Genomic DNA, 115,343 nt, shown 5'->3' with positions numbered 1-115,343 from the left:
GTTCGCAATCTTAAACAATGTAGTAGCCAATGTGTTAAGTGCGCCGTGAGCCATCATGAACGCATCTTTCAAGGATAGACCTTGGAATTTATTATTCTTAACGCGGAATGGAGCGCCTGTTACCTCTGGCAATACGGTTTCCATAACGTCTAGATATCCCTTAGGTGTGTTTACACCTGTACCAACGGCAGTACCGCCAAGGGCAACGTCGAGTAGATAATCAGCGTTTTGAAGGAGCATCATTTTGGCAGTTTTTAGACCATCCACAAAGGCGCTAATTTCTTGATCTACCATGATGAAAGTAGCATCTTGTAGGTGAGTACGACCAACCTTTTGCAAGCCTTTGCCTTTTTCTTGCAATTTTTCAAAGGATACAATAAGGCCGTCCAATGCAGGAATTACGCGTTTTGTAATTTCAAAGTACCCGCAGATATGCATTGCTGTTGGGAATGTATCATTTGTACTTTGGCCGCGGTTTACATCGTCGTTAGGATGAAGTGGATTAGCTTCATCTAACTGTTTAGCCCGGTGAGCGATAACTTCGTTCACATTCATGTTTGTTTGTGTGCCAGAACCTGTTTGGAATACGGTCAATGGAAATTCATCATCCCATTTGCCATCTACGATTTCATCTACTACTTGAGCAATGAGTTTCGCTTTTTCCTCAGTTACTGCGCCACATTTTGCATTGGTTAAAGCACATGCTTTTTTGACAAGCGCAAGCGCTTTAATTTGTTCAATAGGAATGCGATGGTCACCGATCTTAAAGTTATTGAACGAGCGTTGCGTTTGAGGTCCGTAAATTCGTCTAGCGTCGACTTCGACTGGTCCCATTGAATCATATTCAATTCTTGTTTCCATAATGTTTACAACCTCCTTAAAAGACATGCCGACCTTATCGTCGGTTCCTCTCTATTATATACAGAAAAACGAAAAAATATAATAGAAAATGATAATAAATACCAATTAGATATAATGCGTGCATGGCTATTACCTTTATACATATTTGATTTATATCTATAAATTTGTGTATACATAGCACATATATGGTTATATTTATTGTCAACATCGCTTTAACACGATAAAATGAATATAGCTTATAGTTAGTTTTATTTAATTTATAAGAGGAGGTAAGTACTTATGAAACATGATTTTATGAGCCATGACCTTCACTTGCCGGAACTTACGTTGCGTGGGATGTTATTAGGTGCATTGATCACTCTAATATTTACGGCATCTAACGTATACTTAGGTTTGAAGGTCGGTTTGACATTCTCGTCATCCATCCCGGCAGCCATTATCTCAATGGCAATTTTACGTTTCTTCAAGGATTCTAACGTTCTTGAAAACAACATGGTACAAACGCAAGCATCTGCAGCTGGTACCTTATCTGCAATTATTTTTATCTTGCCAGGTCTTTTAATGCTTGGTTATTGGCAAGGGTTCCCATTCTGGCAAACATTCTTGATTTGCGCATGCGGTGGTTCCCTCGGTGTGTTATTCACCATTCCATTGCGCCGTGCCATGGTAGTGAACAGTGACCTACCATATCCAGAAGGCCGTGCAGCAGCCGAAATCTTGAAGGTCGGATCTCATAATGGTGGTGAAGTTGCTAAATCTGGTTCCGGTATGGCAGACATCGTTTCCGGTGGTGCTGTAGCTGGTATCATCAGCCTTTGTGCTAACGGCTTCAAAGTTCTTGGCGATAGCATGAGCTTCTGGCTTCCAGTAGGTAGCAAAGGGATTACTCAAATTCCATTGGGATTCTCCACAGCGTTGTTAGGTGCTGGTTACCTTATCGGTATCGCATCTGGTATCGCTATCCTCGTTGGTGTTCTCATCGCGTGGGCTGGCTTTGTGCCTTACTTGACTAATGTATTTGCTCCAGATGGTGGTGCAACTGCAAAATTTGCTATGGGTATCTGGAAATCTAAAGTTCGCTTTATTGGTGCTGGTGCTATCGGTATCGCAGCGATTTGGACATTGATTACCTTGATTAAACCTATCATCGAAGGTATGAAAATTTCCGTTAAATCCATGAATAGCAGCGCTGCTGAACGCGAAACGCATCGCATGGATACAGATATGAGTACAAAATCTGTATTGATCGTATTTGCCATCATCCTTATTGGTTTGGTTATTACGTTCTGGGATTTCGTATCCGCTGTACCTATTAGTGCAGGCTTGATGTGGACTCTTGTTGTTGTAGGCGTTGTAGTAGCTTTATTAATCGGCTTCTTCGTAGCAGCAGCTTGTGGTTACATGGCAGGTCTTATTGGTACATCTGCATCTCCAATCTCCGGTATTGGTATCTTGGCGACTATTATTTCTTCTCTAGTGGTATACTTCATCGCTTCTGAAAATAATTTATTTGCTACCGAAGCAGGCGTTCAATTCGCTACAGCTATGGCTATCTTCATGACATCCGTAGTTATTGCTATTGCATCTATCTCTAACGATAACTTGCAAGACTTGAAAACTGGTCAACTCGTTGGTGCTACACCTTGGCGTCAACAAATTGCATTGTTACTTGGTTCCGTAGCCGGTGCTATTGCGATTGCTCCAGTTCTTAACTTGTTATACCAAGCATATGGTTTCACAGGTGCGTTGCCTCGTGCTGAAATGGATCCAAATGCTGCATTATCTGCTCCACAAGCAACATTGATGACTACAATTGCTCAAGGTATTTTCAATGCTAGTATGGATTGGAATTACATCTTGATCGGCGTTGGTGTTGGCGTAGTAGCAATCATTGTTAACTTGATTCTTAAGAGCACAACTGCTTCCTTAACATTGCCTCCATTGGCTGTTGGTATGGGTATCTACTTGCCTCCAACATTGGAAGTACCTCTTATTATCGGTTCTTTCTTGAGCTATTTCGTAGGTCGTTATCTCATCGCTCGCGCTAAAATGCGTGCTGGTGAATTGGCTGAATACGATGTAGAACAATCTAATCGTCGTGGCGTTCTCTTTGCGTCTGGTTTGATTGTTGGTGAAAGCTTGATTGGTGTAATTATAGCTGTTATTATTGTATTGTCAGTTACAACTGGTGGTGGTGAATCTCCACTTGAATTAGTTGGTCCTGAATTTGAAAGTACAGCTGGTTGGTTAGGTCTACTTGCTTTCATCTTCGCTGCACTCTATCTAGTTCGTCGTGTTGTAACTCACAAATTTGATAAAGCAGAAGCTCTCGCTATGAAAGCAGAGCAAGAACAAGCAAAGTAAGAGGTTAACCATGAAATTAAAACAGACTGTTCTCATCATGATGGCTGCCGCATTGCCACTCACATCTATGGCAGCCGCTAGTGAAACGATTCCTGTAACAAAGGATACTGGTGCTGTAGTAGCACAAAATAATCGTCACGATGTGACATATCGTCTCTCTAGCACGGCTACGCCAGAGCAAAACAAAAAATTACGTTCCGTAGCGAATAAAACTGATCGTGGTACTATCGAAGTGGTAGCGCCAAATGCAGATCGTTATATGGATCGTAAAGAGGTAGGCGTATCTCCTGTAGATGCGACTACAGATCATTTGAATCTCGTATTCCCAGAGGTTAAATCTGTTAGCCCTATCGTTGAAAAAGCCATTAATACAACGATTAAGAAATACGTGTCCAAGGTTCAAAATGACACTCAAAAATTGAACGAAAAAGAATCCAATAAAACGAATGTCATCATGTACTATGATGTAAAAACGGATAAAAATGGTATCTTTAGCGTTTTGATTCACACCTATACAATGCGTGATGGCGATGCAAATGGTGTAAATTATGTAAAAGGCTTTACATTCAATACTACAACAGGTCGTCAATTATCCTTGTATGATCTTGGTGGTTTGAATAAGAAGGAACTCGTTAATGCTATCAATAATAATCAACAAGTGAAGGATGCCGTTGGTGCGAATGCTACATTCGACAAAATGCCATCTGAATTCTACACAACTGAAGATTATTCGGTAGTGATGATTCTTCAACAAGATGTGGATACAATCCATAGTGCTGGTACCGTATATGTACCAGTTGGCAATTTGCGCGACCGTCAAAATGATGTGACCAAATAACAAAACTAACTATATGTGTCTGTATTGTTAAACAATGCAAGGTGCGTAGCACCAAAAAGGGTACACAGACTGTTTTATGTGGTATAGAACTTAATACTTACTAAAAAGCCCCTCCGCTATGTGCGGAGGGGCTTTTGTGCGTATTATCCTGTATGAAGAATAGGGGGATAGGACAAAAAAGACAGCCCCGAAGGGCTGCCTAATTGATTATTTTGTTGGTTTTAATGGTAATGGGAATTGGATTGTCGTAGTCGGAATTTCCTCAGGCGGTGTTTGAACAATTACCTTCTTACCAAATTTCTTTTTAAATGCCTTTACTGTTCCAGGTTGTACAGAATCAGCCGTAATAACTAATACAGATGCATCATCTGTTGGTAAAATACTAATGATTTTACCTTGAGGTTCTTTGTTTTGATAAAGTGCCAATGCATCGGATTGGAGGTCTTCTAATTGGGCTTGTGTCAATTTGCCTTGGCTTACAATTAATGCATTATCGAGTTGTGGATCGTGAGCGTCAGCTAGTGCTGTATGAACTGTATCGAAGTGTTTTTTGTCCACTACAGAAACGTGCAATTTACCTTCCTTCCAGAAGAGAGCACCATCGTTTCTAAATTGTGTGAAGTCTTGACCATAGTGAAGGGCGTGGCTGATGACATTGGATGTTTTTTGTTCCACTTGTTGACGGTAGAGCGCATTGTGGAATGCCAATGCTTGTGGTGTTTGTGTCATACGGTAGGAAATTTCAGCCGCCTCTGCACGGGTTACGTATTTTTCTGGGTTAAACATCGTGCCTGGTGCATAGTTGGTAAATCCTAAGTATGCTAATTCACGGACTGCATCTTGTGCCCAAGGGGCTACGAATTTTTGGTCCCCATACGCTACTTGATCGAGTACAGTAGGATCATCTGTTGTATAGCCTAGATAATGTAGGTAGTTATCTGCTACCACAGCAAATTCTTGGCGGGACATATATTTTTCAGGTTTATATGTAGTGTCGCCATAGCCAGAGATGATATTCTTGCGCGCTACTGATTCAATAGCGAGGGCAGACCAACGGTCGGATGTAATATCTTTAAAGTGACTAGAGATGAACGCTGCTTGGCCATCATCGGTAATGTTGTTGAATAGGGAGGCCACTTCTTCGCGTGTCATTGGTTGATTAGGACGGAATGTGCCATCCGCATAGCCTTTCATCAATTTAGCCTTTGCTACGGCACTAATTGATTTAGAAGCCCAAAAATCACTTGGTACATCGGAGAAGATGTATGGTCGCACATCTTGGATATCCTTTGGAGACGTAACAACACCGGAGCGAAGTTGTTGATTAACAACGGTATTAGCAGGTACAGCAGTTTTGTTTTGTTCAGTAGCTGTTGTATCTTGAACTGTTGCCGTTGTTGTTACAGTATGTTGCGCTGGAGTAGCGCTTGGTGTTTGTGCCGGTGTAGCGGCAAATGCCATACCGGAAGTAGTAAGTAAAGCGGACAGGATGAGAGCCCGTAATGTGTGTGTTGATACCTGTTGCATACATATCCTTCTTAATCATGTGGTAAATATATCAAAAACAGCGTTAGATAACGCTGTTTTTGAAGTCCCCTTAAGGACTAAAGTATATCGGAGTTTTGTCGCTATTAGCGTTTTACAGTCATTTTAACTTTGGAACCAAATACCTTGGAAATACCTTGTTGTGTTTCTTTGCTTGCAGTGCTAACTACAGCGTATAATTGATTGTTTTCAACGTCTGGGAATACGGCGATAATATTGCCACCTTTTTCGTTTTTGCTGTAGTAGTTACGGAAATTAGATTCGATAACATCGTATTCAGTTTGGCTGTATTGAGATGGTTCAACTACTACATAGTTGTTGATAGTAGCATTGCCTTGGCTTGCCAAATTAGCTTTAATTGTATCCAAATCGGAATTAGATTTCAAAGCTACATGCAATTGATTGTCTCTCCAGTACATAACACCATAGTCTTGGAATGCTTCTGGTGTTTTATATGTTTTGTTGAGTTGAGTGAATACATTGTTTTCCAATGTTTCTTGTTGTTTTTGATCGAGTGGTTTTAATGTGCTGCGACGTACAGGTCGAACGATGCGTGGAGATTGTTCTGCTTTAGACTCAGAAACCTTGTCAGATTTTTTAGCCTTAGCTTCTTTTTCTACCTTTTTCGCATCAGCATCAACTTTTTTAGCATCAGATTTCACAGCAGCATCAGCTTTTTTTGCATCTGCCTTTGCAGCAGTATCTACTTTCTTAGCATCCGCTTTTACGTCTTTAGCGACTTCTTTTTCAACGGTTTTAGTTTTGTTTTCAACCTTTTCAGCGTCTTGCTTTGCATCTTCTTTAATAGCGGTAGCCTTGCTAGTAGTAGGGGCTGTTTCACCGTTTAAGATGCGGTTTAAGATTGTTGCCGCTTGTGCGCGTGTTACAGGTTGTGTTGGGTTGAAAGCAGTTGTTGCACCGGATGCTACATAGCCGCGTTGTGCCATGTATTCGATATCCGCTACATATGCTTTGGAAATGCTAGCACTGTCTTTGAATGTAACCTTTTCAGATTTTACAGGTGCATCAGGTTTTATTTTCTTTACTAAATTAGCTGCGGAAGCAACGAATTCTTCACGGTCCATCGCTTTAGCAGGGGCAAATGTAGATTTTGTTGTACCTTCCATAACGCCAGCAGCACCAACTAATTTAATAGCTGTATTGGACCAACGGTCGCTTTCAACATCGGAATAGGAAACGCCGTTTTCTTTTGTTACTAAGTCAGCAAGTTCTTGCTCGTTCATATTGTGTTGCAACACTTTGCCGTAAATGGCTGCTGCTTGTTCACGAGTAATGCTTTTACCAGGGCGGAATGTGTTATCTGCATAGCCGGATAAGTAGCCAGCCTCTGTCATTGCTTGGATGGCATCGCGAGCCCAGTTATCTTTTGTATCTGGGTATACGCCAGCTGGCAATGTTTCTTTAGCCTTTGCAGGAGCCTCAGATTTTTGTGTTGCTTTTGCAGTTGTTGTAGTTTTATCTGTAGTTGTAGTAGATTTAGCTGTCGCTGCTGGTGTAGTTTTCGCAGCAGTTGTTTTTGCATGTGTTGTCTTAGCAGTTGTTTTTGCAGCAGTTGTAGTATGTGCAGATGCTTTTGCATTCGTTACAACTGGTGTTTTCGTAGTTGTTGTAGTTTCTGCATGAGCCATGCCGAATGTAGATCCTAGCGCCAATGTAATCGCTAGAGATAAGGACAATTTATTGAGTTTCATGAGAAAGCTCCTTTCAAATTACGTTTATATACATAAATTATAGCACTTTTATGAAATAACCACTACTATAAGAAAATGTAATATATAAGGATAAAAATTAGATGAATAATGGTGAAAGTTACATTTTCATTATAGCAAATGAGAATGGTGCAATTTTGGGACTAAAAAATATCTACTTGATAAACATTTGCAAATAAAGAAAACACGGGAGTTATAGAAAAAATTTATAAAGCAGTACGTGAGTGTGATAAAAATCAATTTTGATTATTACTTTTAGTCATAAGGATATGATTTATACAACCCTAAATACGAATATAGCAATTGCTTGGACATTTATGGTGCCCTTATTTATAATTATATCGAAATGTTCTTTAAATATAACACTTTAAAGATCGTCAATTTATTGTATAGGCTGATAATTTGTGAAATTTTATCGACCTAAATGGATACATATCAAAATTTTTTTTGAGTTAAGTACTAGAAAAGTTGAGGACGAAAATATGAAAATTCATCTTTTCCAACAGTGTTTGATTGATATGTTCTACCCTCATGTTGGCATGGCTGGCGTAGAAGTACTTGAGAGACTAGGTTGCGACCTTGTAGTGCCTAAGAAACAAGTATGCTGTGGACAAATGTTCACAAACTCCGGTTACAATGATGCGGCTATGGATGCTATTAAGAATACAATCGAATGCTTCGAAAACGCTGACTATGTAGTTAGCATGTCTGGCTCCTGTGCCTTTGCTATTCGCGATGAATACCAACACTTCTTGGAAGGTCAACCTGAATGGCAACAACGCGCAGAAAAATTGAGCGGAAAAATTTATGAATTCACTGAATTCATTACCGATGTATTGGGTGTAGAAGACGTTGGCGCACGCTTTGACGAAACTGTTACATACCATACATCTTGCCACGTAACTCGCTTGATGGGTGTAAAAGAACCACCTTTCAAACTCCTTCGCAATGTAAAAGACCTTAAGTTGATTGAATTACCTCGTGCAGACCGTTGCTGCGGTTTCGGCGGTACATTCTCCGTTAAAAACCCAGAAATCAGCGAAGTAATGACACGCGAAAAAGCTTTGGAAATCGCTAGCACTGGTGCTAATGTAATTTCCGGTTCCGACCAAGCTTGCTTGATGAATATTGCAGGTATGCTTGACCGTCTTCATAAAGATGGTGAAATCGATCGCCGTATCAAAGTAATGCATATTGCTGAAATCTTAAACTGCCGCTAAGGAGGAGACGACATGGCACTTATATATGACAATCGCCCCTATAAAACACGTATAAAAGAATGTTTGGCTGATGATTTCAAAGTTGCAGCTATCAAAAAAGCACAAGACGTGTTTTATGATAAACGTAATACAGTAGTTGCGGACGTTCCTGAATGGTTAGATTTCCGCGCAGAAGCAGCTAAACTTCGTGATCACGTTCTTAACAATTTGGATTACTATGTAAACCAATTCGCTGAAAACGCTGAAAAAGCTGGTTCTAAAGTTCACTTTGCATTCGACGATAAAGAAGCGACTCAAATCGCTTTGGATATCCTTCGTGAACGCGAAGCCAAAATGATCGTTAAATCCAAAACTATCTTAACTGAAGAAATTGGTTTGAACGAAGTCCTTGAAGAAGCTGGTATCGAAGTAAACGAAACTGACTTGGCGGAATTCATTTTGCAAACTGCAGTGAGTCCTCCATCTCACATCGTAGTACCAGGCCTTCACTTTGAACGTAATAAAATCCGCGAAATTTTCGCTGAAAAATTAGGTTATACAGGTACTGAAAACCCTACTGAAATGACTCACTTCGTACGTGGTTATGTACGTGAACGCTTCTTGAAAGCTGACGTAGGTGTTAATGGTTGTAACTTTGCAGTTGCTGCATCTGGTACTTGTACTATCGTTTCCAACGAAGGTAACGGTCGTATGTCTAGTTCCATTCCTAAGACTCAAGTAATCTTCTTGGGTACAGAACGTATCGTTCCTGACTTCAAAGCTCTTGACGTAATGATGGAAATGTTGAACCGCTCTGCAGTAGGTGCTAAAATTTCCAACTACTTCTCCATGATGACTGGTCCTGGTCGTGCTGGCGAAGCTGACGGCCCTGAAGAAACTCACATCATCATTATCGATAACGGTCGTTCCGGTATCTTGGGTGGTACATTCCAAGAAATGTTACGTTGTATCCGTTGTGGTGCATGTATGAACATCTGTCCTGTATACCGTCACATCTCTGGTCACGGTTATGGCTCCGTATATCCAGGTCCAATGGGTGCTGTATTGACTCCATTGTTCAAAGGTTACGACGTAGCAGGTGATCTTCCATACGCTTCCACATTGTGCGGTGCATGTACAGAAAACTGTCCAGTAGCTATTCCATTGCATGAATTATTGATGGAACACCGTCATATTATGGCTGACATCGAAAAAACTCGTCCGAAAGCAGAAGAAGCAATCTTCACTGCAGCGGCTAAGATGTTTGGTAACTCCACATTATTCGACCTTGGTACAAAAGCTGGCGCTATCGGCATGAACTTGATTAGTAATAAAGAAGGTAATATGCCTGCATGGACTCAAGCTGTGCCTGTAATGAATGGCTGGACTAAGTCTAAAGAATTGGGTTCCTTGAAATTCAAGAAATTCCGCGATTTATATGCTGAACATGAAAAGAACAAGAAGAAGGAGAAAAAATAATGGATGAAGCTAAACGTAAACAATTTATTGCACGTTTATCTCGTGCATTAGGCCGTGATCAAGAAATGTGCCCTGCCTATGTAGAGGATTTTGATTACAGCCATGGTCCTCAAGAAACTATGTTCAAAGATTTGAATCAAGATCAAATTTTGACAATGTTTAAGGAACAATGTCAACGTGTTGGTACAAAATTCGTTGAAACTACACCTGATAAATTAGGTGAAACAATTTTGGCAGCTATCGAAGACTGGGGCAATGGTAAGATTGTATTCCCAAGCACTCCTGAAGTAGACGAATATAAATTAAAAGAATTATTCGAACAAGATGCAGCTAATAATGGCGGCACTCGTACATACTTCCAATGGGACCCAGCTAAAGGCCGTGAAGAATGTATTTCTAATACTGCAAATGCAGATATTGGTATTACATTCCCATACTGCGGTATTGCTGAAACAGCTACTGTAGTACAAGCATCTGGCGAAGCATCTGGTCGTGCTATCAGCTTGTTGCCTACAACTCACATTGCTGTATTGTACACTGATACAATCAACCCACGCATGACACAAACAATGGAACATTTGGCTGAACGTTACCACAATGATCCAGCTAATTTCCCTACAAATATCTGCTTGATTTCCGGTCCGTCTCGTACGGCTGATATCGAGCTCGTTACTGTAGATGGTGCTCATGGTCCTATCCAAGTAACATATGTCCTTGTTAACAGATAGTCCTAATACTAGAGGCTTAATATAACTAAAGACTGTATAAGGCGATCTTCCGATGGAAGGTCGCCTTTTTGCACCTTTGTATAGAATGCAAAATAGGCATACATCTATTTGTAGAAATTTCGATATAGCACTTGTAAATTTTTCGATGTATGATATACTAAGTTCATAACCTATTATTTTAATATGAATTAAACGAGGTGTATTATGAATATTCCATTCTTTACGGATTACCTCATGCTAAGCAATTCATTGAGTATTGGTATTATCGCAGTGTTTGTACTTGCCTTAATCGGTATTTATGTATTGCAACGTAAGGGTACATCCTTTGGTAATCTTGTTATTATTGGCACTATTGTTGGTGCCGTATTAGGCGTAGCAATTCAAGTTATTGCTGGTTTTCCTGATGATCCGTCTAAGGTGGTCTACATCAAGGAAAGTACGAAGTGGTTCTCCCTTGTGGGTGGTGGGTTCATCGACTTAATCCGCATGCTTGTTATTCCTATCGTATTTATCTCCATCGTCCATGTTATTTTACACATGGAGGCAGGGGCTAATCTTAAGAAGTTGGTAGTTGCCATGGTGTCCACTAACCTCGGCATGGTGGCTGTAGCCGCTATCGTAGGCCTTATCCTCGGTAATGCTTTTGGATTAGGTCAAGGTTTTGATATTGTTGAGTCCGGTAAAAAAATCCGTGAAATCAAACCGATGGTGGATACATTCCGTGCTTTGATTCCTAGCAATCCTATTCAAGCTGCTGCAGAAACAAATGTTATTGGCATCGTAGTATTTGCCATCATCTTGGGCAGCGTAGCCCGTCTCTTAAAACAAACGGGCACCAATAACATGGAAATCTTTACAAAGTTATTTGATGAGCTTCATCAATTGATTTCCTGGGTTGCCGATTTCATTATTGGCCTTATGCCATACGGCGTAGTTGCTTTATTGGCATCTACATTAGCGACACGTGGCTTGCAAGCCATCCTCGATATGGGACTTTTCGTAGTATTGCTTTACGTAGGTCTTTTGATCATGTTCGTCGTTCAAGCTATCTTAATTGCTAGCTTTGGTTACAACCCGATTACATACTTTAAAAAAGCGAAGGCTCCATTACTGTTGGCCTTCACATCCCGTTCCTCTATGGGTGTATTGCCATTGACTGTTGAAACATTGACAAAACGTCTTGGTGTAAATGCTACAACTGCTAATACAGTAGCATCCTTTGGTACTACTGCAGGCATGCAAGGTTGTGCCGGCGTATTCCCAGCTCTTGTGGTAGTTTACATTTCTAATGTAGCGGGTATTCCATTTGACTTGACAATGTACATCATGAGCGTTATCGTTATCGCCATTGGTTCCGTTGGTATTGCAGGCGTTCCTGGTACGGCTACAATGGCTGCATCCGTATCCCTTAGTGGTACTGGTCTTGGTGCATACTTTACATCCATCAGCCCAATCCTTGCAATCGATCCATTAATCGACATGGGACGTACATGCTTGAACGTATCCGGCTCCTTAACAAATGCACTTGTGGTAGATAAAATTATGGGCACCATTGATAAAGATGCGTATAACAATCCTACACAAGGTGAGGAATAATAGTTAAATAATCATATTGATTGTGAAAGCAGCAGATATTAGGTCTGCTGCTTTTTGCGTAGTTGGACTATGTGTTGTAGTAGAATGCATAGATTGTAATGCAATTAAATTTATACCCTTCTTCGGTGCAATCGAAAATAATTATTATTACATTTTGTAATATCAAAATACAAATATTTATATATATAATTGTGACTATGGATACGTTTTCAAGTATTACATAAGCGTATAATGTACATATAAAAGTTTCTATATATGCTTAATAAATATAAGCCAAGAGGTAGTACTATGATTACAGAAGAAGTAAAAGAACGTTTGATTGCAGATTATCCAAAGTTTGAAGATATGACACGCAAGTTTTATAAGAAAGAGATGTCTATTGCGGACTATAAGGGCCAGTCAGGCGCATATGGTAGCTACGCCGAACGTGGTGCTGCTACGGGCATGAGCCGTTGGCGTTTTAATTGTGGTCGCATCAAACAAGAACAAATGCGGTTCTTAGCAGATACTATCCGCAAGTACAATCTTACACATATTCATTTTACAACCGGTCAATGCTTACAAATGCATGGACTCGATGGGGAAACTATTTTACAGCTCTTCAAGGAATGTTATGAACATGGCATTTATAATCGCGGTGCAGGCGGCGATAATCCAAATGTAGTAGCCAGTATCTTACGCGGCATTGATCCTCGCGAGACCTTTGACATTTCACCATATGCGGCAGCCATTAGCGAATTTCTTATGGAGCAAATGTTTTATATCAAGATTCCCCGTAAATTTAAGATGGGTATTGATAATGGATTTGATAGCACACCACATGCTACCTTTAAGGATCTGGGGTTCAATTTAACAAAACATCATACCTTTGATGTATATGCGTGTGGTGGTATTGGTCCTAATCCTCGCATCGGTATTCCCGTAGCTCGTGATGTGCAACCTGAGGATGTTTTGTATCATGTGAAAGCTATGCTCATGGTATTTGCAAACCATGGTAACTTTAAAAATCGCGGCAAAGCACGTACCCGTTATATGCCTGCAGAAATGGGGGGCGCGGAAGCTTTCATCAAAACCTATGAAGAAACATTGGCAATGGTGAAAGAGATTGAAAAATTGACCATTAATCCTGCAGATTATGCTTATGAAATTACGAAGACGGGCAAGCGCGATGATTCGGTAGAAAATCATCGTATTCATCGTCAAAAACAAGAAGGTCTGTACTTTGTAGAATACCACCCAGTTGGTGGCGATGCGAACGTTGAACATATATTGGCGGCCCTTGATTATGCTGTTACACTAGACCAAGTGGAGGCTCGCATTGCACCGGATGAAGCCTTGTTTTTTATCAATTTGACCGCTGACGAAGCTAGAAAAATTGCGGAATTAACAGATGATAGCGCACGCGATGATTTTCGTCGTTCCGTATCCTGTGTGGGCTCTACAGTTTGTCAAATCGGAATGCAAGATTCTAATGGCTTGCTAAAGGCTGTCTTTGATCATCTTGAAGAAAAAGGTATCGATACAAAAAAATTGCCGCGAGTACATATTTCTGGTTGCCCACATTCTTGTGGAACTCATCAAATTGGGGAGATTGGATTTCACGGTGCTGTAAAACTCGTAGATAAGAAACCACAACCTGCTTTCATTATCGTAGATGGTGGTTCAGAACATATGGGTTCTGAAAGTTTTGGTAAAATGGCTGGGAATATTGTAGCTGCAAAAATTCCAGCATTTATGGAGGCGTTAGCCAATATACTTAATGAGGCACCAGAAGCGGATTTTGGTTCTTGGCGATTGACTCATAAGACTCAATATATGGAACTTGTAAAAGCATTTGAGTAAATATACTTTCCGCTTGTGATAGGGCCCCATTAATTGAGCAGATATTATGTCGTTTGCTATGGGGCCCCGTTTCACTACGACAACTTAATTAAAAATAAAACTAGGTATCTCCTTGCTCCGTCCTTCGTAAAGTCGCTGCAGAAATACCTAGTTTTATTTTTATAACACCTGCTATGAATTAGTCCCATAGCAAGCAAGTATATTCGTACTTTTTTAACTAGGTTGTAGAAATGAAATGGGGCCTCATCAAAATAGGGAGAATAACCTTGAAAAGCATATGTTGCCTAGATAACCCTTGATTGATTGTGTTATAATAAGCTTTATAGTAGTGTTTGGAGGATTTATCAGATGTTATTTACCGTCAATACAGAAGTCTGTACACGATGCGGCCTTTGCGTAGCTGACTGTCCGACAGGCTTGCTAGTGATGTCCGAGAATGGGCCTGTGACTGGCAAGGGAGGTTGTATCTCCTGTGGGCATTGTATTTCCGTATGCCCAACGCTTGCTCTTGATAGTGATATGACACCACGTAAAGAGCAAATCGATATCACAAAAGAACAAAAATTAACGCCAGAGCAAGCTGAGTTATTCTTGCGCAGCCGTCGCTCTATTCGTAATTATCAAAATAAACCAGTTCCTGCTGAATTGATTCGCAAGGTATTGAATGTGGCTCGTATGGCGCCAACTGCGACAAATACGCAAGGAATTTCATATATCGTAATTCGGGATAAACAAAAATTACGCCGCATTGCAGATCTCGTTCTTGAGTGGATGCATTTAGCGGCAAAAACTGTGCCCATTATGCGTCTTTATGCTCGTGCAGCACAAGCTGAAGTGGATAAGGGTAAGGAATACATCTTGCGCGATGCGCCTGCGTTAGTAGTGGCTATCGGTTCTAAAAAGGATATTCATCGTACTCACGATAGTGGTCATTCTTGCTTGTCTTATGCAGAGTTGTATGCACCAACATTAGGATTAGGTACTTGTTGGGCAGGCTTCTTTGAACATGCCGGAGAAGCAGAATATGAACCATTATTGGACCTATTAGGTGTACCTGAGGATAAAATCATTGCTGGTGGTATCTTAATGGGCTATCCAAAGGTTCGTTACCGCAATATTGTGGAACGCCAACCATTGGATGTTACATTCGATACTGAAGAATAAACGTGATTGATACTAAAGAATAAAATAAAAGCGATACTCTAAAAAAAGTTAGAGTATCGCTTTTTGTTAGTTTGCAGAGGTAATGCTACCTTTGAAAGTATCGTTGATGAATTGTTTGATTGCATCAGATTTGTAGATGTCTGCAATTTTTTTGTATGTTTCGTTATCTTTGTCTTGGCTACGTACAGCAAGTATCATAACAGCTAAAGGTTCATCCTTTGGCTCTAAGAAGAATCCTTGTTTTTCTACATTAAGGCCTGCGCTTTGAACATAGTTCATAGGAATTGCTGCCACAACAACATCATCTAAGCTGCGTGGCAATTGAGCTGCTTCAAGTTCTTGAATTTGAAGGTTTTTAGGATTAGATGTAATATCTGCTACTGTTGCTTTAAAGCCGACGCCCTCTTTTAATGTAATGAGACCTACTTTAGCAAGTAATGCGAGACCGCGACCGCCGTTTGTTGGATCGTTAGGAATAGCTACGATAGCGCCATTTGGTACATCTTGTGCACTATGTACAGAGTTACTATACAATCCCATAGGCATTAAAATCGTTTTGCCAATAGCTACAAGGTCGGAACCATTTTGTTTGTTAAAGTTTTCCATAAATGGAACGTGTTGGTATGCGTTGAGTTGGATATCTCCATCAGCCAATGCTTTGTCTGGTGTTACATAATCGGAGAATTCCACAACCTTAAGGTCGATACCTTGCTTTTGAGCCTCTTTTGCAACTGCTTCAGCTACTTGAGCATGAGGGCCTGCAGTAGCACCGATTTTAATTTCCTTTGGTGTCTGACTAGATTGATTTGTATTTGTGCCACAGCCTGCGATGGCGAATGCTAAAACGCCAACGAGAAGAGGGGCAATAAATTTCTTTAATTTCATGTGAACATCCCTTTCTATATACATATAATGGATATATCCTATCATGTAAATGGGGTTTTGTATATAGATAAAAATATAGAGGTTGGATATAGATTAAAACTATGGCTCCTACGATGATTGTAAAGTAGAGTTATTAAGTAATTGAAAGTAGCGTTATCTAGACATATTTAAAAAAATCGAAATATGATATAATACAGATAAGTTTTATACAATTAAAGCGGTGGAATACAAACATAATACTTAGGAGGTCCCTATGTTTAACTTTGATTTTTATAACCCTACACATATCGTATTTGGTAAAGATCGTTTAGGTGAATTAGATACATTGGTTCCAAAGGATGCAAAGGTCCTTATTACCTATGGTGGTGGCTCTGCAGTGCGCAGTGGTCTGATTGACCGCATTGTAAAGGCACTTGGTAATCGTAAGGTAGAGCAATTCGGCGGTATTGAGCCAAACCCATCCCTTGAAACATGTGAACGTGCGGTAGCTTTCATTAAAGAACATGGCGTAGATTTCGTTCTCGCTGTAGGCGGCGGTTCTGTAGTAGACGCTACAAAACTTATCGTTATGGGCGCTACTTATGATGGTCCTGTCGTTGAAGTTATGAAAGCTGGTGTACCAGAGGTTCCAGTGGAAATGGTGCCAAATCCATTACCATTTGGTACAGTTATGACTCTACCTGCCACAGGTTCTGAAATGAACAATGGTGCCGTTATTACTTATGGTGACGGAAAATTCCCTGTATTCAGTAGCTTAGTATTCCCTAAGTTTTCCATGCTCGATCCTACGTTGACTTTCACATTGCCTGAAAAACAAGTTAAGAACGGCGTCATCGATACTTTTGTACATACTACAGAGCAATATTTAACATACCCTGTGGAAGGCCGTATTCAAGATCGTTTCAGCGAAGGCATTTTGAAAACTATGATTGAAATCGGTAAAGAAACGGTAGAAAATCCAGAAAACTACGATATTCGTGCTAATCACGTGTGGGCTTCTACCTTGGCATTAAACGGCTTGATTGGTGCCGGTGTGCCACAAGACTGGGCCACACATCTTATCGGTCATGAATTGACTGCTGCCTACCATCTTGACCATGGGATTACATTAGCTATCGTATTGCCTGCATTGTTAGAAGTGAAAAAAGCAGACAAGCTTGAAAAATTGGCACAATATGCTACACGTGTATGGCATATCACAGAAGGTACAACAGAAGAAAAAGCAGACAAAGCGATCGCTAAAACGCGTGAATTCTTCGAGTCCCTTGGTGTATCAACGCATTTAAAAGACTATGGTCTAGGCGAAGAAGCAATTGATAAAATTGTAAAACAATTAGAAGATCATGGTATGACTCGACTTGGTGAAAAAGGTGATGTCACACCAGAAGTGGCTCGCGAAATTTTAACGCGTGCCTTATAATTAGTAGAATAGTGTATATATTAGAAAAGACACCTGGTAGGTGTCTTTTCTTTGTACATTGTATGGAGAATATGATGGTATTATATACATTTTATGAATATCATAATCTAGTGTAAATGAAAGAAGGCGATATATTAATGGAACAATTACATAAAGGGCGTCAAGCTTTTAGTTATGCTTTTCCTATTATGATTCCTATGGGCATAAGCTTCTTTTTCATAGGCTTAGGATTTGGTTTATATGCTACGAGCCAAGGGTTCCCTTGGTGGACACCACCTGTTTTGGCAGCAACCATTTTTGCAGGATCCATGGAGTTTGTAACGATAGGTATGTTGATGGCTGGATTTGATCCTATTAATGCCTTTGTTTTAACCATGTTCGTTAATGGTCGTCATTTTTTCTACGGTTTATCTGCGCTACAACGATATGTTCATATGGGTTGGAAGTGGTTTCCTACCGTTGCTTGGATGTGTGATGAAAGCTTTGCTATCAACATGTCTACAAGATTACCGGATGATGTGGATAAAAAATGGTTTTACTTCCACGTGTCTTGGCTTAACTATATATTCTGGGTATTTAGTACCTTTGTAGGTGGTCTATTTGGTAATCTATTGACTACTGTAGATTTACGAGGCATTGATTTCGTGTTACAAGGGCTATTTATTGTGGTATTTCTTGAAATGCTACTTAATGCAAAGAATAATAAGATTCGAGCCTTTGGTGTAGCTGGTGCAGCTATGGCGGTAGCCATGCTCTTATTGGTGGGGAAATCTCTCTTTATGCTTCTATCTATGAGCTGTATGCTGGTAGTTTGCTATCTTGCGTACAAATGGGGAGGTGTGCGCCTTGACTAATATAGAAATGGTTATGACCGTTGCTATCGTAGTAGCAGGTACATTATTGACTCGCTTTGGGGCGTTCCTCATATTCCCACCTGGGAAAAAGGCACCAGATTTTGTACTCTTTTTAGGAAAAGCATTACCCGCTGCCGTTATGGGGATGCTCGTCGTATATACCTTTAAGGAAACCGTCGTTTTAGCATACCCATATGGTATCCCTGAATTGATAGCATTACTGGTTACAGTAGGATTACATCTATGGAAACGGAACATGCTCGTATCCATTGCCGTAGGTACTATAGTGTATATGCTTATCGTACAAAATATATAATATTACTCCCGAATCAAAGAACGTTTTTGGAAAAGAGGATAGACTGATTACTGGATTTGAGCGGATTTTAATTTATAAAATTAGTTAGAGTAAACATGAATCCTCGTATTCTTATTATGCTGAGAGTATTATGTTAATGAAATATCCCCTTCGTCAAACAACTTTGGCCCTGCGAAGCCCGCAGGGCAAAGTCAGACCCGGCCGGTGGAGGCTTGACGAAGGGGATATTTCATTTATGTATGTTGCTAGAGATAAGAATGCGAGGATTCATAAACTATAACTATTTTAGTTGTAAAATCCGCTCAAGACCTGCAGCAGTATGATGATTTTCCAAAAACGCTCTTTGATCAAGTAGCTCCATGAGATCCATATCTGTAATGGATAATTTGAAGTCAAAGACGTCAAAGTTAGACTTCATATGCTCTAAGCTTGTTGCTTTTGGCAATGGAATGATGCCTCGTTGGATGTGCCAACGCAAGATGATTTGATGCTTCGTTTTTCCATATTTTTCAGCCAAGCTCTTGATGATAGGGTGCTCGAATATAGGCTGGCGATTGCGTGTGAATGGGGACCACGCCATACCTACTACTTGATGCTTACGCATTAATTGTAATAAGGATTGACGTTGGTTAAACGGGTGGCACTCGATTTGGTTCACCACAGGTTTTACATTACAGTGGTATAGCAAGTCGATTAAACGGTCTTCGTAGAAGTTGGAAAGACCCAACCCGCGTAGCACGTTTTGGTCGTATAATTCCTCCATAGCGCGCCAAGAGCCGTAGTAATCACCTAGTGGTTGGTGAATAAGCATGATATCTATATAATTAGTATTTAACTTCTTTAGAGCACTTTCAACAGCGCGCATCGTAGCATCGTAACCGGCATTGGTATGCCAAATTTTAGTGGTTACAATGATGTCGGACCGATTAATACCAGATGCACTCATGCCCTTGCCGACGGCTTCTTCGTTATCATAATAAGCTGCCGTATCGAGTAAACGGTATCCAGCCTGTAAGGCATTCGTTACAGCTTGCTCCGTTTCCTCCGACGTTCCTGTTTTGTAGGTGCCAAATCCGATGGATGGCACAAAGCTACCATTATTTAAAATTCTAAAATCCATACGTTCTTCCATGAGAAACCTCCATATGTATACTTGTTTAGGAATATTATATCAGATATTATTTCTGACTAGTAATATCTAATCATATAGGGAATTAGCTTTCATACAATTCTTATTGATTTTGTGATATACTAAGGTATTGATAAAAATCAATACAATGGATAGAGATAAGGTGAAAGTATGAACAAATTTCGACTTGGTGCTGTAATGGCACTATTGGTCATTGTTGTATGTGCGATTACAGGTTGTGGTACATCTACGGTATCCGTTGCCGATGTTACTTATAAAGATATGCCGTTACAAATTCATAATGAAGCGAATGTAACAGCTCTTAATAAGTCCACTATTACGCCCGCTGTATCAGGTGCGGCTACATATGCTGTGAAGGTAGGCGATAAGGTCACACAAGGTCAAGTGGTGGCGACAATTGATACGTCGGCATTGCAACAACAATTAGCGTCCTTACAAGGTCAGCTTAGTGCGGCCCAATCCTATACGCCTGCTGTTGAAACAACAACGACAACGACGGCGCCTACGGTTAGCAGTGCACAACTTGAAAGTGCTCGCCAAATGCGTGAAGCTGGTAATATTACCGAAAAGGAATATAATCGTATTTTAGAACGGTCTCGACCTCAAACTGTGACAACCACAAGTGGTGGTGGCGGTGGTGGCAATGGCGCAAGCGTTGCTGCTATTGAAGCACAAATTGCTCAAGTATCCGCACAAATAGCAGCCTCTAATATTACGGCTCCGATAGCTGGTGTGGTGACTGCTATTTACAATGAAGATCGTCAAATGGCGATTGCAGATCGTCCATTTATGTTGATACAACAAGAGACGCCTATGGTAGCATCCTTGAGTATTCCTCGTGATGCGGCTATGAAATTAGCTAGCCCAGAGGCAAAATCAAGTATTAAAGTGTCTTTGCATGTCGGTGATTCAGATATTCCCGGTGAGTTGACCTATATAGATACAAACCAGCCTGAAAATGTACCAAGTGTACTAGTTAAGGCTACTTTCAACAACGAAAAAGGAGCTATTAAGGCTGGTGAATTTTATAGTTTGACCATCGAATCTAGTGCTCAAGCTAAGATGCTCGTTGTTCCTGCTGCGGCAGTACGTGAAAATCAAGATGGTAAATATGTATATGTATTAACCGCTGATAATACGGTAGACGTACGTGTCGTTGAAGTAGGGGATGAACAAGATGGGTATGTGTCCATCATGACAGGCCTCAATGAAGGCGAACAAGTTATTACAACCAAGGGAACCTTTGAACTAGGTGAAAAGGTGAAGGTTCAATAAATATCTTATGGGTAGCTAGAAACTAGCAACCATGAATGTTGAAAAGGAGGAGATTATTATTTTAGAATTTAAACGTTTTGAATTAAGAGATAAACCATTAATCGATAAATATTTTGAACAACATCATTACGAAGCGTCGGATAATTGCTTTACTACATTGTATATGTGGCAAGAAGCTTATGGCATTCGTTGGGCTGAAGAAAATGGCGTATTGTACATCCAAGGTGGTGGTAAGCGCGATCCATTCCTATTACCTCCATTTGCTGGTAAGGATGCGAAGTTCCTCGATGGTTTATTGCGTGCAAAAGAATGGTTTGTAGAAAATAAATTACCATTCATTTTCAAAGGTGTTAGCAAGGTTGTGAAAGAACGGATGGAGGAACTATGCCCAGGCCGTTACGTATTCACACCTGACCGTGATAACTACGAATATATTTATAAGTCTGAAGATCTTATCAATTTGTCCGGTAAGAAATTCCGTCAAAAGAAAAATCACTTGAATCAATTCCGTATGCAATATTCCAACTATGAATATGTGCCAATTACAGAAGACATCATTCCATTGTGCCGTGAGACAGCAGCGTCTTGGGTGGAAACTCATCACGAAGAAGGTATTGAAGATGAATTAGTGGCGATTAATTTACTCTTTGATCATTGGGATGTCTTAGGCTTAAAAGGCGGCGCTATTAAGTTGTTTGGTCGCGTAGAGGCTTTCAGTATCGGCGAATTAATGAATGATAGAATGGCTTTAATTCACATTGAAAAAGCCAATCCGGATATTCGCGGTTTGTATCAAGCAATTAATAATGAATTCATCCGCCATGAATTTAGCAATGTAGAGTTTATCAATCGTGAAGAAGATATGGGTTTGCCTGGTCTTCGTCAAGCGAAGGAATCTTATAATCCTGATCATTTTGCAGAAAAATATGATGCTGTATATGCTAATGAAGCAGATAATGCAACGGGCGGTAAATAATCAGGTCAATTTAATAACGAATGTGAGAGTGGTACTGTATGGTGCCACTCTTTTCCGTTATAATAAAGGGTAGAGTGTGTGAAATACATTCTACTACATGAAATATATAGCTCTAGAGCTATTTAGGATAGAAAGGAAATCGTATGGATTTTAGAATTGCTACATCACAAGATACCCCTCAAGTTGAAGCGCTATGGGCGTATTGCTTTGAACCAAAAGAAGATCCCTTCTTTCAATATTATTTTTCTAACTGTTATGAACCGGAGAATACTGTCGTAGGTATCCAAGAAGGTCAATTACTCTCCACTGTTCATTTGCGTCAATATAACATCAATGTGCGCGGCGCTATCTTGCCTACTAGTTATATGGTTGGTGTTGCTACTCATCCAGCTGCACGTCGTGGTGGCGTAGGTGGTGCATTATTGTTGCACTCCTTAGAAGAATTGCGCCGTCGTGGTCAAGGCATTACCATTTTAATGCCTTCTAAAGCGGGATTTTACCAACAATATGGCTGGGATTTGTACGCTCATCAATGGGTACAGACCATGCCATTAGAGAGTTTGCGTCCTTTGACGGATAAAACCTTATCCTTTGGATTGCTAAATGATGTAGAGCAATGGACATTGCTTGATCCTGTTTACAAAGCCTATACGAAGGATTTATATGGCTATGCGGAACGGGGTGAGAAGGAATGGAAACGTCTATTAGGCAGTTTCTTTGCTGAAGGTGTGAACATTGCGGTCGTGAAAAACGATGAAGGTCAAATCGAAGGTTACGCCGTCTATCGTTTAGGGGCTCCTGAAATTCCTGTTACAGAATTTGTATATACAACGCGTCGTGCTCAACGTGGTTTGCTTAATTATTTTTATAACCATCGTTCTCAAGGTGAAAGCATTCGCTGGAATGAAGGGTTGCATGATACGGGTTATAGATTTGTTCCTGATGGAAAAACAGGTCATACAACGATGCCGTATATGATGGCGCGTATCGTAGACGTAGAAACAGCGTTGACTACGGTACCTGTTAATCCAGAAGCCGTTATGATGCCAATTACCTTAAACATTAAGGTTACCGATACATTATGCGATTGGAATAATGGCGTATTTGCCCTTAGCCTAGGTGAAAGCACTTTACCTAACGTAAAACGCGTTTCTGCTGAATCTGTGGATGAAATCGATATCACCATAGACATTGGCGGTCTAACAGTCCTGTTGATGGGGGCTGTATCAGCTAAAGATCTTGTGTTTGAAGGTAAATTACAAGGCGAATCTCATTGGATTGATTATCTAGATATGGTATATCCTAAACAAAATACATATATCAACGAATGGTGGTAATATGAGCTGGAGAACATATACAGTAAAAGAAGAGGTAGATACAACAGTATCTGCTTATGTAAAAGAGCGATTTTCTTTATCCTCTCGAAATGTGCAGATGATATTCCGTAAGAAACGGGTGAAGGTCAATAGCCGCGTTGCTCATTCCAAGCGTATGCTAAGAAAAGGGGATGTTATTACTATTGAGTTACCACAAGATAAGGATTATGGTGTAGAGGTTGAAAAAGGACCTATAGAGGTTCTCTATGAGGATGAACACACACTTGTGGTGTATAAGTCTCCATTTATGCTAGTTCATCCAGCAGGTCAAACGAAATATCATACATTGAGTAATCTGGTGGCTGGCTATTATGCTAAACGCGGCGAAGTTCATAAAATTCGGCCTGTTCATCGCTTGGATCGAGATACAACAGGTGTTATTATGTTTGGCAAAACCCGTGAGGCAGAACAATATTACACTAAACAGCTACAAGAAGGTCGAATTCACCGTGTCTATCGCGGTCTCGTAGAAGGAAAGATTACATCTGATGGTGTGGTGAATGAACCTATCGGTGTGGATCCGGTATTTGATAATCGCCGCTGTGTTGATGAATTTGGTCAAGATGCTGTAACCGAATATCATGTGATTGAATATGATGATGTACAATCGTTGTTAGAGTTTACATTGCTAACCGGACGAACTCATCAAATTCGCGTTCATATGGCTCATATTGGTCACCCTATCATTGGCGATGCCATGTATGGTATGCGGAAAAAACCGTATACGAGACAGGCCTTACATGCCTATTCGTTGACATTTATACCATATGGACAATCTGAACTGGTGACTGTTATCGCACCTGTACCATCTGATTTAGGTCGTGAACTACAAAATAAAAAGCTGCCCTAGGGCAGCTTTTTGTATAAGTGTATAGGTTTGACAACGAAAAAAGGACTCCTGATGGAGTCCTTTTTCATGTAAGGGGAGTGTTAGTATTAACATCAAATGACCTATGTATTTAAACAAGTAGTAGGTTTGGGGTTAGTATTACTTGTCGGGAGATAAATACATTAAGTAATCAGGGAATATTTACTTATAATTATCATTTGATGTAGTAATTATAAGTAAATACTATGAAGGTAAAATGAACTTCTAAAAAATATTTTATGAAATTTAGATGAAATGTAAAATTCGTTTATTAAATGTTGATAAATGCCATACTTCTTGATATGATAATAGAGGAGGATAATATCTTCTCTTTATTTTTTTTAAAAATATTTAAAAAAATCGTTCTAGTTATAAGACTTTTGTTGTTGGGTTAGAAAGGGGGCCACTATGAAGTTGCTTATAGCTTTGATGGCCTTTTTTTGCCTCATAACATATTCGAATACAGCACAAGCGACTGATTGGTACTATGTAAGTCCTGATGACAAAGGTAATCAACTCTTTATAGATAATGATAGTGTTCAAAAAAGCGATTATGATGCTGTTCTTTGGCTAAAGGTTAATGAACCAGGTGGCGATGAACTTCGCTATAAGGTATATATTAGCCGTTATAATCGGACCATGGAAATTCTAGAAGTAGATGCGTATATGCCAAACGGCACTCAATATGATAATGTTGATTATGATAAAGATCCTGAACCGATTGAAGGCAATACAAATGGTCAAGCCATCTATAGATTGTTATGGCAATAAATAGCTTGAATTTAATATTTTAGATATAAATTTAAAAAATTAAATATAAAAATACCTAGCTAGACAGCAACTAGCTAGGTATTTTTTGTGTGTAAATGTATTGTAAACACGCAGAGGTGTTACAGTCTTTGTAGATAGGTAAAATTTAAGATATCCACTAGTGATTGGTAACAACCGTTAGTTTATAGCTGAGCGGCTGTACGGGTTAATTCCAAATCATTAATCATTTGTAAATCGTCTTGCGGGGATCTACCGCCAGTTGTTAAGTAACCGCCTACCATGATGCCATTAAGACCACCTTTTAGTGCGTACGATTGTAAATCACGTAGATTTACTTCTCGACCGCCTGCGGTGCGAATTAATGCATGAGGTAAAATGAAACGGAATACAGCGAAGGTACGTAAAATTTCCATCGGTTTTAACGCTTTGTTATGTTCGAATGGAGTACCCTTAATCGGATTTAATATGTTTAATGGAATGGAATCAATGTTAAGGCGTTTAAGTTCAAACGCCATTTCTACGCGTTGTTCTAGAGTTTCGTTTAGACCTAAGATACCGCCAGAGCAAACGCGAATGCCAGCTTTTTTGGCATTTTCTATGGTAGACATCTTGTCCTCATAGGAATGTGTGGAGCAGATGTCAGGGAAATGACTTGGTGCAGTTTCGATATTGGAATGATAACGAGTAACACCAACTTCTTTTAATTGAAGAGCTTGTTCATAGGTTAACAAACCAAGGGAACAACAAATTTCTAAACCAATTTTTTCGCGAATTTCTTTTAATACGCGTAAGATTTGGTTGAATTCATTAGGGTTGGAAGTGTTGCGACCGCTTGTAACAATAGAGAAGCGAATAGCACCAGCTTCTTTTGCTTTTCTAGCAGCCTCTAAAATCGATTCATCATCCATAAATGGATATTCTTGAACACCTGTATTGTGGTGTGCCGACTGTGCACAGAATTTACAGTTTTCAGGACATTTACCAGAACGAGCATTTACAATCGCGCAAATGTCAACGGAATTATCGTTGAAATGTTGTTTTATTTTATCTGCCATAGCCAATAGAATCATGGTATCTTCATCGGATGTATGGATTAAATCGATGGCTTCCTCTTTAGTGATTTCCCCACCATGTAATATACGATTGGCAATGGTTAATATTTTTTCATAAGAACCCACCTGGGTTTGTTGCTCTACTGGAAGTGCCATTATAGCCTCCTTGTTATTGTTAACTTATAAAAACGAATATATTTACAATGTAATTGTAGTATTCTTGTATACTAATTGTCAACTGTATAAATTAATTAGTTTACAATATGATATCTTACATATTATATAGAAATATATAGTATAATTAGATATTAGTATTCTATAAGTTAGGAAAGGAGACAATATGCAACCCTTTCGTTTTATACATTGTGGAGACCTTCATTTAGGGGCTCCTTTTCAATATGCTATGGGGATGAGTCGGCATGTAGATCGTGCTGTCGCAGAAGCAACTTATGAAGCTTTCAATAATATCATTGAAATCGCTGTGCGCGAACGCGTTAATGCAGTTGTGATTAGCGGTGATGTTTATAATAGTGAAGATCATAATTTAGAGGCTCAGGTCCGATTTGTGCGTGCTATGTATCGCTTGTGGGAGGCGCATATTCCCGTATATATGGTGCAAGGTAATCATGATCCTGCTGAAAGCTGGCGCGCTGGCTTATCAATGCCTGATAATGTACATGTGTTTTCGGATACACAGGTACAACGATTTCCGTTGATGGTTAATAATATTGAAGTTGGTGGTGTTTACGGCATCAGTTGTGGTCATGGCAATGAACAATCTAATTTTGCTGCACAATATAAAGCCTTTGAACGAGATGAGTTTTCCCTTGCTGTCATGCATGGAACAGTTGGATCTAGTGTGGGCAGTGAACATCATGATGTAACAGGGCCTTGTAATTTGACGGATATCATGCAAGGCGCTATGGACTATTGGGCACTAGGTCATATCCATAAATCACAGGTGATTTCAGAAGACCCTATGGTCGTATATGCGGGCAATCCTCAAGGATTACATCGGAAGGAATCTGGCGCTAAAGGATGCTATATGGTCAACGTATCACATAATGGACATTGTGAATTAGAATTTATTGAGACTAGTGCCATTCGTTTTGAAGATATAAAGATTGATATTGCAGGCATACAAACTGAACGTGATTTATTAGATTTGTTGAGCCATAAAAAGCAGTCCTTACGTAAAAAATATAATAAGAATACATTGGTATCGGTCCATTTAGTAGGAACTGGTCCAATGCATCGCTTATGCGTGGATGAGTCCGTTCGAAAATTATGGCTACGGGAGACGCAGGCAGAGGAAAAGAGTAAATCTATTTTTGTTATGCCATACCGCATGATTGCTAAAACGCGTCCTACTGTTAATTTGGCAGAACGCCGTTTATTGTCCGACATGGTAGGCGATTATCTACGTGCCTATGATGAAACCGTTACTGATATTGAGGCCGTACGTCAAATCTTGGTCGATCGTCCTGAGTCTAAACGACTTGGCAGTTATTTAGATTTATTATCAGACGATGTATTGAAACGAGTTATGGAACGCAGTGAAATGGAAGGGGTTACGGTGTTAATGGGGGTAAACGATGAACATTAAACAGATTCGACTCGACTCATTTGGGCCGTATGAAAACTGGACATTTAAATCCGGTCCTAACGGTGTACAGCTTGTATATGGCGCTAATGAAAGTGGGAAAACCTCCTTATTAGAAGGTATGCGTTCTCTTTTATTTGGCGGTAAACATAAAAAATATGGTTATGTAAGTGGATCTCTTGAGCTCGACAAAGAGGGGACGGCTTATCATTTAGGCCGACAAAACAAGAATTTAGATTTTTATTCTCCTGGTGAGCCTAGCATAAAGGACGAGCCGAATCAATTGTGGTGGCATGGGCTCGATAAAAAAACGTATAACCGCATATTCGGCCTTACGTTAGAGGACCTTCAAGGCGTAGATATACTCAATGAAGTAGATGTACGAGCTAGATTCTTTGGCGCCGAAGGGGGCGAGCAACTCGGTGGTGTAGTAAAAAGCATTGAAACCAATGCTAATGACTTACTGGTTGCGTCTGCATCAGGCAAACGCCGCATCAATGTTTTGATAGATCAATTACAAGAAAATAAGGTTCGTTTATCCGCACTGGGTGAACATGAAACGCAATATGTAGAATTACAACAAGCGTTAAAGGCTTCCGAGGATACAGAAGCAGAAATTCAGAATCAAATCAAAGAATGGCAAGATTATCGTGAAGGCGTAGAGATGGTGCTTCGTGCATGGGATACGTATCGACGTAGCGAAGAGGCGCGTCGTCGTATGCAACAGTTTACATCTCCTGATACACTAGATCGCGATGCGTTTTTGAGTATCGATGAGGGCCTTCGTGAAGCTCGTCAGAATATGCAGCTTTGGCTTGATAAAGAAGAAGCACTAAAACCGGAAAATTTTGATCCAAATAGTCCATTTACTACCTATGGCCAAGATATAGAGGATTTGATTCAACAAGGTGCGAAGTGGGAACAATTGCGCCGTGAGTGTGAAGAAGGCGAAGCCTACATTGCTAAGGTTAAAGAGCAACTTGATTTCTCGAGAGGGTTACAATCTTCATGGCGCAAGGATGAATCGGTGCCAACTGATGTGAATTGGTTTGAAGGGGAACGTTTATCCAAACGATTGCGTACCGCAAAGGACCAATTATTATATTGGCAAAGCCAAGCACCATCCTTGCAAAAAGAACCAAAAATAAGTGAAGATAGTTCATCTGTTGACACTGGTGAAAATAGCCCTGTTAACACCTGGGCTCAGCAAGAGTTGCAGGCCGTTATGACCGATATTGCAGATCTAGAGTCTCGACTTGGAGAACATGGTTCCATACGTATGGCCGCGATGCCGATTTGGTTGCAACGTATTGGAGGGATTGGAGCCGTTATTGGTGTATTGATGTCGCTAGCAGGCCTCATTGCGCTGGAATCTGTACTATATAGCATCGGTGGTATTATTCTATTAATACTTGGACTGGGATTGTTCTGGTATGGATGGCGCCTTCGCCATGTAGATGATTCCGATGTAGCTCGGTTGATGCGTGAACTAGAACGCTTACAGCAACGTAAGTCGTATTTAGAAACACAATTGGATGCACCTTTACCTGTGGCGTCAGATGTACCGAACTTGGAAACGGCAGCTATTGAGCAACGTTACAATGATGAAGGTAAACAATTACAGGCTAATTATGAAAAAGCCTTGGCTGAATGGCAAGCATGGATTCCTGAAGGGGCTGCCAAGAGTCTCGATGAAGATGATTTCTTTAGTATGAAGCATGAATATGACCAGTACTCTGAACAATTGCGGACTATTGAAGGATATGAGAAACGCTTAGATGAACATAAGGAATCTTTGCGCCTTATAGAGGACCAAGCTGTTACCTTATGGTATAACCTTGGTGTTGAAGCCCCTGTGTCTCCTACTGAGCTAAAACGTATTTATAACCAATATAAAAACTTTCAACAACAAATGATTCGTTGGGAACAAAAAGAATCACAGCGTAAGAGCTATCGTATGGAGTATGATAATTGGCATCGCAAGGAAAAAGAGCTTTTGCTAGAACAAAAAGCATTGCTTGAAAAAAGCGGATTATCCGGCGCCAATGAATATCGTCAAAAACTCATTGATGAAGATCAGTTTAAGCAATGGGAAACGATTTACAAACAAAGCCAAGTACAGCTTGATTTGTTAACTCCAGATGGTGAAAATAAAGATTTATTCTATCGCCGCTTGCGTGAGGGGAATAAAGAGAATTGGACTGATGAATTAGCCCATGCAGATCAAGAGCTGAATGCGCGCAAGGATGCGATGGCTAACCTCTATGAGAAACGAGGCCAAATCGTGGAAGCTATGCGTGCATTGGGTTCAGATCAGGAGCAACGGGAAGCCATTCAACAACGACAAGAGTTAGAATCTGAATTGGAATCTGCCTTGGAAGATTGGGCCACTCAAGTTGTCATCGCTCATTGTATGGAACGAGCGCAACAATCATACGAAGAAGAGTCACAACCAAAGATGTTAGAATTAGCATCTCAGTATATTAAACGATTAACGAATGGTGCTTATACATTTGATATGTGGGGATTGCAAGACGGTTTAGCCCTTTTGAATGAACGGGGTGAACGATTACCGATTTATCATTGGTCTAGTGGTTTAGCGGATCAGGTGTATCTCGCGTTGCGTTTGGCACTAGCAAAGGTCTTTTCGTACCAAGTGGATGCATTGCCAATCATATTAGATGATATCCTAGTCCGCTTTGATGAAGATCGCCAAAAGAGTGCACTTGAGTTGTTAGCTGAACTTGGTGAACATCAACAAATTTGGTTGTTTACATGTCAGCAACAAGTGTATTACATGGGTCAAGCTATTGCTGGTATAGATACGCATATATTACAACGTGCATAAATTTCTATCCCTAAAAATATAGATAATAAGTGGTTTTGCATATTCATCACTTTTGGGGTACACTTTTAATATAAGCGTGACATTCTAATATAAAATCTTATATACATGTATGGGTGTGTTTTGTAGAAAGGGGTGGAAGTTTGAATACTGCTTATTTAGATATGATTCAGGGCAAGAACCCTGGCATAACACCGGTATGGTATATGCGCCAAGCAGGGCGCAGTCAGGCTGCATATCGTAAGATAAAAGAGAAGTACACATTGTTCGAAATTACCAAACAACCAGAACTTTGCGCACAAGTGACAGAACTGCCTGTTAAAGAATATGGCGTTGATGCGGCTATTCTTTATAAGGATATTATGAGCCCTATGGTGGCTATTGGCGTGAATGTGGATATTAAACCTGGTGTAGGTCCTGTATTTGATACTCCAATACGCCGTATGGAAGATATTGAACGATTATATGCGTTTGATGCAACAAAGGTAGAGTATATTTCCAAAACTATTGAGTTGTTGACTACTGAGGTGCTTGATGTACCTCTTATTGGCTTTTGTGGTGCACCATTCACTATCGCGTCTTACCTTATTGAAGGAGGTCCTACGAAAAGTTATAACAAAACTCGTGGGATGTTAATCAGCGAACCCGAAATTTGGAATAGACTAATGGAAAAACTAGCGGATATGTCCATCGAGTATTTGTCAATGCAAGCGCGCGCTGGTGCTAATGCTTTACAAATCTTTGACTCTTGGGTGGGGGCCGTTAATAGTACAGAATATGAGCAAGCTATTTTCCCTCATATGAAACGTATTATTTCCACAGTAAAATCTAGATTCCCTAACTTGCCGCTCGCTATGAATGGTGTCGGTACAGACCACCTTGTTTCTACTTGGGCTAAATTACCTCTTGATGTTATCGCCTTAGATTGGCGAAGCTCTCTTGGAGCGGCTAAGGATAGAGGTGTTACACAAACAGTACAGGGAAACCTTGATCCGGCTTATTTATACGGGGATACAAAAACAATAGCCAAGGTGGTAGATGAAATCTTAATGGATGGCGTTCGCCATGGTAAACATGTATTTAACTTAGGGCATGGCGTATTCCCTGAGGCAGACCCAGCAAAATTACATTGGTTGACAGACTATGTTCATGAAAAGAGCCGTGAATTGTGGGCTCGTGAAAGCCGATAATATGAGGCAGGCTATACTGTTATTATCTTTTGGTACACCTCGTCAACCATCTGATTTATTACCCTATTTGACGAGCATTCGACGCGGAAAAATTCCGACAGAACGAGAATTGAAGGTTCTAACTGCTCGTTACGATGCCATCGGACAATGGGATAATAAGCTGTTGCAAACGATGGGGGAAGATCAAAAGAAAACTCTTAAATCCCTATTGGCAATAGACGCGATGTATTTGGCCTATCTTCATATGCCTAATAGTATGGAACAAGCTGTAGAATCCATAGCAGCTGCAGGATATACTTCTATTTTATGCATTGTCACATCGCCGTTTTATTCTATGGTTGGAACGGGCGCATATGAACGGAAATTACATTCTATATTACGAGCGTATCCGGATATATCTTGTGAAATTATCAAATCTTGGTGGAATAGACCACAGTTTTTTGAATACTGGCGTTCACAGTTGATGGCCGCGAATCCATTACAAGCTGATACAGCCTGTATTTTCTCTGCCCATAGTGTACCTACTTCAACGGTTGGTAGCTATGAAGATGAGGTCATGTCCGCATCAAATCAAATTGCAAAAATGGTAGGCCTTAATCACTGGTATCAGGCATGGCAAAGTGCGGCACCCTATGGTGAATGGTTAGGTCCTACCATTGAAAGTGTCATTGAACAGGCTCTTATAGATGGAGCAAAACGGATTGTATGTATTCCTTTTGGGTTTGTTAGCGATCATGTAGAAATTTTGTATGATAATGATATTATTTGTCGGAATATCGTTGAAAATGCTGGGGCTACATATGAACGTCTGCCTATGCCCAATGGAAATACCCTATTTATGGAGGCCATGGCAAAGGCTATACGAGAAAGGATTAATAAGTGAAGGTAACGATTGTTGGTGGTGGCCTTACGGGGCTTACTGCAGCCTATTATTTAGGCCATGCCAAACCAGATTGGCAGATACAATTATATGAACAGGCCCCTCGATTTGGCGGTAAAATTCAAACGCAACAAGTAGATGACTTTGTTGTTGAGTTAGGACCGGATTCCTACTTGGGCCGTAAAACGGAAATGACGGATCTCATTACAGATCTTGGTCTAGCAGATACGCTTGTATCCAATGAAACGGGGCAGGCCTATGTGTATGACCGCGGCAATATTCACCCAATTCCAGGTGGTTCCATCATGGGCGTTCCTACGGAAATGATGCCTTTTGTGAAAGCGACCTTAATTTCCTGGGCTGGTAAAGTGCGTGCTGGTCTTGATTATTTTAAGAAACCGTATCCCTTAGATGCTCACGGTGATGTATCGATTGGTCATTTCTTCCGCTATCATTTAGGCCAAGAAATGATGGATAAATTAATTGAGCCATTATTGGCGGGTATTTATGGTGGCGATATTTATAAAATCAGTCTATTATCTACGTTTCCGCATTTTATTCAAGTAGAACAAAAATATGGCAATATGGTTAAGGGCATGATTGCTGCTAAGATGAGCCATCAAAAGGCAGGTGTCTCTAAGGCTGCCAAAGGTGCTGTTAATGAAGGCGACGTTCCCCGTGCTGGTAAAGGAACGATGACGGATGCTCAATTTGATAAGAAACAATCTAGTATTCAGCGAACGAATGGAAATCTAAAAGCATCAAAAGGAACCGCATCACAATCCGGTATGTTTAGACAATTAACGGGTGGTCTTGAAAGCGTGGTAAGTGCGATTGTGGAACAAATGCCATCTAATGTTACATTGACTACTAAGGCCCTTGTTCGAGATATATCGTATGCTGATGCAGTGTATCGTTATAATGTGAATGGTCGAGAAGAAACCTCCCATATGTTGGTTATCTCTACACCACCAGCTACGTATAAAGATTGGTTTATTAGAGATACTGGATTTGATGGCGTACGCAATATGGAACAATCCAGTTGTGCTATTGCAATCATGGCCTTTGATAAAGCGACCTTTGATGGCGAACTAAAAGGCTCTGGCTTGTTGATTACTCGTAAAACGGATACACCATTAACGGCGTGTACCATATTAAATCAAAAATGGCCACAAACAACGCCAGATGATAAAATCGTTCTTCGCGTTTTTATCGGTAAACCTGGTAATGATGTGGTGGAGCGCTATAGTGATGAAGAACTTTCTGCATTAGCTCTTAAAGAAATTCAACGTATTATGAACTTTAAAGCTAATCCAGAGTGGATTAAGATCAATCGTTTAATACATTGTATGCCTCAATATAATGTGGGCCATCGTGCTGCTATTGCAGCCGTTCGGGAGCATGTGAAAGAACATTATCCTAATTTGTATCTCATTGGGACACCGTTTGATGGGATTGGGATACCGGATGGGGTAAAACAGGCTAAGGAACTTGTGCATCTGTTGACTAAAAGTTCTACTACGTGATCGGCAATGGATAAGCCTTCTTCAGCTCCAACTAGCTTAACAGTCATCGGCCTAGGGCCTCGACTTACTAAAGTCGCTTCAGGAGGCTTATCCATTGCCTGCTGTAGCGGATTTTAGGCTCCAGCTAGCACAAGGTTCTTTAGCCCAGACTAGAGGAGAACGGTTTTCGGCCTAGGGCCTTGACCTACTAAAGTCGCCTCCTGAAGACCATCTCGTACCTACTGTAGGATAAACCGCAATTCATCGCCTACTGTAGATTTTTTTTAACAACCGTAGCACAAGAGCCCTTTAGCCTAAACTAGAGGAGAACGGTCATCGGCTTGGGGCCTCGACCTACTAAGGGCGCCTTCTGGAGACTATCTAGAACCTACAGTAGAGTATTTTAGCCAAACGGTTGCACAAGGTTCCTTTAGGCTAGTGTAGAGGGAAACCGTCATCGGCCTAGGGCCTCGACTTGGATTAGTGATTTTTGTAATTGTAAATTGTGTTTTATATATTTTATGTGAAAAGGAGTGATATTATGGGTAAGGCAATTCCTACTGTTGAGGGTTGGCATAGTCAACATATGGTGTTTTCCATGGATTTTAGTGCTTGGAATTGTTTTGAGGAGGCTGAAAAGGAGGAGGCTCGTGCTGAGTTAAAATCTTTTTTGGCTGAGTTGGAGTCTATGCATCAGGCTAAAAAGGGCAGTTATGCGTTCTATGATGTGAATGGTTATAAGGGCGATCTTTTGTTGTGGATTTTGGCGCCGTCTCTTGATGATTTGGCTCGATGGGAACGTAAATTCCGTCGCCTTACGATTGCGTCTGTATTAGTTCAAACGTATTCTTATACGTCTGTAACAGAGGTCAGTGCGTATGTGAAAGCTAAGCTTGATACGCCTGAAGTGGACGCTAAATTGTATCCAACTGTACCAAAGGATAAATATATTTGTTTTTATAATATGACGAAGAAGCGTGAAGGCAATGATAATTGGTATATGTTGCCTCAAGAGGAACGCGGTCGTATGATGCGTGAACATGGCATCACTGGTAGACCATATTTAGAAGTACTATCTGAGTACACTACAGGTGGTGTTGGTCTTGATGATTGGGAATGGGGCGTTACTATTTTTAGTAATGATGACATTCAATTCAAGAAAATTGTTTACGATATGCGCTTTGAAGAAGCGAGTGCACGATATGGTATCTTCAGCGATTTCTATGTAGGAACGTTGATTGATGAAGCACGCTTTGATGAAGTGTTTGCTTAATCTATAACTACCAGTAGTAGTACTGTAAAGGGAAGGGGTTAAAGTTTTGACGCTAGCCATACGAAGCCTTGAGGGCTAAGTAAAATCGGCTGGTGGAAAAATTTTACCCCTTTTTGTTTTCCTATAATGAATCATGTATACAAAATACGCATATGGCTATGATTTTACCGCAAGTTAGATTGCGGTTTTTATATTATCAATTTACAGTGGACTTTGGTATACTGTGTATAGACACTAAATTCTATAGAATTTGAATTTTATATGAATATTGAAATGGAATTAACTTTCACAAGGCTTATATATAATGATTATAGAGGTTGTGAAACATCAAGTGATATGAGAAGGAGTACAAAAGCTATGGAGATGAATGGTAGCGTTATTGATCAACAACGTTTAGATCAGGCTAGACTTGAAGCAAATGGCATGTATAGCAGCCAATTTGAAAAAGATGCCTGTGGTATGGGTTTTGTCGTAAATATTAAGGGCAAAAAATCCCATGATATCATCGATGATGGCTTGCGTATTTTAGAGCGTCTTGAGCATCGTGGTGGTGCTGGTGCAGATAAGGATACAGGCGATGGTGCTGGTATCTTGGTACAAATCCCACATGAATTTTTTAAACGTGAATGCGAAGTGTTAGGCATCAATTTACCTGCAGCAGGTGAATATGGTGTGGGCATGATTTTTGCGCATAAATATGAAAGTCTTCGTAATGAGCAAAAACGTATTTTTGAAGAAGTAGTACGCGAAGAGGGGCAAGTCGTTCTCGGTTGGCGTGAAGTGCCTGTAGATGGTACTAAAGTTGGTAAGGAAGCGGCTGCTATTCGTCCTTGGATGATCCAAATTCTCATTGGTAAAGGCCCTGATGTAACGAATAATGCGGAATTTGAACGTAAATTATATGTTATCCGTAAATTGGCGGAAAAACGCATTATCCCATTGAGTAAGGAACTATCTAGCGACTTTTATATTGCATCCTTGTCCTCTAAAACAATTGTATATAAAGGTATGTTGACTCCTGGTCAATTGCGTGACTTCTACCTTGATTTGAGCGACCTTGATTTCACATCTGCATTGGCAATGGTTCACTCCCGTTTCAGTACGAATACATTCCCAAGCTGGGCTCGGGCGCATCCTAACCGTTTCTTAGTGCACAATGGTGAAATCAACACAATCCGTGGTAACGTAAACTGGATTAATGCTCGTGAAGGTAAAGCAGAATCTCCATTATTCCCAGATATTAAAAAGGTATTCCCTGTAGTAGATGACAGCGGTTCTGACTCTGCTATGTTCGATAACACATTGGAATTCTTGCACATGACAGGTCGTTCCTTGCCTCATGCGATCATGATGATGATTCCTGAACCTTGGGAACGCAATAATCTCATGAGCCAAGAAAAACATGACTTCTACGAGTTCAATAGCTTCATGATGGAACCATGGGATGGTCCTGCCGCTATGGGCTTCACTGATGGTACTGTTATCGGTGGCGTACTTGACCGTAATGGTTTGCGTCCTGCTCGTTACTATGTAACAACAGACGACCGCGTTATCATGGCATCCGAAGTGGGCGTTGTGAATGAAAATGCGGAAAATATTCGCGCTAAAGGTCGTTTGGAACCAGGCAAAATGCTTCTTATTGATACGGCAGAACAACGTATCATTTCCGATGATGAAATCAAACAACGCATTGCAACTGAATTGCCATATAATGAATGGGTAAAAGAACATGTTATTCATTTGTCTGAAATTACACAAGCTGATGAAAGTGATGTGCCAGCTGTAGAAGATTTATTCAAACAACAACAAGCATTTGGCTATACTCAAGAAGATTTAGTACGCATGATTGTACCTATGGCAAAGGATGGTAAAGATCCTGTAGGTGCCATGGGTGCCGATGCGCCTTTGGCAATCCTCTCTGAAAAACCACAATTACTATATAACTACTTTAAGCAAATGTTTGCGCAAGTAACAAATCCTCCAATCGATTCGATTCGTGAAGAAATGGTTACATCTACACGCGTAATGCTTGGCAACTCTGGCAACTTAACAGATCCTAATAAGACTGGTACATATGCATTGTCTATGCGTACACCAATCCTTACAAACCAAGAATTGGCATCTATCAAAGCTCTTGCGTGCCGTCGTATGAAATCTGTTACATTGCCAATCCTCTTTGACCCATCTAAGGGTGTAGACGGAATGCGCGAAGCGCTTAAAGAATTGTGTGAAAAAGCAGAAGAAGCAGCACGTACAGATCAAAACGTATTAATTTTATCTGACCGTGGTGTTGATGCGAACCATGCGCCAATTCCAGCACTTTTAGCTGTGGCAGCTGTTCATAATCATTTGATTCGCAAAGTATTGCGTACAGAAATTGGCTTGATTCTTGAATCTGGTGAACCACGTGAGGTACACCATTTCTGTACATTGATCGGTTATGGTGTAACTGCTATCAACCCTTATTTGGCATTTGAAACAGTCAAAGATTTACATGCGCGCAAACGCCTAGGTGATATTACATTAGAAAAGGCGGAACAAAACTACATTAAGGCTGCCGTCGGTGGTATTATGAAGGTTATGTCCAAAATGGGTATTTCCACAGTGCGTTCCTATCATGGTGCTCAAATCTTTGAAGCATTAGGTCTTAACTCTGATTTCATTAAAAAATATTTCGTAAATACACCAACACGTATCGGTGGTATTGGTTTGTATGGTGTTACTACCGAAGCGTTGGCTCGTTTTGATCGAGCTTTCAAAAAAGACGAATCTGTCCTCGAACCAGGCGGTTGGTATGGCCCAGTAAAAGATGGGGAAGAACATTTATTCAACCCTAAGACAATTGAGTTGTTGCAAGAATCTCTTATCAATGGGGATTATGCGAAATATAAGGAGTATTCTAAAGCCATTCGCAATGATTATCACGTTACATTGCGTTCCTTAATGGAATTGAACTATCCTGTAGGCGGCGGTATTCCTATTGAAGAGGTTGAATCTGAAGAATCCATCGTAAAACGTTTCAAAGCAGGCGCTATGAGTTATGGTGCTATCAGTAAAGAAGCGCATGAAACAATCGCTATCGCTATGAATCGTTTAGGTTCCACATCTAACTCCGGTGAAGGTGGCGAAGACGCTGCACGCTTCAAACCATTGCCTAACGGAGATAGCATGAACTCTGAAGTAAAACAAATTGCATCCGGTCGTTTCGGTGTAACTGCTAACTACTTGCTTCATGCAAAAGAATTGCAAATCAAATGTGCACAAGGTGCTAAACCAGGTGAAGGTGGTCAATTGCCAGGTAAAAAGGTATATCCTGAAATCGGTAAGGCTCGTCACTCCACACCAGGCGTAGAACTTGTTTCTCCTCCACCACATCATGATATTTATTCCATCGAAGATTTAGCGGAATTGATTTATGATTTGAAATGTGTCAATAAAGATGCTCGCATCTCCGTTAAATTGACTTCCGAAGCTGGTGTTGGTACAATCGCAGCCGGTGTTGCGAAAGCAAAAGCAGATAATATCTTGATTTCCGGTTATGACGGTGGTACAGGTGCGGCAGGCCGTACGTCTGTAAAACACGCTGGTGTGCCTTGGGAACTTGGTTTATCTGAAACTCATCAAACTTTGATGCTCAACCGTTTGCGTGACCGCGTTCAATTGGAGGTAGACTCTAAATTGATGACTGGTTTCGACGTAGCTGTTGCCGCTATGCTTGGCGCTGAGTTATTCGGTTTCGGCACATTGCCACTCGTTGCTGTAGGCTGTAAAATGGCTCGTGTATGTAACCTCAACACATGCCCTTACGGTGTGGCTACACAAGATGAAAAATTGCGTGCTCGTTTCAACGGTAAACCTGAATATGTAGAAAACTTGATGATTTTCATCGCACGTGAATTGCGTGAAATCATGGCTCGCTTAGGCATCCGTTCCGTAGCTGAACTCGTTGGCCGTATCGACCTTGTTCGTCAAAAATCTCAAGACGATAACTTCAAATTGTCTCGTGTCGATTTGAAACGTATCTTGTTCCATCCATACATCGATGCATCTGTTGGTCATATGCATACCATCGATCAAGACCATGAATTGGAACGCACATTGGATATGTCTAAACTCTTGCGTATGTGCCGTCCTGCTATCGAAGATCAAAAACCTATTCGCGCTAAATTGGCAATCAACAATATTAACCGTGTAGTAGGTACACTAGTTGGTTCTGAGGTAACACGTCGTTATGGTGAAAGCGGACTTCCAGATAACACAATCAAGTTGAACTTTGAAGGTTCTGCAGGTCAATCCTTTGGTGCTTTCATTCCAAAAGGCATGACATTAGAACTCGAAGGGGATGCAAATGACTACCTCGGTAAAGGTTTATCCGGCGGTACCATCGTTGTTTACCCACCTAAGAAATCTATCTTTGAAGCTGACGAAAATATCCTTATCGGCAACGTTGCCTTCTATGGTGCTACATCTGGTAAATCCTTTATCAATGGTGTAGCTGGTGAACGTTTCGCTGTTCGTAACAGTGGTATTACAGCTGTTGTGGAAGGTGTAGGCGACCATGGTTGTGAATACATGACAGGTGGCGAGGTTCTCGTACTCGGTAAAATTGGTCGTAACTTCGCAGCCGGTATGTCCGGTGGCTATGCGTACATCCTCGATTGCGATGAACGTTATGTAAATACTGGTCTTGTAGAATTACGTCCTGCTAATAATGATGACCTTAAACGCATCAAAGAATTAGTCGAACAACATGTATTGCATACTAATTCCACAAAAGGCCGTCATATCCTTGAAAACTGGAATAACTTTGCAAATAGATTTACTAAGGTTGTTCCTGTAGCATACGAAGAAATGCATGCTGCTATTGAACGATTCAAAGAACAAGGCTTGTCCTTAGAAGAAGCTCAATTGGCTGCATTTAAAGAAAAATATGCAAAATAAGTTCTAATCTAATATAACTTAGAGAAAATGTAATGTAGAATGCCTCTATAGTTTTGACTATAGAGGCATTTTCATGTATAATATTTGTATTGCAATATTGGATCATGGCAGTTCTCGGGCCCGTGCAATGGGGGCCTGTGAATCGTGTCAGGACTGAGAGGTAGCAGCACTAAGCGGTAACCTTCATGTGCCACGGGGAACCCGGGGGCTGTCGTGATCGAATATTGCAAGGCGGCCTTGGGGGCCGCTTTTTTTATTCTATTATTGAAGCTAAAACGGGTATTAGTTACATGCAAAGAGGACGTGAAAGGACGCCCTCTTTTTTGTGTAATATGGTATAATAAAGTATTGCTAATTACGGACTGTTTACAGGGAAAAGGGGGTGTTTCTATGGCATATATGGCGCTATATCGTAAGTATCGTCCGCAGACGTTTACCGATGTGGTTGGGCAACATCAGGTATCAGATACGTTGATGCGCGCTATTCGCGAGGATAAGGTGGCTCATGCGTATCTATTTGCCGGCCCGCGCGGGACTGGTAAGACGAGTATGGCTAAGATTTTTGCACGTGCCATTAATTGTGAACATGGCCCTACCGACCATCCTTGTAATGAATGTAGCGTATGTAAATCGATTTTGAGTGGTCAGTCTATGGACGTCCTCGAAATTGATGCGGCGTCGAATCGTGGTATCGATGAGATTCGTGCTTTACGTGAAAGCGTAAAGTTTATGCCTGTAGAGGGGCGCAAAAAGGTATTCATCATCGACGAAGCCCATATGCTTACCAATGAAGCGTGGAATGCCCTATTAAAGACGATAGAGGAACCACCAGATCACGTGATGTTCATCTTTGCGACCACTGAGATTGAAAAACTGCCTGTTACCATCGTATCTCGTTGTCAACGATATACATTTAGACGTATCACATCTGATGATATTGCACAGCGGTTACAATATGTTGCGGATAAAGAAGGCTTTGCCTTAGAAGATAATGCAGCACGTCTCATCGCGGTTCATGCGGATGGTGGCTTGCGCGATGCGTTAAGTATTCTCGATCAATGTGTGGGCATGGCCAGTGGCGAGATTACACCGGCCGTTGTAGAGGAACTCATTGGCCTCGTTAGTAAGGACTGGATTATTAAATTCCTATCTGCCTTGCATAATGGAGATGGCCCAGCTGTATTGAAATATATTCAAAATGCACTCAGTGAAGGGCGTGATGGGGCTCAAATCATGGAGGCCCTTACGCAACACTTACGAGCTTTATTGATCGCTAAGGTTGCTCCCGATGCTGAGGAATTAAAGGTATATGATTCGTTCCGCACTGAATTCTTAGAACAAGCACAGGCTATCGAGTTTGGTACCATTAATCAATATATTAAACAGTTACAATCCATCATGAGCGATGCAAAGCAGGTAGATAACCCACGGACCGTTATTGAAATGGGATTACTCGTATTATGTGCTGGTATTTCAAAAGCGAATGATGATGTAGAAGAACGCTTATCCGCCTTGGAACATTCAGAGCGAGAATCTCGCGAAGGGCTTCTTAACCGATTAGCCAAATTGGAACAACAAGGCCCACCGATGGCGGCGCCATCTATTAATTTTGTGGCTACACCTAATGCATCAAGATCAAATGTGGTAGATGATGATTTCATTCCACCGCCTATGGAGGAATACGAATCTGTTACGATTCATGAGGTGCCAACAAATTATAAGCCTTCACCTATTGTAGCGGAATCGAAACCTAGCGGTAGTAATCAAACGGCTACTATAGGTTTGACGCCGCCACCTATGCATGGTGTTGGTATGACACCACCACCGATGAAGACTTCTGGTGAAATACCACCTAAGACCGGCACATCTCGAACGACGAGACATACGGGCCGTCAGAAGAATACAGGTATTAGCCAAGTCGCTGTTATCGGTGAAACCATGGTGGACTCTGGGGAATATAGAACCATTCAGACTACTGTGATAAAATATCTAAAGGACAGCGATAAGGGATTAGCATATAATATTATTGGTCAAGGCCAAGTTATTTATGTAGATCGTGAAAAAGCAGTAGTAGCTTTTAAAAAGGGCATATCCCTTACCTTGGCTACTAATGAAGCAAATCGCAAGGAAATTGCATTAGCGTTCCAATATGCGTTGGGCTATTCCGTGTCTTTAGAGATTGTCGATATAGAGACAGATGTCTATAAAGAATATATGATGGCTAGCGGAGCGCGGTCTAATCGAGCTGTACAGCCTAAGAGGCCACAGCCTACACCGGTTGTTGAGGCCCCGCCACCACCGGTAGAAACAGACTTACTAAGCTCCGAAGCTCGCAATAATGCTAGAGAGGCTGCGTTAGCTGCTCTTAAAGCAAGAGGTATAAAACCACCGAGCAGTAAGGGAGATGAGGATTCATCTGCTAAGAAAAAGACGGCTCATGATGACGGTGGTATACCCGTTATGAGCTTAGACGGAACACAGGTAATGACCGATGATGGTGAAGTTATCAATCGGCCTATGGATAGTGGCGCCACCGTGGAGGTAGAAGCCGTCCCAAAGCGTGAATACCAGTGGGACCCTGAACATATGGGCGTTGAAGAACAACAAAACCCACTGTTGGCTAAAACATTAGAGAAACTTTCAGAAGACCATGACATTTATGTAGAGGTCATAGAAGAGTAAATTGCAATTTTCAGTATATAGTTAATTTATTTTGCAAGGACTTTCATAGTCCTATAAGGAGGAAATACAATGTTCGGTAAAGGTATGGGCAATATGGCAGGCATGATGAAAAAAGTTCAAAAGATGCAAGCTGACATGAAAAAAATGCAAGAAGAGTTAAAAACTCGTACAGTAGAAGCATCCGTAGGTGGCGGCGCTGTTACCGTTATTATGAATGGCGAAAAGATGATTGAATCTTTGAAGTTGAACCCTTCTGCAGTTGATCCTGAAGATGTGGAAATGCTTGAGGATTTGGTGATGGCTGCTGTTAATGAAGCAAGCAAAAAGGTAGATGACCTATTGTCTCAAGAAATGGGCAAGGTAACAGGTGGTCTTAACTTGCCAACAGGTTTATTCTAAATGACAAACGCATTAGAACGGCTCGTAGAACAGTTGCGTAGATTGCCAGGCATTGGATCAAAATCTGCCCGTCGCTTGGCATATCATCTTGTGGAAATGCCGCAAGAAGAGGTGGACCGATTGGTCAATACCATTGTTGAAGCTAAAGGGGCAACCCGCCATTGTTCTATCTGTTTTAATCTATCTGCGCAGGATCCTTGTGAATTTTGCTCTAATCCAAATCGAGATCAAACCACGATTATGGTCGTAGAAACCTCTCGCGATGTGATTGCCATAGAACGCAGCGGTGATTACAAGGGGCTCTACCATGTCTTAGAGGGGGCGTTGTCACCTTTAGAGGGCATTGGTGCTGAAGACATTCGTGTTAAAGAGCTGATTGCTCGTTTGCGTGATGGTGTTGTACAGGAGGTTATTCTCGCAACAGACCCTGATGTAGAAGGGGAGGCGACAGCCTTATATTTGGCACGTCTACTAGCGCCGACTGGCATCAAGGTAACGCGTATTGCCCGCGGTGTTCCTGTAGGTGGAGATATCGAATATGCCGATGAATTGACCTTGGGCGGTGCCGTTGTAAACCGCCAGGAGATGAAAGGATAATATGAACATATTACTCGCGCCATTATTGGCAGCGCCTATGACTGAGGCGATTATATCTGTATTGGTCATTGTTATCGCCTTGAAACTTGCTTTTTTTACCATTAAAAAGGTAGCTCTAAATGTAGTATTAGGCATTGTGACATACATGGTATGCATTCATGTATTGCATATACCAATGGATATTGGCTTTGGTGTGTGGGCTTTGACCGTACTATTTGGACCCATTCCTATGGTTTTGGCCGCTCTATACTACGGCTTATAATATAAGGAGAGGATATCATGGTTATCAATAGCGAACAACAACGCGTCATCGATGAACTAGATAGAAACATCCTCTTGTTGGCGTCCGCTGGGACGGGAAAAACGAATACACTGGCTTATCGAGTGGCTCACATTATTGAAAGTGGCCGCTGCGAGGCGCATCAGATTTTGTGCATGACCTTTACAAATAAGGCGGCACAAGAGATGAAGTCGCGCATCGAATCCCTCGTTGGCCAACCTGCAAAGGCTGTGGATATTAGTACGTTCCACAGCTTTTGTTTTTACGTTATTCAACAAGAGGGCAAGCGAGATGAGTCGCTCTATACAGATGTGACTATATTTGATGAAGAGGATTGTAAAGAACTATATTTGCCATATAAACCGAGAAATATGCGGGATATGAACTTTGCTAGCCTTATAAGCATGGTAAAGGAATATCGTTCTGTGTATGAATTCTATTCTGAATCGTTGATAGATGATTACAAACGAACGATACAACGTTTAGAGCAGGACCAATCTAAGCAAATAGAGAAATTATTTTACAATTACAATACTCTTGCTACCGAGGATCTGTCGGACTTTTGGGCGCATGGTCATGAATGGATTGCTCGTTATGATGAAAGTTTACAATCCGTTCACGGCGTTGATTTTACTGATTTAATCTGTGGTGTGCATCGACTATTTCAAAATCTAGATATTCGAGAACGGTGGCGCAGTCGTTATCAGTATATTTCCGTTGATGAAATGCAAGATACGGGCTCATTAGAATATAAGGTTATGGAAATGCTATGGGAAGGCAATCACGTTCTTTTATGTGGGGACTATTTCCAAACTATCTACGAATGGCGCGGCTCAGATCCGTTCTGTTTATTAGAGGCATTTACCCGTGATTTTAATCCTCTAAAAATCATATTCTATAAAAACTATCGCTCTAATCGCACTTTGTTTACAATGGCTTTTAAAACATTGCAGAACATGTTTCCTCAACTCGTTGGAACTGTGTACGATGAAATGCCAGAGGCTAACAGTGCTAGTGATGGGGCACCTGTCCTTGTGAAAGATTGTCGTAATGAATATACGGAATCAAAATTTATTTATGACCGTATTTGCGCGCTTCCAAAGAATGCATCTATCGGTGTGTTGGTTCGCGATAATCGCAAGGCACAGCGTTTAAGTGAACAGTTTGAACGATATAATCAAGACAAGCCAGAATCTGAACGTCGTCCGTTTATGATTATTGATGAATATAAATTCTTCCGCCGTCAGGAAATCAAGGATATCATGGCGTACTTTAAGCTCTTGATGAATCCTAATGATGCGGTTAGTGCGAAACGCATTATTAAACGCTATGTATCGGGCATTGGCGACGCGCGTATTCGCGATATTGAAAGTCCAAAAAATCGCAGTGTAGGGCTAAAATTGACGGATTTTATGGATATGCCTATCTTTGAAGCTGAGCCATATGCCAAATTGGTAGCTGGTCTTGAGGTGGGGGAAGTGGTGGTGTACGATGTAGAAAGCACCGGTACTGATACGACACAAGATAGAATTATACAAATTGCGGCAATGCGCATTGATAAAGATGGCAATGAAATAGAACGGTTTGAACGGTTTATCAATCCTGGTAAATCGGTAGGTACCTCTCAACTCGTTCATGGCTTTACGGATGCATATTTAGCAGAGCATGGTGAAAGTCCAAAGGTCGTACTGGAGGCTTTCAAAGAATTTTCTAACAATCGTATCATTGTAGGCCATAATGTAAATTATGATATTAGTATTTTGAGCCACGAATTAGCGCGCCATAATTTAGGCGAGCCTCAATTTAAGGCCGTATATGATACACTAGATATCTTTAGACGGTTCTATCCAACACTGGAAAATCATAAGTTAGGATTTTTGTCAAAATATTTTCCTATCAATCATACGCCTACCCATAATGCGATGGATGATATTATCGCTACGGGCCAATTATTAATCTACGCAGTCCGTGAAAATATTATGCCCACAACGACGGATCGCATGGTAGCCATTAATCAATATAAGGCGGCTTTCACAACGATTGCGTCTCAAATGGCAACCTTGCGCAGAAAGATGCATACCGATAATCCTACGGAATTATTGGCCTATATTATGAATCAAATGGGCGTACTAGACTATTATAAGAGTCATGGCGAAATGGCCAAGGTTGAACATATACGAGATTTGTATCGTATTATGGAATCATTAGATAAGGAATATGAAGGTACAACGGGATTAGCTCGTCTTAATCATATTTTGCAATTAGCTGCATTGACGGCTGGTGAGCCACAACAGATGAGTAAACAATCTAAGATACCGATTATTACGGTTCATCAAGCAAAGGGTAGTGAGTTTGACCATGTATTTTTGGCAGGTATGAATCAAGGGACCTTTCCTAGTTTTATGTCCTTACGCGAGGGCAATGAGGATGAAGAAAAACGCTTGTTCTATGTGGCCATTACGCGACCAAAACAGGAGCTGGTTATTACCTATACCAATGAATCACAACGGGGCCAAGGCACAGCGCCAAGTGCATTCCTTGATTATATGCCAAGGGATGTAAAACTCGTAGAAAGGAGTATGTAATGGCACGAAAAACACATAGACCAGATGATATTTTTTGGTCAGTTACTACCCAGGATATAGAATCCATACAACATGCAACTACAGATGCTATAACATTAGGGCAACTGTTAGATACTAAATATCCAAGAAAAGCGATGGTAAAGTTATTTGATGAGAAATTAATCCATGTAAATGGTCACAAAGCAACACCTCATACAGAGGTTGCCGTAGATGATGAAATTTGGATAGCTATGGCCAAAGAGAAGATTGATCATGAGCCAATTGCAATGGATTTACATATTCTCTATGAAGATGATGATTTGCTCATTGTGGATAAGCCTGCCGGTGTTACGGTAAACTCAAAAGATAAAGTATCCCTTGCTAATGGCATTGCCCATTATTTTATGGAACATGGTATTAAGCGAAAAGTACGTTTTTTGAACCGTCTTGACCGCGATACAACAGGCTGTATTGTAATTGCTAAAAGCGGTCTAGCCCAAAGCTTATATCAACAACAAATGGATGATAACACATTTGAAAAGTGGTACATGGCTATTGTTGAAGGCCTTGTCGAATCAGATTCGGATTCGTTGGTGCTTCCTATGGATAGAAGTATTGATGGCATTCATTACGAAGTAAATTCTAAGGGGAAAGAAACACGGACTGATTTTACCGTTTTACACCGATATCCGGATGGGGCTGTGGATAACTCTGTGCATAACCTACAAAATATTGTGGATATATCCCATGAAAATGTGGACAGCACAGTGAATACTGTGGATAAACAGGGTGGAATTGTGGATAATTCTGTGCATAACTTAGAAAATCAGCCTTGTACAGCAGTGGCAGTTCGCTTATATACAGGTAAAACACATCAAATTCGAGTGGCCTTCAGTCATATAGGTCATCCTTTGTTAGGGGATACATTGTATGGGGCGAAATCTACGGGAGAACCATTTGCACTACGTGCAATGAAGGTTGTTTTTACACATATGCGTTCTGGAGACCGTATAACCGTTCAAGCTTAATTAGAATGGGCATTCAGTAGTAGAATGAGTTCTTAAATACATAAAAGTTTCTAATTGAGAAATGAGAATGACTGATAAGTTCAGTAAAATCAATGGATTTCGTGAAAATATATTGAAAATTATAGTGACAAATGATAATCCATAAGCTATAATACAAATAAACGTACACATATAAATTATTTAATATTGTACATATAGTATGTAAGAGGTGTAATAGTATGATTTTACAAGATAATAGTGCTGAACGTAATCGGGGTATTACGCTCGCCAGTATCAAGGGCATTATAGGCAATGTGGTGCTTGTCATTTTTAAGATGATAATAGGATTGGCATCGAATTCCATCGCCATAATCCTTGATGCAGTAAATAACTTAACAGACGTTCTTTCGTCGGTGTTGACGATTGTCGGTACAAAACTGGCTGCAAAAGGGGCCGATAAGGAACATCCATTTGGACATGGCCGTATAGAATATATGACTACCATGGCTATTGCTTTCATCATTCTCGGTGCAGGCATTGGGTCCCTTAAGGAGTCGATAGATAAAATTCTTCATCCAGAGGTATCCACATTTGATATTCCAAGCCTTGCTATCATCGCTGTTGCTATCGTTGTAAAGGTTGTGATGGGGCGATACATTAAGTCTCAAGGTGAGAAATATAAATCTGATGCCCTCGTAGCGTCTGGTATTGATGCTCTTTTTGATGCGGTGATTACCTTTGCTACATTGGTGTCTGCAGGCCTCGTATATTTCTTCAATGTAGATATTCAAGGCTATGTAGGGGCTTTAATTTCGCTATTAATTTTGAAAGCAGCCTATGAGATCTTACGGGATATGTATAATCATTTGCTTGGTGTTCGCGCCGATGATGATCTTATTCGAAACATCAAAGAAACTATCGCGCAACATCCAAATGTAGGCGGTGTATATGACCTAGTGCTAAATAGCTATGGACCAGGTGAAGTGATTGGTTCTGTTCATATTTCGTTGCCAGATACGATGACGGTGGGTGAGGTCCATCCGTTAACTAAAGGAATCGCAGTTCATCTTTATAAAAAGTTTGGCATTAATATGACTGTCGGCGTATACGCAGAAAATCAACCAAGCGTAGAAGTTCTTGAAATCAAAAAAGCGCTTGATCAAGTTATCAGTTTGTATACTAATGTAGTCCAACTCCATGCTTTCTACGTACGAGAAGATAAAAAGATTATCTATTATGATATTATCTTTAACTTTGACGAAGAAGATCCACATGGTACATTAGAAAAGATTAAGGCGGAACTTCATAATCGTTATCCAGATTATACACAATTTGCTATTGTGGATACGGATTTTAGTAATTAGTTTTATATAAAGAATAACCGATATGTATCCTTGTATGAGGAACATATCGGTTATTTTTATGGGGCTGGATCGTCACTTGATAAATACATTATTTATGCCTATAATAAATTGTATAAAATATAGTTAGTCATATATTATATATAGTATGGAGAGAACTATGAATAAATTGGTATTATCCACATTAGCAGTTATGACTGCAGTTAGTATCTGTGGCATGCAACCTGTAGATGCTAAACAAGTTAAACCAGACCCAACCATGACTATGCTTCAAATGCCGACGAATGATGAAATCTCGGTAGGAAATGGTACTACACAAGAAATCAATAAACAAACACAAACATTAGTGAATAATGTAGCCGTATCTACTAAATCGATGATTAAAAAGAATTGGAAAACTATCTATATTAAGGCGATACCATCTGACAATACAGTTTATTTCTACTATACGGATACGATGGGCCAAGTATATAGTGGTCAAACTATTAAAAATACTGGTTTATCTAAGGGAAAATATAGAACAGAAGCATTACGTCAGGCTCAGGCGTTGCAGGATTTGTATATGTATCTACAACAAACGAATCAGGAAATTCCTTCTTCTATAGATATTATCGTTACCAGTCAAGGTCGTCGGATTCGAACCATCATGAATTACGATGAAAATATAGGAGATAGTTCAATCTATCAACAAAATTATGAACAAATTAATTTCCCAAATTTGAAATAGTTTGGATATAGTGAAAGCCCCTACCTCGGTGAGGTAGGGGCTTTGTGTTAAATTACATAATCATCGTGATCATCTGTTGTTTGTTTTTTAGCTTGCTTTTTAGCACCTGCTAGGTCTAATAGTTCTTCTTCAAGTGTATCTTCGTCGCCTGTATTGAGCATGGAGTAGAAGGCCCACAAGATAATGAACCAAACTGGTGTGAAGAATAAGGCAACTCTTGTGTCATCATTCAAGGCCAAGATAATGAGGATGAACGCGAAGAACGCAAGAATTAAATAGTTCATCACTGGATATAGAGGCATTTTAAATTTAGATTTTGCCGCCAATTCAGAATTTTTTTTGCGATATTTTAAATGGCAAATAACCATGATAGCCCAGATGAAAATGAAGCAGAATGTAGAGATAGATGTAATCATAACGAAGACTGCTTCTGGCATGACATAGTTAAGTACAACTGTAATAAGTAGTACGGCAGCAGAGAAAATAGTCGCTTGATATGGCACGCTACTATGTGTTAAGCGACGCATTGATTTAGGTGCGTGACCGCGTTTTGCAAGGGCATAGATCATACGACCTGTACTAAAAATACCAGAGTTTGTAGCTGATGCGGCAGAGGTAAGCACAACAAAGTTGACGATACCTGCTGCTGCGGTAATACCAACTGCTGTAAATACGGCCACAAATGGGCTGGCTGCAGGGTTAACGGCTGTCCATGGGTAAATACTCATGATGATGGCCAAGGAACCAATATAGAACAAAATAATACGCAAAGGAATATTATTGATGGCCATTGGAATAACCTTTTCAGGGTTTTCAGTTTCACCTGCTGTCAAACCTACAAGTTCAATGCCGGTGAATGCAAATACAACCATTTGGAAGGATAAGATAAAGCCCATCGTTCCATTTGGGAACCATCCGCCGTAATTCCATAAATTACTAAAGGCGGCAGCTACACCAGCATCGGTACTAAATCCAGAGAAAATCATGATTAAGCCGATGATGATAAGGGACACAATGGCAATAACCTTGATCATGGCAAACCAGAATTCCATTTCACCAAAGTGCTTTACGGCTGTTAAGTTCATGAGTAATAGAGCTATTAAGACGACGAGGGCTGGGACCCATTGCGGTAGCCATGGTATCCAGTATTGCATATACAGTCCGACGGCCGTTAAATCGGCCATGGCTAGTGATAGCCAACAGAACCAATATGTCCACCCTGTGATGAACGCAGCGCGATCACCTAGATAATCCTCTACAAAATCGATAAAGGAATGATGATTAAGATTAGATAATAATAATTCCCCTAACGCTCTCATTACAAAGAAACATATAAGACCAGTAATGAGATAAGCAAAAAGAATGGATGGACCTGCCAAATGGATGGCCCGACCGGAACCTAAGAATAAGCCTGTACCAATGGCACCGCCGATGGCGAGCAATTGTACGTGGCGATTCTTAAGGCCCCGCTCTAACTGATTCGTATCAGACATAGTAAAGACCTCTTTTCTACAAACTACCTATAAATACAAAAAGCCATGGATGACCATAACTTTCATAATCTATAGAATATATAAAACTATTTTCTTATAATACAGTATCTATTATAAAAAGTCAAATGTATTTTTACAGTAGACACATCCTGTGAATAGTATTATTAACATACGAATAAAAGAAAGCGTATTCATACTTTTAAAAGCATACTATGCGTTAAAAGGTTTTCATAATTTGCTATAATAATTGATAGATTATCTTTTACGTAAAGTCGTGGAGGTTATTATGAGACGACAAGACAGAAGAGTTACAGATATAGAAGAAATTAAGGGCATTTTAAATAGCACTCGCATCATTCACCTAGGCATGATGGATGGTGACTACCCTTACGTGGTGCCCTTACATTTTGGTTTTGAATTTATAGATGAGGTGCTTTATATCTATGTGCATGGCCATTATGAGGGAAAGAAGTTTGACTTGATTAAAGCAAATCCTCATGTATTTATCGAAATTGATGGCAGTGATGAAGCCCTTGTTTCAGGTGGTGATATTCCTTGTGCATATAGTTCAGTTTATTCCAGTGTGATGGGCCGTGGAGAGGCTACCTATTTAGAGGCTATTGATGAAAAGTCTCATGGCTTACAAGTATTGATGAAACATCAGACAGGTCGTGAGTTTACTTTTACGGAAGCCATGGTAAACTCTGTGGGCGTAGTTCAAATTAAAATTGTCGACTATACGGCCAAAAGACGAAGACAACTTGAACAAGATGCTATTATGCCGCCATTAACTAAATAATGACACAACAATCCTATTGAACTCTATTATGATATAGCGTTCAGTAGGATTTTTTTATATCGAACCTAAGCATTAGATACATTATTTGGTTGTGTCGATACTTTCACAAAAGGAAAGATAAAAGTTTTATGAAGTAGCTAGAGCTACAGAAACGGTAGCTTGATTTTGATATAAATAAGAAAATATATCATTATATGTGTGGAGTATATTATAAATTTTTGTAATAGGAGAGAATATGAAGAAAATAATGACATCTGCTGTTTTATGTGCCGCGATGGCTACTGCAGTAAGTACCTTTGGCGTACAGCCAGTTAGTGCTACATACCCGTTAATAGATAAAAATGGTAATACCGTTCCTGTTGAACGAGATGTAGATAATAAAAAGCTCATCGATGATAATAAAAAACTCGCTGATCGTTATCGTTGGTATGATCAAGTTGATGATTATGATTTAGTTAAAACTAATATTGAGAGTGCCGCGCAGGAATTTGGCTATCCTATACAAGTTCCGTCTTATATGCCTAAAGACTATGCAGTACGCGATGTAAAGGCCAAGGACCATGACGTATTAGAAATCGTTTATACAGAAACGGGCCGTGATGGAGAATTTGGTCCGAAATTAACCTTCTCTAATACAGATATTGTATATCGTATGGGATGGGCTATCGATACAGTGGTAACGCCTATTTTAGAAAAGACAAATTACAACGCTAAGGATGCAGTTAGCTTTACTACCCCTAATGGGATCGCTGTACATACGTTAGGTTATAGTAAAGGCGCTATTCAAATTGCTTACTGGAAAAAAGATAATAAAGTTTATATGCTCTACTTTGCTTCTTTAAGAAATCAAAACTTTGTAAGCAAAATTGTAGACTCTGTAGGTCCTGTGAGTAACGTAGCCGTTGATGATAATCGACTACGTGGTGACCGCAATGATAATCAAAATATTGAAGAAAACGATGCGAAAATGGTTAAACAAAATGATGAGCCGGATTGGCCTCCTTATGAAACGATTGGGTTGCCATTGCGTACACATACGAATTCTGTGTGGCCTATACTTACCAGCAAAACCATCGGTTTACCTAGCGGTGTAATCGATGCATCTCATAAGATGTCTTATGACGTATCTGTACCAAGTTATTTACCGCTTGGCTATACATACTATGCTACACATTTTTATGACAATGATGTATTAGAAACTGTATATTGGAAGCAAGGTAAAGAGTATCAAGAGCGCAGCGGTCGTTGGGTAACTCATACTATGGTCTTCCGCATGAGCTACTCTATGGATACCGTATGGCCTGAAGAATATATTCCAATGGAGTACCATGACGTACAGTGGACTGACTCTACACCAATAGGTGATGTTCACTATACAGGGGATGTAGATAAGGGCTTAGTACGCAGTGTTACGTGGTACAAGGATAATATGGCGTATTTCTTGTTCTTCCAAGTGCCTGTGAAAGCCTCTGAAGCAGAGTTTTATAGAAATCATGTAGTGCTGTTAAAAGATATCGATCCAAGTCGTACAGACTTAATTGGTGTAAAAACAATTCGTTAATAAAAACGAACCTATCTCCTAGATATATTACTAATATCTTTGGAGATAGGTTCTTTATGTATTAATTAGAAAAATACGTAACGGATGATAACGAGTACCGCTAATACGTACATAATCCAGTTAACTTCTTTTGCACGACCTGCAATGATTTTGAGTAGAGGGTATGCAATAAGACCTGCAGAGATACCGTTAGCGATGCTGTACGTGAACGGCATCAAAACGATAACGAGGAATGCAGGAAATCCTTCTGTCCAATCATCGAAGTCGATATTGCGGATAGCACCTAACATGAGGGCACCAACGATGATAAGAACAGGAGATGTGGCTGCATTTGGTACCAAGGATACCAATGGAGCCAAGAATAAGCAGATTAGGAATAATACGCCTGTTGTGACAGCTGTTAAGCCTGTACGGCCACCAGCACCTACACCTGCTGCACTTTCAACAAAAGCAGTAATCGTAGATGTACCGAGTAATGCGCCAGCACTAACGCCGATAGCGTCAACAGTCATCGCTTTACCAAGACCTGGGAATTTACCAGATTTTGGATCCGCAATTTTCGCCTCTGTAGCAGTACCGATTAACGTACCCATAGAGTCGAACAATTCTACGAATGTGAAGGAGAAGATAATCGTAATCAAGCCCATGTGGATCGCACTAGGAATATCTAATTGAAGAAATGCGGCTTTTGAGAAGTCAGGCACTGCCAATACTGTGAAGTTCTCAGGCATTGTAGATAGTCCCGTTACATAGGACACAATTGTTGTTACCAACACACCAATCAAGAGTGAACCTTGAATCTTACGAGCCATCAATAGAGCGGTAAAGATGAGGCTGAATAGGGCTAACAATGTTTCGCCACTGTGCAAGTTACCTAGTGTTAACAATGCTTCAGATGCTGGAGGTACTAGATTGCCATGTGTTTGTATAACTTGGCCTAAGGTGTTAGGAGATAAACTGATGGAAATCGCCATCAAACCGGATAGTTTTAAACCGATGATGGAGATAAATAGCCCAATACCAACGGTAATAGCGACTTTCATAGAAGCCGGTATACCAACAACAATCATTTGTCGTATCGATGTCAGCGTTAGGACGAGGAATACGAGACCGGAAATGAACACCGCACCTAGTGCCGTTTGCCATGATACACCCATACCGAGAACTACGGTAAAGGAATAAAAGGCTAAGAGGCCAACCCCTGGAGCCAGTGCGATTGGATAGTTAACAAATAAACCCATAGCAATCGTTACGAGGCCACCACCTAAAGCTGTAGCGATGAGGACGGCATCCTTGTCCATGCCAGCAAGACTCAAGATGTTTGGCGCCAAAAATAGGATGTACGCCATCGTGATAAACGTGGTAATACCCGCTAAAATCTCGGTTTTAACGGAGGTACCTCGTTCATTGAGTTTAAATAGTTTATCTAACATTAGATAAATCCTCCCTGTATGAAATTATAAATCATATCAAATAAAAATATTTCGATATACCTATAGTGTATCATATTTCCCACCATTTTTTGTATGAATTTATGTTATACTATACATATATTGTGAATGACTTAGAGGTTAACTTATGAAAATATCTACAAAAGGGCGGTATGCCTTGCGAATCCTAGCGGATATTGCAGAACACGGGACGGAAAAAAATGTGCCTATCCGTGAAATCGCAGAACGCCAAGGGTTTTCAGATAAATACTTAGAAGGAATTGTATCTCGCTTGTCCTCTGCGGGCCTCGTTAAAAGTGGCCGTGGTAAATACGGTGGATATCGCTTGGTTAAAGATCCTGCTGAATATAATGTATATGAAATCTTATATGCTGCAGAGGACTCTATTGCTCTTGTGTCCTGTTTAGAGGATGATGTAGAGCCATGTCCTATGTTTAATGATTGTTTGACTGCTCCTCTATGGCAGTATTTACAAGATGAGTTTCGCCATGTAATGGAGCGCGTTTCCTTGCAAGATGTAATGGATCACAAGTTTCCAGTGGAATAATTGAGAGAGTCGCGTTTTATATGCGACTCTTCTTTATATAATTTTGTAAAAGCATATTTTTATACACTTTTATATGTGGAAAGAAGGCGAAAGATGAGTACAATTGCAGATGATACTCGTGGTGGCATGCGAAATGTATGGATTATTACGGCTGCCATGACTGTATTAGCTATATGTTACACCATGATTATTCCTTTTTTGCCTATATATCTCTTGGAATTAGGTGTCCCAAAAGCCGATGTAGCCCTTTGGTCGGGCCTTGTCTTTGGGATTACATTCCTCATTGCGGGCATTATGGCTCCAATTTGGGGAAAAATCGCCGATAATAAAGGGAAAAAACGGATGGCCTTGCGCGCTGGCTTTGGCATTGCTGTCTGTTATGTATTAATTGGTTTAGTTACAGACCAATATCAACTACTCATGGGGCGGGCCCTCGTTGGATTTGCCAATGGGTTTTATCCTGCGGCAATGACTATGGTATCCCTCAGTGTCGATGAGAAACAGGTTGGTCGAGCTTTAGGTATCTTCCAGACAGGGCTTATCTTGGGGAATGTCATCGGTCCATTTTTAGGTGGTGCTGTTGAAAGTGTAGTAGGGATGCGTCCTGTATTTTATGTATCTGGTGTCGCTGTACTGATTGCGACATTGGCTGTATTGTTCTTTGTAAAAGAACCAAAATTACATGCTGTAGGCACTGATGGAACAGCGCAAGCTACTCAACCTACTAAATCTACATCTTTACGTGAAGACTTTAAGGCCGTTCAACAACAACCTGTACTAGTACGGTTGCTTGGGATTTTCTTCTTTATGCAATGTGTCATCATGATGCTACAGCCTATCTTGGCCCTTTATGTAGGGGATATGCAAGGCACCATGGAAGGGGCGGCTATAATCTCTGGTACAATCCTCAGTATCGGAGGCTTAGCAGGCTCCTTAACGACTAATCTATGGGTTCGCCTTGGTGAACGTCGTGGTTATTTTAAGACCATTTCCTACTGTATGATGGGTAGTGGTATCGTTCTATTGCTGCAAAGCTTACCAGTGGGTATATGGTGGTTTGGTGTTTTACAGGTTCTAATTGGTTCATGCATTGTAGGGATTAACCCATCCTTGAGTGCAGCAGTAACCCTTAATACAGATCCAAGTTTTAGAGGTCGTATGTTTGGTATGACGACGACAGCTCAACAATTTGGTTCTATGGTAGGTCCTGTATTTGCTAGTATTGTATCGACCTATGTGGGCATATCCTACGTATTTAGTATTACTGGATTGTTATTGTTATATATGGGCTTTCAGTCTAGAAAATTATCTAAAAAACATGAATAACACTATGATGAGTCATAGATAGTATTAAGGGAATCATTTGTTTCGTATGAGATGCAAAGGAGTTGTTATGATCCGTATCGGCCAAACTGTACTTGGAGAAAAGGGTACAAAGATATGCGTGCCTATTGTGGGCACAACGGTAAAAGAAATTCTAGATGCTACTGCGGTGGCATGCAATACACCTTGTGATGTGGTGGAGCTACGCATTGACTATTACGAACGAGCTCATTCCATTGATGCTATTATTGAACTATTGATGCTCATGAAACCTCAATTAAAAGGTCGTGCATTGCTCTTTACATGGCGCACGAAGGGTGAGGGGGGCGAGAAATCTATCTCCTCACAAGATTACTTTACAATGTTAGAGCGCCTTATCCCAACGGGCTTGGTAGATGCTATTGATATTGAGTTATTCTTTGATCAAGATAGAATGGTCAAAACCATAGAATTCGCCAAGGTTCATGGTGTAACAATCGTCATGAGCAATCATGATTTTAATGGTACACCAAGTAGAGATGTTATTGTAAATCGACTCATTCAAATGAAAGGATTTTTAGCGGATGTGCCAAAGATAGCCGTTATGCCTCATACAACAGGTGATGTATTAACACTTCTTGAAGCGACGGCTGAGGTAAAATCCTTATATCCATCAGACCCAATCATTACGATGGCCATGGGGCCATTGGGGGCTATTACACGTGCTTCAGGATCTTTATTTGGCAATGCTATGACCTTTGCTTCAGCGGGCAAAGCATCAGCACCAGGTCAAATTGATGTACATGAACTAAAACGTATCTTAGATACTCTTGATGTAGATGGTGTATTTGATGAACAACAACATAAACGCGTAAAAGTGCATTAAAAAAGTCGGTGAGAGCCGATTTTTTTATTTGTCTTGTAGTTCTTGTAATATATTCATACGAGATGGTCGAATATAGAAAATATAGATGTAATTACCTATAACTTTATATAGAATAAGATACTTTTTGTATGACAATTTTCTGTATTTTTCCTTGCTATCTACAATAGGATAGCGCTCAGGAAAAATGGATAATGAACATATTTTTTGGTAAATTTGTGATAATTCTTTTTGGATAAACGCAGTGTCTATAAAGCGTTGCTTTAATGAAAGTTTGAGATTTACTATGTCAGATTTAGCAGTAGGGGTCAAAATTATTGTATATCTCATTTTAACCTCCGAACTTATAAATCCTTAAGGAGCTCATTAAAGACTTTTTCAGCAGGTTCGCCAATTCCCTTTTTTGCTTGATTAAGTCCTATCTCTATTCTTGTGCTTAAATCTTCTTTAGTCCATAAATCATCATTTATAGCATCAATCCATTCTGGGCGATGGATAGTGGAAGGAATATCGTTAGTGAATTGTATTTGTTTTGATACAAGTGTAACAGTTTGTGATATAGTTAATCCCATCTCTTTTAAGATAGCTGTTGTTAGTGTCTTAACTTTAGGATTAATACGGATATTGAGTATGCCTGTTTTATCAATTTTATCAAAGGATATTTCAACCTCGTTTGTGGTTGATGTTCCGTACGAGCTAGTAGTATCTGATGCCTTTAATGTGATTCGGGGTTGTTCGTAGGTGCCGTCATTGTTGAGTGTACTTGGCGTTGGTGTTTCATCTGTAGATGTTGTTGGTAATGCAATGGCGAAAGGAATGCGACGTTCTTTGATAATTTGACGAAATAGTGCGTCAAGCATGGAGGTGTAGGATAGGCCTTGTGCTTTTAATATGCTAGATACCTCTTGTTTTAGATCTTCGTTGATGCGGACTTGTAGGTTTACGGTTTTCATAATATCTCTCCTATGATTCTTTAAGTTGTGACTGTAATACTTTGGTTATTTTATTGCTCTTATAGAAAAAGGTGTTTAAGCTTCTTGAATTCTAGTTGTAATTACATTGTAATTGCAAATATGGATTTTTACAAATACATATAAAACATAGAGAATATAAAAAAGCAGTATTTATCTTAGGGATAAATACTGCTTTTAGTACTATATCTATGAAGTTAAGATATGAGTTTTAGTTTTATCTAGAAATACAGATGTAAATCTTCTTACAATAAGTTTGCTTCAAAATCTTCTAGGATAGTAGACACTGTTTCTGGTGCATTACGGTTATGTTCCACGATGGATTGTGCAAAGCTTTCATACATTGGTGTACGAATTTCTTCGAGTTCGCGTAAGCGTTCGATACCACCACTAGAGAGAACCCGACCGGATGTAGATAAATTTTCTATAGGTTGGGTTAATTGGTAGATACGACCATTTTGGCGTAAGTGTGCGTAGTTTTTAGGCACTGTTACACAGCCGCCACCAGTGGAGATAACAAGACCTGTTTGAGTGCCCAGTTTCGCAATCATTTCCGCTTCTTTTTCACGGAATGCTGGTTCCCCTTGTTCTGTAATGTATGTGGAAATGTCTCCAATTTCTTTTTCTAACTCATGATCCACGTCAATGCAGGTACGGCCCATTTCTTCACCGAGCGCTTTACCGACTGTAGTTTTTCCTACACCAGGCATGCCGATGAGGATAATGTTTTCCTTTTCACGGCGCATATCGCGCAAGATTTGTTCAATTTCCTTTGTACCAAAGCTTTCACCGTGGAAATGATTAGCCGCCTCAACACCTTGAGCCACAAGGAATGGCAAGCCATCACAATGAGGAATTTCCATCATTTCTGCTTGTAACAGCAAAATTGTACGGCGTGGATTATAGATGAGGTCTACAACGCCTTCCAATTTGGAAAATTGTGTAATATCGATGAGATTAGCTGGATTATGAGGATACATCCCGATAGGTGTGCAGTTAATAATAATCTGTGCTGTTTCATAGTAATTAGGAGTATCACCATAGAATGGTGCCGTCTTACGAGAGAGATGAACTATGTTCTTAGCTCCTAAGTCTTCAAGAGCTACGTGAACGGTAGCGGAGGATGCGCCATCGCCAAGAATGATACATTCCTTGCCAGCTACATCGATGCCTGCATGTTGTAGGGTAAATACGAAACCATCATAGTCTGTATTATAACCGTGCCATTTGCCATCCTTGCGAACCATCGTATTTACACAGCCAATGCGTTCTGCCCGTGGATCTACAACATCACAAGCTTCAAGGGCATTTACCTTGTAAGGAATAGTGATATTGATACCTTGTAATTCTGGATCAGCGAAGAACTCTTGTAGTTGGCTCGGTTCGCGCTCAAATAATTCGTAATTTGTATTCCCTAGTGCACTGTGAATGCGAGGGGAGAAGCTATGGCCTAACGTACGGCCAAGTAAACCAAATTTCATAGGACCTCCTAGGTCAATATACATAGAATGGCTAATAGGCTGGTACCTATTAGCCATTGAAGTTTTATAACTATATGTATTGTACTATATATGTTCTTATAGGGACTAGTACATATAAGTATATTAGTTTTCAGGGTAATTGCCTAGTAAGCGGAATTTATCTTGTGATGTGTGTAGCTCTGCTAGAACAGACAATACCTTAGGATCTGCTAGGGATGCTTCTAAGTCGAGGTAGAATAAGAACTCAAAGTTATGACCTACAATCGGGCGAGACTCAAGTTTTGTAAGATTTACGCCGATGTTTGCAAACTTGGTAAGTAATGTACCAAGACCACCTGGAGCATGGCTTGCTGTAGTTACCACGGAGATTTTATTAGCCCCTGGGTATACATGGAAGTCCTTGCTGATACAGATAAAGCGCGTATAGTTGTTATCGCTATTTTGGATATTGCGCATCAATGGAGATAAATTATATAAGTCTGCACATTGCGGTGCTGCAATAGCAGCTACGCCTGGATCATCACTGGCTGCCACCATTTGTGCTGCACGAGCCGTGTTATCGAAGGAACGTAACTCTACACCTTCTAATTTTTCTAGGAAGTGACTGCATTGGCCCAACGCTTGAGGGTGGGAGATGATAGTGTGAATATCTTCTAGTTTTGTGCCTTTTTTCACGAGTAAATCGTGAGAAATCCAAAGGCGCGTACCGCGCACGATATAGCATTTACGCTCTTCTAATAGGTCGTATACTTCTTTTACAGAGCCATTGGAGCTATTTTCGATAGGTAATACGCCAAATTGACATTCACCGGATTCTACCGCATCAAATACAGCACGGAATCCTGTTACATAGTGAATTTGGCTGAGTGGTAATAATTTATCGCACGCCACTTGCGCATTACTACCGAAGACGCCAGCACAAGCTACGCTACCACGTTGTGGAGGTAATGTAGGGGACTGCTCAATAGCCTTTTTCATTTTAACAGTGAACTCATTATCTTGGAACAATTGTTCAGACTGATAGGTCCGGCTCAAGCTGAATAAGGCTTCAAAGAAACGGCGTGCGTATAGGTCGAGGTCTGGGCCTGCATCTCGAGTTACTTTATCGAGGATATCTCGTTCCCGTTTGGCATCGTAAATAGCCTTGTTCATTTCTTTTTTGGCTGCCGCGACATCCTTGGAGAGTTCCATGCGCTCTTTGAAGAGGGCGAGCATTTGGTCGTTTATATCGTTAATTTTAACGCGTACTTCATCTAAGTTCATGGTCAATATCTCCTAAGAAATCAAGAATAACAAGGGCCGTAACAGCTTCGATTACAGGTACTGCACGAAGCGCTACACATGGGTCGTGACGACCTTGGATTGTGAGCAATGTGTCCTCTTTTTGTGAAAGTGACACAGAATGTTGTTCTTTATAAATGGATGGTGTTGGTTTGATGCCCACTTGCATAACGAGGGGCAAGCCGTTAGTTATACCACCTTGAATACCACCGCTATTATTAGTTGTGGTTGTAATCTTGTCGCCGTCCATGGTGAAAGCATCATTCACTTCGGAACCAAGTTGTGCACACATATCGAAGCCACCGCCAAAGGATACGCCTTTAATGGCGGGTACCCCAAAGATTACGCGAGCTAAGCGGTTTTCGATACCGTCAAAGTTTGGGTTGCCAAGGCCAATTGGTAGACCTGTAGCAATGACTTCAACGATACCACCTGTAGAGTCCCCATCTTTTTTGAGGTCCATAACAAGGGTTTCTACTTCGTTACGTTTTTGTGGATTAACCATAGCAATTGCTTCTGTAGCGATGCTAGCTAATGCTTTCATATCTGGGTGGACCATGTTGATAGGAGCATCTTGAATCGTTCCCACTTGTTTTAAATGGCCGTGGATTTCAATGCCTTTTTCACGTAATAGTTGTAGAGCGATGCCACCAGCTACACAAAGCGGAGCTGTAAGGCGCGCTGAAAAATGGCCGCCACCGCGCATATCTACCTTATCACCGTAGCGTATACGAGCTGTAAAGTCCGCATGAGATGGGCGAGGGATATCGCGTAAGTTGTTATAATCGCTAGAGTGTTGAGATGTGTTACGAATCATAAATGCCAATGGAGAACCACTGAGCATGCCGTCCACCAAACCTGCTAAAAATTCAGGTGTATCGGCTTCCTTACGCTGTGTTGTTAATTGATTTTGCCCTGGTGCACGGCGCTTTAAAAAGGTTTTTAACTCATCGATATCGATGGTATGTCCACAAGGAAGACCTTCAACAATACCGCCGATAGCGTATCCATGAGAGGCGCCAAAGGTAGATACTTGTATAGTTTTACCGAAATTAGATGCCATGAGCATCACCTCCTAATAAGTTCCAGTCCTCAAAGAAGTCTGGATAGGATTTTGTGATAGCTTCGCTATCTTTTAACGTAACAGGGTTTTCACTGATGAGGGCCATCAATGTGCCGGCCATAACGAGGCGATGGTCATTTACGCAATCACCATGTCCACCTTTAAGTATACCACTACCGATGATGTATAGGTCATCGCCTTCTTCACGCACTGTACCGCCTAAGTCTCTTACGAGATTAGCAACAGCTATGAGACGATCGGATTCTTTTAAGCGTAGGCGAGCACCCTTAATAAAGGAGCTTTCTCCAGAAATAGAGCAAGCAAGAGCTGCCATAACAGGCAACATATCCGGCATTTGCTCAAGGTCTACATGGATTGGCTTGGAAGCACGACCTGTGACCGTTATATTCATACCATCCCATACAACATCACAACCAGCATCAATCATAACTTGTATGATGCGGCGGTCAGCTTGTACAGAGTTTTTGTTCATGCCTGTAATCGTAATTGGTTTGCCCGTCATACCAGCTGCTACCATCCAGATTGCTGCATTAGACCAGTCACCTTCGATTTGGTAATTATCACGGCCGATAAAGGACGCACCAAATGGGACTGTGAAAGCCTCGTTGATGTTTGTGCTTGGTAAGGTATGTTTAACTTCGACACCAAAATCACGCATGGTTTCCGTCGTTAATGTTACATAATCACTAGATTGTAGTGGCGTAGTAGCCGTGATAGTAGATAGGCCGATTTGAGGGGCTGCCAACAATAATCCAGAGAAGAATTGGCTGCTTACATCACCTACCATGGAGAAATTACCGCCTTGGAGACGACCTGTCATAGTAAATGGCGGTTTATCTTGGGAGAATGTTACGCCATGCGCTTTCATTTCACTGAGCATAGGTTCGAGAGGGCGATCTGGTAAACGACCTTTGGCATCTACGTCTACATCGTTACAGATGGATGCAGCTACAGGTAATAAGAGACGTAATGTAGTGCCTGATTCGTGAGGTACTACATTGCCCTTTGTTGGGACAGGACCTGGTGTAATAGTGACAACTTTATTTTCATATACTACGTGAGCACCTAAGCCTCGCAAGGATTCCATAGTAGCATCGATATCTTTAGAGGTACGGCTTAGTAGTATAGTAGATGGAGAGTTAGCAAGGGCTGCACAAATTAATGCGCGGTGTGCATGTGCCTTTGCTGGGATGGACGCAATCGTTCCTGTAGGAATGGCGTTCGTTACGGAATGCATAGAAATCTCCTTTTACGTCTTAGTCTAAATAGGTGGCAAGTTCTTCGTGGGTAACAACCTTAAGTTCGCTGTGGCCATAGCTTGTTGGTACTACAATTTTAATAGTAGCGCCTTCGCTTTTCTTATCGTGCTTAGCAGCTGCTAGGATTTCTTCCCTTGTTACAGTCGTTGTAGTTGGTAAATGATGGGCTTCGATGAGGGATTTTAACTTATCTAGAGCTTCAATATCTAGTTCTCCATGTTTTACCGCACCCTGTGCCATGAGTACCATGCCAATAGCAACCGCATAGCCATGATGAACCTCAAAGTGACTCGCTTTTTCAATGCCGTGACCAAAGGTATGGCCTAGGTTTAAGAGGGCGCGGACGCCAGATTCGCGTTCGTCTTGTTCTACGATATCCGCCTTTGCTTGTACGCATCGCGCAATGACAGCACTAACGCTATCGCGGTGTGTTATCAAGGGCTTATTTTCTAGCTGAGTTAATAAACCTGGTACATCGAGGAAACCATATTTGATGATTTCGCCACATCCATTTTTCCATTCCATGTCTGGCAATGTATTAAGCGTTTCCGAATCACAGAGGACAAGAATGGGTTGTTTGAAAGCACCCCACAGGTTTTTACCTGCTTCAAGATTGACAGCTGTTTTACCGCCTACAGAGGAGTCTACCGCCGCTAATAGGGAGGTAGGTACCTGTACATAGTCAATGCCACGCAAATAGGTAGCCGCTGCAAAGCCTGCCATATCACCTACAACACCACCGCCAAGCGCGATGAGAAGGTCCTTGCGTGTTAACGATTGAGCTGCCATATAGTCCACTAAATCGATGAGTTGGTGGGCATTTTTGGAGCTTTCACCAGCAGGGAATACATAATCACAAACAGTATAACCCGCATGCTCCATATTAGCTTTCACAGAACTCAAATAGTGCGGTGCTACATTGCTGTCGCTGACGATGATAACACGACAATTTGGTTTTAATGGTTTTATATAATCGCTGATGCGTTGTAAAGCACCGTTTTCGATGACAACGTCATACGGTGTGGACGCGTTAATATGAATGCGAGTCATAACAGTTCCTTTCTTAAAAGAATAAGCTAGTACCTATTATAACGGATACTAGCTTATTTGTGTGCTATTTAAGATTATTTAGTGCATTCTACCAGTGCTTGGCGCAATGCGATAATTTCTTTCATAAGGCTAGTGAATTGGTCTGGACGTAATGCTTGAGGGCCGTCGCACAATGCTTTGGATGGATCGTTGTGAACTTCGATCATAAGGCCGTCTGCACCGCCACCTACGGATGCAAGGGAAAGTGGACGAACCATGCGGCTCATACCTGCAGCGTGGCTAGGGTCCATGATGATTGGTAAGTGAGATAATTCGTGCATCATAGGAATTGCTGTCACGTCTAATGTATTACGAGTTTTAGTTTCGAATGTGCGAATACCACGTTCGCATAATACAACTTGTTCATTGCCTTCTGACATGATGTATTCAGCAGCCATCAACCATTCTTCGTATGTAGCAGACAAACCACGTTTTAAGAGAACTGGTTTGTTTAATTTACCTACTTCTTTTAAAAGTGTGAAGTTTTGCATGTTACGAGCGCCGATTTGAAGCATATCTACATTATCGAAGTATTGTAATTGGGAAATATCCATAACTTCGGAAACGATAGGAAGACCAGTTTCTTTTTTAGCTAGCTCTAACAGTTCCAAACCTTCTGGACCCATACCTTGGAAGGAGTATGGAGAAGTACGTGGTTTGAAAGCTCCGCCGCGAAGGATTGTGGCACCAGCTTCTTTACAAGCTTTTGCTGTTTCTAATACTTGTTCAGGTGTTTCAACGGAGCAAGGACCAGCCATTACTGCGAAGTGACCACCACCGATAAGTGCACCACCTACGTTGATTACAGAATCATCTGGATGGAATTTACGGTTTGCTTTTTTGTATGGTTCTTGAATACGAGTTACTTTATCTACGAAATCAAGAGATTCGATTTGACGGGAATCGAGGGATGCTGTATCGCCGATAAGACCTAAGATATTATAGTGGGCCCCTTCTACTGGATGGATAACAAGACCTTTCGCTTCTAATTCATTGCGTAATTTTGTTACCTCTGCTTCTGTAGCTGTTGTTTTTAATGTGATGATCATAATAAGTCCTCCTCAAATAACAATGCGAATAGTGGGGCCAACCATACGGGATAGCAAATAAAAAAGGGCTACCCGTATTCTAATACGAGTAACCCTTTTACTATTCTAAGCAACAATTGATGATTTCTAAATTAGCGTAGCTCAAATAGTTCCTTACCCGTACGTTGGATAAAGAACCAATAAAAGTATTGTTTTGCTACTGTGCTAATTTGGTTAGTCATCTTTGGTTGCTCCTTTCTAAATTTGATGTGTACAGTATAAACCCATTTGAGAATTTTATGCAAGTACTTTTTTCAAAAAATCGCAAAATTCTATAGAAAAAAGTTGTTTTAACATTCCTTTGCCTTTATACTCATGGTAGAATTAAAGGTAGAAAATGCTAGCAATATAACGTTATAGAACATAATTGGTAAGGAGAGTTATGATTATTCAAATTTTAAATACAATTAACGATGATATTAAACAAATTCGTACAGATGTGTTCATGAAAGAACAAGGTTTCGAGAATGAATTTGATGAAATTGATGAAAAGGCAAAATTCGTGCTTTTATATATAGATGGAAAAGCTGTTGGTACTTGTAGATTTTTCCCCAGCGATATAGAAGGGGATGCTCATATTGGTCGTATGGCAGTACGCAAATTATATCGTGGTCAGAATTTGGGCTCAAAAATCATGCTTGCTGCGGAAAATGGAATCCGTCGCGATGGATTTAAGACCTGCTCCTTGTCGGCGCAAGTACAGGCAAAACCATTTTACGAATCCCTTGGCTATAAAGCAGAAGGGGAAGAATACCTTGATGAAGGCTGCCCACATGTGATGATGCGGAAAGTATTATAAGAAACTAGATACTAAATATAATAGTTTGTATTAGCTCGGTCAGTATATTAATATCTATATATTTTAAAATATGAGGTGAGAGTTTATGAAACTAGCAGAAGCATTACAAGAACGTGCTGATTTGAATAAGAAAATTAGTGATTTGCAAGGTCGTTTAAATCAAAATAGTTTAGTACAAGAAGGGGAAATACCTAATGAAGACCCTAACGTATTGATGCAAGAACTAGAAGCGGCAATTGCAAGACTTCAACAACTCATTAAAGATATTAATCTTACTAACTGTGCAACTATTGTTGAAGGGCGCTCTTTAACGCAAATTATAGCGGAAAAAGAAGGTGCTATTATGCGGCTTTCTGCATATCGTGCCTTAGCAGATAGTGCGAGTACTATTAATTATCGGGCTCGTGGCTCGGAAATCAAAATGATAGCAACTGTAAATGTTAGTGAATTACAAAAAACAGCAGATACAATATCTAAGGAGATTCGCACATTAGATAATTTATTACAATCCACTAACTGGACTGTTGATTTAAAAGAGTACTAATCACAAGTTGGTAATCAAGATAGGGTGGATACAAAGCCACGATTGCTTAATTCGTAAAAAGATGATATTCCATTACATGTACGGGGCGTTGATGATATGTATCGTGTAGGCCCTTATTGCGTATAAATGTATGGTTATTTTTTATAATGTATTACCATGTGTCAACTATTTTGATGAGGGTGGCGTTGGGGATAATAAAAATGAAAGAGTTTTTTGTTCTACTATAACTTTTTACTGCAAAAAAGAAACTCCTATCCAAAAGTGACTTTGGCCTGTCCTGAAAGGACAGAAATAGCCGGTGGAACTTTTGGGTAGGAGTTTCTTTTATACTAAATCATCGAAATCAAAGGCTGCTGCTTTTGTATAGTTTGTAACTTTTGCTTCGAAGAAGTCAGTTTTTGTACTATTCAAGTTGGAGAAACTTTCGATCCATTCCATTGGATTGTCCTTGATTTCAGGATATAGATGAGGCAAGCCGATTGCTTCTAAGCGGATATTGGCAAGGTATTTGATGTAGCGTTCGATAAGAACGTTGTTAAGGCCGAGGATTTTATCATCAGTGATGTATTGACCCCAAGCGATTTCATTTTCTGCACCTTGGCGAATCATGTCAGTGATTTTCGCTTCCAGTTCAGGCGTGAACAAGTCAGGGCGTTCACGACGTAACTCGCGGATGATGTTTTGAAACAATACAAGATGAGTTACTTCATCGCGGTTGATGTATTTGAAAATAGTGGATGTAGCTGTCATTTTACCTTGGCGTGCCAATGTGTAGAAGAAGCTAAAACCAGAGTAGAAGTAAATACCTTCTAAGATATAGTTAGCGATGATTGTATGGATAAGGTTTGCTTCGCTAGGATCATCACTGAAACGTTGGTATGCATCGGCGATGAAGCGATTACGTTCAAGTAATGTTTTATCTGTACGCCATTCGTCATAAATTTTGTCACGTGTAATAGGATTTGTTACAGTGTCCAAAATGTAGGAATAACTTTGAGCGTGAATTTCTTCTTGGAATGCTTGGATATTCAATAAAGATGCCACTTCAGATGCTGTAATATAACGGCTCAAGTTAGGCAAGTTTTCAGATTGAATAGAATCAAGGAAGTTCAAGAATGCAATAATTTTGTCGAATGCACGGCGTTCGTAATCTGTTAAGTATGGGAATTGCTTAACGTCTTCGTTCAAGGAAATCTCTTCAGGAATCCAGAAGTTGTTGAGCATTGTACGGTACATTTGGTTCGCCCAGTCGTACTTGATACGGTTCCATTCGCGAAGGTTTGTGGTGTTGCCACCAATCATAGATTGCGTGCCACGTTCACCGTGTTCGTTGAAAATCAGTTTTTTATCCATAGTGGACTCCTTTATACAACGATGCGACCTATACTGCTATAGGTCGTCATCAGATTTATAATATTGGTGAAAGTATCTTTCACAGGGTTAGTGCTTTCTACTTATAGTGTATAGTTTTTGTAAAATATAGCAATGATATTTTTAACTTTTACCATACTCTATATTGAGTAGAAAATACCTATTAAGTATTAGGAGGAGCAGCTAGTGCACTCGTCCATTTCAAGGGATTGGTTACGAATGTAGTAGATTGTTTTAATCCCTTGTTTGTATGCCTCAACGTAAAGGTCTAGAATTTCTTTTGCTTTCATTTGAGGTGTGATATACAAGTTGAAAGATTGTGCTTGGTCAATATGACGTTGACGTACGCCACAAGCTTTGATGGACCATTGTTGGTCGATTGTATGCGCCTCTTTGTAGAGCCAGAAAGTTTTATCGTTCAAATCTGGTGCAGTTTTTGGTGTGAAAGAACCTTTCTTCTCTTCGATGAAGAATTTTTTGAAGATAGGGTCGATACCAGCCGTTGTGTTCGCAATATTGGAAGTAGAACCTGTAGGAGCTACGGCCATCAAGTAACCATTGCGGATGCCGAATTTTGCAACATCTGAAGCCAATTGTTTCCAACGATCGGATGTGTAGCCACGACGTGTGAAGTATTCACCAGTTTCCCATTCGGAACCTTTGAATGCAGGGTATGCACCTTTTTCTTTCGCCAATTCCATGGAAGCTTTGATGGAATAGTACGCGATGTTTTCGAACAACTTATCCGCTACTTCGATATGTTCATCAGACTCCCATTGGATATCGTGGTTTACAAGGTAGTGGTGGTAACCAGAAGTACCAAGACCAATAGCACGGTATTTATCAGAAGTCATGCGAGATTCTGGTACTGGTGTTTGATTGATAGAGATAACATTGTCTAGCATACGAATTTGAAGAGCAATGTTTTCTTCTAACTCTTCGTCAGTAATACGGCCAAGGCTAATGGAGTTCAAGTTACATGTAACCATATCTCCTGTATTTGTTTTCGTAGTGATGGTGCCGTCTTCGTTGATGATTTCTTCAGCAAGGTTTGTGAAGCCCACGTTTTGTGCGATTTCGTGGCACAAGTTGGATGCGTAAATCATACCTGCATGTTTGTTAGGGTTTGCAGCATTTACAGTGTCGCGGAAGAAGATGAATGGTGTACCAGTTTCAACAGCAGAGCGCATGATTTTTTTCATCATGTCTAGTGCTGGTACTTCGATGCCGTGTAAGTTCGGATCTTGTTCACATTCAAGGTAACGTTTTGTGAACTCTTTGTTATCGTCTGTGTCGTAGAAGTCCTCTAGAGCATAGCCTTTTACAGCCAAGATTTCATGAGGGTCGAAGAGGGTGAAGTTTTCACGGCCGATCATGCGTTCCATGAAGATGTTTGGAACAGAGATAGCAGGGAAGATATCGTGAGCTTTACGACGGTCGTCACCATTGTTTGTACGAAGTTCTACGAATTCGTAGAAGTCTTTGTGCCAAATATCGAGTGTTACTGTGGCGCCGCCTTTACGTTTACCCAATTGGTCTACTGCAACAGCTGTATCATTGTATAAACGGATCCAAGGAATAACGCCACCAGAGGAGTTTTTGAAACCGCGGATATCGGAGTTCAATGCGCGAACTTTACCAAGGTAGATACCAAGAGCGCCGCCGTGTTTAGATACGCGGGAGAACTTGCTGTTTACGTCGTAAATGGACCATAAGTTATCATCTACACCAGAGATAAAGCAAGAGGACAACTGATGGAATGGTGTACCTGCATTTGCCAATGTAGGTGTAGCTGTTGTCATTTTTAACTGGCTCATCAAATCGTAGAATTTCTTAGCGTATTCTACTTTGTTTTCGCCCTCTACCAATGCCAAGTGCATTGCTATAGCCATGAAGCGTTCTTGTGGCAATTCAAAGATTTCTTTGTTGAAGCCTTTTACCAAGTAACGGTCAGCCAATAATTTAAGACCTTCATAGTTGAAGAGGTAGTCGCGCTTAGGTTTGATGTAATCGCCTAACTCTTGCAATTCGTCAGCTGTATATTCTGTAACGAAGAAGTCAGCGTATTTTTTCTCTTCTACAAGCATATGTACAAGATTTGGGAAGTTGCCATAACCGAATGCTTTATAACGACGAGTGATAGCTGCTTCTTTATAGAAATCGAACAAGAAGAGGCGAGCTGCAACAAACTGCCAATCTTGGTTCATTTTATTAACTTGGTTGCCGAAACCGTCGTCTTTTTTAGCGATAACCTTTTCGATAGCTGTTTGTACTAACGTTTTTTGAATTTCTTTAGTTGTCATGCCATCAACGAATTGTAACTTCGCATCCATTTCCAATTCTAGTGGATCACAAGAATCTAACCCCAAACATGCGAAGGCAATCATGCGTTTCGTTTTTTCAACGGATAGCGGTTCAAAATGGCCATCCCGTTTCTTGATCATAATCTCCATTATGGTTCCCCTTACATTGTAAATCTATGTAAAATCATCTATAGAGCTAGCGTAAATCAGATGTACTCTTTTAAACTAGTTCTAATCAGAAAAATAAGAAAACTACAATATATGGTAGTTTTCTTATTTATTAAATACATTATGTAATGATTATAGCGAAAAAAATCTATATATTCAATATTGACTTTTTTGAATTTATCAATGTGGTTAGATTAAATTTATCGATGTAGTTTGTGATTAATTTTATTATAGATAGATACTATATGATTTATAATAAATATAGTTTTACAATAGGAGGTTAGCTATGAAATCTATCGTTATATATTCGTCCCTTACGGGAAATACAAAACAAGTGGCAGAGACCATTGCCAGAGTATTGCCAGCGGACACACCATGTGTATCTATGTCGGAACTACCCTCAGATATGTCATCCTATGATCTGGTGTTTGCCGGATTTTGGGTTGATAAGGGGACAGCTAATAAAGAGGCCCGTGATGTACTAGGCACATTACATAACCCTCATATTGCTCTGTTTGCTACAGCTGGCGTACCACCGCAAATGGCACATGCTAAGGAGAGCTTAATCAATGCAGCCAATTGTTTACCCGATGGCGTAGAGCCTGTAGGGACGTTCATCTGCCAAGGTAAGGTAGATCCTAAGGTTATCGAAATGATGTACAAGATGTTCCCGAAAGGGCATAGCCACGGTCAATCTGCTGATCGCGATGCACGTCACAAACAAGCTGCAGTACACCCAAATGAAGACGATTTTAAAGCGGCCCAAGACTTTGCCCAATATATTCTAGCCAAGTTAGATCGATGAATAAAAGCAGTACCCCTTCCGGGGTACTGCTTTTGTCATATTATATATGATGTTGTAATTATTACTATATTGTATTATATGCTTAATTATAAAGTACGTTAAATTTAAGTTTACGTGTATCGAATTGGTTTATGAAGTACGACGTAATCAATAGCTTATATCCATTGCCTTCTATAATGACTGGATCGATAGCTGTTTTATCGACTGTAAGGAACTTATCATAAATATGATGCACCTCTGTTACTCCATTTGGTAGAGACACCTCTAAATCAAGGCCGTTGTTGAGGAACTTGAAGGAGATGGAGTCGAAGTTGGCAGACTCTACTTGGTATTCTTTAAGATCTTGTTCGTATACAATTAACTCGATGTTTTCAATGTATTTATCGTATCCTGCAATAGACATAACCTTTGGTGCAGACAAAGCATCAAAATTGATATACTCGACGCGTCTGCCGTTTGTTGGGTTTGTATCTGGCAGTTTTAAATCATCTACAGGGACATATGGTGTGCCATAGTCCGTGAAGTTAGGATCAAAGGTAGCAGCTATTGGTAGGCTTGCATGCCATTCTCCATCAACTTTAGTATAGGTCACAAATTCACGATACGTTGTATAGCCTATGAATGGTGTCAAGAGAACAGCACCTAAGGCAAGAGCCATAACGGTTGTGTGTACAGAAGGTTTTAAAACTTTCACTAGAGAGTATACATTGTGTACTAAGAAGATTAAATTGAATGCACTCACGTAAATCGTATTGAGCCAGAGAATTGGTTCATTAATCACACGTTTACCGATAAGAGCTAAGCACAGTGTAGTTAGTGTAATGAACAAGAAGCATAGGATTTGCTGTGTTCTGCTACTTTCACTAGATCTAAAGCTAGCCAAGTAGAATAGGTAGAAAATGGCTACATACGGATAATAGGTGTAGAAGAAACGCGTATCCTCTCGAAGCCCTAACAGGATCAAGACCAAATAGATATTAGCTAGAATGCCTGTAATAATGGATGCCTTAGGCAAGATGATGCCGAATACAACAGTAAAAAATGAGTTTGGTGCCGGAGGACCTGCGGGATCTTCTTTGTAAGAACATACCATAGATAGACAAATGAATAGATTAATGGATGCGAGCACCTTAAAAATGGTTTCTTCAAAGTTGAATGGTTGGTCCACGATGATGAAGAAGAACCATAAACTCATGATGATAACAATGTTATATAGCGTAGACGTAACAAGGGTGATGCCAATCCTTTTGATGCGGTTAATGATTTCACCGATGTAGTGTTCACCAGGCGATGTGAAATACAAGGCAATCATGGAGTATAGCCATAGGTATGATATATTTTCCGTAGCCAGTTCAATACCTCGCACATAGCCGTAGCTTTCGTGAATCATATAAAGGCCAACGCTGATTCCGATACTTACTAAGGTATATAAAATGGAAAACTTTCGAGCTCTTGTTATATAGCTTTGTAATATAACGATAAAGAAATACAGTGAGTATAGCTTAATGTCGATTTCGGCAAACCAATCTTGTTCAATATACAACGGTGTACATGAAAATATGGCAATTAATGCCAGTAATATAGGCGACTGCGTTGCTAGGTCTCGCAGCGAAGACCATACATGTTTAATAGCAAATTTCATAGATGTTCTCTCCCTCTATAAATATAAATCCTCCCCTCTTATTATTAGTATACCTGTTTTCTGGTGAAAGCCCTATGAGGTTTTACATGCTTGTAAATATCCTTTACAATAACACTAAGAACTAGTTTTCAAAGAAAAGAGGTTATCACATGGAATTCTCTTATTTTTTACCTGTAAACATTCAATTCGGTTGGAATAAAGTAGATAATGTTGCTGGTTTTGCTGCACCGTATGGCAAGAAAGCACTTATTGTAACTGGTCGTACTAGTGCTAAAAAATCTGGTTTATATGACCGCGTAGTAGCTAAGCTTGATGCGGCCCATATTGAACATGTTCTCTTTGATCAAGTGGATGCCAATCCATTGACTACGACTGCCTTAGACGGCGCTGCGTTAGCTAAATCTGAAAGCTGTGATATGGTTATTGCCATCGGCGGTGGATCCATTATGGATTGTGCAAAGGGCATTGCTTTTATGGCGGTGAATGACGGCGACATTAATGATTATATCTTTAACCGTAAAACGAGTGATAATGCGTTACCGCTTATTGTGATTCCAACCACTTGTGGCACAGGTTCTGAAGGTAATGGCTTTGGTGTCCTCACGAACCCTGAAACAGGGGATAAGAAATCTTTACGCTGTAATGCCATCGTGCCTAAGGTATCTATCGTGGACCCTGCTGTAATGGGGACTATGCCTCCTCATGTGTTGGCATCTGTTGGTTTCGATGCATTGTGCCATAACATCGAGGCGTACACATCTAAAACGGCGCAACCTTTCACCGATGCACTAGCTCATTATGCAGTAACATTACTAGCACAATATCTTGTACCTCTATATAAACATGTGAAAGCGATTGCGAATGGTCAAGAAGCTGTACTTAACAAAAAACAATTAACAAAAGCATGGGAGTCCGTTACATTGGCTAGCACTATTGGCGGTATGGTTATCAATACAGCAGGCGTCACACTTGGTCATGGTATGGAACACCCTGCTAGTGGCCTTAAAGATATTACCCATGGTGTTGGTCTTGCAGTTATTGAACCTGTTGTAGTGGAATACACATGGAGTGCTAACCCTGAAAAATTCAACTCATTGGCACGTATATTCAACCATGGTGATGGTTCTAAGCTGGGTGAAGCATTACGCCTAATCGTACATGACCTAGACCTTACTACAAACCTTACAGAATTAGGATTTACGAAAAAAGACATTCCATGGCTCGTGGATAATGTATACGTTGTAGCTACAGGAAATATTGCGAATACAGTGGCTGAAGTGAGCCGTAACGATATAGAAGTGCTATATAAGAAAATGTTGTAGTCATAGAAATATAGGGAGAGAGTTTTGGTTCGCATATTTTATGGCCTATTAACTGCATATATAATTATGCTATTTATTGTGGCAATGCTATTTAATATAGCACCTATAACATATATTGTATTTGGCGTAGCAATAGTATTGCTTTTAGTACTACAATATGACTGGTATAAGAAACATGCTTTATCTGAAAAAACACATATTAAATTGATTTGCTGCGTATTTATTATATTTAATTTATGTTTAGCTGGACTTGTTGCGGATTGGCTTAAGTACGATACTCAAACGACTCTTGAACAAACCGATGGATTTGAGTTTAGTACTATGGACTGGCAACGAGGTTGGCCAAATGATGACGGATTGCCGGAAGGTCTAAAGCGTCCTAAGAACCTTCCTGAAGGTATTTCAAAGGCCTCTGCATCTGGCGATAGCTTAGCGTGGGCAAATGCATATCCTACAAGATATACTGTATTAGAAGGAAATCCTACAGTTATTGCACAGTATGAGGAGATTGCTAAGGAACACACTGTGTATCAAGCGCAAATTGATGCGGATGGTGTATTGCGTGATTTAGACACTGGGGAGAAAAAGCGTTTTATATCTCATCCCAATAGCTATAACATTATAGAGAGCATCGAGGAAGAACCTCTAAACTTACCACAACGGAGTTTTATAGAGTGGTTACGCTTTGCACCTCGAAAAGAAACGAAAAAAGTGGTGAAGTACACATATAATTCTACTGAAAATCATAGACTATATGTCTTTGTAGACGATGGGAATACTAAAAGACCTCATTTTGTGGAACTTTTGATCAGTAATGATGGAACACGGGCTGTGTTTTATCAATCTAAGTAATTTGAATAGGTATTGTTGTGGAGAACGTAAATGCGACAGTGTTTAATTTACTTGAAGGAATTGTTTTTTTCTGCTTCTTATAGAAAGAGTATATGGTTCTTTATAACTCTTTGGGTACTAACATTTTTACTCTCGGATGAGATATCATATTCTGGGTTATACTATCTGATTTTGTTAGTAGCTACGATTGTATTGTTGTTTGAAAAATGTGGAGTAATCGATAGTGAGAAAGGTATACGAAAAAGATTTTTGCCATATTTTTATGTTATTTTTTTCCTGTGCATGATTCCTACATTAGCTGTTAATTTAGCATTTTCAGCTATAGGAATATCCCATTATGATACACAACGATGGCACTCTACATGGCCTTCATCTAAGGCGGGGTATATTCCGACTCCATTACAAACACCTAAGTCTTTACCGGAGAGTTTGAAAGTGATTTCTTCTGCTGAAGTAATTGGAATAGGTGGAAATCAAAGCTGTTTAGTATTAGATGGTGATAAAGCTACGATTTCAAGGTATGAGGAAACGGTTAAATCTAATGCTTGGTATTCGTTTATAAATGGCAGGGACAAAGATACTACAGTTGAAGTACTTAATTCGTTTACATATCCAAAAGATAAAAATGTATTGGTTAGTGATGTAAGCAATTATTATGAGATTATTACCATTCGACGACAAAATTGGAAATTATTTCCCTGGTTAATTGACGGTACACAGAGTGTCGGTGATGATCCCAATGAAGATTATTATTATAGTACTCGGATATCGGCTGATAAATATGTAGTATATGTTGTTTATCATAATTTTGATCAAGACCAGCCTAGAGTCATTTACTTTATGTTTAATCCAGAGCGAACTCGAATGATTACTGTAGATATAGATATGTATCATTAGAGTTGGGCAGAGTTTGTATATATAATTTGGAACAATACTTGAACATATTACAATATATTCAAGTATTGTAATTGACAATTCTAAAACATATTTTTATAATGGGTTTTATGAAGAGACTCGGATGTGATTAATTATCCCAGCCCCTAGGGCTGGGGTTTCTTTATTGGTCTCTAGTAGTTTTATTAGTTGAGAGGTGTTTTTATGGCAGATCAAAATAATAAAAAGGTCGATGCCTTAGCGCAAGAGATTACCTTGAAAAGTCGTGGTCAAGGTAAATTACGTCAGTTCATTTTATGGATGGGTGCGCTCATCATCGGCGCTATCTTAGGATGGCAACATATTCCAGTTCTTAATGATTTATTTAATTTCATTGCTGCAGTATTTACGCATTTATTCCAATTCATTGCAATACCTACTGTATCACTAGCGGTTATTACCACATTGTCCATGTTGGGTGCTAAGAAGGATACAGGCCGTATCTTTGGTCATGCTGTCACCTATACATTGTTAACAACAATTTGTGCAGCCGCTGTTGGTCTTGGTTTATTCCTTTGGATTGCGCCAGGTAACTTACCACTTGATGTAATCGGTGCCGGTGCAGCGCAAGTACCTGAAAAATTAGGTCACGTAACATATTATGATCATTTCTTATCCGTTATTCCTAACAATATTTTGAAACCGTATTTAGAAGGTAACGTATTGTCCGTTATGTTTATTTCAGCTTCTGTTGGTTTAGCTTTTGCTTTCATGCCTCGTACAGAAGGTCGTGAAGCAGTATTGAAGGTGTTATTTGGTTTACAAGAATTACTATTCACATTGATTAGAGGTTTACTTTACGTTTTACCAATCGGTATCCTTGCTTTTGCAGGTCAATTATCTGCACAAATCGAAGCAGGGGTTATCGTTGGTGCATTAGGTAAATATACAGCTGTTGTAATCGGCGGCAACTTGATTCAATTCTTTATTGTAATTCCATTGTTCTTGTTATTCCGTGGTTTAAACCCTATCGATGTATTCCGCAAAATGTCTCCAGCCGTAGCTGTTGCATTGTTTACGAAATCTTCTGCTGCTACATTGCCTGTTACATTGGCCTCTGCAGAAGACAATTTGAAAGCCCATCCTTCTGTAGCGCGTTTCGTGTTGCCAATTTGTACAACTATTAATATGAATGGTTGCGCAGCTTTCATCCTTGTTACGTCCTTGTTTGTAATGCAAAATGCAGGCATTGAACTAACAGCTGGCACTATGGTGGCTTGGCTCTTCATCGCTGTTCTTGCTGCGATTGGTAATGCCGGTGTTCCTATGGGTTGTTACTTTTTAACATTGTCCTTGATGAGTTCCATTGGCGCGCCAATCGGTTTGCTTGGTATTATTTTACCAATCTATACAATTATCGACATGATTGAAACGGCCGAAAACGTTTGGTCCGATGCATCTGTATGTGCTATGGTTGATAATGATTTGAAAGGTACATTAGACGATCCTGACTCTCATGATGACATGCCTCAATTCCAAGGTGCGTAGATTGTACGTTATAAAAGCATATATAAATAGGTTGCCTCTTATATGTTAGGCAACCTATTTTGCTTTCAAATAGAAAATATAATAATGTGCCACGTTTACTATTTTCTGGAAAACAATTATTGGTATAATTAAGAAAAGGGGGATGGCTATGGATAGACAATTAAGCGTATATTTAAATGGGCGAGAACCGCAAGTGACTACAGATATTGATGTTATAACGGCAGCGGTAGCAGTGCCATTGCTTGAAATTGATGGTGAGGATCACGTCCTATTTACGGTGCGTAGTCAGACCTTACGTAGACAGCCTGGTGAAATTAGCTTTCCTGGTGGACATTGTGAAAGCACCGATAAAACTGGAGCTGCTGCGGCTATTCGTGAATGCTCGGAAGAATTAGGGATAGATACAGAGCAAATTGAATTGTTAGGCTCATTAGATTGTTTAGTATCTGCCATTGGTGTTAAATTACATGCAGTGGCGGTACGTTTACATACGGATGAATTTCGCCCTAATATTGATGAGGTCGGTGAAATTTTTACGGTACCACTTTCGTATTTATTGAATATGGAACCAACGGTAGGGCACTTAGATATCGGAACTAAACCATTACGAGATTTTCCGTTCCATTTATTAGAAGGGTATCAAATAGATTGGAAAATTCGGCAGAACTATTCTGTTTATTTTTATCCCTATAAGCAATATACGATATGGGGATTAACAGGTCGAGTCCTCAAAAATTTCTTAGATTTATATCGACAAGGTAATACTATATAAAATGAAAGATAACGAAATAACTTCATTTGATAAAGAATTGAATAAATTCCTCCAACCTAAGTGTCTAATACCTGGTGGCCTTGGTTTATGGGAAACCTATTTTCGTAAAATTTGTACGGCTTGGGGCCGTATCGATAGTGAAATTAGACCTCAGCACATCATATTTTCCGCCGATAATGGGTGTAATATGGAAGGTTATGTAGGCTATAACTATGAGGTAACGCAAAAGCAGTCGCGTAATATGCTCTTGGGTCGTTCGTCGGCTACACAGTTTTGTAACTTTAACAATATTCCTTATGAAGTTGTGGATGTAGGAATTGCCTCAGATGATGGCATCGGAGTGGATCGCAAGGTCGCAAAGGGGACAAAGAATATATTAAACCATCCTGCTATGAGTGAGGATGAATTTAATAGTGCCTTTCAAGCTGGCTATGGACGAGTTGAACATTATGTAAAGCAAGGGATAAATCTTTTTTCCTTTGGTGAAATGGGACTCGGTAATACGACGACCTCTGCCTGTGTGTTGTCTGCCTTAACTGGAGCGGATCCCACTGAAACAGTAGGCCCTGGTTCTTGGCCGAATAAACCAGATTTGATGAAACGAAAAATTGATTTTGTGCGCGCTGTATTAGATAAGCATAAGACTAGTATCGTTTCTGACAGTGAAGTTGAAAGAGTTCGTAAAATCGTAGCCCATGTAGGGGGCTTTGATATTGCTGCTATTCTTGGGGCTATGCTCGCTTGTGTTGAGTTTAAAAAGCCCTTCGTCATTGATGGCTTTATTACAGCTGTATCAGCAGCTTGTGCGGTACATATGAATGATCGTGTTAAGGATTATGCATTGCCATCTCATAACTCTCGAGAAAAAGGCACAGAGCTAGCTTTAGCAGAGGTAGATATTACACAAGACATGGTTCCTATTCAAGCCCACATGTCGATGGGGGAAGGGACAGGAGCTATCTTAATGGTTCAAATGCTCAAAACTACACAGCATATGTTTGTAAACGTAGGGACCTTTGCAGATTTGATGAAATTATAAGGAGGACGAATGAAAATAAATAAATACTTTGATATACATTTTGAGCGAGCTGATGATGCAACTATCGCCAAAAGACTGATAGGTGGTGCTAAGATTAAGGGACCTGCTTTGGTTATCCTGATCCTCTCCATGTTTATTGCCTCTATTGGGTTGAATATGAATAGTACGGCAGTTGTTATTGGTGCTATGCTTATATCGCCGTTGATGGGACCTATTTTAGCAACTGGTTTTGGCTTCGCTACGCTTAATTTTACAGTTGTGAAAAGCGGTATTTTAAGATTGTCCTTACAGATTACGATTGCTGTTTTGGCATCTGCTTTATATTTTTATATTTCTCCCGTTCAGACGGCTACATCTGAACTATTAGCGCGTACAGAACCGAATATTTTTGATGTATTCATTGCTATATTTGGTGGGTTAGCTGGGATTATTGGGCAAACGCGTAAGACCTTAGATAATGTTATACCAGGTGTTGCGATTGCGACTGCACTTATGCCACCACTATGTACGGCAGGATATGGACTTGCTAATGGAAATTGGAATTATTTCTTTGGGGCTAGCTATTTATTCTTTATAAATGCATTCTTCATCTTCTTTGCATCTTTTATTGTTTTAAAGGGTGTATATAGTTTGCCATTCCATAAACAAGCAGAAGAGGTTAATCGTCGTAACCAGCTAATATTTCTCGTGATTGGTCTTATTATGGCTATACCAAGTATTTATGCGGGCTATGATATGACCATCAAGTATTCTGAGTCAAATCATATGGAGCAGTTTATTAAGAATGATATTAATCAAGAGGGACGTCGACAAGTGATTGATTATTCATTGGATCAAACGAATAAGCTAGTAGACATAGTAGTTATAGGAGCTCCTGTGACTTCAGAGGAGCAAGCCCAGTTGGATGACAAGTTACATAAGGATGAGTACTTGCAGCCTTATACATTACGATTTGTTAATAGCGTAGATGAGAAAAAATCTACTATGGATAAGACGAACTTGAATAAATCTTCAGAGAATCTTGAAACATATAAAAACTTGAGTAATCTATACCAGCCAACTTATCAATTAGTAAGTGAAACTATAAATACTATGAAAACGACAGAAGCTGAAGCAAAGGCGTTATTCCCGTTTGTAAGCAAAGTGGAAGGCATGCCTTTAATAGATAACCTAGAACAGCCTAAAGCGAGTCGCTATATGGTGATTATCCATACTACATCCACTATATCTGATGCAGATTTGGAACGAATAAAAGCTTGGTTAGAGGCTAAATTATCAGCGCCTGTAACTATTTCTATCGAGCAAACAACGTCAACTCTATAAGGGAGCTATCATCCCAGCGTTCTAATTGATCGTTAATAATATATGTATCTGATACAATACCTTCTCATGACAAATTCTATAGATACGAAAAGGGGCTGTTTTGTTACAGCCCCTTTTTGACATATATGTATTGAATTAATGTTGTATGTTTTGTATATCATCTAAAATGTGTTTAAAATCTAGGTGATTTTGTTGTAATACATCTTCTGGATTGTATCGGTCGTAGAATTGTTTGGAAATGCCATAGTTTAAGACGTTCATGGACGTTTTTCCATAATAGCTAGCAATTTTTTGACCATAGCCACCTTCGAGTTCGCCGTCCTCTAAGGTGATGACGATATTGTGGTCTTTTGTTAATTCATTCAATGTATCAGTGTCTAAACTAGAAATACAAAGTGGTTTGACAAGCGTCGGAGAGATATGAATGGCATCATGTATTGCGTGGCTAAGTTCGACCGCCTTATGGTAGAAATTACCGACACCTATGATGGCAATCGTATTACCTGATTGGGTTATGTTACACGACGTTACAGGACATCCTGTTGTATTGGATTGACTAGTTTCGTAAATCGGTGATCCTACAGGAATACGGATGGCGATAGGATGATTGTGATGTTCTACTCCATAACGAATGGAAGATTCTAATTCCTCTACTGTTGTAGGTGCTAGGTACATGAGATTGGGCATGTTGCTGAGCATAGTAATATCATTGAATCCAAGGTGTGTCATATCCTTATTACCATAAATGGACGCGCGATATACAAGGATCAGTGCATTGCTATTATTAATACATAGGTCATTAATAATTTGATCATAGGCACGTTGTAAAAATGTACTGTAAATCGGTAAAATCGGCGTGCCACCGTTGTGGGCAATGCCAGCAAGTAATGTTGTAGCATGTTCCTCTGCAATGCCTACGTCGATGTATTGAGCACCTAATTTTTCACGTATATCTTTGGTTAAACAGAAACCGCCAGGCGTAGCAGCTGTAACGATACATGCAGCTTTGTTTTGCTCCAGTGCATCAATGAGTTGTTTTGCAACGATAGATTCATAGCTGTTGGTATAGCGTTTTTTTGTTTCCCCTGTGTCAATATCAAATCCGGATGGATTATGAAAGCTTTCAGGATTGGTAATAGCCTTGTTGTAACCATAGCCTTTTGTCGTATGGATGTGGAGCACTATCGGTGTTGTCTCTGTTTTACATTCTTTTAGAGCCTTTATTACGGTTGGCAACGAATTGCCATCGTCGACGTAACGATACGAAAAGCCTAGAGCTTTAAAGATATTATTAGGGCTTTCACCATTAGTTTCGCGTAATTGTTGAAGATGGCTATACAAACCGCCGTGATTTTCTGCAATAGATTGGTCATTATCGTTGATGATAATTAAACATTGAGATGACATTGTGGACAAATGATTCAATGCTTCATAAGCTTCTCCGCCGGATAGCGCACCATCACCAATCATAGCTATAATTGGGTGTGTTCTATGCTGTAAATCGCGGCCAATCATGAGGCCACAAGCTAAACTGAGGCTTGTGGAAGCATGGCCTAAGTGAAATGCGTCGTAGGTGCTTTCATCAGGATTGCTATAACCGGATACGGTGTGAAATTTGTCCTTATTTTTAAAGCCTTCGTAACGGCCTGTTAAAATTTTATGAGCATAACTTTGATGGGAAATATCAAATATAAATTGAGCATCATCAGGGCTGAACACATGATGCAAGGCAACAATAATATCAGTGGCTCCTAAAGATGAACCAATGTGACCGCCAATGTGTGATGTTCTATGGATAATTAAATTACGTATATGTTGTGCGATGACCTCGAGTTCTGTGAGAGAACAGTCGCGCAAATCGCTAGGAATTTGAATGTCTGTCAGTTCCATAGGTCTCCTACATGATCCATACTAATGGATAAATCAATTACAGTTAATGAAATATATGACTCATTAATAGTTATTATAACATTATAGACTAAAATTATTTATAAATAAAAAGGCAATTCGATATATTTAGATATATAAATAAGTAATAACTAACCATATTAATTTTAGAATGTATCTTTACGTACAATATTTTTCACTTTAAAGTGGTATAATAAAAAATACACGACATATAGAGTTATATATATTTTATTAGGAATAGTCATGTTCTATATACCACATTGGAATATGGCAAAACCTAGAATTAATCTCTGTTTGTTGTATAATATATTTAATATTTAATTTTTTAGATGTGTAGTTAAAAGCTTTATTATTTAACTTTTACTTAAATGTATGAAGAAAAATGGTGCGAGCGTACCAATTCTTCATTTTTTTCAAGAGAGGTATATATGCAAAAATCCTTACGTATGGGGATCGATGTTGGCTCTACAACGGTCAAGGTCGTTTTGTTGGACGAACAAGATAATTATTTGTATAAAAAATATATCCGACATTACGCCAATATTTTGGATACTGTTCATACATTGCTACAAGAGGCTCAAGTGGGCTATGAAGAAGCAAAAGTACATGTAGCAATTACAGGTTCTGGCGGTATGGCGATGGCTGATAAGGTGCGTATACCTTTTGTACAAGAAGTAATTGCCGAAACAAAGGCGATAAAAGCGTTGTACCCACAAACTGATGTTATTATCGAACTTGGTGGTGAAGATGCTAAGGTTACGTATCTAGGTCGTACTGCAGAACATCGCATGAATGGTTCTTGTGCCGGTGGTACAGGTGCTTTCATAGATCAAATGGCAACATTATTGCAAACGGATGCATCCGGCCTTAATCAATTGGCGATGAATGCGGATACTATTTACCCAATTGCCGCTCGTTGTGGCGTATTTGCGAAAACAGACGTACAAGCATTGCTAAATCAAGGCGCATCTCATGAAAATATTGCAAAGTCCGTATTTCAAGCCATCGTTAACCAAACGATTGCAGGCCTTGCATGTGGTCATAAAATTGAAGGGAATGTAGCCTTCCTCGGTGGTCCATTGACATTCTTATCCGAATTACGTCAATGCTTCTGTGACACCTTAGAACTCGATGAAGCACATCGTATCATCCCTGAAAATGGTGAGTTGTTTATTGCCCTAGGCGCAGCTCTCATGAATGATGAATGTCGTGATATTACAGTAGGTGAATTGACGAAGGAAATCGGTGCGCTTATTGGTGTACCAATGGAAGCAACCGATCGTGTGGATCCGCTATTTAGAAATGAAGCGGAACTAGAAGAATTCCGTGCACGTCATGCTAAGGCGGTAACACCGAAGGGTGATATTAAAGATGCTGAAGGTCCATGTTACCTCGGTATCGATGCGGGTTCTACGACGTTGAAAGTCGTCTTGATCAATAGCAAGAATGAAATCATCTTCTCTCACTATGGCCCAAATCATGGGAAACCATTAGAAAAATCCCAAGAACTAATAGAGAAAATCTATAGCTTATTGCCAAAAGGGGCTTACATCGCTCATTCTGGTGTAACTGGATATGGCGAAGCCTTCTTGAAACGCGCTCTTGGTATCGATATTGGGGAAGTAGAAACAATTGCCCATTATCGGGCTGCTCAATTCTTCTGCCCTGATGTATCCTTCATCTTGGATATTGGCGGTCAAGATATGAAATGTACAAAGGTACGCGATGGATACATTGAAGACATCGTATTGAATGAAGCCTGTTCCTCTGGTTGTGGTTCCTTTATTGATACCTTTGCTACATCCTTGCGTTTGCCGATTGAGCAATTTGCCAAGGAAGGTTTATTGGCACCTATGCCAATCGACTTGGGGTCTCGCTGTACTGTATTTATGAATTCCAAGGTAAAACAGGCGCAAAAAGAAGGGGCTACTGTACCGGATATCGCCGCTGGCCTTGCATATTCTGTTATCAAGAATGCATTGTATAAGGTGCTTAAGGTAAAAGATCCTAAGGAATTAGGTGACCATATCGTCGTACAAGGCGGTACATTCTATAATGAAGCGGTGCTTCGTGCCTTTGAAAAATTAATGGGCGTCGAAGTAATTCGCCCTGATGTATCCGGTTTGATGGGTGCTTATGGTATGGCATTGCTCGCTTCTGAAGCGGCAGAAGAGTTGCAAAATCAACATAGTACATTGCTTGATAGTGACGGTTTGAAATCCTTGCAAGTGTCTACATCCATGCGTAATTGCGGATTGTGCTCTAATAATTGTATGCTTACCATCAATGCATTCTCCGATGGCCGTACCTATGTAACGGGTAATCGTTGTGACCGTGGTGCCGGTGATATGATTCAAGAGAAACATAAGCCTGTTCCAAATATGGTAGACGTAAAATTACGCCGTTATTTTGATTACTTCCTCAAGAAAAATATTCCTGAATTTGAAGGTAAATTGCGCATCGGTATTCCTCGCGTCCTCAATATGTACGAAGATTTCCCATTCTGGTTTACATTCTTCAATCAATTAGGTTGCGAAGTGGTATTGTCAGATTATACGACGAAGGATCAATATAATAAAGCAATTGATACGATTCCTTCCGATACAGCATGTTATCCTGCTAAGGCCGTTCATGGTCATATTCGTGATCTTGCCCAAGCCCAAGTTGATTTAATCTGGTACCCATGTATTCAACATGGTCCAAAGGAATTTAGCCGTGACAATAATTACCATTGCCCTATGGTTATTTCTTACCCAGAATTGATTCGAAACAATATGCAAGATGTGATGGGAAAAACGCCATTTTATGCGCCATTCTTGCCACTAGCAGATAAGAAATCATTGGTGCCTGCTTTGGTGAAAGCCTTAAAAGATTTGCCATTCTCTAAATCTGAAATTTCTAATGCCGTTGAGACTGCTTGGGCCGAACAAGAAAAATGTAAGGCTGACTATCGCGAGATGACAAAGAAAACTGTATCTCGTCTCGTAGCAGAACAAGTGCCTACCATCGTATTGGCTGGTCGTCCATATCACTTAGACTCCGGTATTAATCATGGTATCCCTGAGCTTATCACCTCTCTTGGTATGGCGGTTCTTACCGAAGATGGTGTAGCACCATTAGGTAAGGATATTAAACATCTTCGCGTTGTAGACCAATGGTCATACCATAGTCGTCTATATCATGCAGCAGAATTTGTAAGTCGTACGGAAGGCTTCCAAATTGTTGAGTTGAACTCTTTCGGTTGTGGTCTTGATTCCATTGTGGCAGACCAAGTAAAGGATATCTTATCTGCAAAGCATAAGATTCATACATTGCTTAAAATTGATGAAGGTACAAACTTAGGCGCTGTCACTATTCGCTTACGTTCCTTGCAATCCGTTATGGAACGGAGTATGCGTAAACACCATAATCCAGAAGCTCCTATAGAGACCGTTATTGATGATACACCAGCATATGATTATGAACGTGTTGTCTTTACTGAAGAAATGCGTAAGACCTATAAGATTTTGGTGCCTCAAATGTCACCTCTTCATTTCCAACTATTGGAGCCAGTGCTTAAGTCTGAAGGTTATGACTTTGACATGTTACCAGCACCTACGCGTGAAGATGTAGAGATAGGTCTAAAATATATCAATAATGATGCATGTTATCCTGCTATCATCGTTGTAGGCCAATTGATGAGCGCCTTATTATCTGGTAAATACGATGTTAATAAGACAGCTGTTATTATCTCTCAAACCGGTGGCGGTTGTCGTGCTACCAACTATATTGGTTATTTGCGTAAAGCCCTCATCGATGCAGGTATGAAACAAGTTCCAATCTTGTCACTTAATGCGAGTGATATGGAACGTCAACCAGGCTTTAAATTGACTAAATCCTTCTTACATCGCATGATTCAAGCCGTAGTATACGGCGATGCGTTGATGCAATGTGTATTGGCTACGCGCCCTTATGAAATTAATCCAGGATCTGCAGATGCATTGTGCGATTATTGGGTTAAAAAATTACGGGAACGTATTACAAAAGCTAATATATTCCAATATAGTAAATATATTAAGAACATCATTGAAGACTTTGACAATTTACCAGTCGATAAATCTAAGCCGAAACCTCGTGTTGGCGTGGTAGGTGAAATCTACGTTAAATTCCATCCAAGTGCGAACAACCATATTAATGAACTTATAGAGAAGGAAGGTGGCGAGGTTGTAACCTCTGGTCTACTAGACTTTTTCTTGTATTGTGCTATGGATAGTACATATCGTGCTAAACACTTAGATGGTACATGGCTTTCCGGATTCTTTGGATCCTTGGCTCGCGAAGCGTTAGAATTATACCGCTTGCCATATGCAAAAGCTGTTGCAGCATCTAAGCATTTTGATCCATTGCAACGGATGACGAAGGTTGCAAAAGAAGCGGCTCATTATATTGACCTTGGTAATCAATGCGGTGAAGGTTGGTTCCTTACAGGTGATATGATTGATCTTATCGAAAAAGGTGCGAAACAAGTAGTTTGCTTGCAACCATTTGGCTGCTTACCTAACCACGTTAGTGGTAAAGGCATGGTAAAAACATTATCCGAAGCATATCCTGATGTGCGCATTGCAGCCATCGACTATGACCCAGGTTCAAGTGCGGTAAACCAAGCAAATCGATTGAAATTGTTGTTAGCAACAATGTTTGAATGATAATGTAATAGTCAATTATATAATTACTGAATATAAAAAAAGCGTCCCTAGTGATATGTACCCCCTTTACTGGACAACCAGTAAAGAGGATACATATGAGGGACGCTTTTTTATGAAATTGATGAATCTTCTTTAATCATTGTATAGAAGCATACTAATGCTAATACAGCACATACAACCATAACAATCCCCATAGGGATACCAGTATGACTTCCACCAATACCAACTAATGGCGATACAAACCCGGCTGAAAACATGCCTGCAAATCCTAAAATAGCAGAGGCGCTACCTGCCTGGTGTCCATATTTCGCCATTGCCATAGAGAACCCTGTTGATCCAAATACAGATACGGTACAAACTGTACAGAACAGAATGATACTAGTTACAATAAAGGACCAATTAAAGTACATCGCACAAAGGAATAGGATAGAGCCAATCGTTAATTGCAATAGACTAGTATGTAAAATGGTTCTTATTTTTACAACATTACTTACTTTGGCACTGATTACGCTAGCGAGGATAATACCGCAACTGTTAATCCCAAACATATAACTGAACTCTTGGGCAGATAAATTGAATATATTTTGATATACAAAGGATGAACCTGAAATATAGGCAAAGAAACCACCGAAGGCGAATAGCTGCACTAGAGTCTGACCTAAGAAAGAACTATCTTTAAGTAGAGCACCATAGTTTTTAAATGCTGTTGCTATACCACCGGAAATACGTTTTTCTGGTGGTAGGCTTTCAGTAAAAAAGAAAGAGCCTATAAGCAACACCGCAGAGAAAACGGCGAGGACAATAAAAATAAAGCGCCACGTAGAAAATAGTAGAAGCTGACCACCTATAAGTGGTGCAATAACCGGAGCTAATCCGTTGACGAGCATCAGTAGAGACATGAGTCGCATTAATTCCTTACCAGATGCAAAATCTCGGGAGATAGCCTTAGCAATAACAACTCCGATAGAACCGGTTAAACCTTGTAAAAATCGTGCAACTAGTAAAATCTCAATATTGGGCGAAATAGCACAGAGTATACTAGCGATTACACAGAGGATATTACCAATGATGAGTGGTTTTCTTCGCCCCAATGAGTCACTAAGAGGACCGCCAATCAATTGACCGATAGCGATACCAAAAGTCATAATGCCAATTGTCATCTGAATGAGGGATGCATTTGTATTAAGTTCATGAGGCATGATTGGTAATGCTGGTAGATATAAATCAGTACCAAGTGGTGTGATGGCCGTAAGAAGCCCTAGAAATACGACAATGAATAAAGATATTTTCTTTGTAGACTCCATAAAATCTCCTATATTAAAAAAAGGGAAAAATAAAAGTCTGCGAATCGCACTTCGCAGACTGCATTTGATTTTATCTATTTAACAAGGGTATTGTAACATGATTAATAAGAAAAAGCTATAGGTTTATGTATGAGTAACAAGGGTATTGCTTATTAGTATTTGAAATAAAAAGAACAGCTCACGAATGAGCTGTTCGTTTATATTACCAATTCTTAGAAGAAGATGTGGTGAATTTCATGGATGAAATGTTGACCGAAGAAGGAGATACAACCATGCATGATGATGAAGATGATGAAGTATTTGAACGCGCTGTTCATGATAACACTTGCTTCGATTTCATGTTCTAAGTTGTGAGCTTCTTCTGCATTGATTTCTTTGTGGTTTTCTAAGTATGCTTTCAAAGCAGGACCTACGGCACCAATAGAAATTGCAATGGATTGTGGGGACAACATTTTGCCGATACCAGCTGCACCGGAGTTAACAGCTGCTAACCAGAAGCCAAGATCTTCGAAGTTTGTAGGATTTAAACCTTGAGCTGCAGCGATTTGAAGTGGTCCAAACAATACGTTGGAGTTTGTACCGGAACCTGTTAAGAACGCACCCAATGCACCTACGATAGGAGCGAATAGAGGGTATAAGGAACCTGTACCAGCAACCATTGCTTTCGCAATATCTGCAGTCATACCGGAGTATGTCATCAATTTAGCAGTCATAACAACTGTGATGATTGTAAGGTATGTGAACTTCAAGTTTTTAACCGTGGAACCTAATGTACCGAAGATTTCACCAGCTTTTGCTTTTTGGATGAAACCACCAACGATACCAGCGATGAAAATCATGATACCAGGAGTTGCAATCCATACGAATGTGTAAGGTTTTGCACCAGCACCTTGGTAAATAGGTACAGATGTTTTAATGGATGCAAGAGGACCATTGATTGCTGGGAACAATTTAGAGGTTAATAATAATAATACGAAGATTAAGATGAATGGCATTGCAGCCACAAGGCCTTCGCCACCAGAAACTTTAGGAACTTCGCCAGTTTGTTTAACTGCGTATTGAGGATCATTAGGAGGCATAATTTTTGCACAACCGATGATCACTGCCATGATTACGATGGATGCAGAAATTACGGATAATTCAGGACCCATTACAGCATTGATTACAGTTTCAGGAATAGCTAATGCTAAACCAGAAAGTAATGTTACAAGGAATACGCCTTTTAATGCTTTGATACCGCCACCGATAATCATAACTACGAAGAAAGGAGCGATAAGGTTAAGCAAGAATAATTGTACGGAAATGAATGTACCTAAATGGCTTGGATCAAGGCTTGTTAAGGAAGCCAATGTAGTTGTTGGGATACCAATGGAGCCGAATGTTGTTGGTACGGAGTTTGCAACGAGACATGCGATGATAGATTTTAGTGGGTCAAAACCTACGGCAACCATCATAGCTGCAGGAATTGCAACGGCAGTACCGAAGCCAGCCATACCTTCCATGAAAGCACCGAAGCCCCATGCAAGTAATAATGCAAGTACACGAGTATCAGATGTTACAGAGGAAAGCATGGTTTTAATAGTTTCCATAGCTTTCGTATGTACTACCAAGTTGTAAACGAAGATAGCTGCTGTAATAACTAATAGGATAGGCCAAATTGCCAATGCGGCACCTTCAAGGGCACCAGTGACCATAATAAATGGGTCGGATTGGAATGCTGTAATAGCGATGATGAAAGAACCGATTGCAGCAACACTTGTTGCTTGCCATGCAGGTAATTTCAAGATGGATAACGCTACGATCAACCAAATGATTGGAGATAGCGCTAATAGAACGGTGAGAGCACTCATTTCTAAAATCATCCTTTCAAGAAAAATAAAAATATATGCTTAACAGGACGATGTAGCAATAATCAATTTAATTGATGAGTAATTCGCTATTGGATTAAGTTGTAAAAGTTCAGTAATAATAAAAGATTACAATAAAATAACAGATATACTTATCAGAAAAAGTGATATATCTCTTAAAATTTTTTAACCTCATAGCTTATGAGGTTAAAAAAATATAAGAGAGGGGACATAAACAGTGTTTATGTCCCCCTCTGTACTAACTACATGTCCGTGTTAGGGCCAACACTAATTAGATATTAGTAGTTACCTTTGAACATTGTAGCAGGAGCTTCTGGTACATAATCGCCGAAGTAGGATTTGAAGTCTAAACCTAATTCATTGCAAAGATCTTGAACTTCAAGCATTGTACCGTTAAGTACAGGGATGCCTTCAGCTTTAACTTTAGCAACAGATTCATGTTCTTTTTCGCCATGAGTGTAGATGCGGTCTTGACCTTGAGCTTTAGGAGCTTCACGTAATTCTTGTAAGAATTGAGAGAAGTGTTTTTTGATTTCAGCTGGGTCACCGAAGAATTCAGGGTTGATAGCCATGAAGCCGTGGCAGATATTGGATTTGCCGCCAACCATACATTTATTGGAAGTACCACCTTGGGAAAGGATGGAGGAGAACAATTCAGCAATCATGCCGTTACCATAACCTTTGTGGCCGCCAAGAACTTCTGTAGCACCACCTAAAGGAAGGATACCGCCGCCTTCATGACGGGAAATGTTGCCCAATACTTCAGCTGCGTCAGTGGAAGGAACGCCGTCTTTGTTAACAGCCCAACCATCTGGAGTAGCTTTGCCCATTTTGTTGTACATTTCAAGTTTACCACGAGTTACTACTGTAGTGGAGCAATCGAAGAAGAAGTCAACAGGATCAGCTGGTACAGTCCAAGCGATAGGATTGGAACCAAGCATAGCTTTACGAGCATATACAGGAACCATGATTGCTTCGGAGTTTGTACAAGAGAAACCGATTAAGCCTTGGTCGGATGCCATTTTAGCATAGTAACCAGCGATACCATAGTGGTTGGAGTTACGTACGGATACGATACCAACACCGGATTTTTTAGCTTTTTCGATAGCCATTTCCATAGCTTTGTGACCCAACAATTGGCCCATGCCATCATGACCGTCGATAACTGCGGAGATTGGAGTTTCTTTTACGATTTCTGGTTTTGCGTCGATTTTGATCAAGCCATTAGTGATACCTTTGTGGTAACGAACCATACGTTGCATACCATGGCTTTGAATACCGAACAAGTCGGAAGTCAAAAGTACGTCTTGAATGATGTCAGCTTCTTTTTCGGAGAAACCGAATTTTTGGAAAGCATCCATGCTCAATTTTTTCAATGTTTCATAAGGGAAAAGAACAGTGTTTTTTGCGTCTGCCATTGTTAAAACCTCTTTTCAGAAAATATGTACCTGATATAGTTGACTCCACTCCGTTATATCAATGAATGTGATATGATGTCCGGTGAGTTCTATATCCTCTCAAATGACAATGTCAGTATAGCACACAAAGTTGAGTTATTGAATAGTTTTACATAACTTAATGCATTACATAATTTGCATAACTTACGTGAAATTTATCACACAGGTTAACAAAAAGCACTGAAATAATCGATAATACCTTGAAATTATAAATTATGACTTTTGGTAATAGATACATTCCTGAACGTAAAAAATGGTACTTTTATGCGTTGCTTATCTGTTTGTATTGTAGGGGAGAAACTATAAATAAATACTGAAAAGTATCGATATTTATTGTGTATCTACATGGTACACATTAATAAAAGTTATAATGTCACACACTTATTTTGATAAGTGATTTTGTTATATGCATTGATATACAATGTATTCATTGATACGAAGTTTGAAAAATATCGATATTCGTTAATTTTGTTACAGATATAGTGATGTATGTATGATACTATAAATATACATATAAAATTACTGCTATAAATACGATGATAAGCGAGGTGCTTATATGAAAGAATATAAAAGTGTATGTCCCTATGATTGTCCTGATGCTTGTGGACTTATACTTACAGTAGATGACAATAAAGTGACAAAGGTTCGCGGTAATAAAGAGCACGCTTTCACACGGGGCACATTATGTCCTAAGATGGCTCATTATGAGCGTGTTATTCATTCGCCTAAACGTTTAATGACACCATTACGCCGAATTGGTAAAAAAGGTATTGGTCCAGATCAATTTACACCCATTTCATGGGATGAGGCCTTAGAGCGAATTGTAGAAAATTTTAACCATACTATTAATACCTATGGTAGTGAAAGTATTCTTCGTTATTCCTATGCGGGGACCATGGGGGCTGTAAATAGTCCTGCAGCGGACTATTTCTTCCGTTGTATTGGCGCTACTAGTCAAGACAGAGGGATTTGTTCTCCTGCGAAACAAGCAGCATTTAAGTCTGTTTATGGAGACACAGTAGCTATCAAACCACAAGAAGCACAACATAGTGATTTGATTATATTATGGAGCCTTAATGCGACGGCTACAGATGTACATATATTACACGATGTGAATGTGGCAAAACGAAACGGCGCTTTTGTATGGATTATAGATACCCATAAAACATATACTTATGATCAAGGCACACATCATGTGTATGTAAAACCCGGTTCTGATGGTGCATTAGCACTTGGTATGATTCATATCATACATCGGGATGGTCTTGAGGATACTACATTTATTCAAGCATATGTGCAAGGTTATGATGAGCTAGTACGAGATGTATTGCCTACATTTACTCCAGAATATGTTTCCTCTATATGTGGTGTACCGGTTGAAATCATAGAAGAACTAGCTCATGCCTATGCAAAAGCAAAGGCTCCATTTATCCGTCTCGGTAGTGGTGTATCCCGCTATGGTAATGGAGCAATGAGTTGCCGGTGTATCAATGCACTCCCTGCCGTGGTAGGTGCATGGCAACATTTAGGTGGCGGCTTATTATCTAGTTCTAGTAGTAGCCAATATTTTAATAAATCATTCATGCAACAACCTAATACACCAACGCCGTCTAAACGGATGATGCCGATGATATTATTAGGGGATTTGTTGACAAATCCAAAAGCGCTTCTAGAGCATGGATTAGAGGATACTAGTGGCGGGGTTCCCGTTCATAGTCTATATATCTTTTCATCAAATCCAGCTATAACGGCACCAAATCAAAATCTCGTTAGACAAGGTCTTATGAGAGATGATTTATTTACCGTTGTGCATGAACGCTTCTTTACAGATACATGTGCATATGCAGATATTATCTTACCAGCCACGAGCTCTGCTGAATCCGATGATATTTTTAACTCTTACGGACACTATACAATTGCGGCCAGTTACCAAGCTATTCCTCCGGTTGGTGAATCGAAATCTAATTGGCAAGTTATTTCTGAACTTGCTCAGCATATGGGTTTAGATGATCCTTTCTTTGCCATGACAGAACGAGAACTAATTGAGCATATGGTTCGCAATTCGTCTAAACTTTCACAAGACGAACAAGATGCCATTTTACGTGGCGACTTGGTTGAAGTAGCATTGCCAGACAATTATAAGATGGATTTTAAAACGCCGTCAGGCAAAATCGAAATCTTAAATCCTCGAGAATCCATTCCGTTGATTACCTATACAGAACCTTATGGTGATGATGAACCATTCTGGTTGATTATCGGTAATGATATACGTATATTAGATTCTAGTTTTTGTGAACTAGAATTTGATGATTCTGAATTGATGAAGCTACGAATGCATCCAGATGATGCTGCATTATATAACATTAATAATAGTGATGCTGTGGAAATTTATAATAATCGAGGGGCTGTTCGTATTAAAGTATATCTAGATGATACGGTACAACGAGGTACACTTGTGACCCTTGGTGTATGGTGGCAATCTCAGTCCAGTGACGCTAAGGTAGGAATCAATGCTGTAACTGCATCTAGACCGACTGATGAAGCATGGGGGAGTACATTCTATGACGTACAAGTTAATATTCGTAAGGTGTAATGAAAGTTCGATATAATTCGATTTTGCTGTTGAATCAGATTACCATATCATATATAATGTTATCTAATATGATAGTGTAGTACGAAGGGAGATAACCTTATGGATGGAAAAGAAAATCTATCACTGCGCGCCTATTTAGCTATAGGCATGATGTTATTCGCCCTATTCTTTGGTGCGGGAAATCTTATTTTCCCGGCCGCATTAGGTCAACACGCAGGGTCTAATGTAGGATGGGCATTAGCTGGTTTTGTATTAACTGGCGTAGGATTACCGTTACTTGGCGTTATGGCCATGGGCTATTCCGGATGTAAAGACGTTGAGGAACTAGCAGGTCGTGCGCATCCTATATATGGTCTTATTTATACAGTGGCCTTATATTTAAGTATTGGTCCTATGTTTGCGACACCAAGAACGGGTACCGTTGCGTATGAAATTGCGATCAAGCCATTTTTACAAGGCATGACTTTGGATATGCAACCACTGTTCCTTGCTATATTCTTTGGCGTTTCTTTGTGGCTATCGATTAGTCCTCAAAAGCTTGTTAATCGTATTGGCAATATTTTGACACCTGCATTATTGCTTGTTATTTTATTATTGATTATCAAATCTTTTGTTACACCGATTGGGGCATATGCGGTGCCTCAACCAGCTTACGCGACTAATGGTACAGCCGTATTGCAAGGCTTCCTCGATGGCTATAATACAATGGATGCATTGGCTTCTGTGGTGTTTGCTATTCTCGTCATCGATTTTGTACGTCTTACAGGTGCTACATCTCGCGATATTATTACGAAAACTGTGATGGAGGTTGGTGCTATTGCGGTAGCATTACTCGGCATTGTGTATATATTCATTGCGAATATCGGCGCTACAAGCGTAGAGCGATTTGGCTTGTTTGATACAGGCGCACCGGTGTTAACAGCTAGTGCGGACTTCCTCTTTGGGGGAACTGGTCAAATTATTTTGGCTATCATCGTTCTATTAGCTTGCTTGAGTACAAGTATTGGTCTTATTACTTCTTGTAGTACATATTTCCACAAACTATATAGCAAAATTAGCTATAAAATGTATGTTGTCATATTCTCTGTGGCTGCATTTGCACTTGGGCTGTTCGGATTGAAAACAATCATTAGTGCAGCTATTCCAGTGTTGATGTTATTGTATCCGTTGACGATTGTTATTATCTTGTTAGCCTTAAGTGATACTGTTTTTGGCGGTCGTCGTTGCGTATATGGTTGGACTATTGGATTGACCATGATTTCTGCCTTAATGAGCGGTCTTGAAACTGCTGGTTGGGCACCTGATGCCATCGAAGGTTTGTTTACCCAATATATTCCGTTCCAAGGTATTGGTATGGGCTGGGTAAGTTTTGCAATTCTTGGCTTTATCATAGGTCTTATTCATAAGGGCTTGGTTTCAGATACAACTAAATAAATGTAGAATGTTACTCGCATTCTCCTTTTATACTCTATTGGCTCAGTCCTTCTTAGAAGGATTACAGTAAAAGAAAAGGGGGATGCGAGTGTTTTGTTTATAGTGATAAAAATCTTTTTTCAAATAGTATTTCCTAGTATAATGTTTAATAAGAAATGAAAGATCGTTTTAGTAAGCCGAGGTAGTTATGAACGAAATTGTAAAAGGTGGTTTGTATCGTCATTTTAAAGGTATGTATTATTACGTGTTAGATGTGGCTACACATTCTGAAACGGGTGAAAAATTGGTGGTATATCAAAAATTATATGATGACCGCGATTTGTATGTACGTCCCTTAGACATGTTTTGTAGCGATGTAGATCGAGATAAATATCCTGATGTGAAACAACAAAAACGCTTTCAATTAATGAGTGGACGAGATGAATAGTGCTTACCGGGTAGAGTTTATAGTTTGTATATGAACTCGTATATAGCGATAGATAGGAGGACTTGTGGAACAAAAATTTTTCTTTTTTGATATTGATAACACATTGGCTGTATGGCCTGAAGGAAAAATTCCCAATAGTGCTCAGTATTGTATAGATGAATTGCAACGGCGTGGCCATTTAGTATCGATTGCAACAGGTAGAATACAAGTTGATGCTATGCGTTTTGCCGAGCAAGCTAGAATTACAAATGTAGTTGCTGATGGAGGTCATAGTATAACCATTGATGGGAAATTGGTATCTATGATTGGCATGAATCGAGATATGTGTATTCAATATTTAGAGTATCTTGAGTCAAAGCATATTCCATGGGCTGTAACAGACCGCAATAAATTGGGGCGCATTACACCGTATAAAGAAATATTAGAATGGCATCCTGATTGGGACGTGTTTAAAACCGTAGTGGATCCAGAGTTCGACTTTCACAGTGTAGAAGATTTCTATAAAATCTATGTATTTTTCAAAGATGGAGAAGAAGAGGAAAAAGATATCGAGCATATGACGCATAAGCTTATTCGCTATGGCGATGGGTGCGTTTTATATGAACCTATGGAAAAAGCATTGGGGATTCGCAATATGATTGGACATTTCAATATGAAGCCAAATCAAGTTGTCGTTTTTGGTGATGGCTATAATGATTTGTCTATGTTTAGACCGGAGTGGTTAAACATTGCCATGGGAAATGCTCGTCCGGAGCTTAAATTAGAGGCCGATTATGTTACAACTGACTGTGATAAGGATGGTATTTACAATGCATGTAAGCATTTTGGATGGATTGATTAATCGTTGGCATAAGACCATTTAGATTATAAATTTTTATAGAATTTTAAAGAAATTCATAGTGAAAACATGATATACTAATAAAGAGCCGCTCATGGGTTGAGCGGTTTTTCTATGTATATATAATTTGGGGAAATTCTATATTTTGTGAGGGATTATCATGAATGTTAAAAGAATATTAGGTTGTGCTCTATTGGGGGGCATGATGGTAGTAACCGCAGCGTGTGGCAATAATAGTGCAGATAAAACGATTACACCTGTTGCACAAGCTGAAACGGTTAATAAGATGCCTAATTTTACAAATGCTCCAATTGCAGATGAATATGCTGTTTTTGATACAAATTATGGACAAATTAAAATTCGTTTGTATGGCTCTAAAGCGCCTATTACCGTTAAAAACTTTGACTACCTTGTAAAAAAAGGCTTTTATAATGGCGTTACGTTCCATCGCGTTATCGATGGATTTATGATTCAAGGTGGCGACCCAACAGGGACAGGTGCAGGTGGCCCTGGTTATGAGATTCCAGATGAATTTTCTAATGATCTTCATTTTAATAAAATGGGGATTCTTGCCATGGCAAATCGTGGGCCGAATACAGGTGGTTCTCAGTTCTTTATTACCTTGGGACCTACGCCTCATCTCGATAATAAACACACCATTTTTGGTATAGTTGTACAAGGTATGGATGTGGTCGAAAAAATTGGTAAGGTAAAAACAGATAAAAATGATAAGCCTGTTGATCCTGTGATCATTAATTCGATTACCATTGAGCCGATTAAGGATGACGCTAGTAAATAAGATGAATCATGAACAATTTTTCACGTATATTGTGAGATGTGCTGATGAAAGCTTGTATTGCGGGTGGACAACGGATTTAAAAAAACGGTTGGATGCTCATAATGGCGTTATAAAAGGTGGGGCTAAGTATACGAAATGTCGTAGACCAGTGTATTTGGTTTATTATGAAAGCTTTCAAAGTAAACAAGAGGCACAGTCGCGAGAATATGCTATTAAAAGACTCAATAGGATACAAAAATTACAGCTTATTGCGTCAGGTGAGAATAGAGAAATTGAACGTATAAATCTATTGAAATAGAGTGTACAAAACATTCAAAACGACCCTTGTTTGTGCTATAATATATTGATATGTTATGACCATGGAGGAGAAAAACATGAAGCGGGTTCTAGTATCCGTAAAAAGTGTACAACGAGACATAGATGGGCAGGATACCGTGGTGGAATTAATTTCTCCAGGTACTTCACATGAAAAGAACGGAGTCCAATATATTCGCTATGAAGAATCGAGCGTAACAGGTCTTGAAGGGGTTAAGACGACCATCAAGATTTACGAAGATTCCATTGTTCTTTTGCGTACTGGTGCTGTGAATATGCGACATCAATACATTCGCGGTGAGGAACGCCAGTCCACATATGAAACGCCATTAGGCGATCTTCACATGGCCGTAAAAACACATGAATTAACAGTAGACTTTCACAATGGAACGGGTCGTGTTCATCTCGGATATGATATTTCCATAGAAGGTGAATGGCAATTTTATAATCAGTTAGATATAGACGTGCGGGAGGATACAGAGCATGGACATGAAGGAAATCCTGAAATCGGGGATTGAACAGGCATTACAAGAAACGATTAATAGTGGTGGTTTGCCAGCTGGGGAATATCCAGAAATCGTTCTAGAAGTGCCACCTCAAAAGGAATTCGGCGATTTTTCTACGAACATTGCTATGCAATCCGCTCGTGTGGCTCGTCAAAACCCTCGTGCTATTGCAGAGACATTAATTAGTCATATGGATTTTGATTGGCTTGAACGTGCTGAAGTAGCTGGTGCAGGTTTTATCAACTTCTTCTTAAAATCCGATATGGTGTATGATACCTTGAAAGCTATCTTGAATGCTGGTGATCAATACGGTGTGCAACCATTGCGTGCACGCGATACAATTCAAGTAGAGTACGTAAGTGCGAACCCAACAGGTCCGTTACATGTCGGTCATGGTCGTGGTGCTGCGTATGGTAGTGCACTTGTAAACTTGTTACGTGCAGCAGGTTATAATGTACAATCCGAGTACTACATCAATGATGCAGGTAACCAAATCGATAATATGGCTATCTCCATTGAGTACCGTTTCCAAGAGTTGCAAGGTGCTACATTAGTATTCCCACCTAAGCGCAACGAAGACGGTTCCATGCCTGAATTCGATATTCCAGAAGGGGCTCTCGTGTTCCCTGAAAATGGCTACCGTGGTCCTGATATTATCGAGACTGCAAAAGCTATTGCAGAACGCGAAGGCTTCGATACATTAAATGCTATGAACGAAGCTGATCGTGTAGCATTGTTTAAAGAAGAGGGCTTAAAAGAAAAATTAGCTCGCTTAAAGGAAACATTAAGCAATTTCCGTGTTACTTTCGATAATTGGTTCTCTGAACGTACGGTTCATGAAACTGATGAAATTCATCACTCCGTAGAGGCTTTGAAAGCTCTTGGCAAGGTGTATGAAAAAAATGGCGCTTTGTGGTTGAAATCCACTGATTATGGCGATGATAAAGACCGCGTAGTCATCCGTGACAATGGTGTGCCTACATATTTGGCAGCAGATATTGCATACCATCGCAATAAATATGATCGTGGCTTTAAAGAAATGATCGACATTTGGGGCGCTGACCATCATGGTTATGTGTGTCGTGTAAAAGCGGCTATGGCAGCCTTTGGTTATGACCCAGATAAACTAACAGTATTGTTGTTACAAATGGTAGCATTGTTCCGCGATGGACAACTCGTTAAATTATCTAAACGTAGTGGCGATAGCGTTACATTAGATGAATTGATTGAAGAGGTTGGCGTAGATGCATCTCGTTACTTCTTCTTGATGCGTTCGCTAGATAGTCAACTTGATTTCGATATTAACTTGGCAAAATCTCGTAGCAATGATAATCCTGTGTATTATATCCAATATGCTCATGCCCGTATTCACAGTATTTATAACCAAGTGCGTGAAGCAGGCATTGCATTTGGTGATTATAGTGAAACTGATTTCACAACGCTTACAAGTGAAATGGAATTAGAATTAATTAAAAAATTAGCTGAATATCCAGAAGAGGTTGTTCAATCTGCCGAACATCGTGCACCTCATCGTATTGCTCGTTACTTATACGATTTGGCAAGTATGTTCCACTCCTTCTATCGTCAAGGTCGTATCATTGGCGTAGATCCATCATTGCAACAAGCTCGTCTTGGGTTAATCACAGCGATTGCTCTTGTACTTCGTCAAGGCTTGGGTATTTTAGGTATTTCCGCTCCGGAAAAAATGTAGTAGGTGGGAGGCATCATGGCAACTAAGTATATTTTCGTAACAGGCGGCGTAGTTTCTTCCTTGGGAAAAGGGATTACAGCTGCATCTTTGGGCCGATTATTGAAAAACCGCGGTTTTAATGTAACTATTCAAAAATTTGACCCATATATCAATATCGATCCTGGTACAATGAGTCCTTACCAACATGGCGAAGTATTTGTAACCGATGATGGTGCTGAAACAGACTTGGACTTGGGTCACTATGAACGCTTTATCGATATTAATCTTAGCAAGCGTTCCAATATTACTGCTGGTAAAGTATATTGGTCCGTTATCAATAAAGAACGTAAGGGTGACTATTTAGGTAGCACTGTACAAGTTATTCCTCACGTTACAAATGAAATTAAACAAAATGTATACCGCGTAGGTAAAGAAGATAATGCCGATGTAGTTATCACTGAAATCGGTGGTACTGTCGGCGATATTGAAAGCTTGCCATTTATGGAAGCAATTCGCCAAGTCAAAAAAGATGTAGGTCGTAACGATGTATTGTATATTCACGTTACATTAGTACCATATATCAACGCAGCAGGTGAATTAAAAACAAAACCTACCCAACATAGCGTAAAAGAATTGCGCGGTATTGGTATTCAACCAGATATTTTGGTATGCCGCAGTGAAAAACATATTTCCGACGAAATGAAGGAAAAGTTGGCATTGTTCTGCGATGTAGAACCAGCAGCCGTAATTGAAAACCAAACGTGTGATTCTATCTATGAAGTACCATTGATGATGCAAGATCAAGGGCTTGATGATATTGTCATTAAGAAATTGGGTCTTGAAGAACGTCCTTGCGATATGACTGCATGGAAAGAAATGGTTCATAAAATTTTGAATCCTAGCAAAGATATTACAGTAGCTATCGTAGGTAAATATGTAGCTTTGCACGATGCGTATCTTTCTGTAGCAGAAGCATTGAGCCATGCTGGTATCGAGACTGATACTAAGGTGAACATTCGTTGGATTGATTCCGAAGAACTTGATGATATTTCTGTAGATCCTAAAGAAGTATTTGAGGGCATTGATGGTATCGTTGTTCCTGGTGGCTTTGGTTCCCGTGGCGTAGAAGGAAAAATCCGTACTATCAATTATGCTCGTGAAAACAAAGTTCCATTCCTCGGTTTATGCCTTGGCATGCAATCTGCTGTAATGGAATTTGCTCGTAATGTATGTGCCATGGAAGGTGCTACATCTAGCGAATTTGATGAAGATGCAAAATACAAAGTTATCGACTTGATGAGTGATCAAGTGGATGTAGATAAAAAAGGTGGCACAATGCGCCTTGGCATCTATCCATGTAAATTAGAAGCGGGTACAAAAGCGCGTGAAGTATATGGCGAAGACCTTGTATACGAACGTCATCGTCATCGTTATGAATTCAACAATGAATATCGTCAACAATTGAGTGATGCAGGCCTTGTTATTTCTGGTACATCTCCAGATGGTCGTCTTGTTGAAAGCATCGAAGTTAAGGGTCATCCATTCTTCGTAGGTACACAAGCACATCCAGAATTAAAATCTCGTCCAAACAATGCTCATCCATTATTCCGTGGATTTGTAGATGCGATTTTGGAACTTAAAAAGTAGAGAATAGAAATGGGATCCATTTTATCTATTATAGGTATCTTTATATTAGCTGCACTTAAATTAGAGCAGTTCGTATATGGTAAATCGGGGAAACAACAGTCTACAACTGGACATGTGACGCGGCGTGGTATTGCTAATATAGCAGGACTTATTGCTTTTGATCACGCTATAAGTAGTAAGTCCGTTGTGGTACGTAAAAAGAAGGAAGATACTCAGAAATGAGTATCTTCCTTCTTTTTTTGCTGTATCGAAAAAGTTTGGAAAAATATATCGATAAATATAAAAATAATGCTTGCTATTTTAAATGATTAGTGTTATTATATAGACAAAGATAGATATAGATTTGATGTAGGTACATCAATAGAACATATAGTAATCGTTATTTAGAAATATAAAGGAGGACACAATGTCTATTATTGGTAAGAAACTCCCTGAATTTACACTTGATGCTTTCAAGAAACCTGAATTGGTAAAAGTAAGCACTGCAGACGTATTAGGTAAATGGTCTGTATTCGTATTCTATCCAGCAGATTTCACATTTGTATGCCCTACAGAATTGGAAGACGTACAAGAATCTTATGCTGAATTGAAAGAATTAGGTTGCGAAGTTTACTCCGTTTCTACTGATTCTGAATATGTTCATAAAGCATGGTCTGATGCTTCTCCAAGCATCAACAAAATTGAATACTACATGTTGGCTGATAAGAAACACGAATTAGCTGATTTCTTCGATGTATTCGATCCTGAATCTGCTATGGCATACCGCGGTACATTCGTGGTTGACCCAGAAGGTATTATCCGCACAGCGGAAATTCACGATATGGGTATTGGCCGTTCCGCAGAAGAACTTGTTCGTAAAGTACAAGCAGCTCAATTCGTAGCTAAACATGGCGACCAAGTGTGTCCTGCACGTTGGAAACCAGGTAAAGATACATTAACACCAGGTCTTGACCTAGTAGGTAAAATCTAAGAGTATTAGATATACCAACAACCTCCTCAAATGACAACTCTTGGGCACGGATCGTATCTCCAACGATACCGGTAAGCCCCATTACATGGTGAAACACTCTCCAATTCACTAATGTAAACCTCATATAACAAACTACAAACTATACGCAAAAAGACCAGCCTTTGGGCTGGTCTTTTTGTCGCAGTGTATCCAATTAGTATAGGTAAATACTGTTATTCGTAAAACCTTTTGACAAAGTAGGAAATAAACTCTTGCATTTTTACAGTTAGTATTCTATAATGAAATTAATTCCTAGCGATGCACAAGGTTTTATACATTCGCATAGGAGGTATATAAAATGTTTGTTCAAGGGACGCTAGCTTTTAAAAAGGAAGGCAATATACATGAGAATTTCTACAAAAGGAAGATATGCTTTGATGGTTCTCATCGATCTAGCTGAGCAAGGTCAGGGAAAACCAGTGTCATTACGTTCTGTTGCAGAACGACAAGGCATATCTGAGAAATATTTAGAAGGTATTGTGGCTCGATTAGGAGCGGCCAGTTTAGTTGATAGCATTCGTGGTAAATACGGCGGCTATCGTTTATCTAAAAAACCTAGTGAATATACAATCATTGAAATTTTGATGGCTACAGAGGAATCAATGGCTATTATTTCATCTCTAGATGAAGGTGTATCTACGGATGATGTCATTAATGAACGCACTGTTGGATTCTGGGCGGGGTTACAAAATTACATTCACGATTATCTAGAAAGTGTGACCTTACAAGACGTTATCGATGGTACATACGCAAAACTAGATACAAAATATGATAATTGGGATGGCTCTATTTAAGAGGCACATAATTATATATTACATACCATTTATAGTATCCATAATATCCGAATATAAGGAGTGTTGATTATGTCTAAAATCGCAAAATCTTTTGTTGAATTAATTGGTAAAACACCATTGTTGGCAGCTACTCGTTTTGGTGAAAGCGTAGGTGCTGATGCTAATATTTTAGCTAAACTTGAATACTTTAACCCAGGTGGTTCCGTAAAGGATCGTATCGCTGCTGCTATCATTCAAGCTGCTGTTGCATCTGGTGAGTTACAACCAGGCGGTACTATCGTAGAAGCTACATCTGGTAATACAGGTATTGGTTTATCTGCTGTAGGCGCTGCGCTTGGTTATAAGGTTGTTATCGTAATGCCTGAAACAATGTCTATCGAACGCCGTAAATTAATGCTTGGCTATGGTGCACAACTCGTGTTAACTGATGGTGCACTTGGTATGAAAGGCGCGATTGCAAAGGCAAAAGAAATCGTAACAGCTACTGCTGGTGCTGTAGAAGCAGGCCAATTCGTAAACCAAGCTAATCCTACAATTCACTATAAAACTACAGGCCCTGAAATCTGGGGTGACACAGATGGTGCTGTAGATATCTTCGTAGCTGGTGTTGGTACAGGTGGTACATTAACTGGTACAGGTCGTTTCTTGAAAGAACAAAATCCTGATGTTAAGGTCGTAGCTGTAGAACCTAAAGACTCTGCTGTATTATCTAACGGTAAACCAGGTCCTCATAAAATCCAAGGTTTAGGTGCAGGTTTTATTCCTGAAACATTGGATACTAAAATTTATGATGAAGTTATTCAAGTTGCTAACGAAGATGCTTTTAAAACAGCACAAGACTTTGGTCATACACAAGGTATCTTGGTAGGTATTTCCTCCGGTGCTGCATTGTGGGCCGCTGCAGAATTGGCAAAACGCCCTGAAAACAAAGGTAAGAACATCGTAGTTATTCTTCCAGATACAGGTGAACGTTACTTGTCTACTGCTTTATTCCCTGAAGATTAATAACATTTCAATATAATACTAGTAATAAAGGCGCCCTACTTGTTTAGGACGCCTTTGTTGTCGATATAAGATAAAAATAACAAACAAGTCTGTAATAGCATCATGTATGAAGGCTATTACAGACTTGTTACGTTATGGGATAAGTTTATAATTGAGATAGATTATCTACCGTTTTTTACAATAGAATCCATCCAGTTGAATAAATCTTGTAAATCGTAATCGCCAGCGTGATCCACACCAAATGGTGTAGCCATGTCTACACTATATCCGAGATTCTGTGCACGAGTGCCTACGATTAATGGGATAGCAACAGATGTATTGCTATCTGCTGTACCGTAGCGAATTCGATAATATTTAGCATTTGTTGCACTAGGAGAACCAAGATAGTTCATAGGGTTCATCATAGTAACGATTTTAGCGTTTTCTACATATACATCATTATTAGGCGTTGTATCATGTAGTGCCGCTGTAATCGTGAAGTGATTAGTATCGCTAGTGCTTGTACCGAATAGGCTGTTTTCACCAGAATCATTAGATCTAGAGTCAAATGCACCTGGTGCCTTAGAACGACTAGTAAAGCTATTATAAGCGTCCCAATCAATATCTTTCACCAGACCTGTATTCTTATCTAATATTAAGAAAGAATAGCGAGACAAATCAGTGCCATTAGATTTAGCTTTATTAGCGGCATCGATGATGAAAGATTTTACATATTGCTTGAATGTGCCATTACCTTTCTTATCGAGTTTTAAAATAACACCAGTTCTATCACGTAATTGTAAGTTGTTTACATAGTCAGGGAAGTGGCTCTTAAGCAAATCTGAGTATACCACATCATCATTCGTTAAGTTCACACGTTGTACATTACGTTGTATTGGTGCTGGTGCACCACCTACATTCGCTTGAGGCAATTCACCTTGTCCCATAGTCACTTTATTAAATGATGTAATGCCGTTATAGCTCCATTCGTAAGCCATATCTGCAGCATCTAGGTTTGTAATCGGTGCGTAAGCAGAGGATGCATATACATCGGTAGATGCAGTAGCAGCGCCGAGAGCCTGTAGATATGGTTGGTAATCAGATGTATTACCTGTTGCACCTTGTAATAAGGAAACGGCACCGCCTGCACTAGTGCCATTCGTAATAATACGTTTTGCGTTACCAGGCATAGTCGCATCATTAGCGTGTAAATAAGCTGTAGCTGCTTGTAAGTCTACAATGACTGCAGGTGCTTTGCCGATGAAGTTACCATCAGAAGCTTTATTTGTACGGCCACGTGTAGCAGGGGATGCAACAACATAACCTCTAGACAATGCATAGAGAGCACTATTTGGCTTATTATTTTCTACCTTTGGTGCCATAGGTTGGCTTGGCATATAACCGCCAACATTATTTGGCATAAAGATTGGTGCTGTTTGTGTATTATAACCATTTACAGTGCCATTATTGAAATACTCTTCCGGTATGTAAATGTTTATGTACTGCTGATCAATATCGATAGGATTTGATACATATGGGATATATTCAAATGCGCGATATTTAATCTCTTTATTATCCACCGTTCCCGTCATTGACTCGTAATTATTGATATCAAAGGTGAGGGTGATCTTTGCAGATGTATCAGCTTGTAATGGTGGATCAATTGGCTGTGAAAGTATATTTTTTTCACCTGTTGTAGTAGAACCTTTGGTAGAAGCTTGATTACGTTCATTAACATATGATTCAGGCAATTTAGGCTCTTGAGCTTGTTTTGCTTCCGCTTCCGCTCGAGCTTTTGCTTCGGCCTGAGCCTTAGCCTCCGCCTCAGCTTTAGCCTTTGCTTCTTGTTCTGCTTTAATTTTAGCCTCTTGCTCTGCTTTGGCTTGCTCTGCTGCAATACGTTCTTGTTCAGCTTTAATAGCGGCTTGGCGCTGAGCTTCAGCTTGAGCTTTTGCAGCCGCTTCTGCTGCTGCTTTCGCCTCAGCTGCTTCTAAACGAGCTTTTTCTGCATCCGCCTCAGCCTGTTCCACCGCGATACGTTCTTGTTCAGCTTTAATAGCCGCCTGGCGTTGAGCTTCGGCTTGCTCTGCTGCAATACGCTCTTGTTCCGCTTTAATAGCGGCTTGACGTTGAGCCTCAGCTTGCTCTGCAGCGATGCGTTCTTGTTCTGCTCTAATAGCGGCTTGACGCTGAGCCTCAGCTTGCTCTGCAGCGATGCGATCTTGTTCCGCTTTAATAGCAGCTTGACGTTGGGCCTCAGCTTGCTCTGCAGCGATGCGATCTTGTTCCGCTTTAATAGCAGCTTGACGTTGGGCCTCAGCTTGCTCTACAGCGATGCGATCTTGTTCCGCTTTAATAGCAGCTTGACGTTGTGCCTCGGCTTGCTCTGCAGCGATGCGATCTTGTTCCGCTTTAATAGCAGCTTGGCGTTGAGCCTCAGCTTGTTGAGCTGCAATACGCTCTTGTTCCTCTTTGATAACAGCTTGGCGTTGAGCCTCAGCTTGTTGAGCTACAATACGCTCTTGTTCCGCTTTGATAGCAGTTTGACGTTGAGCTTCTTGTTGCTGAGCTAATAACTCCGCTTGGCGCTGTGCCTCTTGTTGTTGTGCTAATAATGCGGCTTGGCGTTGTGCTTCGGCAGCTCGTTCAGCTGCCATTTGGCGCACTGCTTGCGCTTGTTCACTGCTTTGTTGTTGCATTGCTTCTTGTTGTGCAGCTTGTTCTTCCGCTAATTTAGCTAAACGCTCACGTTCAGCACGTTGAATATCACGAATTGTTAATGTCCGTTTTGCAATAACTGATTTAGTCGTGGTTGTATTAGCAACTACTAATGGTGTAGTAGATTGTTCTTGCACAATGATCGGTGTACGTTGTACTTGCGTTGTTTGCATTTGCTGCTTGCCATCTACTTGCTTTTGTACGGTAACAGGCTCAGTTTTGCGTTGTACGTTGATTAAACTATGCATAGCCAATGTCGGCTCCATCATAGTATTCGTTTGTTTATTAACAACGTATTGTGGTTGTGAAACGGCTCTATATTGTTCCTCTAAAGCTTTAGCTGTATCTGGAACTGGCACTGGGCGCACACGAGGGACCATAGGTTGAGTATCCATTGGTCGTACGACTGGAGTCGCTACATTATTAATAGTTTCTGTCGTTGATTCAGAAGTAGTTTTAGATCCTACTAAATCATTCATGTTAAGGACCGGAGCTGCGTGAGCAACGCCACCCAATGCTGCTGCTGCAAAAAACGCAGCAGTCACTTGACGTTTCTTAGATGATTTCATGAATTATTCTCCGAACTAGATTTCAAATAATAATTTATAATTTTAAAAATTATTTATATTTATATAGTTTATCATAAATATGGCTAATTGTACAATTTCCAAAAATATAGGCTATATCAAGTGAAAATGGTATTACAGGAAATTAGAAATTTAGAATTAAATTTAAAATTATATGTTATAGAGGCATAATAGCTGATTATATAAAACAGAAGAGAAACTAAATCATCTAAATGTTGAGAAGATAAAGTATATCAAGTATATCAAGTAATTTGGAATAAGGTTAAGACTGGTTATGTAGTTATTTCTAAATTTGTAAAAATAGCGGTAAGAAAAAAACTGTAGCAGAAGGTAATACTACTATAATAATTGATGGTAATACAGGTATTAATGCTGACAATTTGAAGTCGAGAGAATATTAGACTTATGTATACATTTCTCAATAAAATATGGTATGCTTTGGGTAATTTAATCGAGTTTTGTTTTTAAAGGAGAGAACATGTTTAGAAAATTCTTATTAGCATGTATGGTGATGGCTGCTTTTACCATGCAAATTCAAGCTATTTCAATTAATGAATTAAATAGTTCATCGCAGTTTAAAAATGTGTATCAAAAATCGTATCCTTATGAAGGCGGTTCTATACAAAATAAGCTGATAAGTTATTTAAATACATATTCTGTAGAGTCTCTAGAATACGCAGCACCGCACTATAAATTAAAAGGTACTTTTTATGCTGTTTATGAAACTCCTCGAAGTACATCTATTACAGAATATGAATTAACTGCTACGTACGATACGAATTACTCATTAGGGTCCTTAATACAAGCTATGAATCTTGTAAAACCATCACCATCTATGTACGCCGTGATTAAGGCTGCACAGGATGAATCAGGGATACAAGTCGAGTTACAAGAGGTAAAACGATATAATGTAGACGGTACAGAGGTTATTAGTAAAGTTCCTTTAGAACATCAATTACGTCCATTAGATCGTGGACGGTTTGATGAAGACTTATTTGCTGTAGCAGACGCTATGTTTGCTGTAGCGTATCAGCAGCATTTTGATGACATTGTAGTGAAATGAGGTGCCTTATGAAACATTTTGTATTTCTTGTGGCGCTGGTATGTGTTTTGTGTGCTTCTTTAAATCCTGTGAAGGCTGTGTCCAATACTGAGTTGCAAGATACTAGTCGTTTTACACGAATTATATCTAAAGGTGATACAGGTGGTGGAGATGGTAAATATATTGAATTAAGTACTATCCGAGATAATTCTACAGATGCGCATACAAAAAATATAGAGGCTAAGATATATGTTGTATTGCCTTCATCTGATTTAATTAGGGAATATAAGGTTCGTTATGACTATGACTTAAACCTTTCCTTTGCTAATATGGTAGCTAAGGCACCAAAGCTAAAAACAAGGCTACCAGATTTTTCTTTACATGAACTATGGAATATAAAAATGATGGAATCTGGTATTGTAGGGATGGTATTAAATCAACAGGATTACACTCTTAATGGTGAAAGTAAACCAACACAACCACCTCTTAAAGGCTATGAGAATGTTACATTCTTAACACCTACGGACTTTGATTTTGAAAGTTATCATGTTGCTAATCGCGTATTTAAAATGGTATATGGTACATTTTATGATGATGTAGTTAGATAATCTATAAATACAAACACCCTATGTCAGTATTGTGACATAGGGTGTTTTGCATACATTAGTTATTAGTCAGTCATTTATAATGATTAAACTAAATAGACCAATTGTGATATTATTTTTTGAGTTTTGGTTTTACGATAGCCAAGATAATGCAAGCCACAACGGAACCGATTGCAATGGAGGCAAGGTAAAGAAGTGGGTTGCCGATTGTTGGTACTACGAAGATACCACCGTGAGGTGCACGTAATGTACATTCAAAGAACATGGATAATGCACCAGCTGTACCAGCACCGATGATGCAAGAAGGCAATACACGGATAGGATCAGCTGCGGCAAATGGGATAGCACCTTCTGTGATGAAGGAAAGCCCCATGATGTAATTTGTAATACCAGATTTACGTTCTGCTTCTGTGAAGCGGCTAGGGAAGAATGTTGTACAAAGGGCAATCGCCAATGGAGGAACCATACCACCAGCCATAACAGCGGCCATAATACCATATTCACCAGTTGCTAGAGCGCCTGTACCGATAACATAGGCTGCTTTGTTGACAGGACCACCCATATCAACAGACATCATAGCACCGAAGACAAGACCTAATAATACGCGGCTAGTAGTGCCCATTGTTTGCAAGGAATTCATAAGCCATTCGTTCAAAGCAGATACTGGTGGATTGATGATAAATGTAATTGCGATACCAATGAACAATACGCCCAGTACAGGGTAGAAGAGTACTGGTTTTGTACCTTCTAATGCTGGAGGTAATCCGGATACGAGTTTCTTAACTAACAGTACTAAGTAACCTGCTGCAAAGCCTGCAATCAAGGCCCCGAGGAAACCAGAACCACCTTGGTTTGCTAGCAAGCCCCCAACAAAACCAGCTACAAGACCTGGACGGTCTGCAATACTCATAGCGATGTAACCCGCTAGAACAGGTAACATAAATCCGAAGGAAGCGCCGCCGATTTTCATTAGGAATGCGGATAATGGTGTACCAGAACCAAAGTTTTTGGCATTAGCTGGATCGAATGTGTCAAATAGGAATGCGAGAGCGATTAGAATGCCACCGCCGATAACGAATGGCAACATGTGAGATACGCCATTCATCAAATGCTTGTAGATTTGTCGGCCAAAGCTATCTTTTGCATCGATAGCAGATTCAGCACTATCTTTGTCAGATTGAGAGGCATGGTATACCGGTGCTGTACCAGACATAGCTTCACGCAATAATTCTTCTGCTTTATTAATACCGTTTGCCACCTTAGTTTGAATCATTGGCTTGCCATCAAATCGAGCCATTTCAACTTGGCGGTCAGAAGCGACGATGATGCATTTAGCATGCTCGATTTCTTCTGCTGTAAGTGCATCCTTAATGCCAGAAGCACCATTCTTTTCTACCTTTAAAGAAATGCCCATTTCCTTAGCTTTACGTTCCAAGGATTCGGCAGCCATGTATGTATGAGCAATGCCAGTAGGACAGCCTGTAACAGCTAATACTTCGTAATGTGGATTATCTACAGATACCTTAGGAACTACCTTTTCGATAGCCTCTGTAGCTTTTGCTTCGATAGCATCGGTAATGCTTGGTGCTTTTTCATCTTCCGTCTTGATATAGCCTTCTACAGATGGATCAAAGTTGCCTTCTTCTTTGGCAGTGATAAGTTCTAAGAAACGGTCAACTGTAGCAGCTTGGATGAGAGCGTTTTTGAAGTCCGGATCAATTACCATAGTTGCTAATTTGCTCAATACCTCTACATGAGTGTCTGCAGCGCCTTCTGGTGCTGCAATCATAAAGAATAGGCGAGATGGTTGTCCATCGAGGGCCTCGAAATCAACACCGTTAGGAACGACCATAGCAGCAAGGCCAGCTTCCTTTACACCTGCTGATTTAGCATGTGGTGTGGCGATACCGTCGCCAAGGCCAGTAGAACCGGATTCTTCACGAGCGAATACAGCTTCTAAGTATTCTGCCTTGTCAGATAGGTTGCCGCCTTTATCCATTAAATCACCTAGAGTGTAAATGGCATCCGCTTTGTTAGTTGGTGATGCATTCAGCAGGATTGATTGGGGCTTTAATAAATCAGTAATCTTCATGTGTGTACTCCTTACTGTACATATATAATGAATAATAAAATTAACGAATGGTGTTAAGCAAGGCGAGGACCTCGTCCTTGGTGGCTAGATTCTCCGAAAAGGCTGAAGCAGAGCCTGTAGCAATACCCCAATAGAGGGCTTGTTGTAAATCTTGGGTGTTGAGGTATCCAGTCATGAAACCAGCTACCATAGAATCGCCGGCACCAACGGAGTTAATAAGCGTTCCTTTAGGTGCAGGACTTGTATAGACTGTACCATCAGCGGATACCAAGATAGCACCGTCTCCAGCCATGGAGATGAGCACATGTTGTGCACCTTGGGACTGTAATTTTTTAGCTGCAGTGACTAAATCATCTTTTGTAGATAGTGTACGTCCGAAGATTTCGCTTAATTCGTGATTGTTTGGTTTGATTAAAAATGGTTTGTATGGCAATACACGAGTTAATAGATTCTTAGTTGCGTCTACGACGATACGAATATGTTTATTAGCTAAGCGCTTCATAATAATTTCGTACATATCACTTGGGAGGCTAGACGGAATGCTGCCTGCTAAGATTAATGTATCTTGCTCTGTTAATGCATCAAGTTGGGCGTATAAGGCCTGTAGTTCATCATCGGCTATGATAGGACCACGACCATTGATTTCAGTTTCTTCATCGGATGCTTTTACCTTAACATTGATGCGGGTTAAACCCTCTTTGAGACGGATGAAACTTTCACGGACACCAAATTCATTGAGCTGACGTACAATTTCGTCACCTGTAAAGCCAGCGATAAACCCAAGTGCCGTTGTATCCATGCCTAGGTTATTGAGGACGATGGATACATTGATACCCTTGCCACCGCCCAGCACATATTCTTGTTCAGTGCGATTGATTGTACCCGTGGTTAAGTGGTCTAAGCGAACGATATAATCCAATGCAGGATTGAAAGTAATCGTATAAATCATAAGTTTTCCTCTATATTTCGTATAAATAGAATGTATTAATGGATTTGTTGTTCCTTGCGTCGCAAGCGATACCAGTAGATAAGTGGTACTAAGTATAAGAAGAACGCAAATGGTACGTAACCGGCGGGCGAGACATCCATCATAATGACAGGTACGAGTGCCGCAATATTCCATGGTTGTAAGGCTGCAATAAGAATGCCGCTGTTTTCAAAGTCTAGCATGACATCTTCATCATGAATGCGTTCCTTTGCATAGGTGGTACGCATAATTGAATGCGTCATGATTACCGCAATTGCTTGACTACAACCTAGAGCACCTGTAATAAATGCAATTAGTACATTCGACGCAAAAAGTTTGGCGCGACCTGATACGTTTTGTAAAAGGCTGCGAATATCATTCCAAAAACCAACGCCTTCAAGCATGCCGGAAATGGAACAAGCCATGAATATAGATAGGGTTGGTATCCACATCGTTTGTAGGCCTCCGCCGTGGATAATATCCGATAGCGGATTATAATCTGGCAGATGGAACCCCAATACGGTAAATTGTAACATATCCATTACTGTATAATTTTGATGGATAATTGCGAGGATGGTTGCCGCCAGTGCACTAATACCAATAGGCCAACGTATAGATAGCTTTGTTGGTAACAAACCAATAATGATAAGAACTGGTATCCATAATGTCCAATGGATATTGAATACGAAATGAATCGTATCCGGTAGATAACTGTTAGTGTAGTCTAGTGGATACCATAGGGATAAGAGTAGATACAATATACAGCTGATGATGAGAGCAGGTAAGCTATCTTTCAACATGATTGGTATATTGCTATTTACTTTGGTGTGCGTTAGAGCAGCTACGAGAGAGGCGCTAGAGGATAGAGGTGAGTTTCTGTCTCCTAAATAGGCGCCTGCCATAATGGCACCTGCTACAATATCAATAGGCAGATTACCAGCTTTGGCAATTGTAATTAGTACAATACCGATGGTGCCCACTGTTCCTAGCGATGTACCAAGTAACATACTCACGCAGGATGTAATTAAAAATGCGCAGATTATGAAAAGATTTGGATTAATCAATTCAATACCAGACGCAATAATCATGGGAATAATCCCTGATGCTTGCCACATGGCTATGAGCCAGCCGATGAGCAAAAAGATTTGCATAACCACGATTGAGGTTTTGGCACTGGTCCAGGACATGCGGAGTAAGTCTTTTGGATTATATCCTTGTCGATATAGAGCGTAAGCGAAGCACAACCATACGAGGATTAATGCGTAGCCGATGGGGACACTA

At 40.0% G+C, this 115,343-nt stretch carries 89 protein-coding genes and 1 other RNA gene (2 of these 90 running past the window's edge); 63 read left to right on the top strand and 27 right to left on the bottom strand.

Annotation, left to right across the window (positions count from 1 at the left end):
• Positions 1-861, bottom strand: the 5' portion of a protein-coding gene (locus O3598_RS08000; protein ID WP_371452322.1) for a class II fumarate hydratase. 495 nt of this gene lie to the left of the window's left edge; only the first 861 of its 1,356 coding nucleotides appear in the window; it begins with the start codon at positions 859-861; its stop codon lies beyond the left edge, outside the window.
• 279 nt (positions 862-1,140) lie between these two features.
• On the opposite strand from O3598_RS08000, the gene O3598_RS07995 reads away from it, so the two are divergent.
• Both O3598_RS07995 and O3598_RS07990 read left to right on the top strand, forming a co-directional pair.
• On the top strand, positions 1,141-3,225 hold the full coding sequence (locus O3598_RS07995) for an OPT family oligopeptide transporter (RefSeq protein ID WP_156718358.1): 2,085 nt from the start codon (positions 1,141-1,143) through the stop codon (positions 3,223-3,225).
• Positions 3,226-3,235: 10 nt separating this feature from the next.
• On the top strand, positions 3,236-4,063 hold the full coding sequence (locus O3598_RS07990; RefSeq protein WP_005375770.1) for a polysaccharide deacetylase family protein: 828 nt from the start codon (positions 3,236-3,238) through the stop codon (positions 4,061-4,063).
• A 207-nt stretch (positions 4,064-4,270) separates the two neighbouring features.
• Here the strand turns inward: O3598_RS07990 and O3598_RS07985 are convergent, their stop codons facing one another.
• Both O3598_RS07985 and O3598_RS07980 read right to left on the bottom strand, forming a co-directional pair.
• Positions 4,271-5,590, bottom strand: coding sequence for an S-layer homology domain-containing protein (locus O3598_RS07985; RefSeq protein ID WP_038124678.1), 1,320 nt, complete (start codon positions 5,588-5,590; stop codon positions 4,271-4,273).
• A 104-nt stretch (positions 5,591-5,694) separates the two neighbouring features.
• Positions 5,695-7,320, bottom strand: a complete 1,626-nt coding sequence (locus O3598_RS07980) for an S-layer homology domain-containing protein (protein WP_227040985.1) — start codon at positions 7,318-7,320, stop codon at positions 5,695-5,697.
• Positions 7,321-7,820: 500 nt separating this feature from the next.
• On the opposite strand from O3598_RS07980, the gene O3598_RS07975 reads away from it, so the two are divergent.
• From O3598_RS07975 to O3598_RS07950, 6 genes are all read left to right on the top strand, one after another.
• Complete coding sequence (locus tag O3598_RS07975; protein WP_005375746.1) at positions 7,821-8,558, top strand: (Fe-S)-binding protein; 738 nt, start codon at positions 7,821-7,823, stop codon at positions 8,556-8,558.
• A gap of 12 nt (positions 8,559-8,570) precedes the next feature.
• On the top strand, positions 8,571-10,016 hold the full coding sequence (locus O3598_RS07970) for a LutB/LldF family L-lactate oxidation iron-sulfur protein (protein ID WP_005384145.1): 1,446 nt from the start codon (positions 8,571-8,573) through the stop codon (positions 10,014-10,016).
• On the top strand, positions 10,016-10,744 hold the full coding sequence (locus tag O3598_RS07965) for a LutC/YkgG family protein (protein ID WP_005379684.1): 729 nt from the start codon (positions 10,016-10,018) through the stop codon (positions 10,742-10,744). Before O3598_RS07970 ends, O3598_RS07965 begins: the two co-directional genes overlap by 1 nt.
• Positions 10,745-10,948: 204 nt before the next feature.
• Positions 10,949-12,340, top strand: coding sequence for a cation:dicarboxylate symporter family transporter (locus tag O3598_RS07960; protein WP_005379686.1), 1,392 nt, complete (start codon positions 10,949-10,951; stop codon positions 12,338-12,340).
• A gap of 288 nt (positions 12,341-12,628) precedes the next feature.
• Positions 12,629-14,182, top strand: coding sequence for a nitrite/sulfite reductase (locus tag O3598_RS07955; protein WP_371452320.1), 1,554 nt, complete (start codon positions 12,629-12,631; stop codon positions 14,180-14,182).
• A gap of 348 nt (positions 14,183-14,530) precedes the next feature.
• Positions 14,531-15,346 (top strand): nitroreductase family protein, encoded by an 816-nt coding sequence (locus O3598_RS07950; RefSeq protein ID WP_005375737.1) that lies wholly within the window; start codon positions 14,531-14,533, stop codon positions 15,344-15,346.
• 66 nt (positions 15,347-15,412) lie between these two features.
• Here O3598_RS07950 and O3598_RS07945 read toward each other — a convergent pair whose 3' ends face one another.
• Positions 15,413-16,231: a MetQ/NlpA family ABC transporter substrate-binding protein gene (locus tag O3598_RS07945; protein ID WP_227068365.1), complete on the bottom strand. Its 819-nt coding sequence runs from the start codon at positions 16,229-16,231 to the stop codon at positions 15,413-15,415.
• Positions 16,232-16,484: 253 nt separating this feature from the next.
• On the opposite strand from O3598_RS07945, the gene O3598_RS07940 reads away from it, so the two are divergent.
• The 3 genes from O3598_RS07940 (at position 16,485) to O3598_RS07930 (ending at position 18,821) form a co-directional block, all read left to right on the top strand.
• Positions 16,485-17,651 (top strand): iron-containing alcohol dehydrogenase, encoded by a 1,167-nt coding sequence (locus O3598_RS07940; RefSeq protein WP_005375752.1) that lies wholly within the window; start codon positions 16,485-16,487, stop codon positions 17,649-17,651.
• A 137-nt stretch (positions 17,652-17,788) separates the two neighbouring features.
• Entirely contained in the window at positions 17,789-18,505 is a 717-nt protein-coding gene (locus O3598_RS07935; RefSeq protein ID WP_316064955.1) for an AzlC family ABC transporter permease, read from the top strand.
• The gene (locus O3598_RS07930; RefSeq protein ID WP_105084758.1) at positions 18,498-18,821 is read left to right on the top strand and encodes a branched-chain amino acid transporter permease; all 324 of its coding nucleotides are present in this window, start codon (positions 18,498-18,500) and stop codon (positions 18,819-18,821) included. Before O3598_RS07935 ends, O3598_RS07930 begins: the two co-directional genes overlap by 8 nt.
• A gap of 280 nt (positions 18,822-19,101) precedes the next feature.
• On the opposite strand, the gene O3598_RS07925 is transcribed toward O3598_RS07930, so the two are convergent.
• Positions 19,102-19,953 (bottom strand): aldo/keto reductase, encoded by an 852-nt coding sequence (locus O3598_RS07925; RefSeq protein ID WP_009660639.1) that lies wholly within the window; start codon positions 19,951-19,953, stop codon positions 19,102-19,104.
• A 168-nt stretch (positions 19,954-20,121) separates the two neighbouring features.
• Between O3598_RS07925 and O3598_RS07920 the strand changes: the two genes are divergently transcribed.
• The 5 genes from O3598_RS07920 to O3598_RS07900 all read left to right on the top strand — a co-directional run bounded on the left by O3598_RS07920 (position 20,122) and on the right by O3598_RS07900 (position 25,237).
• Positions 20,122-21,246, top strand: coding sequence for an efflux RND transporter periplasmic adaptor subunit (locus O3598_RS07920; protein WP_156717606.1), 1,125 nt, complete (start codon positions 20,122-20,124; stop codon positions 21,244-21,246).
• 31 nt (positions 21,247-21,277) lie between these two features.
• Complete coding sequence (locus tag O3598_RS07915) at positions 21,278-22,222, top strand: DUF2156 domain-containing protein (RefSeq protein WP_016476404.1); 945 nt, start codon at positions 21,278-21,280, stop codon at positions 22,220-22,222.
• Positions 22,223-22,365: 143 nt separating this feature from the next.
• Entirely contained in the window at positions 22,366-23,559 is a 1,194-nt protein-coding gene (locus O3598_RS07910; protein WP_009660635.1) for a GNAT family N-acetyltransferase, read from the top strand.
• 1 nt (position 23,560) lies between these two features.
• On the top strand, positions 23,561-24,448 hold the full coding sequence (locus O3598_RS07905; RefSeq protein ID WP_005375266.1) for an RluA family pseudouridine synthase: 888 nt from the start codon (positions 23,561-23,563) through the stop codon (positions 24,446-24,448).
• A gap of 426 nt (positions 24,449-24,874) precedes the next feature.
• A complete protein-coding gene (locus tag O3598_RS07900; protein ID WP_005375251.1) occupies positions 24,875-25,237 on the top strand; it encodes a hypothetical protein in 363 nt (120 codons plus the stop codon).
• Between the two features lie 182 nt (positions 25,238-25,419).
• Here the strand turns inward: O3598_RS07900 and bioB are convergent, their stop codons facing one another.
• Positions 25,420-26,445, bottom strand: coding sequence for a biotin synthase BioB (gene bioB, locus O3598_RS07895; protein WP_005375253.1), 1,026 nt, complete (start codon positions 26,443-26,445; stop codon positions 25,420-25,422).
• A 184-nt stretch (positions 26,446-26,629) separates the two neighbouring features.
• Between bioB and O3598_RS07890 the strand changes: the two genes are divergently transcribed.
• The 16 genes from O3598_RS07890 (at position 26,630) to O3598_RS07815 (ending at position 50,143) form a co-directional block, all read left to right on the top strand.
• Positions 26,630-27,895, top strand: coding sequence for a metallophosphoesterase family protein (locus tag O3598_RS07890; RefSeq protein WP_038123923.1), 1,266 nt, complete (start codon positions 26,630-26,632; stop codon positions 27,893-27,895).
• On the top strand, positions 27,885-30,740 hold the full coding sequence (locus tag O3598_RS07885) for an ATP-binding protein (RefSeq protein ID WP_038123926.1): 2,856 nt from the start codon (positions 27,885-27,887) through the stop codon (positions 30,738-30,740). Before O3598_RS07890 ends, O3598_RS07885 begins: the two co-directional genes overlap by 11 nt.
• Positions 30,741-30,880: 140 nt before the next feature.
• Positions 30,881-31,927, top strand: coding sequence for a uroporphyrinogen decarboxylase (hemE, locus tag O3598_RS07880; RefSeq protein ID WP_038148968.1), 1,047 nt, complete (start codon positions 30,881-30,883; stop codon positions 31,925-31,927).
• 1 nt (position 31,928) lies between these two features.
• Positions 31,929-32,810 carry a ferrochelatase gene (hemH, locus tag O3598_RS07875; RefSeq protein ID WP_038123931.1) on the top strand — a complete coding sequence of 294 codons (882 nt, stop codon included), beginning with the start codon at positions 31,929-31,931 and terminating at the stop codon, positions 32,808-32,810.
• Complete coding sequence (gene hemG / locus O3598_RS07870) at positions 32,807-34,333, top strand: protoporphyrinogen oxidase (RefSeq protein WP_316710033.1); 1,527 nt, start codon at positions 32,807-32,809, stop codon at positions 34,331-34,333. Before hemH ends, hemG begins: the two co-directional genes overlap by 4 nt.
• Before the next feature lie 520 nt (positions 34,334-34,853).
• The gene (gene hemQ / locus O3598_RS07865) at positions 34,854-35,585 is read left to right on the top strand and encodes a hydrogen peroxide-dependent heme synthase (protein ID WP_371441993.1); all 732 of its coding nucleotides are present in this window, start codon (positions 34,854-34,856) and stop codon (positions 35,583-35,585) included.
• Positions 35,586-35,942: 357 nt separating this feature from the next.
• Positions 35,943-40,526, top strand: a complete 4,584-nt coding sequence (gene gltB, locus O3598_RS07860) for a glutamate synthase large subunit (RefSeq protein ID WP_371452316.1) — start codon at positions 35,943-35,945, stop codon at positions 40,524-40,526.
• A 111-nt stretch (positions 40,527-40,637) separates the two neighbouring features.
• Positions 40,638-40,737, top strand: an RNA gene (ffs, locus tag O3598_RS07855) — signal recognition particle sRNA small type.
• Between the two features lie 179 nt (positions 40,738-40,916).
• Complete coding sequence (gene dnaX, locus O3598_RS07850; RefSeq protein WP_371452315.1) at positions 40,917-43,208, top strand: DNA polymerase III subunit gamma/tau; 2,292 nt, start codon at positions 40,917-40,919, stop codon at positions 43,206-43,208.
• A 69-nt stretch (positions 43,209-43,277) separates the two neighbouring features.
• A complete protein-coding gene (locus O3598_RS07845; protein ID WP_371452313.1) occupies positions 43,278-43,607 on the top strand; it encodes a YbaB/EbfC family nucleoid-associated protein in 330 nt (109 codons plus the stop codon).
• Positions 43,608-44,204, top strand: a complete 597-nt coding sequence (gene recR / locus O3598_RS07840) for a recombination mediator RecR (protein ID WP_005384103.1) — start codon at positions 43,608-43,610, stop codon at positions 44,202-44,204. It begins immediately after the preceding gene.
• A gap of 1 nt (position 44,205) precedes the next feature.
• The gene (locus tag O3598_RS07835) at positions 44,206-44,466 is read left to right on the top strand and encodes a hypothetical protein (RefSeq protein WP_118354078.1); all 261 of its coding nucleotides are present in this window, start codon (positions 44,206-44,208) and stop codon (positions 44,464-44,466) included.
• 17 nt (positions 44,467-44,483) lie between these two features.
• Positions 44,484-47,069 (top strand): 3'-5' exonuclease, encoded by a 2,586-nt coding sequence (locus O3598_RS07830; RefSeq protein WP_371452311.1) that lies wholly within the window; start codon positions 44,484-44,486, stop codon positions 47,067-47,069.
• Positions 47,069-48,076 carry an RluA family pseudouridine synthase gene (locus tag O3598_RS07825; protein ID WP_371452309.1) on the top strand — a complete coding sequence of 336 codons (1,008 nt, stop codon included), beginning with the start codon at positions 47,069-47,071 and terminating at the stop codon, positions 48,074-48,076. Before O3598_RS07830 ends, O3598_RS07825 begins: the two co-directional genes overlap by 1 nt.
• Before the next feature lie 218 nt (positions 48,077-48,294).
• Positions 48,295-49,419, top strand: a complete 1,125-nt coding sequence (locus tag O3598_RS07820; protein ID WP_005379649.1) for a cation diffusion facilitator family transporter — start codon at positions 48,295-48,297, stop codon at positions 49,417-49,419.
• Between the two features lie 157 nt (positions 49,420-49,576).
• Entirely contained in the window at positions 49,577-50,143 is a 567-nt protein-coding gene (locus O3598_RS07815) for an immunity protein YezG family protein (protein WP_005379655.1), read from the top strand.
• 47 nt (positions 50,144-50,190) lie between these two features.
• Here O3598_RS07815 and O3598_RS07810 read toward each other — a convergent pair whose 3' ends face one another.
• The gene (locus O3598_RS07810) at positions 50,191-51,636 is read right to left on the bottom strand and encodes an amino acid permease (protein ID WP_005377297.1); all 1,446 of its coding nucleotides are present in this window, start codon (positions 51,634-51,636) and stop codon (positions 50,191-50,193) included.
• A 286-nt stretch (positions 51,637-51,922) separates the two neighbouring features.
• Here O3598_RS07810 and O3598_RS07805 point away from each other — a divergent pair, with 286 nt between their 5' ends.
• Complete coding sequence (locus tag O3598_RS07805; protein WP_016476415.1) at positions 51,923-52,435, top strand: pyridoxamine 5'-phosphate oxidase family protein; 513 nt, start codon at positions 51,923-51,925, stop codon at positions 52,433-52,435.
• Between the two features lie 235 nt (positions 52,436-52,670).
• Entirely contained in the window at positions 52,671-53,996 is a 1,326-nt protein-coding gene (locus O3598_RS07800) for a hypothetical protein (RefSeq protein ID WP_016476416.1), read from the top strand.
• 65 nt (positions 53,997-54,061) lie between these two features.
• On the opposite strand, the gene O3598_RS07795 is transcribed toward O3598_RS07800, so the two are convergent.
• Positions 54,062-55,429, bottom strand: a complete 1,368-nt coding sequence (locus O3598_RS07795) for an NCS2 family permease (RefSeq protein ID WP_005379645.1) — start codon at positions 55,427-55,429, stop codon at positions 54,062-54,064.
• Positions 55,430-55,574: 145 nt separating this feature from the next.
• Here O3598_RS07795 and O3598_RS07790 point away from each other — a divergent pair, with 145 nt between their 5' ends.
• The 3 genes from O3598_RS07790 to aroD all read left to right on the top strand — a co-directional run bounded on the left by O3598_RS07790 (position 55,575) and on the right by aroD (position 58,182).
• A complete protein-coding gene (locus tag O3598_RS07790) occupies positions 55,575-55,994 on the top strand; it encodes an RrF2 family transcriptional regulator (protein WP_005377450.1) in 420 nt (139 codons plus the stop codon).
• 93 nt (positions 55,995-56,087) lie between these two features.
• On the top strand, positions 56,088-57,320 hold the full coding sequence (locus O3598_RS07785; protein WP_005379614.1) for an MFS transporter: 1,233 nt from the start codon (positions 56,088-56,090) through the stop codon (positions 57,318-57,320).
• A 67-nt stretch (positions 57,321-57,387) separates the two neighbouring features.
• A complete protein-coding gene (aroD, locus tag O3598_RS07780) occupies positions 57,388-58,182 on the top strand; it encodes a type I 3-dehydroquinate dehydratase (protein ID WP_156931713.1) in 795 nt (264 codons plus the stop codon).
• A gap of 24 nt (positions 58,183-58,206) precedes the next feature.
• Here the strand turns inward: aroD and O3598_RS07775 are convergent, their stop codons facing one another.
• The 8 genes from O3598_RS07775 to aroF all read right to left on the bottom strand — a co-directional run bounded on the left by O3598_RS07775 (position 58,207) and on the right by aroF (position 66,393).
• The gene (locus tag O3598_RS07775; protein WP_005377462.1) at positions 58,207-58,509 is read right to left on the bottom strand and encodes a type II toxin-antitoxin system RelE/ParE family toxin; all 303 of its coding nucleotides are present in this window, start codon (positions 58,507-58,509) and stop codon (positions 58,207-58,209) included.
• 14 nt (positions 58,510-58,523) lie between these two features.
• Positions 58,524-59,132, bottom strand: a complete 609-nt coding sequence (locus O3598_RS07770) for a type II toxin-antitoxin system RelB/DinJ family antitoxin (RefSeq protein ID WP_016476418.1) — start codon at positions 59,130-59,132, stop codon at positions 58,524-58,526.
• A gap of 263 nt (positions 59,133-59,395) precedes the next feature.
• Positions 59,396-60,631 carry a shikimate kinase gene (locus tag O3598_RS07765; protein WP_016476419.1) on the bottom strand — a complete coding sequence of 412 codons (1,236 nt, stop codon included), beginning with the start codon at positions 60,629-60,631 and terminating at the stop codon, positions 59,396-59,398.
• Between the two features lie 123 nt (positions 60,632-60,754).
• The gene (locus O3598_RS07760) at positions 60,755-61,894 is read right to left on the bottom strand and encodes a bifunctional chorismate mutase/prephenate dehydratase (protein WP_371452305.1); all 1,140 of its coding nucleotides are present in this window, start codon (positions 61,892-61,894) and stop codon (positions 60,755-60,757) included.
• Positions 61,881-62,975: a chorismate synthase gene (aroC, locus tag O3598_RS07755; RefSeq protein WP_016476421.1), complete on the bottom strand. Its 1,095-nt coding sequence runs from the start codon at positions 62,973-62,975 to the stop codon at positions 61,881-61,883. Before aroC ends, O3598_RS07760 begins: the two co-directional genes overlap by 14 nt.
• The gene (aroA, locus tag O3598_RS07750; RefSeq protein ID WP_287500610.1) at positions 62,965-64,233 is read right to left on the bottom strand and encodes a 3-phosphoshikimate 1-carboxyvinyltransferase; all 1,269 of its coding nucleotides are present in this window, start codon (positions 64,231-64,233) and stop codon (positions 62,965-62,967) included. Before aroA ends, aroC begins: the two co-directional genes overlap by 11 nt.
• A gap of 19 nt (positions 64,234-64,252) precedes the next feature.
• Complete coding sequence (aroB, locus tag O3598_RS07745) at positions 64,253-65,305, bottom strand: 3-dehydroquinate synthase (RefSeq protein WP_156931710.1); 1,053 nt, start codon at positions 65,303-65,305, stop codon at positions 64,253-64,255.
• Between the two features lie 74 nt (positions 65,306-65,379).
• Complete coding sequence (aroF, locus tag O3598_RS07740) at positions 65,380-66,393, bottom strand: 3-deoxy-7-phosphoheptulonate synthase (RefSeq protein ID WP_016476424.1); 1,014 nt, start codon at positions 66,391-66,393, stop codon at positions 65,380-65,382.
• A 421-nt stretch (positions 66,394-66,814) separates the two neighbouring features.
• On the opposite strand from aroF, the gene O3598_RS07735 reads away from it, so the two are divergent.
• Both O3598_RS07735 and O3598_RS07730 read left to right on the top strand, forming a co-directional pair.
• The gene (locus tag O3598_RS07735) at positions 66,815-67,231 is read left to right on the top strand and encodes a GNAT family N-acetyltransferase (protein WP_172733393.1); all 417 of its coding nucleotides are present in this window, start codon (positions 66,815-66,817) and stop codon (positions 67,229-67,231) included.
• An 85-nt stretch (positions 67,232-67,316) separates the two neighbouring features.
• Complete coding sequence (locus O3598_RS07730; RefSeq protein ID WP_316586644.1) at positions 67,317-67,775, top strand: DIP1984 family protein; 459 nt, start codon at positions 67,317-67,319, stop codon at positions 67,773-67,775.
• 324 nt (positions 67,776-68,099) lie between these two features.
• Here O3598_RS07730 and O3598_RS07725 read toward each other — a convergent pair whose 3' ends face one another.
• Together O3598_RS07725 and O3598_RS07720 are read right to left on the bottom strand one after the other, a co-directional pair.
• Complete coding sequence (locus tag O3598_RS07725; RefSeq protein ID WP_295227018.1) at positions 68,100-69,128, bottom strand: ribonucleotide-diphosphate reductase subunit beta; 1,029 nt, start codon at positions 69,126-69,128, stop codon at positions 68,100-68,102.
• Positions 69,129-69,316: 188 nt separating this feature from the next.
• Positions 69,317-71,599 carry a ribonucleoside-diphosphate reductase subunit alpha gene (locus tag O3598_RS07720; protein ID WP_371452302.1) on the bottom strand — a complete coding sequence of 761 codons (2,283 nt, stop codon included), beginning with the start codon at positions 71,597-71,599 and terminating at the stop codon, positions 69,317-69,319.
• Between the two features lie 304 nt (positions 71,600-71,903).
• On the opposite strand from O3598_RS07720, the gene O3598_RS07715 reads away from it, so the two are divergent.
• Positions 71,904-72,422 (top strand): flavodoxin family protein, encoded by a 519-nt coding sequence (locus tag O3598_RS07715; protein ID WP_371452300.1) that lies wholly within the window; start codon positions 71,904-71,906, stop codon positions 72,420-72,422.
• Positions 72,423-72,504: 82 nt separating this feature from the next.
• Here O3598_RS07715 and O3598_RS07710 read toward each other — a convergent pair whose 3' ends face one another.
• A complete protein-coding gene (locus O3598_RS07710) occupies positions 72,505-74,064 on the bottom strand; it encodes a hypothetical protein (RefSeq protein ID WP_371452298.1) in 1,560 nt (519 codons plus the stop codon).
• Between the two features lie 149 nt (positions 74,065-74,213).
• On the opposite strand from O3598_RS07710, the gene O3598_RS07705 reads away from it, so the two are divergent.
• The 7 genes from O3598_RS07705 to O3598_RS07675 all read left to right on the top strand — a co-directional run bounded on the left by O3598_RS07705 (position 74,214) and on the right by O3598_RS07675 (position 81,793).
• Positions 74,214-75,386: an iron-containing alcohol dehydrogenase gene (locus O3598_RS07705; RefSeq protein WP_156931705.1), complete on the top strand. Its 1,173-nt coding sequence runs from the start codon at positions 74,214-74,216 to the stop codon at positions 75,384-75,386.
• Between the two features lie 24 nt (positions 75,387-75,410).
• Positions 75,411-76,238: a hypothetical protein gene (locus O3598_RS07700; RefSeq protein ID WP_038148955.1), complete on the top strand. Its 828-nt coding sequence runs from the start codon at positions 75,411-75,413 to the stop codon at positions 76,236-76,238.
• Positions 76,239-76,268: 30 nt separating this feature from the next.
• Entirely contained in the window at positions 76,269-77,135 is an 867-nt protein-coding gene (locus O3598_RS07695; RefSeq protein ID WP_371452296.1) for a hypothetical protein, read from the top strand.
• A 201-nt stretch (positions 77,136-77,336) separates the two neighbouring features.
• Positions 77,337-78,659, top strand: coding sequence for a dicarboxylate/amino acid:cation symporter (locus tag O3598_RS07690; protein WP_371452294.1), 1,323 nt, complete (start codon positions 77,337-77,339; stop codon positions 78,657-78,659).
• Positions 78,660-78,807: 148 nt separating this feature from the next.
• Positions 78,808-79,431, top strand: coding sequence for an NUDIX hydrolase (locus O3598_RS07685; protein WP_005379634.1), 624 nt, complete (start codon positions 78,808-78,810; stop codon positions 79,429-79,431).
• A 1-nt stretch (position 79,432) separates the two neighbouring features.
• Positions 79,433-80,470: a nicotinate-nucleotide--dimethylbenzimidazole phosphoribosyltransferase gene (locus O3598_RS07680; protein WP_005379647.1), complete on the top strand. Its 1,038-nt coding sequence runs from the start codon at positions 79,433-79,435 to the stop codon at positions 80,468-80,470.
• 9 nt (positions 80,471-80,479) lie between these two features.
• On the top strand, positions 80,480-81,793 hold the full coding sequence (locus O3598_RS07675; RefSeq protein ID WP_005384054.1) for a DUF389 domain-containing protein: 1,314 nt from the start codon (positions 80,480-80,482) through the stop codon (positions 81,791-81,793).
• 135 nt (positions 81,794-81,928) lie between these two features.
• Here O3598_RS07675 and O3598_RS07670 read toward each other — a convergent pair whose 3' ends face one another.
• Positions 81,929-83,683 carry a 1-deoxy-D-xylulose-5-phosphate synthase gene (locus O3598_RS07670; protein ID WP_156931703.1) on the bottom strand — a complete coding sequence of 585 codons (1,755 nt, stop codon included), beginning with the start codon at positions 83,681-83,683 and terminating at the stop codon, positions 81,929-81,931.
• A gap of 446 nt (positions 83,684-84,129) precedes the next feature.
• Between O3598_RS07670 and O3598_RS07665 the strand changes: the two genes are divergently transcribed.
• A complete protein-coding gene (locus O3598_RS07665; RefSeq protein ID WP_316585056.1) occupies positions 84,130-88,386 on the top strand; it encodes an acyl-CoA dehydratase activase-related protein in 4,257 nt (1,418 codons plus the stop codon).
• Between the two features lie 110 nt (positions 88,387-88,496).
• On the opposite strand, the gene O3598_RS07660 is transcribed toward O3598_RS07665, so the two are convergent.
• From O3598_RS07660 to O3598_RS07650, 3 genes are all read right to left on the bottom strand, one after another.
• Positions 88,497-89,690, bottom strand: a complete 1,194-nt coding sequence (locus tag O3598_RS07660; RefSeq protein WP_119982334.1) for a multidrug effflux MFS transporter — start codon at positions 89,688-89,690, stop codon at positions 88,497-88,499.
• 212 nt (positions 89,691-89,902) lie between these two features.
• Positions 89,903-91,540 carry an L-lactate permease gene (locus O3598_RS07655; RefSeq protein WP_005375607.1) on the bottom strand — a complete coding sequence of 546 codons (1,638 nt, stop codon included), beginning with the start codon at positions 91,538-91,540 and terminating at the stop codon, positions 89,903-89,905.
• 296 nt (positions 91,541-91,836) lie between these two features.
• Entirely contained in the window at positions 91,837-92,976 is a 1,140-nt protein-coding gene (locus O3598_RS07650) for an Ldh family oxidoreductase (RefSeq protein WP_005379755.1), read from the bottom strand.
• Positions 92,977-93,571: 595 nt separating this feature from the next.
• On the opposite strand from O3598_RS07650, the gene O3598_RS07645 reads away from it, so the two are divergent.
• From O3598_RS07645 to cysK, 13 genes are all read left to right on the top strand, one after another.
• Positions 93,572-95,608, top strand: a complete 2,037-nt coding sequence (locus O3598_RS07645; protein ID WP_009661541.1) for a molybdopterin-dependent oxidoreductase — start codon at positions 93,572-93,574, stop codon at positions 95,606-95,608.
• A gap of 99 nt (positions 95,609-95,707) precedes the next feature.
• Positions 95,708-97,042, top strand: a complete 1,335-nt coding sequence (gene brnQ / locus O3598_RS07640) for a branched-chain amino acid transport system II carrier protein (RefSeq protein WP_005375597.1) — start codon at positions 95,708-95,710, stop codon at positions 97,040-97,042.
• 187 nt (positions 97,043-97,229) lie between these two features.
• The gene (locus tag O3598_RS07635) at positions 97,230-97,469 is read left to right on the top strand and encodes a DUF1653 domain-containing protein (protein WP_005375614.1); all 240 of its coding nucleotides are present in this window, start codon (positions 97,230-97,232) and stop codon (positions 97,467-97,469) included.
• 64 nt (positions 97,470-97,533) lie between these two features.
• A complete protein-coding gene (locus tag O3598_RS07630) occupies positions 97,534-98,310 on the top strand; it encodes an HAD-IIB family hydrolase (protein ID WP_005375586.1) in 777 nt (258 codons plus the stop codon).
• Between the two features lie 157 nt (positions 98,311-98,467).
• A complete protein-coding gene (locus O3598_RS07625; RefSeq protein WP_005379758.1) occupies positions 98,468-99,106 on the top strand; it encodes a peptidylprolyl isomerase in 639 nt (212 codons plus the stop codon).
• A gap of 1 nt (position 99,107) precedes the next feature.
• Positions 99,108-99,404, top strand: a complete 297-nt coding sequence (locus O3598_RS07620) for a GIY-YIG nuclease family protein (protein ID WP_009661520.1) — start codon at positions 99,108-99,110, stop codon at positions 99,402-99,404.
• A 76-nt stretch (positions 99,405-99,480) separates the two neighbouring features.
• On the top strand, positions 99,481-99,939 hold the full coding sequence (locus tag O3598_RS07615; RefSeq protein ID WP_005375605.1) for a YwiB family protein: 459 nt from the start codon (positions 99,481-99,483) through the stop codon (positions 99,937-99,939).
• A complete protein-coding gene (argS, locus tag O3598_RS07610; protein ID WP_105083622.1) occupies positions 99,905-101,638 on the top strand; it encodes an arginine--tRNA ligase in 1,734 nt (577 codons plus the stop codon). Before O3598_RS07615 ends, argS begins: the two co-directional genes overlap by 35 nt.
• A gap of 15 nt (positions 101,639-101,653) precedes the next feature.
• Positions 101,654-103,264, top strand: coding sequence for a CTP synthase (gene pyrG, locus O3598_RS07605; protein WP_009661514.1), 1,611 nt, complete (start codon positions 101,654-101,656; stop codon positions 103,262-103,264).
• A 9-nt stretch (positions 103,265-103,273) separates the two neighbouring features.
• Complete coding sequence (locus O3598_RS07600; protein ID WP_005384033.1) at positions 103,274-103,486, top strand: hypothetical protein; 213 nt, start codon at positions 103,274-103,276, stop codon at positions 103,484-103,486.
• A 184-nt stretch (positions 103,487-103,670) separates the two neighbouring features.
• Positions 103,671-104,234, top strand: coding sequence for an alkyl hydroperoxide reductase subunit C (gene ahpC / locus O3598_RS07595; RefSeq protein ID WP_005384032.1), 564 nt, complete (start codon positions 103,671-103,673; stop codon positions 104,232-104,234).
• A gap of 383 nt (positions 104,235-104,617) precedes the next feature.
• Entirely contained in the window at positions 104,618-105,067 is a 450-nt protein-coding gene (locus O3598_RS07590; protein WP_005375570.1) for an RrF2 family transcriptional regulator, read from the top strand.
• Positions 105,068-105,136: 69 nt separating this feature from the next.
• On the top strand, positions 105,137-106,072 hold the full coding sequence (cysK, locus tag O3598_RS07585) for a cysteine synthase A (RefSeq protein WP_060807244.1): 936 nt from the start codon (positions 105,137-105,139) through the stop codon (positions 106,070-106,072).
• Between the two features lie 161 nt (positions 106,073-106,233).
• Here cysK and O3598_RS07580 read toward each other — a convergent pair whose 3' ends face one another.
• The gene (locus tag O3598_RS07580; RefSeq protein WP_287530458.1) at positions 106,234-109,338 is read right to left on the bottom strand and encodes a subtype B tannase; all 3,105 of its coding nucleotides are present in this window, start codon (positions 109,336-109,338) and stop codon (positions 106,234-106,236) included.
• A gap of 496 nt (positions 109,339-109,834) precedes the next feature.
• On the opposite strand from O3598_RS07580, the gene O3598_RS07575 reads away from it, so the two are divergent.
• Together O3598_RS07575 and O3598_RS07570 are read left to right on the top strand one after the other, a co-directional pair.
• Positions 109,835-110,419, top strand: coding sequence for a hypothetical protein (locus O3598_RS07575; RefSeq protein ID WP_270523468.1), 585 nt, complete (start codon positions 109,835-109,837; stop codon positions 110,417-110,419).
• An 8-nt stretch (positions 110,420-110,427) separates the two neighbouring features.
• On the top strand, positions 110,428-111,006 hold the full coding sequence (locus O3598_RS07570; RefSeq protein WP_371452290.1) for a hypothetical protein: 579 nt from the start codon (positions 110,428-110,430) through the stop codon (positions 111,004-111,006).
• A 109-nt stretch (positions 111,007-111,115) separates the two neighbouring features.
• Here O3598_RS07570 and O3598_RS07565 read toward each other — a convergent pair whose 3' ends face one another.
• The 3 genes in view from O3598_RS07565 to O3598_RS07555 are tightly spaced (at most 40 nt apart) and all read right to left on the bottom strand, a layout consistent with a single transcriptional unit that may run on beyond the window.
• Positions 111,116-113,095: a PTS fructose transporter subunit IIABC gene (locus O3598_RS07565; protein WP_156717566.1), complete on the bottom strand. Its 1,980-nt coding sequence runs from the start codon at positions 113,093-113,095 to the stop codon at positions 111,116-111,118.
• A gap of 40 nt (positions 113,096-113,135) precedes the next feature.
• On the bottom strand, positions 113,136-114,044 hold the full coding sequence (gene pfkB / locus O3598_RS07560; protein WP_302943303.1) for a 1-phosphofructokinase: 909 nt from the start codon (positions 114,042-114,044) through the stop codon (positions 113,136-113,138).
• A gap of 35 nt (positions 114,045-114,079) precedes the next feature.
• Positions 114,080-115,343, bottom strand: partial view of a Na+/H+ antiporter NhaC family protein gene (locus O3598_RS07555; RefSeq protein WP_371452288.1) — the 3' portion only. 74 nt of this gene lie beyond the right edge of the window; only the last 1,264 of its 1,338 coding nucleotides appear in the window; its start codon lies off the right edge, out of view; it ends in the stop codon at positions 114,080-114,082.

The sequence above is a fragment of the Veillonella atypica genome, assembly GCF_041431435.1.
GTDB classification, from domain to species: Bacteria; Bacillota; Negativicutes; order Veillonellales; family Veillonellaceae; genus Veillonella; species Veillonella atypica.
This window is presented reverse-complemented; position numbering and strand designations above follow the sequence as displayed.

Bases quoted from the DNA above. Each gene is read 5' to 3' on its own strand.
- O3598_RS07995 (WP_156718358.1), top strand. From the start codon at position 1,141: ATGAAACATGATTTTATGAGCCATGACCTTCACTTGCCGGAACTTACG.
- O3598_RS07990 (WP_005375770.1), top strand. From the start codon at position 3,236: ATGAAATTAAAACAGACTGTTCTCATCATGATGGCTGCCGCATTGCCA.
- O3598_RS07985 (WP_038124678.1), bottom strand. From the start codon at position 5,590: ATGCAACAGGTATCAACACACACATTACGGGCTCTCATCCTGTCCGCT.
- O3598_RS07980 (WP_227040985.1), bottom strand. From the start codon at position 7,320: ATGAAACTCAATAAATTGTCCTTATCTCTAGCGATTACATTGGCGCTA.
- O3598_RS07975 (WP_005375746.1), top strand. From the start codon at position 7,821: ATGAAAATTCATCTTTTCCAACAGTGTTTGATTGATATGTTCTACCCT.
- O3598_RS07970 (WP_005384145.1), top strand. From the start codon at position 8,571: ATGGCACTTATATATGACAATCGCCCCTATAAAACACGTATAAAAGAA.
- O3598_RS07965 (WP_005379684.1), top strand. From the start codon at position 10,016: ATGGATGAAGCTAAACGTAAACAATTTATTGCACGTTTATCTCGTGCA.
- O3598_RS07960 (WP_005379686.1), top strand. From the start codon at position 10,949: ATGAATATTCCATTCTTTACGGATTACCTCATGCTAAGCAATTCATTG.
- O3598_RS07955 (WP_371452320.1), top strand. From the start codon at position 12,629: ATGATTACAGAAGAAGTAAAAGAACGTTTGATTGCAGATTATCCAAAG.
- O3598_RS07950 (WP_005375737.1), top strand. From the start codon at position 14,531: ATGTTATTTACCGTCAATACAGAAGTCTGTACACGATGCGGCCTTTGC.
- O3598_RS07945 (WP_227068365.1), bottom strand. From the start codon at position 16,231: ATGAAATTAAAGAAATTTATTGCCCCTCTTCTCGTTGGCGTTTTAGCA.
- O3598_RS07940 (WP_005375752.1), top strand. From the start codon at position 16,485: ATGTTTAACTTTGATTTTTATAACCCTACACATATCGTATTTGGTAAA.
- O3598_RS07935 (WP_316064955.1), top strand. From the start codon at position 17,789: ATGGAACAATTACATAAAGGGCGTCAAGCTTTTAGTTATGCTTTTCCT.
- O3598_RS07925 (WP_009660639.1), bottom strand. From the start codon at position 19,953: ATGGAAGAACGTATGGATTTTAGAATTTTAAATAATGGTAGCTTTGTG.
- O3598_RS07920 (WP_156717606.1), top strand. From the start codon at position 20,122: ATGAACAAATTTCGACTTGGTGCTGTAATGGCACTATTGGTCATTGTT.
- O3598_RS07915 (WP_016476404.1), top strand. From the start codon at position 21,278: ATGAATGTTGAAAAGGAGGAGATTATTATTTTAGAATTTAAACGTTTT.
- O3598_RS07910 (WP_009660635.1), top strand. From the start codon at position 22,366: ATGGATTTTAGAATTGCTACATCACAAGATACCCCTCAAGTTGAAGCG.
- O3598_RS07905 (WP_005375266.1), top strand. From the start codon at position 23,561: ATGAGCTGGAGAACATATACAGTAAAAGAAGAGGTAGATACAACAGTA.
- O3598_RS07900 (WP_005375251.1), top strand. From the start codon at position 24,875: ATGAAGTTGCTTATAGCTTTGATGGCCTTTTTTTGCCTCATAACATAT.
- bioB (WP_005375253.1), bottom strand. From the start codon at position 26,445: ATGGCACTTCCAGTAGAGCAACAAACCCAGGTGGGTTCTTATGAAAAA.
- O3598_RS07890 (WP_038123923.1), top strand. From the start codon at position 26,630: ATGCAACCCTTTCGTTTTATACATTGTGGAGACCTTCATTTAGGGGCT.
- O3598_RS07885 (WP_038123926.1), top strand. From the start codon at position 27,885: ATGAACATTAAACAGATTCGACTCGACTCATTTGGGCCGTATGAAAAC.
- hemH (WP_038123931.1), top strand. From the start codon at position 31,929: ATGAGGCAGGCTATACTGTTATTATCTTTTGGTACACCTCGTCAACCA.
- hemQ (WP_371441993.1), top strand. From the start codon at position 34,854: ATGGGTAAGGCAATTCCTACTGTTGAGGGTTGGCATAGTCAACATATG.
- gltB (WP_371452316.1), top strand. From the start codon at position 35,943: ATGGAGATGAATGGTAGCGTTATTGATCAACAACGTTTAGATCAGGCT.
- dnaX (WP_371452315.1), top strand. From the start codon at position 40,917: ATGGCATATATGGCGCTATATCGTAAGTATCGTCCGCAGACGTTTACC.
- O3598_RS07845 (WP_371452313.1), top strand. From the start codon at position 43,278: ATGTTCGGTAAAGGTATGGGCAATATGGCAGGCATGATGAAAAAAGTT.
- recR (WP_005384103.1), top strand. From the start codon at position 43,608: ATGACAAACGCATTAGAACGGCTCGTAGAACAGTTGCGTAGATTGCCA.
- O3598_RS07835 (WP_118354078.1), top strand. From the start codon at position 44,206: ATGAACATATTACTCGCGCCATTATTGGCAGCGCCTATGACTGAGGCG.
- O3598_RS07830 (WP_371452311.1), top strand. From the start codon at position 44,484: ATGGTTATCAATAGCGAACAACAACGCGTCATCGATGAACTAGATAGA.
- O3598_RS07825 (WP_371452309.1), top strand. From the start codon at position 47,069: ATGGCACGAAAAACACATAGACCAGATGATATTTTTTGGTCAGTTACT.
- O3598_RS07820 (WP_005379649.1), top strand. From the start codon at position 48,295: ATGATTTTACAAGATAATAGTGCTGAACGTAATCGGGGTATTACGCTC.
- O3598_RS07815 (WP_005379655.1), top strand. From the start codon at position 49,577: ATGAATAAATTGGTATTATCCACATTAGCAGTTATGACTGCAGTTAGT.
- O3598_RS07810 (WP_005377297.1), bottom strand. From the start codon at position 51,636: ATGTCTGATACGAATCAGTTAGAGCGGGGCCTTAAGAATCGCCACGTA.
- O3598_RS07805 (WP_016476415.1), top strand. From the start codon at position 51,923: ATGAGACGACAAGACAGAAGAGTTACAGATATAGAAGAAATTAAGGGC.
- O3598_RS07800 (WP_016476416.1), top strand. From the start codon at position 52,671: ATGAAGAAAATAATGACATCTGCTGTTTTATGTGCCGCGATGGCTACT.
- O3598_RS07795 (WP_005379645.1), bottom strand. From the start codon at position 55,429: ATGTTAGATAAACTATTTAAACTCAATGAACGAGGTACCTCCGTTAAA.
- O3598_RS07790 (WP_005377450.1), top strand. From the start codon at position 55,575: ATGAAAATATCTACAAAAGGGCGGTATGCCTTGCGAATCCTAGCGGAT.
- O3598_RS07785 (WP_005379614.1), top strand. From the start codon at position 56,088: ATGAGTACAATTGCAGATGATACTCGTGGTGGCATGCGAAATGTATGG.
- aroD (WP_156931713.1), top strand. From the start codon at position 57,388: ATGATCCGTATCGGCCAAACTGTACTTGGAGAAAAGGGTACAAAGATA.
- O3598_RS07775 (WP_005377462.1), bottom strand. From the start codon at position 58,509: ATGAGATATACAATAATTTTGACCCCTACTGCTAAATCTGACATAGTA.
- O3598_RS07770 (WP_016476418.1), bottom strand. From the start codon at position 59,132: ATGAAAACCGTAAACCTACAAGTCCGCATCAACGAAGATCTAAAACAA.
- O3598_RS07765 (WP_016476419.1), bottom strand. From the start codon at position 60,631: ATGAAATTTGGTTTACTTGGCCGTACGTTAGGCCATAGCTTCTCCCCT.
- O3598_RS07760 (WP_371452305.1), bottom strand. From the start codon at position 61,894: ATGAACTTAGATGAAGTACGCGTTAAAATTAACGATATAAACGACCAA.
- aroC (WP_016476421.1), bottom strand. From the start codon at position 62,975: ATGGCATCTAATTTCGGTAAAACTATACAAGTATCTACCTTTGGCGCC.
- aroA (WP_287500610.1), bottom strand. From the start codon at position 64,233: ATGCATTCCGTAACGAACGCCATTCCTACAGGAACGATTGCGTCCATC.
- aroB (WP_156931710.1), bottom strand. From the start codon at position 65,305: ATGACTCGCATTCATATTAACGCGTCCACACCGTATGACGTTGTCATC.
- aroF (WP_016476424.1), bottom strand. From the start codon at position 66,393: ATGATCATCACATTAAAAACAACAGCTACAGAAGCAGAGGTAACAAAA.
- O3598_RS07735 (WP_172733393.1), top strand. From the start codon at position 66,815: ATGATTATTCAAATTTTAAATACAATTAACGATGATATTAAACAAATT.
- O3598_RS07730 (WP_316586644.1), top strand. From the start codon at position 67,317: ATGAAACTAGCAGAAGCATTACAAGAACGTGCTGATTTGAATAAGAAA.
- O3598_RS07725 (WP_295227018.1), bottom strand. From the start codon at position 69,128: ATGGATAAAAAACTGATTTTCAACGAACACGGTGAACGTGGCACGCAA.
- O3598_RS07720 (WP_371452302.1), bottom strand. From the start codon at position 71,599: ATGGAGATTATGATCAAGAAACGGGATGGCCATTTTGAACCGCTATCC.
- O3598_RS07715 (WP_371452300.1), top strand. From the start codon at position 71,904: ATGAAATCTATCGTTATATATTCGTCCCTTACGGGAAATACAAAACAA.
- O3598_RS07710 (WP_371452298.1), bottom strand. From the start codon at position 74,064: ATGAAATTTGCTATTAAACATGTATGGTCTTCGCTGCGAGACCTAGCA.
- O3598_RS07705 (WP_156931705.1), top strand. From the start codon at position 74,214: ATGGAATTCTCTTATTTTTTACCTGTAAACATTCAATTCGGTTGGAAT.
- O3598_RS07695 (WP_371452296.1), top strand. From the start codon at position 76,269: ATGCGACAGTGTTTAATTTACTTGAAGGAATTGTTTTTTTCTGCTTCT.
- O3598_RS07690 (WP_371452294.1), top strand. From the start codon at position 77,337: ATGGCAGATCAAAATAATAAAAAGGTCGATGCCTTAGCGCAAGAGATT.
- O3598_RS07685 (WP_005379634.1), top strand. From the start codon at position 78,808: ATGGATAGACAATTAAGCGTATATTTAAATGGGCGAGAACCGCAAGTG.
- O3598_RS07680 (WP_005379647.1), top strand. From the start codon at position 79,433: ATGAAAGATAACGAAATAACTTCATTTGATAAAGAATTGAATAAATTC.
- O3598_RS07675 (WP_005384054.1), top strand. From the start codon at position 80,480: ATGAAAATAAATAAATACTTTGATATACATTTTGAGCGAGCTGATGAT.
- O3598_RS07670 (WP_156931703.1), bottom strand. From the start codon at position 83,683: ATGGAACTGACAGACATTCAAATTCCTAGCGATTTGCGCGACTGTTCT.
- O3598_RS07665 (WP_316585056.1), top strand. From the start codon at position 84,130: ATGCAAAAATCCTTACGTATGGGGATCGATGTTGGCTCTACAACGGTC.
- O3598_RS07660 (WP_119982334.1), bottom strand. From the start codon at position 89,690: ATGGAGTCTACAAAGAAAATATCTTTATTCATTGTCGTATTTCTAGGG.
- O3598_RS07655 (WP_005375607.1), bottom strand. From the start codon at position 91,540: ATGAGTGCTCTCACCGTTCTATTAGCGCTATCTCCAATCATTTGGTTG.
- O3598_RS07650 (WP_005379755.1), bottom strand. From the start codon at position 92,976: ATGGCAGACGCAAAAAACACTGTTCTTTTCCCTTATGAAACATTGAAA.
- O3598_RS07645 (WP_009661541.1), top strand. From the start codon at position 93,572: ATGAAAGAATATAAAAGTGTATGTCCCTATGATTGTCCTGATGCTTGT.
- brnQ (WP_005375597.1), top strand. From the start codon at position 95,708: ATGGATGGAAAAGAAAATCTATCACTGCGCGCCTATTTAGCTATAGGC.
- O3598_RS07635 (WP_005375614.1), top strand. From the start codon at position 97,230: ATGAACGAAATTGTAAAAGGTGGTTTGTATCGTCATTTTAAAGGTATG.
- O3598_RS07625 (WP_005379758.1), top strand. From the start codon at position 98,468: ATGAATGTTAAAAGAATATTAGGTTGTGCTCTATTGGGGGGCATGATG.
- O3598_RS07620 (WP_009661520.1), top strand. From the start codon at position 99,108: ATGAATCATGAACAATTTTTCACGTATATTGTGAGATGTGCTGATGAA.
- O3598_RS07615 (WP_005375605.1), top strand. From the start codon at position 99,481: ATGAAGCGGGTTCTAGTATCCGTAAAAAGTGTACAACGAGACATAGAT.
- argS (WP_105083622.1), top strand. From the start codon at position 99,905: ATGGACATGAAGGAAATCCTGAAATCGGGGATTGAACAGGCATTACAA.
- pyrG (WP_009661514.1), top strand. From the start codon at position 101,654: ATGGCAACTAAGTATATTTTCGTAACAGGCGGCGTAGTTTCTTCCTTG.
- O3598_RS07600 (WP_005384033.1), top strand. From the start codon at position 103,274: ATGGGATCCATTTTATCTATTATAGGTATCTTTATATTAGCTGCACTT.
- ahpC (WP_005384032.1), top strand. From the start codon at position 103,671: ATGTCTATTATTGGTAAGAAACTCCCTGAATTTACACTTGATGCTTTC.
- O3598_RS07590 (WP_005375570.1), top strand. From the start codon at position 104,618: ATGAGAATTTCTACAAAAGGAAGATATGCTTTGATGGTTCTCATCGAT.
- cysK (WP_060807244.1), top strand. From the start codon at position 105,137: ATGTCTAAAATCGCAAAATCTTTTGTTGAATTAATTGGTAAAACACCA.
- O3598_RS07580 (WP_287530458.1), bottom strand. From the start codon at position 109,338: ATGAAATCATCTAAGAAACGTCAAGTGACTGCTGCGTTTTTTGCAGCA.
- O3598_RS07575 (WP_270523468.1), top strand. From the start codon at position 109,835: ATGTTTAGAAAATTCTTATTAGCATGTATGGTGATGGCTGCTTTTACC.
- O3598_RS07570 (WP_371452290.1), top strand. From the start codon at position 110,428: ATGAAACATTTTGTATTTCTTGTGGCGCTGGTATGTGTTTTGTGTGCT.
- O3598_RS07565 (WP_156717566.1), bottom strand. From the start codon at position 113,095: ATGAAGATTACTGATTTATTAAAGCCCCAATCAATCCTGCTGAATGCA.
- pfkB (WP_302943303.1), bottom strand. From the start codon at position 114,044: ATGATTTATACGATTACTTTCAATCCTGCATTGGATTATATCGTTCGC.